Origin of the sequence: Profundibacterium mesophilum KAUST100406-0324 (assembly GCF_009835145.1) — a bacterium.
Classification (GTDB): domain Bacteria; phylum Pseudomonadota; class Alphaproteobacteria; order Rhodobacterales; family Rhodobacteraceae; genus Profundibacterium; species Profundibacterium mesophilum.
Genome location: NZ_APKE01000036.1, coordinates 1 through 113,002, shown reverse-complemented (window position 1 = coordinate 113,002; position 113,002 = coordinate 1). Strand labels below are relative to the sequence as shown.

The 113,002-nt window shown below is 66.9% G+C and carries 108 protein-coding genes (1 of these 108 cut by a window edge); 55 read left to right on the top strand and 53 right to left on the bottom strand.

Annotated features, from left to right (window positions below; translation table 11 throughout):
• The 3 genes from pqqB to PMES_RS15145 form a co-directional block, all read right to left on the bottom strand.
• Positions 1 to 523 carry the 5' portion of a pyrroloquinoline quinone biosynthesis protein PqqB gene (pqqB, locus tag PMES_RS15155; protein WP_159966571.1) on the bottom strand. It extends 377 nt beyond the left edge of the window, so only the first 523 of its 900 coding nucleotides appear in the window; the start codon lies at positions 521 to 523; the stop codon falls past the left edge of the window.
• Positions 524 to 539: 16 nt separating this feature from the next.
• Complete coding sequence (gene pqqA, locus PMES_RS15150; RefSeq protein WP_159966570.1) at positions 540 to 638, bottom strand: pyrroloquinoline quinone precursor peptide PqqA; 99 nt, start codon at positions 636 to 638, stop codon at positions 540 to 542.
• Positions 639 to 916: 278 nt separating this feature from the next.
• A complete protein-coding gene (locus tag PMES_RS15145; protein WP_159966569.1) occupies positions 917 to 1,579 on the bottom strand; it encodes a GntR family transcriptional regulator in 663 nt (220 codons plus the stop codon).
• A 141-nt stretch (positions 1,580 to 1,720) separates the two neighbouring features.
• Here PMES_RS15145 and dctP point away from each other — a divergent pair, with 141 nt between their 5' ends.
• The 5 genes from dctP (at position 1,721) to PMES_RS15120 (ending at position 7,474) form a co-directional block, all read left to right on the top strand.
• Entirely contained in the window at positions 1,721 to 2,704 is a 984-nt protein-coding gene (dctP, locus tag PMES_RS15140; protein ID WP_159966568.1) for a TRAP transporter substrate-binding protein DctP, read from the top strand.
• An 89-nt stretch (positions 2,705 to 2,793) separates the two neighbouring features.
• Entirely contained in the window at positions 2,794 to 3,393 is a 600-nt protein-coding gene (locus PMES_RS15135) for a TRAP transporter small permease (protein ID WP_159966567.1), read from the top strand.
• Between the two features lies 1 nt (position 3,394).
• Complete coding sequence (locus PMES_RS15130; RefSeq protein ID WP_159966566.1) at positions 3,395 to 4,711, top strand: TRAP transporter large permease; 1,317 nt, start codon at positions 3,395 to 3,397, stop codon at positions 4,709 to 4,711.
• Positions 4,708 to 5,970, top strand: a complete 1,263-nt coding sequence (locus PMES_RS15125) for a malonyl-CoA decarboxylase (protein WP_159966565.1) — start codon at positions 4,708 to 4,710, stop codon at positions 5,968 to 5,970. The genes PMES_RS15130 and PMES_RS15125 overlap by 4 nt, the downstream gene beginning before the upstream one ends.
• A complete protein-coding gene (locus PMES_RS15120) occupies positions 5,963 to 7,474 on the top strand; it encodes a malonate--CoA ligase (RefSeq protein ID WP_159966564.1) in 1,512 nt (503 codons plus the stop codon). Before PMES_RS15125 ends, PMES_RS15120 begins: the two co-directional genes overlap by 8 nt.
• A 33-nt stretch (positions 7,475 to 7,507) precedes the next feature.
• On the opposite strand, the gene PMES_RS15115 is transcribed toward PMES_RS15120, so the two are convergent.
• The 6 genes from PMES_RS15115 to PMES_RS15090 all read right to left on the bottom strand — a co-directional run bounded on the left by PMES_RS15115 (position 7,508) and on the right by PMES_RS15090 (position 13,801).
• Complete coding sequence (locus PMES_RS15115) at positions 7,508 to 8,722, bottom strand: CaiB/BaiF CoA transferase family protein (RefSeq protein ID WP_236549830.1); 1,215 nt, start codon at positions 8,720 to 8,722, stop codon at positions 7,508 to 7,510.
• Positions 8,719 to 9,495, bottom strand: a complete 777-nt coding sequence (locus tag PMES_RS15110) for an enoyl-CoA hydratase (protein ID WP_159966562.1) — start codon at positions 9,493 to 9,495, stop codon at positions 8,719 to 8,721. The genes PMES_RS15115 and PMES_RS15110 overlap by 4 nt, the downstream gene beginning before the upstream one ends.
• Positions 9,496 to 9,501: 6 nt before the next feature.
• Positions 9,502 to 10,782 (bottom strand): TRAP transporter large permease, encoded by a 1,281-nt coding sequence (locus PMES_RS15105; protein ID WP_159966561.1) that lies wholly within the window; start codon positions 10,780 to 10,782, stop codon positions 9,502 to 9,504.
• The gene (locus PMES_RS15100) at positions 10,782 to 11,396 is read right to left on the bottom strand and encodes a TRAP transporter small permease (protein WP_236549829.1); all 615 of its coding nucleotides are present in this window, start codon (positions 11,394 to 11,396) and stop codon (positions 10,782 to 10,784) included. Before PMES_RS15100 ends, PMES_RS15105 begins: the two co-directional genes overlap by 1 nt.
• A gap of 93 nt (positions 11,397 to 11,489) precedes the next feature.
• Positions 11,490 to 12,467 (bottom strand): TRAP transporter substrate-binding protein, encoded by a 978-nt coding sequence (locus tag PMES_RS15095; RefSeq protein ID WP_159966560.1) that lies wholly within the window; start codon positions 12,465 to 12,467, stop codon positions 11,490 to 11,492.
• Positions 12,468 to 12,583: 116 nt separating this feature from the next.
• Entirely contained in the window at positions 12,584 to 13,801 is a 1,218-nt protein-coding gene (locus PMES_RS15090) for a pyridoxal-phosphate-dependent aminotransferase family protein (protein WP_159966559.1), read from the bottom strand.
• A 129-nt stretch (positions 13,802 to 13,930) separates the two neighbouring features.
• Between PMES_RS15090 and PMES_RS15085 the strand changes: the two genes are divergently transcribed.
• Both PMES_RS15085 and PMES_RS15080 read left to right on the top strand, forming a co-directional pair.
• Positions 13,931 to 16,816, top strand: coding sequence for an FAD-binding and (Fe-S)-binding domain-containing protein (locus PMES_RS15085; RefSeq protein WP_159966558.1), 2,886 nt, complete (start codon positions 13,931 to 13,933; stop codon positions 16,814 to 16,816).
• A complete protein-coding gene (locus PMES_RS15080; protein ID WP_159966557.1) occupies positions 16,813 to 17,457 on the top strand; it encodes a GntR family transcriptional regulator in 645 nt (214 codons plus the stop codon). Before PMES_RS15085 ends, PMES_RS15080 begins: the two co-directional genes overlap by 4 nt.
• A gap of 10 nt (positions 17,458 to 17,467) precedes the next feature.
• Here PMES_RS15080 and PMES_RS15075 read toward each other — a convergent pair whose 3' ends face one another.
• From PMES_RS15075 to PMES_RS15065, 3 genes are all read right to left on the bottom strand, one after another.
• The gene (locus PMES_RS15075) at positions 17,468 to 18,214 is read right to left on the bottom strand and encodes a fumarylacetoacetate hydrolase family protein (RefSeq protein ID WP_159966556.1); all 747 of its coding nucleotides are present in this window, start codon (positions 18,212 to 18,214) and stop codon (positions 17,468 to 17,470) included.
• 101 nt (positions 18,215 to 18,315) lie between these two features.
• Entirely contained in the window at positions 18,316 to 19,062 is a 747-nt protein-coding gene (locus tag PMES_RS15070) for a sulfite exporter TauE/SafE family protein (RefSeq protein ID WP_159966555.1), read from the bottom strand.
• Positions 19,063 to 19,145: 83 nt separating this feature from the next.
• Positions 19,146 to 19,937: a DeoR/GlpR family DNA-binding transcription regulator gene (locus tag PMES_RS15065; RefSeq protein WP_159966554.1), complete on the bottom strand. Its 792-nt coding sequence runs from the start codon at positions 19,935 to 19,937 to the stop codon at positions 19,146 to 19,148.
• A 479-nt stretch (positions 19,938 to 20,416) separates the two neighbouring features.
• Here PMES_RS15065 and PMES_RS15060 point away from each other — a divergent pair, with 479 nt between their 5' ends.
• The 7 genes from PMES_RS15060 (at position 20,417) to PMES_RS15030 (ending at position 26,829) form a co-directional block, all read left to right on the top strand.
• Positions 20,417 to 21,505 carry an ABC transporter ATP-binding protein gene (locus tag PMES_RS15060; RefSeq protein WP_159966553.1) on the top strand — a complete coding sequence of 363 codons (1,089 nt, stop codon included), beginning with the start codon at positions 20,417 to 20,419 and terminating at the stop codon, positions 21,503 to 21,505.
• Between the two features lies 1 nt (position 21,506).
• Positions 21,507 to 22,589, top strand: a complete 1,083-nt coding sequence (locus PMES_RS15055) for an ABC transporter ATP-binding protein (RefSeq protein ID WP_159966552.1) — start codon at positions 21,507 to 21,509, stop codon at positions 22,587 to 22,589.
• On the top strand, positions 22,589 to 23,461 hold the full coding sequence (locus PMES_RS15050) for a carbohydrate ABC transporter permease (RefSeq protein WP_159966551.1): 873 nt from the start codon (positions 22,589 to 22,591) through the stop codon (positions 23,459 to 23,461). Before PMES_RS15055 ends, PMES_RS15050 begins: the two co-directional genes overlap by 1 nt.
• Positions 23,461 to 24,351: a carbohydrate ABC transporter permease gene (locus PMES_RS15045; protein WP_201289016.1), complete on the top strand. Its 891-nt coding sequence runs from the start codon at positions 23,461 to 23,463 to the stop codon at positions 24,349 to 24,351. Before PMES_RS15050 ends, PMES_RS15045 begins: the two co-directional genes overlap by 1 nt.
• Entirely contained in the window at positions 24,351 to 24,782 is a 432-nt protein-coding gene (locus tag PMES_RS15040; protein WP_159966550.1) for a hypothetical protein, read from the top strand. Before PMES_RS15045 ends, PMES_RS15040 begins: the two co-directional genes overlap by 1 nt.
• The gene (locus PMES_RS15035) at positions 24,782 to 25,054 is read left to right on the top strand and encodes a DUF2160 domain-containing protein (protein ID WP_159966549.1); all 273 of its coding nucleotides are present in this window, start codon (positions 24,782 to 24,784) and stop codon (positions 25,052 to 25,054) included. The genes PMES_RS15040 and PMES_RS15035 overlap by 1 nt, the downstream gene beginning before the upstream one ends.
• A gap of 65 nt (positions 25,055 to 25,119) precedes the next feature.
• Positions 25,120 to 26,829, top strand: a complete 1,710-nt coding sequence (locus PMES_RS15030; protein ID WP_159966548.1) for an ABC transporter substrate-binding protein — start codon at positions 25,120 to 25,122, stop codon at positions 26,827 to 26,829.
• Positions 26,830 to 26,873: 44 nt separating this feature from the next.
• Here PMES_RS15030 and PMES_RS15025 read toward each other — a convergent pair whose 3' ends face one another.
• From PMES_RS15025 to motA, 3 genes are read right to left on the bottom strand one after another with little or no spacing between them, the layout of a single operon-like run.
• A complete protein-coding gene (locus PMES_RS15025; protein ID WP_159966547.1) occupies positions 26,874 to 27,299 on the bottom strand; it encodes a hypothetical protein in 426 nt (141 codons plus the stop codon).
• Positions 27,296 to 27,631, bottom strand: a complete 336-nt coding sequence (locus tag PMES_RS15020; RefSeq protein WP_159966546.1) for a hypothetical protein — start codon at positions 27,629 to 27,631, stop codon at positions 27,296 to 27,298. Before PMES_RS15020 ends, PMES_RS15025 begins: the two co-directional genes overlap by 4 nt.
• Positions 27,628 to 28,494, bottom strand: a complete 867-nt coding sequence (gene motA / locus PMES_RS15015; RefSeq protein WP_159966545.1) for a flagellar motor stator protein MotA — start codon at positions 28,492 to 28,494, stop codon at positions 27,628 to 27,630. Before motA ends, PMES_RS15020 begins: the two co-directional genes overlap by 4 nt.
• Before the next feature lie 139 nt (positions 28,495 to 28,633).
• Between motA and PMES_RS15010 the strand changes: the two genes are divergently transcribed.
• From PMES_RS15010 to PMES_RS14985, 6 genes are all read left to right on the top strand, one after another.
• A complete protein-coding gene (locus PMES_RS15010; RefSeq protein ID WP_159966544.1) occupies positions 28,634 to 29,653 on the top strand; it encodes a hypothetical protein in 1,020 nt (339 codons plus the stop codon).
• 238 nt (positions 29,654 to 29,891) lie between these two features.
• Positions 29,892 to 30,368, top strand: a complete 477-nt coding sequence (locus tag PMES_RS15005) for a Ros/MucR family transcriptional regulator (RefSeq protein WP_159966543.1) — start codon at positions 29,892 to 29,894, stop codon at positions 30,366 to 30,368.
• 89 nt (positions 30,369 to 30,457) lie between these two features.
• Complete coding sequence (locus PMES_RS15000) at positions 30,458 to 31,432, top strand: flagellar motor protein MotB (protein WP_159966542.1); 975 nt, start codon at positions 30,458 to 30,460, stop codon at positions 31,430 to 31,432.
• Between the two features lie 328 nt (positions 31,433 to 31,760).
• Positions 31,761 to 32,480 carry a hypothetical protein gene (locus PMES_RS14995; RefSeq protein ID WP_159966541.1) on the top strand — a complete coding sequence of 240 codons (720 nt, stop codon included), beginning with the start codon at positions 31,761 to 31,763 and terminating at the stop codon, positions 32,478 to 32,480.
• A 94-nt stretch (positions 32,481 to 32,574) separates the two neighbouring features.
• Positions 32,575 to 34,104, top strand: a complete 1,530-nt coding sequence (locus tag PMES_RS14990) for a flagellar hook-length control protein FliK (RefSeq protein ID WP_159966540.1) — start codon at positions 32,575 to 32,577, stop codon at positions 34,102 to 34,104.
• Positions 34,105 to 34,118: 14 nt separating this feature from the next.
• Positions 34,119 to 34,799, top strand: coding sequence for a flagellar hook assembly protein FlgD (locus PMES_RS14985; RefSeq protein ID WP_159966539.1), 681 nt, complete (start codon positions 34,119 to 34,121; stop codon positions 34,797 to 34,799).
• A gap of 16 nt (positions 34,800 to 34,815) precedes the next feature.
• Here the strand turns inward: PMES_RS14985 and PMES_RS14980 are convergent, their stop codons facing one another.
• From PMES_RS14980 to flgF, 5 genes are all read right to left on the bottom strand, one after another.
• Positions 34,816 to 35,421 (bottom strand): flagellar basal body-associated FliL family protein, encoded by a 606-nt coding sequence (locus PMES_RS14980; RefSeq protein ID WP_159966538.1) that lies wholly within the window; start codon positions 35,419 to 35,421, stop codon positions 34,816 to 34,818.
• 64 nt (positions 35,422 to 35,485) lie between these two features.
• Positions 35,486 to 36,259: a flagellar basal body L-ring protein FlgH gene (flgH, locus tag PMES_RS14975; protein WP_159966537.1), complete on the bottom strand. Its 774-nt coding sequence runs from the start codon at positions 36,257 to 36,259 to the stop codon at positions 35,486 to 35,488.
• Positions 36,256 to 36,924, bottom strand: coding sequence for a flagellar basal body P-ring formation chaperone FlgA (flgA, locus tag PMES_RS14970; protein WP_159966536.1), 669 nt, complete (start codon positions 36,922 to 36,924; stop codon positions 36,256 to 36,258). Before flgA ends, flgH begins: the two co-directional genes overlap by 4 nt.
• A gap of 1 nt (position 36,925) precedes the next feature.
• Complete coding sequence (gene flgG, locus PMES_RS14965) at positions 36,926 to 37,711, bottom strand: flagellar basal-body rod protein FlgG (protein ID WP_159966535.1); 786 nt, start codon at positions 37,709 to 37,711, stop codon at positions 36,926 to 36,928.
• A gap of 48 nt (positions 37,712 to 37,759) precedes the next feature.
• On the bottom strand, positions 37,760 to 38,506 hold the full coding sequence (gene flgF / locus PMES_RS14960; RefSeq protein ID WP_159966534.1) for a flagellar basal-body rod protein FlgF: 747 nt from the start codon (positions 38,504 to 38,506) through the stop codon (positions 37,760 to 37,762).
• 140 nt (positions 38,507 to 38,646) lie between these two features.
• Between flgF and PMES_RS14955 the strand changes: the two genes are divergently transcribed.
• From PMES_RS14955 to PMES_RS14905, 11 genes are all read left to right on the top strand, one after another.
• Complete coding sequence (locus PMES_RS14955; protein WP_159966533.1) at positions 38,647 to 40,578, top strand: hypothetical protein; 1,932 nt, start codon at positions 38,647 to 38,649, stop codon at positions 40,576 to 40,578.
• Positions 40,579 to 40,660: 82 nt separating this feature from the next.
• Complete coding sequence (locus PMES_RS14950; protein ID WP_159966532.1) at positions 40,661 to 41,962, top strand: flagellar hook protein FlgE; 1,302 nt, start codon at positions 40,661 to 40,663, stop codon at positions 41,960 to 41,962.
• A 40-nt stretch (positions 41,963 to 42,002) separates the two neighbouring features.
• On the top strand, positions 42,003 to 43,415 hold the full coding sequence (gene flgK / locus PMES_RS14945; RefSeq protein WP_159966531.1) for a flagellar hook-associated protein FlgK: 1,413 nt from the start codon (positions 42,003 to 42,005) through the stop codon (positions 43,413 to 43,415).
• 14 nt (positions 43,416 to 43,429) lie between these two features.
• Entirely contained in the window at positions 43,430 to 44,512 is a 1,083-nt protein-coding gene (locus PMES_RS14940; protein WP_159966530.1) for a flagellin, read from the top strand.
• A 123-nt stretch (positions 44,513 to 44,635) separates the two neighbouring features.
• Entirely contained in the window at positions 44,636 to 45,754 is a 1,119-nt protein-coding gene (locus PMES_RS14935; protein WP_159966529.1) for a flagellar basal body P-ring protein FlgI, read from the top strand.
• Positions 45,754 to 46,056: a rod-binding protein gene (locus tag PMES_RS14930; RefSeq protein ID WP_236549828.1), complete on the top strand. Its 303-nt coding sequence runs from the start codon at positions 45,754 to 45,756 to the stop codon at positions 46,054 to 46,056. The genes PMES_RS14935 and PMES_RS14930 overlap by 1 nt, the downstream gene beginning before the upstream one ends.
• 2 nt (positions 46,057 to 46,058) lie before the next feature.
• Positions 46,059 to 46,523: a hypothetical protein gene (locus tag PMES_RS14925; protein ID WP_159966528.1), complete on the top strand. Its 465-nt coding sequence runs from the start codon at positions 46,059 to 46,061 to the stop codon at positions 46,521 to 46,523.
• A 107-nt stretch (positions 46,524 to 46,630) separates the two neighbouring features.
• Entirely contained in the window at positions 46,631 to 47,467 is an 837-nt protein-coding gene (locus PMES_RS14920; protein WP_159966527.1) for a flagellin N-terminal helical domain-containing protein, read from the top strand.
• A gap of 94 nt (positions 47,468 to 47,561) precedes the next feature.
• Complete coding sequence (locus tag PMES_RS14915; RefSeq protein WP_159966526.1) at positions 47,562 to 47,960, top strand: flagellar biosynthesis regulator FlaF; 399 nt, start codon at positions 47,562 to 47,564, stop codon at positions 47,958 to 47,960.
• Between the two features lie 3 nt (positions 47,961 to 47,963).
• The gene (locus tag PMES_RS14910) at positions 47,964 to 48,431 is read left to right on the top strand and encodes a flagellar biosynthesis repressor FlbT (protein ID WP_159966525.1); all 468 of its coding nucleotides are present in this window, start codon (positions 47,964 to 47,966) and stop codon (positions 48,429 to 48,431) included.
• Positions 48,428 to 49,252 (top strand): DUF1217 domain-containing protein, encoded by an 825-nt coding sequence (locus PMES_RS14905; RefSeq protein ID WP_159966524.1) that lies wholly within the window; start codon positions 48,428 to 48,430, stop codon positions 49,250 to 49,252. The genes PMES_RS14910 and PMES_RS14905 overlap by 4 nt, the downstream gene beginning before the upstream one ends.
• A 99-nt stretch (positions 49,253 to 49,351) precedes the next feature.
• On the opposite strand, the gene PMES_RS14900 is transcribed toward PMES_RS14905, so the two are convergent.
• From PMES_RS14900 to fliF, 5 genes are all read right to left on the bottom strand, one after another.
• Positions 49,352 to 50,407, bottom strand: a complete 1,056-nt coding sequence (locus PMES_RS14900; RefSeq protein ID WP_236549827.1) for a flagellar motor switch protein FliG — start codon at positions 50,405 to 50,407, stop codon at positions 49,352 to 49,354.
• 31 nt (positions 50,408 to 50,438) lie between these two features.
• Positions 50,439 to 51,203, bottom strand: a complete 765-nt coding sequence (gene fliP, locus PMES_RS14895; protein WP_159966609.1) for a flagellar type III secretion system pore protein FliP — start codon at positions 51,201 to 51,203, stop codon at positions 50,439 to 50,441.
• A gap of 126 nt (positions 51,204 to 51,329) precedes the next feature.
• Positions 51,330 to 51,734, bottom strand: coding sequence for a FliM/FliN family flagellar motor switch protein (locus PMES_RS16755; RefSeq protein ID WP_236549826.1), 405 nt, complete (start codon positions 51,732 to 51,734; stop codon positions 51,330 to 51,332).
• The gene (locus PMES_RS14885) at positions 51,727 to 52,398 is read right to left on the bottom strand and encodes a FliH/SctL family protein (protein WP_159966523.1); all 672 of its coding nucleotides are present in this window, start codon (positions 52,396 to 52,398) and stop codon (positions 51,727 to 51,729) included. Before PMES_RS14885 ends, PMES_RS16755 begins: the two co-directional genes overlap by 8 nt.
• Positions 52,398 to 54,098, bottom strand: a complete 1,701-nt coding sequence (fliF, locus tag PMES_RS14880) for a flagellar basal-body MS-ring/collar protein FliF (protein WP_159966522.1) — start codon at positions 54,096 to 54,098, stop codon at positions 52,398 to 52,400. The genes PMES_RS14885 and fliF overlap by 1 nt, the downstream gene beginning before the upstream one ends.
• Before the next feature lie 151 nt (positions 54,099 to 54,249).
• Between fliF and PMES_RS14875 the strand changes: the two genes are divergently transcribed.
• The 4 genes from PMES_RS14875 to PMES_RS14860 are packed head-to-tail and all read left to right on the top strand — an operon-like array spanning position 54,250 to position 56,771.
• Positions 54,250 to 54,834, top strand: a complete 585-nt coding sequence (locus PMES_RS14875; RefSeq protein WP_159966521.1) for a flagellar basal body-associated FliL family protein — start codon at positions 54,250 to 54,252, stop codon at positions 54,832 to 54,834.
• Positions 54,835 to 54,842: 8 nt separating this feature from the next.
• Positions 54,843 to 55,775, top strand: coding sequence for a FliM/FliN family flagellar motor switch protein (locus tag PMES_RS14870; protein ID WP_159966520.1), 933 nt, complete (start codon positions 54,843 to 54,845; stop codon positions 55,773 to 55,775).
• Entirely contained in the window at positions 55,759 to 56,130 is a 372-nt protein-coding gene (locus PMES_RS14865) for a flagellar motor switch protein (RefSeq protein ID WP_159966519.1), read from the top strand. Before PMES_RS14870 ends, PMES_RS14865 begins: the two co-directional genes overlap by 17 nt.
• The gene (locus PMES_RS14860; protein WP_159966518.1) at positions 56,127 to 56,771 is read left to right on the top strand and encodes a MotE family protein; all 645 of its coding nucleotides are present in this window, start codon (positions 56,127 to 56,129) and stop codon (positions 56,769 to 56,771) included. The genes PMES_RS14865 and PMES_RS14860 overlap by 4 nt, the downstream gene beginning before the upstream one ends.
• Before the next feature lie 16 nt (positions 56,772 to 56,787).
• Here PMES_RS14860 and PMES_RS14855 read toward each other — a convergent pair whose 3' ends face one another.
• The 8 genes from PMES_RS14855 to PMES_RS14820 are packed head-to-tail and all read right to left on the bottom strand — an operon-like array spanning position 56,788 to position 63,170.
• Positions 56,788 to 57,915 (bottom strand): EscU/YscU/HrcU family type III secretion system export apparatus switch protein, encoded by a 1,128-nt coding sequence (locus tag PMES_RS14855; RefSeq protein ID WP_159966517.1) that lies wholly within the window; start codon positions 57,913 to 57,915, stop codon positions 56,788 to 56,790.
• 7 nt (positions 57,916 to 57,922) lie between these two features.
• A complete protein-coding gene (locus PMES_RS14850; protein ID WP_159966516.1) occupies positions 57,923 to 58,678 on the bottom strand; it encodes a flagellar biosynthetic protein FliR in 756 nt (251 codons plus the stop codon).
• Between the two features lie 2 nt (positions 58,679 to 58,680).
• Positions 58,681 to 60,774, bottom strand: coding sequence for a flagellar biosynthesis protein FlhA (flhA, locus tag PMES_RS14845; protein WP_159966515.1), 2,094 nt, complete (start codon positions 60,772 to 60,774; stop codon positions 58,681 to 58,683).
• Between the two features lies 1 nt (position 60,775).
• Positions 60,776 to 61,594, bottom strand: a complete 819-nt coding sequence (locus PMES_RS14840) for a lytic transglycosylase domain-containing protein (protein WP_236549825.1) — start codon at positions 61,592 to 61,594, stop codon at positions 60,776 to 60,778.
• A 41-nt stretch (positions 61,595 to 61,635) separates the two neighbouring features.
• A complete protein-coding gene (gene fliQ, locus PMES_RS14835; RefSeq protein WP_159966514.1) occupies positions 61,636 to 61,905 on the bottom strand; it encodes a flagellar biosynthesis protein FliQ in 270 nt (89 codons plus the stop codon).
• A 32-nt stretch (positions 61,906 to 61,937) separates the two neighbouring features.
• On the bottom strand, positions 61,938 to 62,267 hold the full coding sequence (fliE, locus tag PMES_RS14830) for a flagellar hook-basal body complex protein FliE (protein ID WP_159966513.1): 330 nt from the start codon (positions 62,265 to 62,267) through the stop codon (positions 61,938 to 61,940).
• Between the two features lie 42 nt (positions 62,268 to 62,309).
• On the bottom strand, positions 62,310 to 62,720 hold the full coding sequence (gene flgC, locus PMES_RS14825; RefSeq protein ID WP_159966512.1) for a flagellar basal body rod protein FlgC: 411 nt from the start codon (positions 62,718 to 62,720) through the stop codon (positions 62,310 to 62,312).
• Positions 62,721 to 62,774: 54 nt separating this feature from the next.
• A complete protein-coding gene (locus tag PMES_RS14820; protein WP_159966511.1) occupies positions 62,775 to 63,170 on the bottom strand; it encodes a flagellar basal body rod protein FlgB in 396 nt (131 codons plus the stop codon).
• Positions 63,171 to 63,238: 68 nt separating this feature from the next.
• Between PMES_RS14820 and fliI the strand changes: the two genes are divergently transcribed.
• The 3 genes from fliI (at position 63,239) to PMES_RS14805 (ending at position 66,491) form a co-directional block, all read left to right on the top strand.
• Positions 63,239 to 64,603 (top strand): flagellar protein export ATPase FliI, encoded by a 1,365-nt coding sequence (gene fliI, locus PMES_RS14815; protein WP_159966510.1) that lies wholly within the window; start codon positions 63,239 to 63,241, stop codon positions 64,601 to 64,603.
• 80 nt (positions 64,604 to 64,683) lie between these two features.
• On the top strand, positions 64,684 to 65,469 hold the full coding sequence (locus tag PMES_RS14810) for an SDR family NAD(P)-dependent oxidoreductase (protein WP_159966509.1): 786 nt from the start codon (positions 64,684 to 64,686) through the stop codon (positions 65,467 to 65,469).
• 188 nt (positions 65,470 to 65,657) lie between these two features.
• A complete protein-coding gene (locus PMES_RS14805) occupies positions 65,658 to 66,491 on the top strand; it encodes a bifunctional allantoicase/(S)-ureidoglycine aminohydrolase (RefSeq protein WP_159966508.1) in 834 nt (277 codons plus the stop codon).
• 22 nt (positions 66,492 to 66,513) lie between these two features.
• Here the strand turns inward: PMES_RS14805 and PMES_RS14800 are convergent, their stop codons facing one another.
• The gene (locus PMES_RS14800) at positions 66,514 to 67,002 is read right to left on the bottom strand and encodes an ureidoglycolate lyase (protein ID WP_159966507.1); all 489 of its coding nucleotides are present in this window, start codon (positions 67,000 to 67,002) and stop codon (positions 66,514 to 66,516) included.
• The gene (puuE, locus tag PMES_RS14795) at positions 66,999 to 68,411 is read right to left on the bottom strand and encodes an allantoinase PuuE (RefSeq protein ID WP_159966506.1); all 1,413 of its coding nucleotides are present in this window, start codon (positions 68,409 to 68,411) and stop codon (positions 66,999 to 67,001) included. The genes PMES_RS14800 and puuE overlap by 4 nt, the downstream gene beginning before the upstream one ends.
• A gap of 146 nt (positions 68,412 to 68,557) precedes the next feature.
• Here puuE and uraH point away from each other — a divergent pair, with 146 nt between their 5' ends.
• From uraH to PMES_RS14780, 3 genes are all read left to right on the top strand, one after another.
• Positions 68,558 to 68,911: a hydroxyisourate hydrolase gene (gene uraH, locus PMES_RS14790; protein WP_159966505.1), complete on the top strand. Its 354-nt coding sequence runs from the start codon at positions 68,558 to 68,560 to the stop codon at positions 68,909 to 68,911.
• A 145-nt stretch (positions 68,912 to 69,056) separates the two neighbouring features.
• Positions 69,057 to 70,286, top strand: a complete 1,230-nt coding sequence (locus PMES_RS14785; protein WP_159966504.1) for a urate hydroxylase PuuD — start codon at positions 69,057 to 69,059, stop codon at positions 70,284 to 70,286.
• A 173-nt stretch (positions 70,287 to 70,459) separates the two neighbouring features.
• A complete protein-coding gene (locus PMES_RS14780; protein WP_159966503.1) occupies positions 70,460 to 71,407 on the top strand; it encodes a DMT family transporter in 948 nt (315 codons plus the stop codon).
• Positions 71,408 to 71,423: 16 nt separating this feature from the next.
• On the opposite strand, the gene PMES_RS14775 is transcribed toward PMES_RS14780, so the two are convergent.
• From PMES_RS14775 to PMES_RS14745, 7 genes are read right to left on the bottom strand one after another with little or no spacing between them, the layout of a single operon-like run.
• Positions 71,424 to 72,851, bottom strand: a complete 1,428-nt coding sequence (locus PMES_RS14775; RefSeq protein WP_159966502.1) for a hypothetical protein — start codon at positions 72,849 to 72,851, stop codon at positions 71,424 to 71,426.
• Positions 72,848 to 74,392, bottom strand: a complete 1,545-nt coding sequence (locus PMES_RS14770; protein ID WP_159966501.1) for a class I adenylate-forming enzyme family protein — start codon at positions 74,390 to 74,392, stop codon at positions 72,848 to 72,850. The genes PMES_RS14775 and PMES_RS14770 overlap by 4 nt, the downstream gene beginning before the upstream one ends.
• Positions 74,392 to 75,435 carry a phosphotransferase family protein gene (locus PMES_RS14765; protein ID WP_159966500.1) on the bottom strand — a complete coding sequence of 348 codons (1,044 nt, stop codon included), beginning with the start codon at positions 75,433 to 75,435 and terminating at the stop codon, positions 74,392 to 74,394. Before PMES_RS14765 ends, PMES_RS14770 begins: the two co-directional genes overlap by 1 nt.
• 10 nt (positions 75,436 to 75,445) lie before the next feature.
• The gene (locus tag PMES_RS14760) at positions 75,446 to 76,108 is read right to left on the bottom strand and encodes a histidine phosphatase family protein (protein WP_159966499.1); all 663 of its coding nucleotides are present in this window, start codon (positions 76,106 to 76,108) and stop codon (positions 75,446 to 75,448) included.
• The gene (locus PMES_RS14755) at positions 76,105 to 77,109 is read right to left on the bottom strand and encodes an NAD(P)H-dependent flavin oxidoreductase (RefSeq protein WP_159966498.1); all 1,005 of its coding nucleotides are present in this window, start codon (positions 77,107 to 77,109) and stop codon (positions 76,105 to 76,107) included. The genes PMES_RS14760 and PMES_RS14755 overlap by 4 nt, the downstream gene beginning before the upstream one ends.
• On the bottom strand, positions 77,109 to 77,564 hold the full coding sequence (locus tag PMES_RS14750; protein WP_201289015.1) for a MaoC family dehydratase: 456 nt from the start codon (positions 77,562 to 77,564) through the stop codon (positions 77,109 to 77,111). Before PMES_RS14750 ends, PMES_RS14755 begins: the two co-directional genes overlap by 1 nt.
• 25 nt (positions 77,565 to 77,589) lie before the next feature.
• On the bottom strand, positions 77,590 to 78,825 hold the full coding sequence (locus PMES_RS14745) for an acyl-CoA dehydrogenase family protein (RefSeq protein WP_159966497.1): 1,236 nt from the start codon (positions 78,823 to 78,825) through the stop codon (positions 77,590 to 77,592).
• 133 nt (positions 78,826 to 78,958) lie between these two features.
• On the opposite strand from PMES_RS14745, the gene PMES_RS14740 reads away from it, so the two are divergent.
• Positions 78,959 to 79,606: a TetR/AcrR family transcriptional regulator gene (locus PMES_RS14740; protein ID WP_159966496.1), complete on the top strand. Its 648-nt coding sequence runs from the start codon at positions 78,959 to 78,961 to the stop codon at positions 79,604 to 79,606.
• A 24-nt stretch (positions 79,607 to 79,630) separates the two neighbouring features.
• Here PMES_RS14740 and PMES_RS14735 read toward each other — a convergent pair whose 3' ends face one another.
• Positions 79,631 to 80,611 (bottom strand): NADPH:quinone oxidoreductase family protein, encoded by a 981-nt coding sequence (locus tag PMES_RS14735; protein ID WP_159966495.1) that lies wholly within the window; start codon positions 80,609 to 80,611, stop codon positions 79,631 to 79,633.
• A gap of 151 nt (positions 80,612 to 80,762) precedes the next feature.
• On the opposite strand from PMES_RS14735, the gene PMES_RS14730 reads away from it, so the two are divergent.
• Positions 80,763 to 81,950 carry a DUF2793 domain-containing protein gene (locus tag PMES_RS14730; protein ID WP_159966494.1) on the top strand — a complete coding sequence of 396 codons (1,188 nt, stop codon included), beginning with the start codon at positions 80,763 to 80,765 and terminating at the stop codon, positions 81,948 to 81,950.
• A gap of 30 nt (positions 81,951 to 81,980) precedes the next feature.
• On the opposite strand, the gene PMES_RS14725 is transcribed toward PMES_RS14730, so the two are convergent.
• Positions 81,981 to 83,147 (bottom strand): nucleotide sugar dehydrogenase, encoded by a 1,167-nt coding sequence (locus tag PMES_RS14725; RefSeq protein ID WP_159966493.1) that lies wholly within the window; start codon positions 83,145 to 83,147, stop codon positions 81,981 to 81,983.
• A gap of 312 nt (positions 83,148 to 83,459) precedes the next feature.
• Here PMES_RS14725 and PMES_RS14720 point away from each other — a divergent pair, with 312 nt between their 5' ends.
• On the top strand, positions 83,460 to 84,524 hold the full coding sequence (locus PMES_RS14720) for a sulfotransferase family protein (RefSeq protein ID WP_159966492.1): 1,065 nt from the start codon (positions 83,460 to 83,462) through the stop codon (positions 84,522 to 84,524).
• Positions 84,521 to 86,035: a glycosyltransferase gene (locus PMES_RS14715; RefSeq protein ID WP_159966491.1), complete on the top strand. Its 1,515-nt coding sequence runs from the start codon at positions 84,521 to 84,523 to the stop codon at positions 86,033 to 86,035. Before PMES_RS14720 ends, PMES_RS14715 begins: the two co-directional genes overlap by 4 nt.
• Here the strand turns inward: PMES_RS14715 and PMES_RS14710 are convergent.
• Complete coding sequence (locus tag PMES_RS14710) at positions 86,016 to 90,233, bottom strand: glycosyltransferase family 2 protein (RefSeq protein WP_159966490.1); 4,218 nt, start codon at positions 90,231 to 90,233, stop codon at positions 86,016 to 86,018. The genes PMES_RS14715 and PMES_RS14710 overlap by 20 nt on opposite strands.
• The gene (locus PMES_RS14705; RefSeq protein WP_159966489.1) at positions 90,234 to 92,141 is read right to left on the bottom strand and encodes a glycosyltransferase family 2 protein; all 1,908 of its coding nucleotides are present in this window, start codon (positions 92,139 to 92,141) and stop codon (positions 90,234 to 90,236) included. It abuts the gene before it with no gap.
• A gap of 74 nt (positions 92,142 to 92,215) precedes the next feature.
• Here PMES_RS14705 and PMES_RS14700 point away from each other — a divergent pair, with 74 nt between their 5' ends.
• Positions 92,216 to 92,935: a sulfotransferase gene (locus PMES_RS14700; RefSeq protein ID WP_159966488.1), complete on the top strand. Its 720-nt coding sequence runs from the start codon at positions 92,216 to 92,218 to the stop codon at positions 92,933 to 92,935.
• Positions 92,936 to 92,945: 10 nt separating this feature from the next.
• On the opposite strand, the gene PMES_RS14695 is transcribed toward PMES_RS14700, so the two are convergent.
• Together PMES_RS14695 and glf are read right to left on the bottom strand one after the other, a co-directional pair.
• The gene (locus PMES_RS14695) at positions 92,946 to 93,986 is read right to left on the bottom strand and encodes a hypothetical protein (RefSeq protein WP_159966487.1); all 1,041 of its coding nucleotides are present in this window, start codon (positions 93,984 to 93,986) and stop codon (positions 92,946 to 92,948) included.
• A 26-nt stretch (positions 93,987 to 94,012) separates the two neighbouring features.
• On the bottom strand, positions 94,013 to 95,158 hold the full coding sequence (gene glf / locus PMES_RS14690; protein ID WP_159966486.1) for a UDP-galactopyranose mutase: 1,146 nt from the start codon (positions 95,156 to 95,158) through the stop codon (positions 94,013 to 94,015).
• Positions 95,159 to 95,349: 191 nt separating this feature from the next.
• On the opposite strand from glf, the gene PMES_RS14685 reads away from it, so the two are divergent.
• Both PMES_RS14685 and PMES_RS14680 read left to right on the top strand, forming a co-directional pair.
• Entirely contained in the window at positions 95,350 to 97,833 is a 2,484-nt protein-coding gene (locus PMES_RS14685) for a calcium-binding protein (RefSeq protein WP_159966485.1), read from the top strand.
• Positions 97,834 to 97,908: 75 nt separating this feature from the next.
• Positions 97,909 to 98,895: a glycosyltransferase gene (locus PMES_RS14680; RefSeq protein WP_236549824.1), complete on the top strand. Its 987-nt coding sequence runs from the start codon at positions 97,909 to 97,911 to the stop codon at positions 98,893 to 98,895.
• A gap of 27 nt (positions 98,896 to 98,922) precedes the next feature.
• Here the strand turns inward: PMES_RS14680 and PMES_RS14675 are convergent, their stop codons facing one another.
• Positions 98,923 to 99,786: an ABC transporter permease gene (locus PMES_RS14675; RefSeq protein ID WP_236549823.1), complete on the bottom strand. Its 864-nt coding sequence runs from the start codon at positions 99,784 to 99,786 to the stop codon at positions 98,923 to 98,925.
• A 111-nt stretch (positions 99,787 to 99,897) separates the two neighbouring features.
• Between PMES_RS14675 and PMES_RS14670 the strand changes: the two genes are divergently transcribed.
• Positions 99,898 to 101,340 carry a KpsE/RkpR family capsule polysaccharide export protein gene (locus tag PMES_RS14670; RefSeq protein WP_159966484.1) on the top strand — a complete coding sequence of 481 codons (1,443 nt, stop codon included), beginning with the start codon at positions 99,898 to 99,900 and terminating at the stop codon, positions 101,338 to 101,340.
• 13 nt (positions 101,341 to 101,353) lie between these two features.
• Positions 101,354 to 102,007, top strand: a complete 654-nt coding sequence (locus tag PMES_RS14665; RefSeq protein WP_159966483.1) for an ABC transporter ATP-binding protein — start codon at positions 101,354 to 101,356, stop codon at positions 102,005 to 102,007.
• Between the two features lie 22 nt (positions 102,008 to 102,029).
• Here the strand turns inward: PMES_RS14665 and PMES_RS14660 are convergent, their stop codons facing one another.
• Complete coding sequence (locus PMES_RS14660) at positions 102,030 to 103,778, bottom strand: glycosyltransferase family protein (protein ID WP_159966482.1); 1,749 nt, start codon at positions 103,776 to 103,778, stop codon at positions 102,030 to 102,032.
• 21 nt (positions 103,779 to 103,799) lie between these two features.
• Complete coding sequence (locus tag PMES_RS14655) at positions 103,800 to 105,314, bottom strand: glycosyltransferase family 2 protein (RefSeq protein ID WP_159966481.1); 1,515 nt, start codon at positions 105,312 to 105,314, stop codon at positions 103,800 to 103,802.
• A gap of 224 nt (positions 105,315 to 105,538) precedes the next feature.
• Between PMES_RS14655 and PMES_RS14650 the strand changes: the two genes are divergently transcribed.
• The 3 genes from PMES_RS14650 to gph all read left to right on the top strand — a co-directional run bounded on the left by PMES_RS14650 (position 105,539) and on the right by gph (position 109,217).
• Entirely contained in the window at positions 105,539 to 107,791 is a 2,253-nt protein-coding gene (locus tag PMES_RS14650; protein WP_159966480.1) for a GSCFA domain-containing protein, read from the top strand.
• 74 nt (positions 107,792 to 107,865) lie between these two features.
• A complete protein-coding gene (rpe, locus tag PMES_RS14645) occupies positions 107,866 to 108,576 on the top strand; it encodes a ribulose-phosphate 3-epimerase (RefSeq protein ID WP_159966479.1) in 711 nt (236 codons plus the stop codon).
• Positions 108,573 to 109,217: a phosphoglycolate phosphatase gene (gph, locus tag PMES_RS14640; RefSeq protein WP_159966478.1), complete on the top strand. Its 645-nt coding sequence runs from the start codon at positions 108,573 to 108,575 to the stop codon at positions 109,215 to 109,217. Before rpe ends, gph begins: the two co-directional genes overlap by 4 nt.
• Before the next feature lie 22 nt (positions 109,218 to 109,239).
• On the opposite strand, the gene PMES_RS14635 is transcribed toward gph, so the two are convergent.
• A complete protein-coding gene (locus PMES_RS14635; RefSeq protein WP_159966477.1) occupies positions 109,240 to 109,653 on the bottom strand; it encodes a type II toxin-antitoxin system VapC family toxin in 414 nt (137 codons plus the stop codon).
• Positions 109,654 to 109,659: 6 nt separating this feature from the next.
• Positions 109,660 to 109,950 carry a type II toxin-antitoxin system Phd/YefM family antitoxin gene (locus PMES_RS14630; protein ID WP_159966603.1) on the bottom strand — a complete coding sequence of 97 codons (291 nt, stop codon included), beginning with the start codon at positions 109,948 to 109,950 and terminating at the stop codon, positions 109,660 to 109,662.
• A gap of 250 nt (positions 109,951 to 110,200) precedes the next feature.
• Here PMES_RS14630 and PMES_RS14625 point away from each other — a divergent pair, with 250 nt between their 5' ends.
• Both PMES_RS14625 and PMES_RS14620 read left to right on the top strand, forming a co-directional pair.
• Positions 110,201 to 110,659, top strand: coding sequence for a (2Fe-2S)-binding protein (locus tag PMES_RS14625; RefSeq protein WP_159966476.1), 459 nt, complete (start codon positions 110,201 to 110,203; stop codon positions 110,657 to 110,659).
• Between the two features lie 3 nt (positions 110,660 to 110,662).
• Entirely contained in the window at positions 110,663 to 112,834 is a 2,172-nt protein-coding gene (locus PMES_RS14620; protein WP_159966475.1) for a xanthine dehydrogenase family protein molybdopterin-binding subunit, read from the top strand.
• The last annotated feature ends 168 nt before the right edge of the window (positions 112,835 to 113,002 follow it).

Below are 113,002 nucleotides of genomic sequence, written 5' to 3'. Positions count from 1 at the left end.
CGAGCAGGTCCGTCTTTACCTCGCCCTCTTCCAAGTAGAGCGGCACCTTGCCGGGAACGGCGAAGAGCGTGGCGGTCAGGCCGGGCGCAATCTGCGCTGGCCGGTCGAGAGCGACGGTGCTACGGGTCACATGCTCGGGATCGAGCGCCGAGAAGATCGGGTTGCGGCCGAGCACTTCGTGAATGCCGGCGGTCGCGTGGAGCGTGAAGGGCTGCTTCTCACGCAAGGTGAGCAGCCCCGCGACATGATCGATGTCGCCATTGGTCAGTAGAACCGAAACGAGTGGCAGATCGCGAAGGCCGGTCGGATGCAGCGACGGTGTGGCGGCAAGCTGCGCGCCGATATCGGGAGATGCGTTGAGGATCGCCCAATCAGTGCCATTGGCGGTAAAGGCCACGGAACTCTGGGTCTGCGGCGGTATGGCGCCGCGCCGTGCGAGATTGCAGTTCTCGCAGCCGCAATTCCATTGCGGAAGGCCGCCACCAGCGGCGGCCCCGAGTATATGCGCGCGGAAATGGGTCATGTCCGCGCGCAATCAATCAGAACAGCACGCCGCCGTCATCTTCGGCATCGGGGCCGTACATGTTGATTTCCATACCGCATTCGATTTCACGGATGATGGGTTTGGTCCAAGCCATGATGAGTCTCCTCCTAAACAGGGTTGCTTCCTGTGCCATGGATTATCAAGGAAACAGCATGTCTGGTCAAACCCAGACTGCGAGATTCCGACCAAAACCGTTCAGACTTAGGTCTTAATCCCTGTCCGGCGCGGGCAGTTGGCGTCGCAGTCATGCGGCAGGCTGGAGGCCGCCGGGAGCAGGGACCGCCCGGCACGCCGCACGGGGTTTCGCGATCTTGATTGCCGCGCCGGGGGGCGATCCGCCGAGGCTCGGGATACGGGTCCGGCGACCCTGTCTCAGACAAGTTTGTGCTCGGCCCGCAATCCAATCATCAGGTGGTGGAACTTCTCGCCTTGCACCGCGACATGCTCGCGCAGCAGGCTTCCCGAGCGCTCGCTGTCGCCGTCCCGAAGCGCCTCGAGGATCCCGTCATGCTCGGACAGCGACTGTTCCATCCGTCCGCGCAGCCTGAGCTGCAGGCGGCGGAAGGGTTGCAACCTGCGGCATAGCCGGCGCGTCTCCGCCTCGAGGAACCCGTTCCCCGATTGCATGTAGATCAGGTGATGGAAGCCCTCGTTCGCACGGTAATAGGCATCGGCATCGCCGACCTTGGCCACCGTCGCGCAGGTCTCGTTGGCCACCGCCAGGCGGTCCAGCGCATCGCTCTCGATCCGGCTCGCGGCAAGGCGCCCGCAGGCGCCCTCCAGCTCGGCCATCACTTCGAACATCTCGAGCAGTTCGACCGGCCCGGGCTGGCGCACGAAGACGCCGCGATGGGGGATCTGCTCCACGAGACCGGAGACGGAGAGTTTCTGCAGCGCTTCGCGGACCGGGGTGCGCGAGACGCCGAAACGCTCGGCGAGACGGATCTCGTCAAGACGGTCGCCATTGTCGTAGGAGCCGGTGAAGATCATCTCCTCCAGTTCCTCGGCAATCGTATCGGCACGGCGCATTTCCATGCTCCCACATTACCCCGGCGGGGGGCGGGGTCAACGCACTAGGATTGTATACAAACGCCTTGACACACCTTCACGTCGCGGCAAGGCTGACGTTCGATCCGGCGGCGAAGACCGGCCGGGTCGCAAACGGGAGGAAACTGCATGACCAAGAGATTTCTGGGGACCGCCGTCGCGGCGCTCGCTCTGACGGCCGGCCTTGCCGATGCCACCGAGCTGCGCCTGTCGCACCAATGGTCCAACAATGATATTCGCCACAAGGTCGCCGAGATCGTCGCGGAGGAGGTCGCGGCCGCCGATGTCGATCTGGAGATCAAGATCTTCGGCTCGAGTTCCCTGTTCAAGGCGCGCGAGCAATACACGCCCCTGACGCGGGGGCAGCTCGACATGACGATCCTGCCGCTCAGCTATGCCGGGGGCCAGCAGCCTGCCTACAACCTGACGTTGATGCCGGGTTTGGTGAAGAACCACGACCATGCCGCACGCCTCAATGACAGCCCCTTCATGGACGAGATCAAGGAGATCGCGGCCGAGGACGACGTGATGATCCTCGTCGACGGATACCTGGCGGGCGGTTTTGTCGGCAAGGAGAAATGCGTCACCAAGCCCGAGGATGTCGAGGGCCTGCAGACGCGTGCGGCCGGCAAGAGCTTCGAGCAGATGCTGGCCGGTGCCGGTGCCTCGATCGCCTCGATGGCAAGCTCCGAGATCTACAACGCCATGCAGACCGGCGTCCTGGACGCGGCGAACACGTCCTCCTCCTCCTTCGTCAGCTACCGCATCTACGAGCAGGCCGCCTGCTACACGCCTGCCGGCGACGTGGCCCTGTGGTTCATGTATCAGCCCATGCTGATCAACAAGACCACCTTCGAGAACCTCAACGAGGAGCAGCAGAACGCCCTGCTCGCCGCCTCCGAAAAGGCCGAGGCCTTTTATCTCGAAGAGGCCAAGAAAGAGGATGAGGCATCGATCGCGCCCTTCGAGCAGGCCGGTGTCGAGATCGCCAGGATGACGCAGGAAGACTTCGACGCCTGGCGCGAAGTCGCCAAGGAGACGTCCTACAAGGCGTTCGTCGAGGAGACGCCCAACGGGCAGGAGCTTCTCGACAAGGCGCTCGCCGTCGAGTGATCGCCGCGCGGGGCGGGGGCATGGCGCCGCCCGCCCCGCAAGCCGGCAGTCAGCTCGTATCCAGTTTTCCAGAATCTACAGGAGATGTCATGTCGGGACATAGCGCGGGTTCCGTGGCCCGGGTGGGCAACAATCCCTTTCTCAAGGCGGTCGCGGCCCTCTCGACACTGTGCGGCTGGACCTCCGCCGCCTTGGTGGTCGCCGCGGTCGCCATCACCTGCCAGATGATCTTCATACGCTTCGTGCTGAACGGCTCGACCGTGTGGCAGACCGAGGCGGTCATCTATCTCGTCATTGCCTCGACCCTGATCGGCCTGCCTTACGTCCAGCGTCTGCGCGGTCACGTGAATGTCGACCTCGTGCCGCTGGCGGTGAAGGGACGGGCGCGCAAGGTGCTTGGCATCGCGGTGCTCCTGGCCGCGATCGCGATCATGGGGGTCGTGCTTTTCTATGCCGTCGAGCTGTGGCTCTTCGCCTATGAGCGGAACTGGAAATCGGACACGGTCTGGGGGGTTCGCCTCTGGATCCCCTATCTGGCGATGCCCGTGGGCTTTGGCCTGCTGACCTTGCAACTGATCGCCGATCTCGTCGCGGTCCTCACCAATGTCGAGCCGCCTTTCGGCATCGACGAGGACCCCCTGACCGTTCATGCCGGTGCCGAAGGCGCCCGCGACGCAGAAGGCCTCTGACATGGATCCTCTCCTTCTCGGCGGCCTCGTCGCCATCAGCACCATCGTCGTTCTCTTCTCTGGACTGTCGGTCGCACTCGCCCTGCTTTTCGTCGCGGCCGGCTTCCTGCTGATCTTCGACGGGGCGCGCAGCCTGCAACTGATGCCGGAGATCCTCTTCGGCTCGCTCAACGACTTCGCGCTCCTGTCGATCCCGATGTTCATTATCATGGGGGCGGCCATCGCCTCGACGCGGGCCGGCTCCGACCTCTACGAGGCACTCGAGCGCTGGCTGACACGGGTTCCCGGCGGGCTGGTGATTTCCAACCTCGGGGCCTGCGCACTCTTTGCCGCGATGTCCGGATCCTCGCCGGCGACCTGCGCCGCGATCGGCAAGATGGGCATCCCCGAGATGCGCAAGCGCGGCTATCCCGACGGCGTTGCAGCGGGCTCCATTGCCGCCGGCGGATCGCTCGGCATCCTGATCCCCCCTTCGGTGACGATGATCGTCTACGGCATCGCGACCGAAACCTCGATCGGGCGTCTTTTCCTTGCCGGGGTCCTGCCGGGGATCTTGCTGGTCGGGCTCTTCATGGCCTGGTCGATCTTCGCGACCTGGCGCTCGGGCAACGCGCAGGTCCTCGCCTTCACCAATTACAGCTGGCGCCAAAAATTCGAGATCCTGCCGCGCGTGCTGCCGTTCCTGGCGATCATCGTGGGCGTGCTCTACGCGATGTATGGCGGCATCGCGACGCCGTCGGAGACGGCTGCCGTGGGGGCCCTTCTGACCTTGCTGATCGCGGTGATCATATACCGGCTCTGGTCGCCGGTCGCGATCTGGGCCGTGCTGCGTGACAGCACCCGCGAGAGCGTCATGATCTTGTGGATCATCGCGGCGGCCGGGGTCTTCTCCTACATGCTCAGCTCGCTTTTCATCACCCAGTCGATCGCCGAATGGATCGGCACGCTGGAGGTGAACCGCTGGGTCCTGATGGGGATGATCAACGTCTTCCTGCTCATCGCCGGGTTCTTCCTGCCGCCCGTCGCCGTCATCCTGATGGCCGCGCCGATCCTGCTGCCGATCATCACCACCGCCGGGTTCGACCCGATCTGGTTCGCGGTGATCCTCACGATCAACATGGAGATCGGGCTGATCTCGCCGCCCGTGGGGCTCAATCTCTACGTGATCAACGGCATCGCGCCCGACATCAAGCTGCGCACCATCCTGACCGGCTCGCTGCCCTATGTCGGCTGCATGGTCCTCGCGATTGTCATCCTGTCGCTTGTTCCGGGCCTTGCGACCTGGCTGCCCGACGCCGTGATGGGGGATCGGTTTTGACGCTTCTGGCCGATCTTCTGCAAACCGTGTTCGAGCGGCGCTACCGCGGGGCGGGTGACCGGCGCGACACGCGGCCCATCCCCGAGATGCTCGACGAGCTGATGGGCTCGCGCGGCGAGATGCGGGGCGCCGAGCTGGCACGCCGCATCCTCGACCGCTTCTCGGAGGCGGGGGACGAGGAGAAGACGGCTTTCTTCTCGCATCTCGCCCTGTCGCGCGGGATCGACGTGACCGCGGTGCGCAATGCCCTCGACACCTACGAGGCGGCGCCGGACATGCGCAACTACCGTGACTTCATGCAGGCCGCCGAGCCGCAGCGGCAGGAGATCGCCCGGCGGCTCAACCAGGTTCCGGGTGCCACGCGGCAACTGGTGATGATGCGCGAGCATCTCCTGCGCCTGGCGGGCACGCATCCCGAGTTGAAGGTCATTGATCCCGACTTCCGGCATCTCTTCGCCTCGTGGTTCAATCGCGGCTTTCTGGTGCTCCGCCCGATCAGCTGGGAGAGCCCCGCCCATATCCTCGAGAAGATCATCGCCTACGAGGCGGTGCACACGATCGACAGCTGGGGCGATTTGCGCCGGCGGCTGCAGCCCGGCGACCGGCGCTGCTTCGCCTTCTTCCATCCCGCCATGCCGGACGAGCCGCTGATTTTCGTGGAGGTGGCGCTGACACGGGGCATTCCGGGCTCGATCCAGCACCTTCTGGCAGAGGACCGCGACGCGCTCGACGCGGGGGTCGCCGACACGGCCGTATTCTATTCGATCTCGAACTGCCAGGCGGGTCTTGCGGGGATTTCCTTCGGCAATTCGCTGATCAAGCAGGTGGCCGCCGATCTTTCGCGCGCCTTGCCGCAGCTTCGCAACTTCGTCACCCTGTCGCCGATCCCGCGGCTGGCGGCCTGGGCCAAGGCCGAGGGCATCGCCCTTCCGGACGAGCCCGAGGCCCTCAAGATGCTCGCCGCGCATTACCTGAGCGAGGCAAAGGGACAGCGCGGCCTGCCATTCGATCCCGTCGCGCGGTTCCACCTGGGCAATGGCGCGATGATCCATGCCGTGCACGCGGGCGCGGATATCTCGGCGAACGGCATGGCGCAGTCCGGCGGAGCGATGGTGAACTACCTTTATGACCTGAACCGCATTTCGCAAAACCATGAACGATTCGCGGCCACCGGAGAGATCGCGGCCTCGCGCCAGATCCAGGCTCTTGCCAGACAGGCAAAGCCCGATGCCGCCAAAAGGACCAAATTGAATGGCTAATCCGCTTTTCGACACGCTTTTCGGACCGCATCTGGACCGTGACACGCCCTTCCTCAAGCTGGCCGATGGTGCGAGCGTCACGCATGGCGACTTCCTGCGCATGGCTGCCCGTTTCGCCCATGCCATCACCGATGCGGGGCTCGTTCCGGGCGACCGCCTGGCGGTTCAGATCGAGAAATCCCCCCAGGCGCTCGCCGTCTATGCCGCCTGCGTGCAGGCCGGCATCGTGTTCCTTCCGCTCAACACCGCCTATACCGCCAGCGAGATTTCTTACTTCGTCGGCAATTCGGGCGCCCGGCTGCTCTTGTGCGACCCGCGCCGCGCCGATGCGCTCGGCCCCGTCGCCGAGGAGTTCGCCGCCCGGCTGATGACCCTGGACGCGGCGGGCGGCGGCAGCTTCGCCGAGGCCGCCGGAGGCAAGCCGGAGACGTTCGAGACCGCCGCGCGCGATATCGGCGATCTTGCCGCCTTTCTCTATACCTCGGGGACGACCGGACGCTCGAAGGGCGCGATGCTCACGCAGGGCAACCTCTTGTCGAATGCGGAGGTGCTGACCACGCATTGGGGTTTCACCGAAGATGACGTGCTGCTGCACATGCTGCCGATCTTCCACACGCACGGGCTCTTCGTCGCGACGAACATCATGCTGCTATGCGGCGGCGCGATGATCTTCCATCCCAAGTTCGACCTCGACGCGGCGATCGAGGCCCTGCCGCGGGCCACGGCGATGATGGGGGTGCCGACCTTCTACACGCGGCTGCTTTCGGATGCGCGCTTCGACCGCGATCTCGTGCGCGGCATGAGGCTCTTCGTCTCCGGCAGCGCGCCCCTGCTGGCCGAGACGCATGTCCAGTTCGAACAGCGCAGCGGCCACCGCATCCTCGAGCGCTACGGCATGACCGAGACCAACATGAACACCTCCAACCCCTATGAAGGGGACCGGCGCGCGGGAACCGTCGGCTTCCCGTTGCCGGGGGTCGAGTTGCAGGTCTGCGATCCGCAGACCGGGGCGCCGCTGCCGCAAGGCGAGATCGGGGTGATCGAGGTGCGCGGGCCGAATGTCTTCGAGGGATATTGGCAAATGCCCGAGAAGACGGCCGAGGAGCTGCGCGAGAACGGCTTCTTCATCACCGGGGACCTGGGCCGCATCGACGAGGATGGCTACGTCTCGATTGTCGGACGGGGCAAGGACCTGATCATCTCCGGCGGCTTCAACGTCTATCCCAAGGAGGTCGAGCTGCTGCTGGACGAGCAGGATGGCGTCCTTGAATCGGCCGTGATCGGCGTGCCGCATCCCGATTTCGGCGAAGCGGTCGTCGGCGTCCTCGTGCCCAGCGGTTCGGGGCCGGACATCGCGGCGATCGAAGCCCGAATGGGTGAGGAACTCGCGCGCTACAAGCAGCCCAAGAAGCTGCTGACCGTCGAGGAGTTGCCACGCAACACGATGGGCAAGGTGCAAAAGAACGAGCTGCGCGCCCGCTTTAAGGATCTCTTCACCTCCTGAAGAGGGGGCCCCGCCCGGCAGGCGGGGCCGGGCTCAGGGTGCGAGCACGGCCCCGGAGGCGATCATCCGCTCGATCTGTTCGGGATCGAGACCCGCGGCGGCGAGGATCTCGCGGCTGTGCTGGCCGAGAGTGGGCGCGGGAGCTTGCACCGCGCCGGGGGTGTCGGAGAACTTGACCGGCAGCCCGATCGTCTTGACCCGGCCCGCCACCGGGTGCTCGGTCTCCACGATCATCTGGCGCGCGAGGGCCTGCGGGTCGGAATGCATCTGCGCGATATCGAGAACCGGACCGGCCGGGAGGCCCGCCTCTTCCATCCGCTCGAGCCAGGTGCGGGTCGTCTCGCGCGTGAGTTCGGCTTCGAGCAGGGCGACGAGCGCATCGAGATGCATCATGCGCTGCGCGTTCGAGGCGAACCGGGGATCGGCGTCAAGCTCCGGCGCGCCGATCACCTCAAGGAACCGTAGCCAGTTGCGCTGGTTGGCGGCGCCCACGTTGATCCAGCCGTCGCGGGTCCGGAAAGACTGGTAGGGCGCGTTGAGCGGGTGGGCCGAGCCCATCGGTCCCGGTGCCTGGCCCGTGGCGAAGGTGATCGCCGATTGCCAGTAGGTCAGGGTTATGCCGGCCTCGAAGAGGGAGGTGTCGACCTTCTGCCCGACGCCGCTCGCCTGTGCCTGCGCATAGGCGGCGCAGCATCCCATCGCGGCGAGGATCCCGGCGGTGATGTCCGAGATCGGCGCGCCTGGCTTGACCGGGGGGCGTCCGGGTCCCTCGCCGGTGATCGACATGAGGCCCGACATGCCCTGCGCGATGAGATCGAACCCACCCCGCTGCGCGTAGGGGCCGGTGCGGCCAAAGCCCGACACCTCGCAATAGACGAGACGCGGATTGATCTCGCGCAGCGTCTCGTAGCCCAGACCCAGCCGCTCCATCGTGCCCATGCGGTAGTTCTCGATGACGACATCCGCATCCATGAGCAACGTCTTGAGCGCGTCGCGCGCGCCGGGATCCTTGAGGTTCAGGGCGATCCCGCGCTTGTTCCGGTTCATCATCATGTAGGCGGCGCTTTCGCCGTCGATGTCCGGGGGCACGAAGCGGCGGGTATCGTCTCCGTCCGGCTTCTCGACCTTGATCACGTCCGCGCCCATGTCGGCCAGCATCAATCCGCAGATCGGACCGGCCATGATATGGGCGAGTTCGATCACCTTCATCCCTGCAAGGGGGCCGGGGCGGGAGGGCAGGGGGCTCATGTTCCGCTCCATTCGGGTGCGCGTTTGCCGAGGAAGGCTTCCATGCCCTCGCGGAAATCGCGGCTCATGTAGCACATCTCGATCAGGTCCGAATCGTCGATGCGGCTTGCCGATTGCGTGCGGCGCATCGCTTCCTTCGTGGCCCTGAGCGTGAGAGGCGCCATGGCGCCGACATGATCGGCCAGCTCTTCGGCCCGGCTCAGAAGCGCCGCCTCGTCCGCCAGCACCTCGGTGACGAGCCCCACATGCCGCGCCTCGTCCGCTTCCATCAGCCGGGCGGTGAAGATCATCTCGCGCAGGCGGCCGGGCCCCACCAGCCCGGCGAGCCGCGCGAGGTTCGCCGCCGCAAGGCAGTTGCCCAGGGTGCGGGCGATGGGAAAGCCGAACTTCAACCGCGCACTCGCGATGCGGATGTCGCAGACGGCGGCGATCGACGCGCCCCCCCCGGTGCAGGCCCCGTGAATGGCCGCGATGGTCGGCAGGGGACAGCGCTCGACGGCCTCGAGCACGGTTTCGATCTTCATCTCGTATTCGGCCGCATCCTCGGCGGTCTCGAAGGCGCGGAACTGCGTCATGTCGGTGCCGGCGGCGAAAGCCTTGCCGCCCGCGCCATGGATCACCACCGCGCCGATGCTGCCATCGGTCGGCGCGGTGCGGCAGGCCTCGGCCAGCGCGCCGTACATCGCGAAGGTCAGCGCGTTGCGCGCCTGCGGTCGGTTGAAGGTCAGCCAGAGCGTTCGGCCCCTGACCTCCTGCAGCAATTCATCGTTCATGTCGGTCTACCTGTAGAAATATTCGACGAGAAACAGCGGGACCTGCGGGACATAGGTGCAGAGCAGCAGCACCGCGAGCAGGACCGCCACGAACCATACGTTCACCTTGGACACGGCCCAGATATTGGCCCGCGCCACCGCGCAGGACGTGATCAGGACGGAAGCGACCGGCGGCGTCTGCTGTCCGATCGCGAGGTTAAGTGTGACCACGAGGCCGAAATGCACCGGGTCGATCCCCGCGGCGGTGATCAGCGGGATGACGATCGGCACGACGAGGATGATCGCCGCCGCCGAATGCAGGAAGAAGCCGATCACGAGGAAGAAGAAGTTCAGGATCAGCAGGATCGCCCATTGGCTGTCGGTGATGTCGAGGATGCCCTGCGCGAGCTGCTGGGGGATCTGCGCGCGGGTCAGGAACCCGCCCATCAGCACGGAGGCCGCGACGAGCAGCATGACAACCGCCGTCTGCATTCCGCCATCGAGCATCGCGCGGCGCAAGTGCGCCAGATCGATCTGCCGATACCATGCCGAGACGACGAGCGCGGCGATCACCGCGAGGCCCGCAGCCTCCGTCGCGGTGACGAAACCGCCGAAGATGCCGCCGAGGATGATGATCGGCAGGGCGAAGGCGGGCAGGGCATCCTTGAAGGTTTCGCGCAGGCGCGGGATGTTGAACGCCTCCTCCGTCGGCAGGTCGTAGCGGCGCGCGAAGACATAGGCGACGGTCATCAGCCCGCCCGCGCCGAGCAGCCCCGGCACAACGCCGGCCACGAAAAGCTGCTCCACCGAGGTATTGGCCGATGCGGCATAGAGGATCATCGGGATCGAGGGCGGAATGATGATCGCGAGCGAAGCGGAGGAGGACGTCACCGCCGCCGACAGCTCCTTGGAGTATCCGCGCTTCTTCATCTGTGGAATGAGGATCGATCCCATGGCGGCGACATCGGCCACGGCGGAGCCCGAAATTTCGGCGAAGAAGAGCGACACGCCGATATTGACCATGGCGAGGCCGCCGCGCACGAAGCCGATCAGGGCGCCGACGAAATTGATCAGCCGATCGGTGATCCCGCCGGCATTCATGATGGCGCCGGCGAGCACGAACATGGGAATGGCGATCAGGGAGAATTTCGTGGCGCCGTCATACATGTCGAGCGCAATGGTCACGAGGCTGCCGGTGCCTTCCGTCGCCAGAAGGCCGAGCACGCCTGACATGGCGAGCGCGACGGCGATCGGGACATTGATGCAGATCATCGCGACCAGGGCGATGAAGATGAAGAGCATGAGCATCAGGTGCGTCCCTCGTTGCGCGTCATTTCGGTCTCGACCTCCTCCTCGATCTCGGCATGTTCGAGGCTGATGCCCCGCGCGGTCATCCGCCAATACCCCGGCAGCGAGAGCAGCTGGCCCGCGATGAAGAGGATGGCGCCCACCGGGATCACCGATTGCGTCAGCTGCACGGGCACCCAGGTCAGGGAGACCAGCCGGTCGCCGGCCAGGACGTCGAGCACCTGGAACCCGGCCCGCGCCATCAGCACGAAGAAGGTCAGGACCAGCGCCTCGCCCAGCAGGAGCGCCGCCAGGCGCAGTTTCGGCGGCAATGCCAGGAGCACGGTGTCGAAGCCGATATGGCGCCGGTTGAGGGCGGCAAGCGCCGCGCCGTAATAGGTGATCCAGGCCAGCACGATGGCCGCAACCTCGTCATACCACGAGAAGCTCTCGCCCATCAGGCGCGCGAGAACGGCGAGAATGACGATCGCCGTCAGCATGATCATCAGCCCGACGGTGATCCATTCAAGCAGGCGGCCCATCAGGGTGGCCGTGGCAGCGAGGACCTTCCGGCCGGTCGAGACTGACGGGACGTCCTGGCCATGCACGCCGGCCGGTGCGTTTTGCGCTGACATGCTGGCAGCTCCATGGGTGGCGGGCAGCGCGCATGGCGCCCCCGCCTCGATGGGAAAGGCCCGGCGACGGCGAGGACGCCGCCGGGACGCGGATCAGCTCGCGTTGCCCAGCCCGAGCACCTGCTCGATCATCTCGGCGCCGCCATCGACCTCCGATCCGAAGCCGTCATAGATCGGTTTGGAAGCCTCGATGAAAGCGTCCTTGTCCGCCTCGTTCACCTCGACGCCGGCCTCCTCGATGACCGCGAGAAGCTCGACCTCGAGCTCGGCGGCCTTCTCGTAGGTGAAATCCTGCGTCTGCGCGGCGCAATCGGACAGGGTGCCGCGCACCTCCTCCGGCCAACCTTCCCAAGCCTTCTTGGAGGTCAGGATATAGGCCGGGGTATAGACGTGCCCGGTGATCGAGAGATACTTCTGCACCTCCTGGAACTTGGCGCTGGCGATCTGTGCATAGGGGTTCTCCTGCCCATCGATCACACCCGTTTGCAGCGCGGTGAAGACGTCGGAGAAGGCCATGGGGGTGGGGTTCGCGCCATATTCCTTGAACATCTTCACCCGCCAGGTGCCGTTCGGGGTCCGCAGCTTGATCCCGTCCAGATCGGCCGGCACGTTTACCGGCCTGATGTTGTTCGTGATGTGACGAAACCCGTTCTCCGCCAGGCCGACGATATGATAGCCATTGGACTCGGCGGCGCCCTGGAACTTGTCCATCATCGCATCCTGGACGCGCCGCATGTGATCGCGGTCCTTGATGATATAGGGCATCTCGAAGATCCCGAAGACGTCATCGACCGAGGACATCACCGAGGAGGGAAGCGCGAAGTCGACCTGTCCGAGCTTCAGCTTCTGCAGGAGTTCCTTGTCCTTGCCGAGCTGCGAGGAGCCGAAGGTCTGCACCTCGCCCTTGTCGCCAAGCGCATCGTTTGCGCATTGCGCGAAGTGATCGACGCTCGCCTCGAAGAGCGAGCCCGGCGCGCCGACATGGCCGAACTTCATCGTCATCTCGGCCGCCTGCGCCTGGCTGGCCACCAGCGCTGCGACCGCGGCCGCTGCGAATCTCGTGAGTTTCATCTCTTCTCCCTCCCTGGTTTCCGTCTTCGGGAACATGGACGTCGCGGGCCCTCCCCGGCCCGGATGCGCCGCCGCGCTCCCCGTGAACCCGCCGCACAGGGCGGGATGGTGCGTGCCTACTGCGCCGCCTGCACCTCCGTGTGCTCCTCGGGCCGCCCTTCGGCCGCCTGCCGGCGCGCTGGCGCGAGCATGTCCATCGCGGCTGCAAGCCCGCCGGGGCGATGCCTCACCCCCGCATCGCGCAATCCCATCTCGACCCCGGCAAGCGTGCCGCAGAGCATCAGGTCGTTGAAATCGCCCAGGTGTCCGATCCGAAAGACCCTGTCGGCGACCTTGGACAGGCCATTGCCGAGCGACATGTCGTAATGCTTGAGGGTCACCGCCCGGAAATCATCGGCCGACTGCCCTTGCGGCATCATCACCGCCGTGAGCACGGGCGAGCGATCCGCCGGCACCGCGCACAGAACCTCCAGCCCCCAGGCCTCGACCGCGGCGCGGGTGGCGGCGGCATGGCGGCGATGGCGTGCGAACACCGCTTCGAGCCCCTCCTCGCGCAGCATGTCGATCGCTTCGTTCAGCGCGTAGAGCAGGTTCGTGGCGGGGGTGTAGGGGAAGTATCCCGTCTCGTTCGGGCCTTTCATCTCCTCCCAATCCCAGTAGGAGCGGGGCAGCGCCGCCGATCCCGCCGCGGCTTCGGCCTTCTTGCTGATCGCATTGAACGACAGGCCCGGAGGCAGCATCAGGCCTTTCTGCGAGCCGGAGATGCTGACATCGACGCCCCATTCGTCATGCGCGTAGGGCACGGAGGCGAGCGAAGAAATCGTGTCGACCATCAAAAGCGCGGGATGGCCCGCGGCATCCATGGCCGCGCGCACCGCCGCGATATCGCTCACCGCCCCGGTCGACGTCTCGTTGTGCACGACGCAGACCGCCTTGATCCGGCCCGAGCGATCCTCGCTCAGCGCGGCTCCGATCGCCGCGGCATCCGCGCCGCTGCGCCAATCGCCCTTGATCACCTGCGCATCGAGGCCGAGTTTCCCCGCGAGCCTGGCCCACAGGGCTGCGAAATGCCCCGTCTCGTACATCAGGACACGGTCCCCCGGCGACATCGTGTTCGCCAGCGCCGCTTCCCATGCGCCGGTGCCCGAGGCGGGATAGATCACCACCCGCTCGCGGGTACCGAAGATCTCCCTCATGCCCTCGAGGGCCTTCCCGCCGATCTCGGCGAAGTTTGGTCCGCGATGGTCGGTGACGGCGCGGTCCATGGCGCGCAGGATCCGGTCGGGCACGTTGGAGGGGCCTGGAATTTGCAGGAAGTGACGTCCTGAGGGCATGACGCGACCTTTCACGCTGTCCGGCCATGATCGGGAACGGATCGGCCGGTGACGAAATCTGTTGGAATTGAATTCTGAATTCATTATTCAGTCAAGAAGATTATCGAGAATATCGAGAGGAGGCGCCCGATGCTGACACAGGCGGTTCGGCACAGGCTCGAGCGGGAACTCGAAGGGAGCGCGCTATGGGGCGCGTTCGATCGGGGTCGCTACGCCACGGATGCCTCCATCTACCAAGTGATGCCCGCCGGCGTCGTTCTGCCGCGATCGGTGGACGACCTGGCGCTCGCGCTTGATGCGGCCGCGGAGGCAGGGCTTCCGGTGACGATGCGCGGGGGTGGCACCTCGCAATGCGGGCAGACCGTGAACTCGGGACTGATCGTGGATTGCGCGCGCCACATGAACCGGCTTCTGTCGCTGGACGTGGCGGCGCGGCGGGCCGTGGTGGAGCCTGGCATCGTGCTCGACGAGCTCAACCGCCTGCTCAAGCCGCATGGCCTGTGGTTCCCGGTCGACATATCGACCGCATCGCGCGCCACGATCGGCGGCATGGTGGGCAACAATTCCTGCGGCTCGCGCAGCCTTCGCTACGGCACGACGCGCGGCAATGTCGCGCGGATCGAGGGGATGTTCGCCGATGGGCGCCGGTTCGACCTGGCGCTCGGGAAAGGGGGCGGCCCCGGCGGTCACGCCGCGCTGGCCAAGCGGATGCGCGTCATTGGCCGCCGCGAGGCGGAAGAGATCGCGGCGCGCTTTCCGAAGGTGCAGCGGCGCGTCGGCGGTTACAATCTCGATGCGCTCTTGCCCGGCGCGGATGGCGGTCTCGCCGATCTCCTCGTGGGGTCGGAGGGCACGCTCGGCGTGTCGAGCGCGATCGAGCTGAAACTGGCACCGTTGCCGCCGAAGGAAAAGATCCTCGGCGTGTGCCATTTCGCAAGTTTTCGTGCCGCCATGGAGGCCGCGGAGCACCTCGTGGCGCTCGGCCCGACATCGGTGGAGCTGGTCGATGCGACCATGATCGCGCTCGCCGCCTCGATCCCCCTCTACGCACGCACCCTTGAGCAATTCCTGCGCGGATCGCCCAAGGCGCTGCTCCTTGTCGAGTTTGCCGACGATCCCGGCACGAACGCGCGCAAGGCCGCGGAGCTGCGCGACACGATGGCGGGTCTGGGCGCGCCGGATGGCACCGTGCTGATCCGCGATCCGAGGCTGGCCGGCGAGATCGGCGAGCTGCGCAAGGCGGGACTGAACATCATGATGTCGATGAAGGGGGCGGGCAAACCCGTCTCCTTCGTCGAGGATTGCGCGGTGCCGTTGCCGCATCTGGCCGATTACACCGACAAGCTCACCGCGATCTTCGAGGCGCATGGAACGAGCGGGACATGGTATGCCCATGCCTCGGAGGGGTGCCTGCACGTGCGCCCGGTGCTCGATCTGCACAGCGGGCGCGACGTGGCGAAGATGCGCTCCATCGCCGAGCAGGCCTTCGCTCTCGTCAGGGACTACGAGGGAAGCCATTCGGGCGAGCATGGCGACGGGATCGTGCGCTCCGAGTTCCACGAGGCGATGTTCGGGACGCGAATCGTGCGCGCCTTCGAGGAGGTGAAGGCCGCCTTCGACCCTGAGGCTCGCCTCAACCCTGGCCGCATCGTGCATCCGCCCCGCATGGATGACCGCAGCCTGATGCGCTACCCGCCCGATTACGAAATGGCGCCGATCGCTCCGGTCCATGACTGGTCGGCCTGGAGCGGGGCAGGGCGCGGGCTGCAGGGCGCGGTCGAGATGTGCAACAACAACGGCGCCTGCCGCAAGCTCGTGGGGGGCGTGATGTGCCCCAGCTTCCGTGTCACGCGCAACGAGCGGGACGTGACGCGCGGCCGTGCGAACACGCTGCGCCTCGCCCTGACCGGGCAGCTTGGCGAGGACGCTTTGCTGTCGCGCGAGATGGAGGAGACGCTGAAACTCTGCGTGAGCTGCAAGGCGTGCAAGCGTGAATGCCCCACCGGGGTGGACATGGCGCGGATGAAGGCCGAGGTCCTGCACCAGCGAAACCTCAGGCTCGGGGTGCCCCTGCGCGAGCGGTTGATCGCCCAGATGCCACGCCGCGCCCCGATGCTGCGCGCGGCGCGCGGGCTCGTCGCCCTGCGCAACAAATCGCCCCTCGCGGCACAACTGGGCGCGCGCTTGCTTGGATTTGCTCGGGACCGCAGCCTGCCGGTCTTCGCGGCCGATCCCTTCGACGATGCCGAGATCGGAACCGGGGCACCGGGCCGAGGCCGCGAGGCCGTGCTCTTTGCCGATACCTTCACCCGCTGGATCGAGCCGCGGATACCCCGCGCGGCCCTGCGCGTCCTGCGCCGCGCGGGGGTCCATGTCCATGCGCCCGGACAGGTGGGGCGTCCCTTGTGCTGCGGGCGCACCTATCTCGCGGCCGGGATGCTCGACGAGGCCCGCGAAGAGGCGCGGCGCACGATCGAGGCCTTGCTGCCGCATCTGCGCGCCGGACGCGCGATCGTGGGGCTTGAACCATCGTGCCTTCTGACCTTGCGGGACGAGTTCCTCACCCTCGTGCCCGGCGCGCAATCGGCCGAGCTTGCCGGGGCCGCGATGCTTCTGGAGGAGTTCCTCGATGCCGAATGCGGCTCCGATCTCGGCCTGGGGTCCCGGTCCGATGCCGGGGCGCGCGAGATCCGGATCCATGGGCATTGCCACCAGAAGGCCGCCGGCGCCATGTCCCCGCTCACCGCCGTCGCGGCGCGGGCCGCCGGAACCGACGCTCCGGTCATCGCATCGGGATGCTGCGGCATGGCGGGGGCCTTCGGCTACCGCGCCGAGACGGCCGGCATCTCCCGGGCGATGGGCGAGCTCGATCTGCTGCCGTCCGTGCGGGCACTCGATCCCGACACGGTCGTCGTCGCCAACGGGACCTCCTGCAGGCACCAGATCTCCGAAGGAACGGGGCGGCAGGCGGTCCATATCGCCGAGCTGCTCGACGAGGCGGGGGCCCGCGCATGAGCATGGGGCGGCCGGCGCTCGCGGTGGAGCTTACCGACAGGCTGCGCCGGATGATCCTGGAGGAGACGCTCGCGCCGGGGGCCAAGATCAGCGAAAAGCAACTGACCGAGCAATTCGGCGTCTCCCGTACCCCGCTGCGCGAGGCGCTCAAGGTGCTCGCCGCCGAGGGGCTGCTCGAGCTCGTTCCGAACCGCGGCACCGTGATCTCGGTCCAGACGACAGCCGACCTGCGCGAGATCTTCCCGGTTCTGGCCGTGCTCGAAGGGCTGGCGGGGGAGACGGCGGCGATCGCTGCGACGGGCGCGGAGCTCGGCGCCGTCGCGGATCAGACCGCCTTGCTGCGCCAAGCCTTCGAGGCCGAGGATCGTCCACGCTACTTCGAGATCAACAAGCGCATCCACAACCGCATCCTGGAGGCCAGCCGCAACCCGGTCCTGATCCGCTCGCACGCGCTCCTGGCTTGGCGGGCGGAGCGTGCGCGGTACCGTGCCAACCTCACGCCCGAGCGCTGGTCGCGCGCGGTCGCGGAGCATGAGGCGATCAGCGCCGCGCTTTCGCGCCGGGATGCCGCCGATGCGGGCGCCTTGATGAAGGCGCATATCCTCGCCAAGCTCGAGACGCTGGCCGGCGCCGCCGAGTGACGCGGCGGCGTCACGTCGCGATGCGCAGCGCCGCCGATCCCAGCCCCTCGATCCACCCCTCGGCCGTGTCGCCGGGCGCGGCCCAGGGCAGCCCGTTGAGAGAGCCGGTGATCACGATGGAGCCCGGCCGCAACCCGCCGCAATGGCTTCCGATCATCCGCGCCAGCGTGCAGAAGGTCGCGAAGGCGTCGCCGCCCGGGGGCACGGCCGGTCCCGAGAAAACCGCGCGCCCCCCGATCTCGAGCCTGGCGCGCCGGGACTGTGCGCCGTCATTCCACCCGGCGCATCGCGGCCCGGTCACGAGAGCCCCCGCCATCTGGTTGTCTGCGAGCCTGCCTGCGGGCTCCGCCGCCTCGGGGTCGTCTAGACGGCTGTCGACGATCTCGATCACCGGCAGCATGGCGACGCAGCGGGCGGCGCGTGTCTCGAAATCGGGGGCGTCGCATGGAGGCAGGGGGGAGATAAGCTCGAAGGCGATCTCGAGTTCGATCCCGATCCGGCGCAGTCCCGAGGCGGGCAGTGACGCCGGCGCGGCGTGGATATCGGCCCGCGGGATCGGTGCCATGATCACCGGCTGGCCCGGCTTGCGGGCGATCTTGAAGGCGCCGGTCTCGCCCAGCTCGGCCATCACGCCGCGCTGCACGGCATAGGCCTCTTCGGCGGAAATGCCGGCGAAAAGCGCATGTGGCGCGGCCGCCCCGCCGTCCCGCGCGGCAAGAAGGGCTTCCACGCGGCGTGCGGTGTCGCGATCTGTCATGGAACTGCTCCTTGGCTTGCCGAAGAACCCTGCGCCTTCGTGCTAGCGCCGCGGCCGGAACCTGTCCAGAGCCTGCCCCCTGAGGCGCGCCGCCGGCCCCGTCACGTGGCGAAGAAAAGAGCGGCGAGCACGAGGCCGACAAGTGTGATCCCGGCCCGCAGCCAATCGGTCCGGATACGCCGCGAGAGCTTGGCGCCGCTCCAGCCGCCGCCGGCCGCCGCCGCCGCCATCAACAGCCCCTCCGGCCAGGCGATCAGCCCGGCAACCGCGAAGATCACCGCCGAGATGATCGACATGGATGACGACAGGACCAGTTTCAGCCCGTTCATCCGGTTCAGGTCCGTGAAACCGATGAGGCCGAACGCCGCGAGAAGAAGGATGCCGAGCCCGCCATTGAAGTAGCCGCCATAGGTCGTGACCGCGAGGATCACCGCGGCGCTGGTCACGATGCCGGCCCCGCCGATCCCGCGCTGGCGCAAGGCGGCGAGGATGCGCGGACCCAGGGCGAAGAGCGCGGTAGCCAGCAGCAGCAGCCACGGCACGATCCCGTCGAAGACCCGTGAGGGCGTCAGCAGCAGGAGGGCCGCCCCGGCCGCCGCGCCGACAAGCGACAAGAGCACGATGCCGCGGACGCCGAGCGCGCCTTCGGCGCCGATGTCGCGGCGAAATCCCCAGGCTCCCCCGGCATAGCCCGGCAGGGCGGAAACCGTCGCCGTGGCATTCGCCACGATCGGGTCGAGCCCGACGAAGACGAGGATCGGGAAGGTGATGAATGTCCCGCCCCCCGCGACCGCGTTCAGAATACCGGCCACGAAGCCGCCGGCCGTCAACAGCACCAGATCGAGCATGTCATCCTCCCCCATGCGATGTGATGCCAGCGCGGCGGGGGGAGAGTAAAGCGCCGGGGCGGAAGTCCTGCGCGCGAGGCAGGTCAGGAAGCGGGCCCCGCCGGGGCCTCCTCCGATCCCGCGGTGACGATCTCCGTGCGCCATTGCGCGCAGAGCCGCGGCAGCGGGGCGGGAGGCGGCAGATCGGTGAAGAAGCGGTCGATGTCACGAAGCGAGGCGATGCGCACGGGCGCGGCGCGCGAGAATTTGGAATGGTCGGCCACAAGGAAGCTGCGCCGCGCATGGGCGAGGATCGTCTGGCCGGCCTCGACCTCCTGATGATCGAAATCCAGAAGATCCCCCCCGGGATCGAGCGCCGAGCATCCGATCACCGCGATGTCGAACCTGAACTGCCGGATCGCGGCATTCGTCAGCCCGCCCGTCAGCCCGCCATCATGCGGACGCAGCGTGCCGCCCGTGACGATCACCTCGGCCCGGGCATGGCCGGCGAGGATATGCGCCACGTTCATGTTGTTGGTCACGACCAGCAATCCGCGATGTCCGGAGAGCGCGCGTGCCACCGCCTCCGTGCTGGTGCCGATGCTCAGGAACAGCGCGGCGCCGTCGGGGATCTGCTCCGCGCAGCGCGCCGCGATCGCTTCCTTGGCCGCCTCGTGCAGCGCGCGCCGATCCTCGTATCCCAGGTTGGTCGTGCCGGAGCTCAGGATGGCACCGCCATGCACCCGCGAAATATGCCCCGCATCGGCAAGTTCGCTCAGGTCGCGGCGGATCGTCTGGACCGTGACCCCGAACTGCTCGGCGAGCCCGTCCACGGTGACCTTGCCCTCGCGCCGGGCGATCTCGAGAATGTCGGATTGTCGAAAACCCAGGCTCATCCGGCCCCCGTCGAATGCCCGTCTCGCAGGCATAGAACGGCAGGAGGGATCGCAAGGCAAGAGCGATGCCGCGTTAAACGAAAGGAAAGGAAGATAAATGTTGCCATAACGAATATGTTATGGTCGATTGCCGCGAGTTTCGGGCCGGGGGCGATCGCGATGACGGAGCGTGTGGATCGGGGCGCGGCGGCATGTGTCTTGCACGGCCCTCTGCGCAGCCCGGCGGTGATCCGCCGCCCCGGCGTTCTGGGCCCCCATCGCGGGGTGACGCGAAGCAAGGCCTTGATCGATCGCCTTTGGCGGGATTACCCCTGTTGTGGAGGATCGCGGGCCGCCCTCTTGCGCGGTGCCGTGCCGCGCCATGTCGCAACGAGGGAGCGGGCGGGGCGCGAGGCGACGATGGAACGGGCCGGCTGGCCGGATGCATGGACAGGCGCGGGGGCCGCGAGCGGCAACCGCGCGATTGGGAGAGCAGGGCAATGAGTCTCGTTCTGGAAGACGTCACCAAGCGCGTCGGCGCGCAGGTCTATATCCATCCCACGCGGATGGAACTCGAGAAGGGCACGATGAACGTGCTCCTCGGTCCCACCTCCGCCGGCAAGACGACGCTGATGCGGCTGATGGCCGGGCTCGATCTGCCGGATACGGGCCGCATTCTTTGGGAGGGGCATGACGTGACGGGAATGCGGGTGCAGGATCGCCGCGTCGCCATGGTCTACCAGCAATTCATCAATTATCCCTCGATGAGCGTCTTCGACAACATCGCCTCGCCCCTCAAGCTGCAGGGACGCCCGAAGGCCGAGATCGCCGAGAAGGTCGGGCGCACGGCCGAGATGATGAAGCTGACGCCGTTGCTCGATCGCCGTCCGCTGGAGCTTTCCGGCGGCCAGCAGCAGCGCTGCGCCCTCGCGCGCGCGCTCGTGAAGGAAGCGGGGCTGGTGCTTCTGGACGAGCCGCTCGCCAATCTCGACTACAAGCTGCGCGAGGAGCTGCGCGCCGAGATCCCGCGCATCTTCGAGGAATCGGGCAGCATCTTCGTCTATGCCACCACCGAGCCGGAAGAGGCGCTCTTGCTCGGAGGCAACACGGCCACCTTGTGGGAAGGTCGGGTGACGCAGTTCGGCCCGACGCCGAGCGTCTATCGCCGGCCGGTCGATGCGACCACCGCGCGCGTCTTCTCAGACCCGCCGATGAACTTCCTCGAACTGACCCGCGAGCAGGGCGCCCTGCTCCTGCCAAGGGGACGCCGCGTTCCGGCGACAGGGGCCTTCGCCGATCTGCAGGATGGACGCTACACCGCCGGGTTCAGGCCGAACCATCTCTCGCTCGAGCCCCGGGGGCCCGATGCGATGGAATTCCATGCCCGCCTGTCGGTCACCGAGATCACCGGTTCGGAAACCTTCGTCCACCTCGATTACGAGGGCGCACGCTGGGTCGGTCTCGTGCATGGCATCCGCCACCTGGCGCATGGGCAGGACCTGAAGGTCTATCTCGATCCGGCGCATATCTACGTTTTCGGCCCCGACGGATCGCTGACCGCCCCGGCCCCTTACGCGAAGGCTGCCTGACATGGCGAAGATCACGTTGGACAACCTCGCCCATTCCTACCTCGCCAATCCGGCGGGGGAGGACGATTATGCACTCAAGGAACTCAACCACGACTGGGTCGACGGCGAGGCCTACGCCTTGCTGGGGGCATCCGGTTGCGGCAAGTCGACCCTGCTCAACATCATCTCCGGCCTCGTGCATCCCAGCCAGGGACGGATCCTCTTCGACGGGCGGGACGTGACCGCGACCTCGACCGCCGAGCGCAACATCGCGCAGGTGTTCCAGTTTCCCGTCGTCTACGACACGATGAGCGTGCGCGACAATCTCGCCTTCCCGCTGCGCAACCGCGGGGCCGATCCCAACTACGTGGCCGAGCGCGTCAACCAGATCGCCACGATGATCGGCATGGAGGCCGAGCTCGATCACAAGGCGCGCGGGCTGACCGCCGATGCCAAGCAGAAGATCAGCCTCGGGCGCGGCATGGTGCGCGAGGACGTGAACGCGCTTCTGTTCGACGAGCCGCTGACCGTGATCGATCCGCACATGAAATGGGAGCTGCGCACGCAGCTCAAGAGCCTGCATCACGAGTTCGGCCATACGATGATCTACGTGACCCATGACCAGACGGAAGCGCTGACCTTCGCCGACAAGGTCGTGGTCATGCATGACGGACGCGTGGTGCAGATCGGCACGCCGCAGGAGCTTTTCGAACGCCCGGCGCATACCTTCGTGGGCTATTTCATCGGCTCGCCGGGAATGAACCTGATGGATGCGAAAATCGACGGCGCGGCGGCCCGGATCGCCGGCACCACGGTGCCGCTCGGGGCGGGCTACGGCGCGCCGGCGGGCCGCACGCAGATCGGCGTGCGCCCCGAATTCGTTCGCCTGTCGGGCAGCGATGGGCTGCCGGGACGGGTGCTGCGCGTCGAGGATGTGGGGCGTCACAAGATCGTCAGGCTCGACAGCGAAGCGGGCCGGATCGACGCGATCGTTCCCGAGGATGCTGAAATCGCAAGCGGCGAGACGGGCATCCAGTTCGATCCCGCAGGCGTGAACGTCTATGCCGACGACTGGCGCGTGGCGCCGCAGCAGGAGCGCGTGTGATGAACAAGACGACCAATCAGCGGGCATGGTTCCTCGTTCTGCCGGTCCTTATCCTGGTTGCCTTCTCGGCGGTGATCCCGCTGATGACGGTGGTGAACTACTCGGTGCAGGACACGTTCGGGAACAACGAGTTCTTCTGGGCGGGCCTCGAGTGGTTCCGCGAGATGCTCGAGAGCGAGCGCATGTGGAACGCGCTCGGGCGGCAACTGGCCTTCTCGGCGATCATCCTCGCCATCGAGGTGCCGCTTGGTGTCTTCGTCGCGCTCAACATGCCGAAAAAGGGTTTCTGGGCCTCGTTCTGTCTGGTCGTCATGTCCCTGCCGCTGCTGATCCCGTGGAACGTGGTGGGCACGATCTGGCAAATCTTCGGCCGGGTGGATATCGGTCTTCTGGGCTACACGCTCGACAAGCTGGGCATCTCCTACAACTACACGCAGGATTTCATCGCCGCCTGGACCACCGTCATCGTGATGGATGTGTGGCACTGGACCTCGCTCGTCGCGCTTCTGGCCTATGCCGGCCTGCAATCCATTCCCGACGCCTATTACCAGGCGGCAAAGATCGACCAGGCGAGCCGCTGGAAGGTGTTCCGCTACATCGAGCTGCCCAAGATGATGGGCGTGTTGATGATTGCCATCCTGCTGCGCTTCATGGACAGTTTCATGATCTACACCGAGCCTTTCGTGGTCACCGGCGGCGGTCCGGGCAATGCCACCACCTTCCTCTCGATCGACCTTGTGAAAATGGCACTCGGACAGTTCGACCTCGGTCCCGCCGCCGCGTTCAGTCTGATGTATTTCCTTGTCATCCTGCTGATCTCCTGGGTTTTCTACACGGTAATGACCAATCTCGACAAAAGGGACGGCAGGTGATGAGCGAGAGCAAAGCAGCACCGGGCGCCGCATCGATCCCGGAGAACCTTGCACCCACCCGCACCGAGGCCCGGACGCGCCGCCGTTTGCGTCCCTCGGGATCGGCGATCGTGATGGGTCTCTACCTGCTCTTCCTGATGCTGCCGATCTACTGGCTCATCAACATGAGCCTGAAGACGAATGCCGAGATCCTGGGCACCTTCTCGCTCTGGCCGCGCGATCTGACCTTCGCCAATTACGCGAAGATCCTGACGGACCCGTCATGGTACATGGGCTACGTCAACTCGATCATCTACGTAACGATGAACACGGTGATCTCGCTTCTCGTCGCGCTTCCCGCGGCCTATGCCTTCTCGCGCTACAATTTCCTGGGCGACAAGCACCTGTTCTTCTGGCTGCTCACCAACCGGATGGCACCGCCGGCGGTCTTCGCCCTGCCGTTCTTCCAGCTTTATTCCAGCGTCAATCTCTTCGACACGCATATCGCCGTGGCGCTGGCCCATACGCTCTTCAACGTGCCGCTCGCGGTCTGGATCCTCGAGGGGTTCATGCGCGGCGTGCCCCGCGAGATCGACGAGACGGCCTATATCGACGGCTACTCGTTCGGGCGCTTCTTCATCCGCATCTTCACTCCGCTGATCGCGAGCGGCATCGGGGTCGCCGCCTTCTTCTGCTTCATGTTCTCCTGGGTCGAGCTGCTTCTGTCGCGCACGCTGACCAGTATCGATGCCAAGCCCATCGCCGCCACGATGACCCGCACGGTGTCGGCCTCGGGGCTCGACTGGGGCGTGCTGGCCGCCGCCGGCGTGCTGACCATCGTGCCGGGGGCCTTGGTGATCTACTTCGTCCGCAACTACATCGCCAAGGGCTTCGCCCTGGGGAGGGTGTGATGAAACCCTTGCTAGTCACCCTGTTCATGCTCGTAGCCTCAACGGGATACGCTTTCGACGACAAAGCTATAGTCTCTCAATGTGACGAGAAATGGGGGAATGATTTTCAAATGGCTACATACTGCCGCGATCAGCAACGCAGTGCGGCAGGTGTGGTAGATCAGTTTCGCCTTCAGGCTGAAAGCTCCGAAACTTTGCGGACCATTATAATTGGCTGCGACAGCAAGTGGGTAAAGGATTACAGGATGGTCGAATATTGCATCGAGCAACAGGTATCTGCTTCCAACAGCCTTGATACTCCAGTCGACGACGTTCCGGATCAGATCTCCGGAACGATTTTGGCAACATGTCGCGAAAAATGGGGCAACGATTACCGTATGGTCGCCTATTGCCAAGACCAGCAAATCCAAGCTTGGAGGAGTTTGCAGTAATGAGCTGGATGGCATGGACCACACCGACCGCGATCTTCTTCGCCGTCATCGCCGCGCTGCTGGTGATCTTCACCGTGCTGGCGATCCGTTATCCCGAGACGCCGCGCACCGGCATCCTGAGGATCGAGACGACGCGCGGCGACCGGCTGTTCATCACCCTTCTGGGCAGTGCATTCATCAACCTAGCCTGGCTGGGTTTCGAGATCGGCCCGCAGCCCTGGGCGCTGCTGGCCTGCCTTATCTATGCCGCGGCGGTCTTCCGCTGGGTATAGCATCGACCGGGCGGACGGGTGAAAATGCCCGCCGCCCAACCCTGGTTCATCAATGGGAGGACATCATGGACCTGAAACTCAGATCGACCACGGCCTGCGCGCTCGCGCTCGGGCTGGTGGCCGCGCCGGCATTCGCGGGCATGGAAGAGGCACAGCAATTCCTCGATTCCGAGATCGAACGCTCGACGCTCACACGCGAAGAGCAGGAAGCCGAGATGCAGTTCTTCATCGATGCCGCCGAGCCGTTCAAGGGCATGGATATCCGCGTCGTGTCGGAGACCATCACCACGCATGAATACGAGGCCAACGTCCTTGCCCCCGCCTTCACCGCGATCACCGGCATCAACATCACGCATGATCTGATCGGCGAGGGCGATGTCGTCGAGAAGCTGCAGACGCAGATGCAGTCCGGCGAGAACATCTACGACGCCTATGTCAACGACAGCGACCTGATCGGGACGCATTGGCGCTACAAGCAGGCGCGCAACCTGACCGACTGGATGGCGAACGAGGGTGCGGACGTGACCTCGCCGACGCTCGACCTGGAAGATTTCATCGGGCTCGAATTCACCACCGGCCCCGACGACAAGCTCTACCAGCTCCCCGATCAGCAATTCGCGAACCTCTACTGGTTCCGCTACGACTGGTTCAACGACGAGGAGATCCAGGCCGAGTTCAAGGAGAAATACGGCTACGATCTGGGCGTTCCGGTCAACTGGTCGGCCTATGAGGACATTGCCGAGTTCTTCACCGGCCGCGAAATCGACGGCCAGACGGTCTATGGCAACATGGATTACGGCAAGAAGGACCCCAGCCTCGGCTGGCGCTTCACCGATGCATGGATGTCGATGGCCGGCATGGGCGACAAGGGCGAGCCGAACGGCCTGCCGGTCGACGAATGGGGCGTGCGCGTCAACGAGAACAGCCAGCCGGTCGGCTCCTGCGTGGCACGCGGCGGCGCGACCAACTCCCCGGCCGCGGTCTACGCGATCGAGAAATACACCAAGTGGCTGAACGAGTATTCGCCCCCCGCCGCCGCCGGCATGACCTTCGGCGAGGCAGGACCCGTTCCCGCGCAGGGCAATGTCGCGCAGCAGATGTTCTGGTACACGGCCTTTACCGCGGACATGGTGGGCGAGGGTGCCGATGCCGTTCTCAACGAGGATGGCACGCCCAAGTGGCGCATGGCTCCGAGCCCGCATGGCGCCTATTGGGAAGAGGGAATGAAGGTCGGCTACCAGGATGCCGGGTCCTGGACGCTCATGGAGAGCACGCCCGCCGATCGCGCCAAGGCCGCATGGCTCTACGCGCAGTTCGTCACCTCCAAGACCGTGGACGTCGAAAAGAGCCATACCGGCCTGACCTTCATCCGCGAATCCACGATCCAGCATGACAGCTTCACCGACCGGGCCGAGAAGCTCGGCGGTCTTGTCGAGTTCTACCGCTCGCCGGCGCGTGTCCAGTGGTCGCCCACCGGCACCAATATCCCCGACTACCCCAAGCTGGCGCAGCTGTGGTGGCAGAATATCGGGGATGCGTCCTCGGGTGCCAAGAGCGCGCAGGAGGCTCTCGACAACCTCTGCGCCGAGCAGGAGAAGGTTCTCGAACGACTCGAGCGCGCCGGTATCCAGGGGGAGCTTGGCCCGGTGATGAACGAGGAGCGCGAGGCGTCCTACTGGCTCGAGCAGCCTGGCGCGCCGAAGGCGAAGCTCGACAACGAGGAGCCCGAGCCCGAGACGATCGGCTATGACGAGCTGATCCAGTCCTGGAAGTGACCTGACGGATCCGGGGCGGTGCGCCGCCCCGGATCCCACCGGCCTCAGCCGCGTTTCCACCTCAGCAGGACCATCTCGGATTGCGCATCCGCCTCGAGCTTGTCGCGGGCGGCGGCATTGGCGGCGAGACCCGCGAGACGAACGGACTGGAAGGTCTTGATCTCCCTGAACCGCTCCATCACCGCCGTCTCCAGGCGGTCCGCCTCTGGCGTGATCTGCGAGATGCGGGCCTCGTACCCTGCGAGCGTGGCGCGGACCGCGCGGATGTAATCTCCCAGGTAGGCGGCCGATTCGATGCCCGCGGCATGCGCTTCGCGGTGCAACTCGCCCTCCAGCGCGCGGCCGCGATCCGTCAGCTCGGCGATCTCGCCGCGCAAGGTGGCGAGCGCGCGGCTGTCATCCTCCATTTCGTGCCTGCGCACCCGTTCGAGCAGGGCAAGCGCCGCGATCCGTTTGGGTGAACTGGTCAATGCGCCTCCTCACCCGCGCCGCCCGCAGGCTCTGCATCATTTTGCGCGGCGCCGTCTGCGGCTTCCGCGCCTTCATCGGGCGGCGGCGCGATGCCTGCGCGCTCCAGAAGGCGCAGGCGCATGGCGTCGATGATTCCCGGGGGCAGGGGATTGCGTGCCTTGGGAATGGTGACGATGACGGCGCCCGGTCCCAGAGCCGGCGATCCGTCCCCAGCCGCATCCGCCTTGCCCTTGCCGTCCTTTGCCTTCGGGTCTGCGTCGCCGGCGGCCCCGGCCATGCCGGCGGCAAGGATCAGCGCCCCGGCGCCGGCGATGAAATGCCGCGCGATCATGCGGCGGGCAGTTCCTTTTGCGCCGCTTCGACCTGGTAGAAGTCGGGCTGCTTCGTGGTGGGGATGTTGCCGCGCCCGATCTCGACGCAGATATTGGGCGGGTGGTTGGCGACCATCGCCACGAAAATGTCCCGGATGATCATGTAGAAGGTCCCGTCCTCGTCCTCGATCTGCTTGAGGCGGCCCGAGATGGGCTGCACCATGCAATAGGCGAGGAACACGCCCAGGAAGGTGCCGACCAGGGCGCCGCCGATCATCTTGCCGAGCACTTCGGGCGGCTGGTCGATCGAGGACATCGTCTTGATGACCCCGAGGACGGCCGCCACGATCCCGATCGCCGGAAGGCCGTCGGCCATCGTCTGGATCGCGCCGGCCGAGGCGAGCGATTCGTGATGGTGCTTCTTGATCTTGCGGTTGATCACGTCCTCCGTCTGGTACTTGTCGTCGAACTGCATCGAGAGCATGCGGAAGCTGTCGGTGATCAGCTCGGTCGCGAAGTGATCCTTGAGGATCTTCGGATAGCGCTGGAAAATGCTGCTCTCCTTGGGGTTCTCGATATGCTCATCGAGCGCGAGGATGCCCTTCTGTTTATAGATGCGCGCCATCTCGTACATAAGGTTCAGAAGGTCCGTGTAATCGGCCGCCTTCCACTTGGGGCCCTTCACCACCTTCATGATCCCGCCGACCGAACTCTTCACCACCGACATGGAGTTGGCGATGACGAAGGCGCCGAGTGCCGCGCCGCCGATCATCATTCCCTCGAAGGGAAGCGCATGGAGCACGATGTCCATTTTTCCCCCCGACAGCATGAAGCCACCGAAGACCAGTCCGAAGACCATTACCAAACCGAGGATCAACGTCATTCTTCTGTCCCGTGCTCGAGCGCCGGCATGTGGGCGCGGTGCATCAATCAAATCGTTTAACTCATATATAATTGACACCAAACCTTGTTTGAGCAAGTTTAGCTTCTGAATTATCCATGACTATGGAAGAAAAGACACGATGCAGAGTTCAGAGTGTTTGGCCTATTTCCTCGATGCCGAAGATCTCGGCGATGTTCTTGTCGGCTGGCCCCGCGAGATCGATCTTGCGCTGTGCCTCGACGATAGCGGGCGCTGCGAGCTCGTCGTCTTTCACCGGGCCGAGAGCGGCACCATCCTGTTGCGCGTGGCGCAGGTCCTCGGCCGTGCTTTCGGGACCTTCTGCGTCACGCCCGAGGTCGAGGGCCACCCGACACGGCGCATGCTCTTCTCGGAGGAGCAGGACATGATGGGCATCATCCGAGGCGCCCCACGTCTGGCCGAGATCGCCGAGGATTATCTCATCAATTACCGCTTCGCCGTCGAAGAGGGTCTCGATACCGACCTGATGACGACCGGCGCGCGGATCCCGGCCGAGGGGCTGGTGGATGAGCCCGAGGGCGCCATGCCGCAGGCAGCAGTTCCCGACACGCCAACCGGCGAGCCAGCCGCCGCATCCCGGCCGCAGGCTGTCACGCTGCGCGCCGCGATCGAGTTGCAGGGCGAGCGTCTCCACATGACCATCGGGGACGCGCACGAATTCGTCGAGCATCACCGGATCGCCGGCGCGGCCGTGGATGTGCCCGAGGAAGGGCCGGCATTCACGATCGTTGCGGATGCGCTTTCGGCATGGGACCGCGATGCGGCGGCCCTGGTCGATCTTCCCGCCTCGGCCCTGCCGGGTGACGTGATCGAGCGGCTCGAGATGGCCGATCATGCCCTGGTGGACATCGGTGCCGGCGGGATCGCCGTCACGCCGGTGATGCCGGTGGGCGCCGAGATACCGCCGGCCGGACGGCCGCGGCGCGGCGCCACCCCGCTGCGTCTCGCCATGGGCGGTCTCCTGGCCATCGGGTTGATCTCGGGTTCGGTCGTCACCGCCTACCAGGCGGCGGGACCGACCGCCGATCTTCCCGGGACACGGGCCGCGCAGGTCGCCGCCGCCTCCGATGTTGCCCTCGAGCTCATCGGAACCTTCGCCCACGCGGATGAGCGCGAATGACCATGTGCGTGGAGATGGTGGCGATGCGGCAAGGATCCCACATATGTGGTGACAACGCGCAACAGCTGGTTCAAAGGATAGTTGAGCTCGCTGGTCGCATATGCAAGGATGGTCCAAGGAATTCGTCGAAGAAGTCGACATGCCGTAAGGTGCTTCTGCCCCAAGGATACGTCTGGTGGCAGAGGATAATCGGCAGGCGGGTTCGGCAGCGAGCTTTGCCTGCAAGCGAGGTCGTAGAATGACGGAAACCGAGAGTGACGGGGATTTCATTGCCCGTATCGCCTCTGCATATGCCACACGTCCCGACGTGACTGCCGACGATATTGTTGCGTTGGTGGTCAAGCTTCGTCACGGGCTCGGCCTGCCCGACGAGACCGAGCGTCCCGCGCGGGATGCGCAGCGCGCGGCCGCGCCTGCGCCGGCGCCCGGTGCCAAGCCGGCCCTGCCCGTTGCGCAGGCCGTGACGCGGGACAAGGTTTTCTGCCTGTGCTGCGGGAAGGGCTTCAAGATGCTCAAGCGGCATCTGGGCGCGGAGCACAACATGAGCGAGGCGGAATACAGGGCGAGGTTCGGCCTTGCCGAGGACATGCCCCTGGTCGCCCCGAGCTATTCCGAGCGCAAGGCGGATTACGCCAAGCAGGTGGGATTCGGAAAATACGAGCGATCCGGAACGCCCCGCGGAACCGGTCAGCCGCAGGAAGAGAATATCTCCTGAGCGGCGCGCCCGCCCCCGAGACAGCGATCTAGACACCTCAAGTATCGGCCCGCCGCGCACTATGCGCCGGTGGCCGGGGAGCCTTTGTCATGAGCAAGCAACCGATCATCATCAAGCGGGTCGAGGACGAGGCCCATGAGGGGCATCACGGTGGCGGGTGGAAGGTGGCCTATGCCGACTTCATGACCGCGATGATGGCGTTCTTCCTGCTGCTGTGGATCCTCGCGGCGTCGGATGAGGAAAAGCTGCGCGGTCTGGCCGACTATTTCACCCCGAGCCTGTCGGATGCAGGCGGGCGCGGCGAGGGGTTCCTCGACGGGATCGTCCTTGCCAATGAAGGGGTGATGAGCGGAACCGATGGCCCGCAATCCGAAGTGCAGCTTCCGAGCTTCGGGGCGGAGAACCCGCTCGCGGTCTTCGACAGCCGGTTGCGTGGGCAGTCCCAGGGCATCGTGATCGAATATGACGAAGGCGAGGCCGCGGCCGAAGGGGTCGCCCTGGTTCAGACCGATCCCGAGGGACAGGCGGAGGGCCAGCGTCACGCCGAGCAGCGCGAGGCCGATCTCGCGCAGATCGAGGCGGAGATCATCCGGGAGATCGAGGCCCATCCGGAATACGACAACCTTGCCGACAACCTGCGACTGGAGCGCACGCCGGACGGGCTCGATATCCAGATCGTCGATCGGGACGGACGCTCGATGTTCGAATCGGGCAGCGCGGCGATCGGTGATCGAACACGCGGCCTGATCGAGATCATCGCCCATGCGGTGGAAGGGTTGACGCAGCCGCTCGACATCTCCGGCCATACGGATGCCGTGCCATTCCTGCGCCGTTCTGGCTACGGCAACTGGGAGCTTTCGTCCGACCGGGCGAACGCGACCCGCAGGATCATGGTGGCGGCCGGCGTCGCGCAGCCGCGCATCAGCCGGATCGCGGGGCTTGCGGCGACGGTCCCGTTGAACGCCGAAGATCCAGAGGCGGCGGAGAATCGCCGAATCTCGATTCTCCTGCGCTACCCCGAGACGCCAAAAATCACCGAGGCATCCGGGCAGGTTCAGCCGTAAATGGGGCCGAATGTGGCGAAAGCAGGGCAAATAGGGCAACCTGACCCTGAGGCATGTACCGTTTTTGCCTCAGTTGGAAATCGCCTGCATTCGTAAGGAACTGTTAAGATTCCCCTTGAATCGTTGGCGCTTCGCGGGGCGAAACACCTCCCGGCCTTACCCGATCAGCTTCGCGCAGCCCACGAACTTCATCCTGTAACTCTTTGAAGAACTTGCCCGAACCGAGGGGTTCAACTAGCGTCTAAACATAGTCCTCCGGCGAAAAGAGAGGACATACTTGAGCGCAGGCAATCAACTGAACCTTACCGGGATCAGAGGGCAGTATATCATGAAGAACAACCTACTCGAGTCGATCTGGCGCAACGATGTCAGTCTTTCTACCGGACGGTCCGCCCGGCGGGTTCGCCAGATGCTGAAGGCGTTCACACCGCTGAAGGTCATCGTGCTGGAGTCGGTCCGTCCGCTTGCCCGTGCAGGGTTCTACACCGACAATTCCGAAGTGATGCCAGGTCTTCCGCTCGGGGATGTCCTCGCCGAGGAGCTTGGCATCGAGGTTCCCTATGGCAGCCTCATCGTGGTCCTCGATCACGCCGCGATGCACGGCCGCGGCCTGTCGCGCCAACTCGGCACCGTTCTTGGTGATCTTCTGGTGCACGTCCTGTCCCAGGGCATCTTCCCGCTCCGCCGCGAGGCGGCCGCTCTCTATCTCATGGCATGCTCGAGCGTGACGCGCTCCGGCTCCGAACGTCTCGGACGCCTCGGGCTCGATCCGCAGGCATTCGAGGATGGTCTCTCGGGTCCGCTCGGACGCTACTGGAAAGGCCCCCAGCACGGGCTGACGGCGCGCGAGCTTCTCGACCCCTCACAGCTGCGCAGCCTTGCGCGAACCGTCGATCTCGGCTTTGCCGCACCCGATCCGGCGCAAATCTCCGCCGAGCTTCTGGCAACAGATGTGCGGCCGGCCAATCCCGCGACCTGGATCTCGACGATCGAGGAACGCGTCCTGGCCGAGCTCGCCGACCACGAAGCCCGCCTCTGCAGCAGCTGACACCGGCACGCGCCCGAAAGAGGCGCGCGGCCGGCACCGGGGGACGCTCCATGGCGCCCCCGAACCGCGAGAGACGGTGAGGAAAGGCACGAGGATGGACGGCATCGCAACATCGCCCGGCATGTCGACGGCCCATCCGGCCCGGACCGGGATGCCCGCCACGGGCGCGGCTGCGGACCAGGCAGTTCCGGGCGGCAGTTTCCAGTCACGCCTCACCCTTGTGCGTGATGCGGCATCCAACCTTCCTGAAACCCGGACGCCCCGCCAGGCGCCATCGATCGTGGCGGAAATGACCGAGCAGCTCGGCATGCTCGAGGAGACGTTGCGCGCCGGACCGTCCTCTCCTGCGGCACTCGCGGAAGCCGCCGAGGCGATCGGCGCGCTCCTGGGCTCGTTTTCGGCCGGCGAGGGATCGGAAGTGCTGAACGGACTTCGCATGATGCTCGCGCAGGTTTCCGAGCCGGCGTCCGGGGGAGGCGATCGCGCGGCAACCCTCACGCTGACGCCTGATCCCGCCGCGGGCACGATTGCGGGAGGCGGCGAGACTCTGCCCGAGGGAGCCGACCCAGCAGCGCTTTTCGGCGCAGTGAGGGCGCTGCTTTCCGCCGCCGGGACCATGCCGGGCCCCGTGCCGGGATCGGGAACCTTGCCATCGGATCATTTTGGCGCGACTGCTCTTCAGGCCGGCGCCGTGGCAGGAATGCCAGCTCCTGAGGGAGCCGGTCCGCCGCAGAGACCTGCGCCGCTCGCTGCCACGAGCGAGACGGGTTCCGCGGCACTGCTCGTCCGCACGCCGCCGGCCGGTTGGCCGGTGACACGGGCGGCGAGCGATGCGGCCGCCATGCAGCCCGGGACGGGGCAGGGCATGGCGGCCGCGGCTACCGCCGGGGGGGCTCAGGCAGCCCCGGCGGATGCACTGGCCGCCGCACGCATGGATGCCGCGCCCGCTGCGCCTTTCGACCCAAGGCGTCTCGGGGACATCCGCATGCCAACGGCACCTACAGGGCCGGTCAAGACCAATGCGCAGGGGCTCGAGGGCGCCCTCCAGAGCATCGCCGCGCTTATCGACGAGGCATCTGCCGAGGCCGCGCCCGCCCCGGCGGCCGGACGGAGCACGGACCCGGTGCAGGGGGCGCCTTCGCGCGGCCAGGCCGATACTTCGGAGGCGGCACGTGCCGCACCGAGGGACTTGCCGCAGCCTTCGGGCTTCGCGCGCAATCTCGCCAGCCAGATCAAGGGAACGAGTTTCGCCGAAGGGCGCACCCGGATCGAACTTGCCCCGCGCGGATTGGGGGAGATCGAGGTGGATTTGCAGACCGACGATGCCGGACGGATGCGGGTCGTGATCCGGGCCGAGAATCCCGTTGTTCTGAACGCGATGCGCATGGACCGCGATCATATCCTCGGCATGCTCGGCGATCAGGGCACTTTCGACGAGGCCGCGCTTGATTTCGAATCCTTCGAGGAGCGTGACACATCCCGTGGCGGGCGGGAGCCCGGCGCCGACGGCGACGCGCCCTCAATCGCCGGCGCGGGCGGCGAGGATGCCGGCGAGGCGCATGACACGCCGGCCGCACTTCGCCGGGCAGCCGCCGCCGATGGCGGCATCGATATCATCACCTGATCCGGAGACACATGATGGCCACAGACCTCACCACTCCCAGCGTGGCCTCACCGGCCGCGGCGCAACCGGGACCCGCGAGCCAGCAGGCGATGAAGTCGCTCAGCTCGGATTACGACAACTTCCTGCAACTGCTCACCGCGCAGATCGCCAACCAGGATCCTCTCGAGCCGATGGATGCGAGCACCTTCGTCTCCCAACTCACCGAGCTCACGCAGGTCGAGCAGACCATTACCTCGAATGCCAATCTCGAGAAGATCCTCGACAAGATCGGCGGTGCGGGGCTGGGCGAGGACCTGGCGCTCCTAGGCCGGCGCGTGGTCACAAAGGGCGGCGATTTCGTTCTGGAGGACGGCAAGGCTGAGCTGAGCTACAGGCTCGAGGACGAGGCCAGCCAGGCGCGGGCGATCATTCGCAGCTCGGACGGCGCGATCCTGCGGGAGATCACCGACATTCCGCGCAGCGGCGGTGCGCACCATGCCATCGAATGGGATGGACGAGCGGCGGACGGTTTGCCTCTCGCGAATGGAACATACAGCATCGAGATCGCGGCTCAGGACGCGGACGAAGCCGCGGTTCCGGCGACCACGTTCGTCGAGGGCAGGGTGGGCGAGCTTGCGATGCAGGGCGGCCTGCCGGTGCTGCGCCTGTCGAATGGCCTCGAGATTTCCTCGCTCGATATTCTCTCGGTGCGCTGAACCCAAGCCGCGCGGCTCAGCTGCGCGGCACGTCCTTCTTGTAGAAGGCGAGGAAAAGCACTTCGTCGATACCCCCGAAATTCGTCGACAGATCGTCGCGCAGCGCACTCGACAACGCGTCCGTATCGATGGCGACACCGCGCATGATCGTCCCCGAAGCCGCTTCGGTCAGGGAGGTGAGGATCGCGTCACGCAGCCGCGCGGCATTCTCGGGCACGGCATAGAAGGCCTTCTTCTCCTCGTCCGGAACCGAAATTCCGAAATCCGCCACGACATAGGTAATGCTGCGCGGCTTGTAGACAGGCACCGTCATCCGGCCAAGCTTGACGACCTTGGGCTGCGGCGCGGCTTCGGCGACTTTCACGGCTTCGGTATCGGCGGCGCCCGCGGCATCGGGAGACGCTTCGTCCGACGTGCCCTGCGCCTGCATGTCGGCTGCTTCGGCAAGATGCGCCTCGGCGGCGGTCTGCGTCTCGGTCTCGGGCAGCGGCGTGTCCACGGCCTCGGGATCCACGGCGGCTTTGGCCTGTGATGCGTCCGGTGCGAGCATCAGGCCCGCGCCGTAGCCGCCGCCGAGGCTGAGGAGCGGCACGGCAGCGAAGAGGATGAGCGAAAGTTTCATGAGACGGTGGGCCCTTCTGGTTCAGGGCCTCTTCATCGCCTCACAATCCGCCGAGAGTTTTATCTTAATAGGGCAATATTACGTCCAGAACGTCCTCGCCATAACCGCGGCGCTGTTGCCGGGAGAGCGCGCCGCGTCCACCATAGGAGATCCGCGCCTCGGCGATCTTGTCGTAATCGATGCTGTTCTCGCGTCCGATATCCTCGGGACGGATGATCCCGGCCACACGCAATTCGCGCAATTCTTCGTTGACCTTGACCTCCTGGCGGCCGGCGACCACGAGGTTGCCGTTCGGCAGCTTCTGCACGACGAGCGCGGCCACGCGCAGGCTGATGCTTTCCTGCCGCTTGATCTGGCCGTCACCGGAGGATTGCTGCGAGGCGGAGATATCGACGATATCCCCCTGGGGCAGGTCGTCCGGGCCAACGCCCGGCAGGATCTTGTCGATCTGGCTGCCATAGCCGAAGAAGGTCGGGAAGCCGAGCGAGCCACCACCCTGCCGCGATCTCTGGGTGGAGTTGTTGAGCCGGGCCTGATCGTCGATCTCGATGCGGATGGTCAGGATGTCGCCAACGTCGGAGGCGCGCTGGTCGGCGAAGAAGCTTCTGGTGTCGCCGCCGCCGCCGCCCCAGAGCGATGCCGATTGCGCGCGCGCACGCACCGGCGGCGCGGAAGGGGGCGGCATCGGAACCTGCACCCGGGCGACCTCAGGCATGCTCGAGGGCGACATCTCCACCCCCGAGAAGCGGGGGTCACGGTCGAGGACCGCGCCCGGGGTGCAGCCGGCGAGGCCGATCAGCGCGGCGAGCGCGGCGGGACGTGTCAGGGCCGGGTTCATTGCGAAACCTCCACTATTCCTTCGGCGGTCGCGATGCCGATGACGGAGGCATTGCTGACCAGGTTGACGATCTTCACTTCCTGCCCCCGATGCGCGTCCCCCAGGGCGCGCCCCGGAGCGCTCAGCTCCAGAAGCCCGTCCTGATAGCGGATCGACACCTTGTCCCCCCGGTCGATGACCAGGGGCGGGCGGACCGAGCGGTTGAGGATGGGGCGGCCCTTGGCCAGAAGACTGCGCACCTGCATTCCGACAAGGCCTTGCGCGTCGCTGACGGCATAGGCCCCGACGCGGCTGAGCGGCAGCTCGATCACGGCAAGGTCCTGTGCCGTGATGATCTCGTCCGGCATCATCCGCCGTTGCGGCACCGGTACCGGCACCGTGACCGTGGCCAGTCCCGTCACGCGCGTCACCGCGCCCTGCGGGCTCACCGCGTTGGCGATGAACTGACCGGTGGCCTTGTCCATCCAGAAGGCCGACAGCAGATGCGCCTCGCCCGGATCGCCCTGGACATGCACCTTGACCTGGCCGTTGGCGGGAAATTCCGCGCCGAACTCGGCCATGGCGCGTTCTTCGACGAGAACATGCAAAAGCTCCGCTCCGGCGCTTCCGGCCGCGGCGAGCGATGCGAGGAGGATGGCTGCGAATGCGCGGATACGAGGGGTCATGTCACTTGATCTGGTTGGCTGCGGACATCATCTGATCGGCCGTCTCGATGGTCTTCGAGTTCATCTCGTAGGCACGCTGCGCCGAGATCAGGTCGGTGATCTGCTGGATGATGTTGACGTTGCTGTTCTCCAGATAACCTTGGCGCACCACGCCCACCCCCGGATCACCGGGGCGCCCCTGCAGCGGATCGCCCGAAGCGACGGTCGCCTGCATCATGTTGTTTCCGAGCGCGCGCATTCCGGCCTCGTTCACGAAGGTCGCGAGGCTGATCTCGCCAAGCTCGACCGGAACGGGGTCGTTCTCGACGAAGGCCGATACCGTGCCCTGCTCGCTGATCTCGACGCGCACGGTATTCTCGGGGATGACGATGCCCGGGTCGATCTCGTAGCCCTGCAGCGTCACGAGCTGGCCCTCGGCCGAAAGCTGGAAGGCACCGTCGCGGGTATAGGCCTGGCTGCCATCGGGCAGGTTCACCGCGAAGAAGCCGCGCCCGTCGATTGCCACGTCGAACTGGTTTTCCGTGCCGAGCATCCCGCCTTGCGTGTTGAGGCGCACGGTCCCCGATGTCTGCACGCCGAGGCCGATATCGACACCGACCGGCTTGGTGCTGCCTTCCTGGCCCGTCAGGGCGCCCTCGCGCTTGCGCGTCTCGTAGATCAGATCCTGAAAGGCGGCACGGGAGGATTTGAACCCGGTCGTGTTCGCGTTCGCGATGTTGTTCGAGATCACGTCGACATTCGTCTGCTGCGCGTGCATGCCGGTTGCGGCGATACCGAGGGCCTTCATGGTGTTCTCCTGTTTTCCGAAGGGGACGCGGGGTCCCTTGTTCCTGGATCAGACGGCCTGTCCGAGGCGCCTGAGCGCATCGCGGCGAAGATCGTCCTCACCGCCCATCAGCTTGACCGACCGCTCGTAGGCCTTCTCGATGGCCATCATGCGCGACAGCTCCACGACGGGCTGCACGTTGCTGCCCTCCACCGCGCCTTGCACGACCGCCGTTCCGGTGGCCGGGATCGCGTCCTGCGCGGCGCCTTGCGGCGGGATGAACATGCCACCGCCGATCCGGGTGAAGGATTGCAGATCGCCCAGATCGAAGAGGCCGATCTGCGCGATGACGCCGATGCCGTCCGCGGCGATCGTCCCGTCGCGGGCGATCGTCACCTGCGCGCCGATATCGGGCGGCAGGGCGATCGGACCGCCGCCGGCATCGAGCACCTGCGCGCCCGTGCTGGTGACGAGGTTGCCCTGCAGGTCCAGCATCAGCTGCCCGTCGCGCCCGTAGGCACGCTGCCCCTCGGCGGTCTCGTAAGACATCCAGCCAGTGCCCGAGAGCGCGACATCGAGCGGATTGCCGGTCTGTTGCAACTGTCCTTGCGCCGCGTCGAGATAGGAGCCGGTGTCGATGACGAATGAGGTCTCCTCGCCCTCGCGCCCGGTGTCACGGTGCACAAAGGATTCGAAGACCACGCGCTCGGACTTGAAGCCGGAAGTGTTGGCATTCGCGATGTTGTTCGCCGTCACGTCGAGCTGCCGCATCATCGCGGTCGCCGAGGAAAGCGAGACATGTGTCGAGTTATCCATCTTTGCAACAAGTCCCGATATTCTGGCTAAAAAAGTTTGAAGAGTTTGTTCTGTTCTTGGTCATCGTGTAGCTGATCCTTGTGACACGCAAGGAATTTGCCGGGAATACGCGGTTGAGCAAGGTTAAAACACGGCTAATCATGGCAATTACGGCACTATTATTGCCGTATGCCAACGGGCTGCGCGCCGCCGCCGCCGCCGAGGATCCGCATGCCCCGCTCATGCGCGGCGCCGTTGCCATGACCGCGCCGCATCCTGTCATCGAGGGCGAATCGGTCGGCGCGAAAGAGGGCATCGGCCTTCTGTCCACGCGCGACCCGGATGCGGGCGGCGAGGCGGCCATGATCTCGCCCCCGGCCTTCGAGTTGCGCGATCTCAGCCGCACGAGTTTCCTTTCGGACCGCGAGGCGCGCCTTGCCGCCTACGCCGCCGCGCGCGCCGATCATGGCGACGAGACCGCGCCGGGTGACCCCGAGATCGAGGCCATTCTCGACCTGGCGGCATTCTATCTCGGTCACGCGATGCTGCCCGAGGGGCGCTCCATGCTCGGCGCGCTGAGCACGGTTGCGCTGCCGCCTGCCCAGGCGGCGCGGCGCGGCGCTCTCGCGCTCGGTCTCGAAGTGCTCGGGCCGCGTCCGGGCCCCTTGCCGGCCGCGGCCGGTGTCCTGCTCGATCCCGTCCATTCGGACTGGCCCGATCAGCCGCTGATGCTCGCGCTCGAGGCGATCCGGCAGGGCGATCCAGCCGGCGCCGCGCCCTATCTTCCCGACCTGCAACCGCGCATCGACGCGTTGTCCGGCCCCATGCGCGAGGTCGTTCTGCCGCGTCTTCTCGAAGCGGCGATCGAGGGGGGCGACTGGCGCAGTGCCCGCGATCTCGCCGCGCTTTTCCAGAGCAATCCGATCCTCAAGGGCAGCACCGCCTATCTCTACCTGCTGGGCCGGGCGGCGCAGGACGGCGATGCCCCGCTTGCCGCTTTCGACAGTCTCGTCGCTGCCGCCGAGGGCGACGATCTGTGGGCGCACAAGGCCCGTCTTGCGATCGTCGAGCTTGGCCTTGCTACCGAAACGCTGGAATTGGCGGAGGCGCGCGACATCCTGCATCAGGCGAGCCAGCTCTGGCGCGGTGATGAGCATGCGCTGGACACCGCGGTGCGGCTTGCGAAAATCCACGCCGAGCTCGGCGACCAGCCGGCCGCTCTGGAAGTTCTGGGCCGGGCGATCGCGATACATTCGCAAAGCCCGCGCCGCGAAGGGCTGCGCGAAGAGGCTGCGGCGCGGGTCGAGGCGTTCTACGCCGCCGGCGCCGAAGGTAGCCTGCCGCTCGGCGCCTTTCTCGCCGGCCACCGCCGGATCGCGCCGGGCTTCTGGTTCGAGCCGGGCTTCCCGGCGCAGGCGGAACGCTTCGCGGCGCGTTTCCTTGCCGCCGGCGCCACCGATATCGCCGCCGCCGAATTCGAGACCATCATCGAATATCTCGCCGTCGCCCGTGACCTCGGCCTGGCGGAGGTCGCCGACACGCGCCTCGACCGCCTGACGCTGCTCCGGGCGGAGGCGCTGCTCGAAGGGGGGCAGCATGAGCGCCTCGGTGCGCTTCTGGCGCAGGGCCTGCGCGGAGAGGATGCCGCGCTCCTGCAGGCGTTCGAGGCGGTGCGCATCCGCCATTTCGCCGCAACCGGACAATCGGCGCAGGTTCTGATCTCCACGCAGACGAGCGAGGGCGCGCGGGATCTGCGCATCGAAGCGGCGGCGTTCTTCGACGAGGAGCGCTGGACCGAGGCGCATGCCGCTTATGACCGCCTGCGCCGGGAGACGGCCGGTACGCTGCGCTTCACCGATGCGGTGCGCCTTTTGCTGTCGGCCCATCGCAGCGGCGCGCGGGATTACGCGATCGAATTCGCCGATGCCTACCCGGCGATGCGCGACACGCCGCAATGGCGCGAGATCACCACCGGGCTGCTGCGCCATGTTCCGCGCGTGCAGCCCCTGAACGAAGGGGACGCGAAGGCGCGTCTCGAAGCTGCGGACCAGACCCTCGGCGCGCTCGGGGCGATCGTCCCGGTGGCCAATTGAAACCCGGGCGGCCATCGGCCGTCCTCAGACGATCGGACCACGGGCGCTGCGCGCCGGCGGCCCGCACAGGAAAGGAAACGAGATGAGCATTTCCAACGCGATGCAGACGGGTGTCAGCGGCCTCAACGCCAACTCGACTGCCGTGGGCCGGGTGTCGGAGAATATCGCGAACGCCAATACCGACGGCTATCGCCGCAGTTTCGCGCATATGGTGACGCAGACCGCCAGCAGCAATACCGGGACAGGGCCGTCCAATGTCCGTGCGGTCGAGGCGAGCGACATCCGCTCGTCGGGCGCGCTGCGCATCACCAACAACGAGACGGACCTCGCGGTCAGCGGCAACGGTTTCTTCGTCGGCTCCATGACGCCCAACGCGACCTCCGATGCCGATTACCGCCTGACCCGCGCCGGCGCCTTCCGCCCGGACGAGAACGGCGACCTGGTCAATGCTGCCGGGCTCTACCTGTCGGGTTATCCCTATGAGGCCGACGGCGGTATCGGTGCCGTCGACACCGGCACCTTCGCCGATCTGCAGACTGTCAACCTGAGCCGCTGGAGCTCGGAGGGAGCGCCCAGCACCGCCATGAGCATCGCGGGCAACCTGCCCTCGCAGGAGACAGGCCTCGCCGAGCCCGGAGCGCCGTTCCTCTCCTCCGCGGAGTTCTTCAGCCCGCTTGGCGCCTCCGACCGCCTGCAATTCTCGTTCCAGCCGACCAACACGGCCGATACCTGGGAGCTCAGCGTGGCGGGAACCGATGGTGCCGCATATGGCACCGTCGACATCACCTTCCACAACAGCGGCGCCTTCGCCGGCGCTCCGCTGAGCTATGCCGCGACGTCGACCGCCGCGGCTCCGGCCGCCTTCAGCTTCGATCCCGCGACCGGCACCGCCAGCGTGACCGTCGACAACGGCAGCGTGCCGCAGGTTCTGAGCCTCACGCTCGGCGCGCCGGACAGCTTCGAAGGCCTGACCCAGTTCGCCGGCGACTTCAGTGGTCTGCAGGCCGAGGCCGATGGCAGCGCGACCAGCGCGCTGGTGCGAACGGAGTTCAGCGAATCGGGTAATATCTTCGGCGTGTTCGATGATGGCACGCGCAAGGCGCTCTACCAGGTGCCGCTGGCCGAGGTTCCAAATCCCGACGGGTTGCTCGCGCGCAATGGCAACGGCTACGTGTTGACCACCGATTCGGGCGAGCTGAACCTGATGCGCGCCGATACCCAAGGGTCCGGCAAGATCGTGTCCGGCGCGCTCGAGGGCTCGAATGTCGACGTGGCGCAGGAATTGACCGACCTGATCCGGATCCAGCGCGCCTACGCATCGAACGCGAAGATCGTCACCACCGCCGACGAGATGCTCGACGAAACCCTGCGGCTGAAGCGCTGATCGCCCGGCCGCCCACCATCCCGATTAAGGAGATGCACCGATGAGCATCGCAAGCGCCTTCAATGCGGCCCGCTCCGCTCTTACAGTGACCGGACGGTGGGCGGAGGTCACATCGAACAACATATCCAATGCCGACCGGCCCGAATACACCCGGCGCGGTCTGACCCTCGATTCCGTCGGCGATGCCTCCGGCGTGCGGGTCGCTGCCGTCCAGCGCGAGATGAACGCCGCGCTCGACCGCGAATACCGTCTCGAGACGGGGCGCGTGGCGCGGCAGGATACGGTTGCCGAGCTGCTCGATGCCTATACCGCCAAGCTCGGATCGCCCGGCACCGAGGGCACGGTGTCGGCGCGGATGACGGGATTGCAATCGAGCTTCGATCTGCTGTCGGCCAATCCCGCCGATCCCGCGCTGCAGCGCAACGTGCTCGACGCGGCGGACGGGATGACGCGCTCGCTGAACAAGGCATCGCGCGACCTGAAGGAGACGACGGCCGCCGTGACCGCCCGGATCGTCGGCGAGGTCGAGGTGGTGAACGGCATGCTCGGCGAGGTCGGCGAGATCAACCGGCAGATCGCCATCGAGGAGAAGGGCAGCCGCCGCATGGCAGTCCTCGAGGATCAGCTTGCCACCCGTCTCGACGGGATCGCGCAGGTCATGGATTTCACGCTTGAGCGCGACGCCGCCGGGCGGGCCGAGCTGCGGACCCGGTCGGGCGCCGAACTGGTTGCCGGAACGCAGGTCACGACGATCAGCTTCGACGCCGCGAGCGGTGCGCTCTTTGCCGGGGCCTCCGAGATCACCCCCGGCGAGACGGGTGTGCGCGGCTTCGGCGAGGGACGGCTCGCCGGCGAGATCGAGCTGCGCAACGCGATCCTGCCACAGATGGAGCTCCAGCTCGACGAGATGGCCGGCGCGCTCGTGGCCGGCTTCGAAATGGCCGAAGGGCTTGCAGGCTCGCCGGGGCTCTTCACCGATGCGGGCGCGGCCTACGATCCGGCCTCCCGCGAGGGTCTGGCCGGGCGCATCACCGTCAACGACGCGGTGCGTCCCGAGGCGGGCGGTGCGCTGTGGCGCCTGCGCGATGGCGTTTCGGCGGCCACGCCCGGATATGCTGGGGATTCGACGCAGATCACCGCCTATTCGGATTTGCTGAGCGGACCGGTCGCCTATGATCCGGCCGCGGGCCTGGGAACCGGGATCACGATGACCGATTACGCCGCCGGCCTGATGGCAGAGCAGCACGCGGTGCGCGTCGATGCAGAGACGCAGGCCGAAAGCCTCGCCCTCGGCACCGAGACGATCGCCCATGCCCGCGCGGGATTGCAGGGCGTCAATATCGACGAGGAATTGCAGCAGCTGATGGCGGTCGAGCAATCCTATGCCGCCAATTCGCAAGTGATGCGCACCCTCGATGACATGATGGAAACGCTGCTCGCGGCGATCCGCTAACGAAAGGTCCGGCAATGTCGATCAACGTCAATACAACCTCGACCCTCTACACCCTGCTCAGCCGCCAGAGGCAGACGGCCGAAGTCGCCGGAAAGCTGGAGGCGGCATCCCGGGAAGTCTCCACCGGCCTGATGAGCGATCCCTACAAGAGCATCGGCATCCGCTCGGCCGAGGCGCTCGGCCTGCGTGCGCGCATGGACCGCAACGAGGGGCTGATGGTTGCCAACACGGTTCTGCAAAGCCGGCTCGATCTGACCGCCGAGACCCTCGGGGCGATTCGCGAGACCGGGCAGGAGGTCCTCGACCTCGCCGTCGCCAATCGCGGTGCACGGGCCGGAACCCTCGGCGCGATCCAGGGCCTCGCGCGCCAGGCGCTCGAGCAGATCACCTCGCAGCTCAACACGGGCTATAACGGCGCGCAGCTCTTCGCCGGCATCGCCGTGGATGCGACCCCCGTCCAGCGCTACGGCGAGGTGAATGCAGGGACCGGGCGCGCACCCAAGGATGTCATCGACGAAGTGATCGGCGGGGGCATCGCCTCGGCGGCGGATGCCGCGGCCAAGATCGCCGAGATCGAGGGTATCTTCGCGGATGCCGACCCCGATCCCGCACGCAATTTCGAGGCGACCTTCTACAACGGTGCTCCCCGCCTCGATGCCTCGGGCGCGCCGGTGCCTCGCCTGCAGACCCGCATCGAGGAAAACGAGACGCTCGAATACGGCGTTCAGGCGAATGACCAGGGCTTCCGGGATCTCATCCGCGGTCTGTCGATGCTGGCTGGAACCGACGCGCAATCGATCGCCGATGACGGGGCCTACGAGGCATGGACCTCCTCGGCGGTGGATGCGATGGCGAGCGGTCTTGCCGATGTCCTGCAAAGCGAGGTGAAGCTTGGCAGTCAGCAGAAGACGCTCGATTTCACCATTCGCGCACAGACGGATCGGTCGGATCTCTACAATAGCCAGATCCTGTCGCTGGAGGGGGTCGACACCTACGAGGCCGCGACCCGCGTCGCGCAGCTGCAGACCCAGCTCGAGGCGACCTATTCGATCACCGCACGCCTCTCGCGCCTGTCCTTCGCCAACTACATGCGCTGAGGGATGCAAAGCTACAACAAAGCCGCCAATCGGGTGAAGGAGGTGCGGCAAGTTCTTGTCTTGGGATGAATAAAGTCCGATTGTTCTTGTATAGAGCAAGAATAGAGCACCGGCAGGACAAAGATGCGCACCCCCTTCACCCTCAAGACCCTGGCCATCGCGGTCCTGCTGGGCGCGGCTGCGCTCGGTGCCCCCGCGGCGGCCGAGGTGAGGATCAAGGACATCGCGAGCTTCGAAGGGGTCCGGGAGAACCAGCTGGTGGGCTACGGCCTCGTGGTCGGGTTGAACGGAACCGGCGACAGGCTGCGCAACGCGCCCTTCACGGAAAAATCCATCGAAGGGATGCTGGAACGGCTCGGCGTGGGCAACCTGTCGGGCGACAGCATGAAGACGACGAACACCGCGGCCGTCATGGTCACGGCGATGCTGCCGCCCTTCGCACGGCGCGGCGCGACCATCGACGTTGTCGTCTCCTCGCTCGGTGACGCGTCCAGCCTTCGGGGCGGAACCTTGATCGTAACGCCGCTTTCCGGCGCCGATGGGGAGGTCTACGCGGTTGCACAGGGCCCGATCGCGGTCGCGGGATATGCCGCCCAGGGCGCCAACGCCTCGATCGTCGAAGGCGTGCCGACCGTCGCGCGGATCGAGAACGGCGCGACGGTCGAGAACGAGATCGACTTCGCCTTCAACAGTCTCGACAGCATCCGCGTCGCGCTCAGGGTGCCCGATTTCACGACCGCGATGCGGATCGAGGAGGCGATCAACCGCGCCTTGGGCAACGGGCTGGCAACGGCGCTGGATTCGGGAACGGTCGAGGTGCGCAACGGGGCCAAGACGGACCTGCCGGAGCTTCTCGCAAGGATCGAGACGCTCACGGTCAAGCCCGACAGCGTGGCCAAGGTCGTCATCGACGCCCGCTCCGGCACGATCGTCATCGGCGCGAATGTCCGCATCGACATGGTCGCGGTCAGCCAGGGCGGCCTGACGGTGAAGGTCAAGGAGAATATCGAGGTTAGCCAACCCGAGCCGATCTCGATCGGCGGAACGACGGTGGTCGTGCCGCAGACCGATGTCAGCGTTGTCGAGAACGACGCCTATTTCAGCCTGCTGGAGGGGGATGTCAGCCTGCAGCGCCTTGTCGACGGGCTCAATGCGATCGGGGTCGGTGCGACCGAGACGATCTCGATCCTGCAAGCGATCAAGGCCGCCGGCGCGCTTCATGCCGATCTGGAGATCATCTGATGGACAGCATGACGATCACCCAGCGACCGGTGGCGCAGACCTCCGGCGCGCATCACTCCCCGCGCCGCGAGAGCGACGAGAGCCGCACGGCCCGCGAGTTCGAGGCGGTCTTCCTGACCCAGGCGGTCGAGCAGATGATGAGCAATGTCGATATCGGAAGCTTTGGCGGCGGTGATGCCGAGAAGACCTGGCGGGGCTTTCTCGCCCGTGCCGTCGCGGACGAGATTGCCGCGCAGGGGCGCACCGGAATAGCACAAAGCGTTGGCGTGGCAATGTCCGCCTACGGCACGGCGAAGGGGTGAGCATGACCGATCGGAACATTTCCTGCGCAAGCGCGCAAGACGGCGCGGCAGGCGGGCAGGACGCGCTCGACGAGGCCGGCACCCCCGAGGAACAGGTAGAGGCCCATCCGGGCGTGAGGATGATCGACGCGCTCAGTGCCGTCCTGACCCGCGAGATCGCGGCCATCGAGGCGCGCGAGTTCGAGGCGCTCGAGGCCCTGTTCGAAGAGAAGAGCGCGCTCGTCGAAAAGCTCGAACAGGAGCCGCCGATCCCGGGCGAGGCGCTGCGTGCCCCGCTTGAGGATCTGGGCGCCCTGGCGCGCAGGGACAGCGCTCTTCTGGAGCGGATGATCGATGCCACGCGCAGCGTGCAGCAAGAGGTTACAAGAATACGCGACCGTCACCATACGGCCGGCGTCTACGGATCCGAAGGGAAGAAGCGGGAGGTTTCCGTTGCCCGGAAACCACGGCTCGATACGTCTTACTGATGCCTTAATTTCGCCCAGCCCCCCGGAAATACATGGCTCGTGATTAACCACGAACCTCTTCTGTCAGAAAGACGGAATTCTCGTGAACCGACAATACGGAGAAGAACATGTCTTCCATTCTCACGAACAACTCCGCGATGAACGCACTCTCGACCCTGCGTAACATCAACTCCAACCTCTCCAACACCCAGGACCGCATCTCTTCGGGTCTCAAGGTCGCCTCGGGTAAGGACAACGCCGCCTACTTCTCCATCTCCGAGACGATGAAGGGCGACAGCGGCATGACGAAGGCCGTGAACGAAGGCCTGACCCTGACGAAGAACGTGGTTTCCACGGGCCGTCTCGGTGCCGAGACCGTTTCCGATCTCGCCGAGCAGTTCGTCGAGCGCGTGGCCTTTGCCCAGGGTGAGGGCGTGGACCGTGCCGAAGTTCAGAAAGAACTGACCGCACTTGCCGACCGCATGGATGCAACCATCAGCCAGTCGACCTTCAACGGCTCCAGCATGTTCTCGGCAACCGTTGGTGATACGATCACTGCCGTGACCGGCATTACCCGCGATGGCACCGGTGCATTCCAGGCTCCGACCACGATGGATTTCGCCAAGGTTGATCTGCAGGCCGTCGCGACCGCCATGCGCGCCATCGACGTGACGGATGAAACGATCACGATCCAGGCTGACCTTGTCGAAGCAGAATCGCAGCTTGCCACGGCCATCGACGCGGCCACCACGCTCGGCGTGTCGGAAAAGACCATCGAGACGCAGCAGGACTTCCTGACTGCGCTCTCGGACAAGCTCGACAGCGGCATCGGCTCCATGGTCGATGCGGACATGGAAGAGGAGGCCGCGCGCCTTCAGTCGCTCCAGGTCCAGCAGCAGCTCTCGACCCAGGCTCTGTCGATCGCCAACCAGGCGCCGCAGAACATCCTGAGCCTGTTCCGCTAAGGCCCTCGGCGGCGCCCGTCCACGTGAGGCGGGCGCCGCCAATCCGCGCCATTCACCGCATAGAATTGCGGGCATATAACAGAGCAGAACGCAAATGAGCATCAACGCATACAAGAAGACGATCAGGGAAAGTGAATCTCCCCGCCAGATCGAGCGCCGCATCTTCTCGCGCATCATTGGTGGTTTGGAACGCGACGCCCGGAGATTCGACCGATCGGAGACACGATCCGACCGCCTGTCCATCCTCTCGGACGGGTTGCGCCAGACGCTGACCGACAACCAGGCCTTCTGGACCGCCCTGAAATTCGATCTCGCGACGCCGGGCAACAACCTGCCCGCCGCATTGCGCGCGCAGCTCCTGTCGATCTCGCTTTGGGTCGACCGCCAGACCGCTGTCGTCCTTGGAGGCGGCACCGGCGTGATGGCTCTGCTCGACGTCAATCGAAACATCGCCGCCGGCCTGTCCGGCCAGGCGCCCGGTCCCAGGGGATAAATCATGGCACTCAAACTCACGCTCAAGCCCGACGAGAAGATCATCGTGAACGGTTGCGAGATGCGCAATTCGAGCCGCCGCCACGTGATGATCATCGAAAGCCACGCCGACGTGGTGCGCGGGCATGACCTTCTGGACGAAGGCGACGCCGCGACGCCGGTGAGCCGGGTCTATTATCTCATCCAGTGCGTCCTCGTGCGCGCCAACCTGCGCGACAAGCTCGTGCCGGTGATCCAGAAGGATCTCGCGACGCTGGCCACGATCTTCGGTGGCTCGAACCTGTCCCAGATTTTCGAGGCGGCCAGCTTCGTCTCGCTCTCCGACTACTACAAGGCGTTGCGGGCCCTGCGCCCGGTGATGCGCTACGAGGCGGAGCTTCTGACCTTCAAGGTCGGACAGGCCGTGCGCGACGATTTCGACATGCCGGCGCCGCCCGCCGCCGCGCCCGCCGTGTCGGAGTATGCGCGGTGATACCCCTTGGCGGTCTGAGCACCCAGCTTGGACTGTCGCTGGTCGATGCGACCCGCGACCGGCAGGAGGAGCTGATCCGCAACACGGTTCAGAATGCCAGGTCCATCAACGCCTTTCGCGAGCGCATCGCCGATGTCGAGACGGTCGATCAGCTGATCGAGGATCGCGAACTCTACACTTTCGTGATGAAGGCCTTCGATCTGGAAGACCAGATCTTCGGCAAGGCACTCATCGGGAAAATGCTCAAGAGCAACATCGAGGAGCCGGATGCGCTGGTCAACCGGCTCAGCGATCCGCGCTTCCGCGAGATGTACCAGGAGCTCGGCTTCGGCACCGACGGCACCGGCAACCTGAACACCATCCTGTTCAAGTGGCAGGAGCGCATGGTGGACCGTTTCGTCGATCGCCAGTTCATCAACGCCCAGACCGAGCAGAACGAGACCTTGGGCATCGTGCTCGAGTTCCGGGCTGCGGCGACGAAGATCGAGACGCCGTTCGACATCCTCAAGAATGCCGACTTGAGCCGCTTCATGCGCCGCGCCCTGGGCATTCCCGACAGCGCGGCAGGGCTCGACATCGACAGGCAGGCCGCGCTCTTCACCAAGAAGTTCGACCTCGAGAAGCTGCAGGACCCGGCGGAGGTGCGCAAGCTCGAGCGCAAGTTCGTCGCGGTGTCGGACGCGCTCGACACCGAGCGTCTGGCCAGCAACGCCGCCGTCCAGCTGATGAGAGGCGCGGTGCAGGCCGGGGCAGGGGGTGGGTTCACCCCGATCACGCTGAACATCGAGGCGATCACCGCCTCGCCGATACGCTACAGGTAGCGCTGCCCGGGCACCGCCCCGACATCGTCCGAGCAACGCCGTGCAAACGCGCCCGGAGGGGCGACCGGACCACGCCGACCGGATCACGGGCCCGGGGGGTCAGTCGAGCATCTCGTCATCCTCGTCGGCCAGCGGCAGGACGATGATCCCTTCCTCGGCAAGATCCTTGGCCACATCGACGATCTCGGTCTGCGCCGCACGCGCCTCGCGTCCGCGCACCGGGCCCATCAGGTTCATCTCGTCCAGCAACATGTCGCGCGACCGGCCCGGCAGCGCATTGAGGAAGTGATCGCGCAGCTCCTTGCTTGCACCGCGCAGCGCCAGCGGCAGCGTATTGCCCTGCAGGTTCCGGATCACGCGCGCCAGGCTTTGGGCGTCGAGGCGCACGAGGTCGTCGAAGGTGAACATCTTCTGGCGAATGCTCAGGAACTGTTCGGGCACGCGTTCCTCGAGGACCGGGCTCAACTCCTCGAAGAGGGTCTGGTCGAGCCTGTTGAAGAGATCCGCCATGCGTTGCTGCATCTCGGTGGAGGTAGGCTGCGAGGAGGCGGCCATGACGTCGCTTTGCAGCGTCTCCTCGATTTCCTTCATCATGTGATGCGGCACCGCCTCGATCCGGATCATCCGTTCGATGATGTTGCGGGCCTTCTCGCGGTCGAGATGCGGCAGGACCTTCGCGGCGATCTCGGCGCTGACATTCGTCAGGATGACCGCCGCCGTCTGCTCGTGCTCGCCCTTGAGGAAATTCGCGATGACCGTTTCGTGCAGGTTGCTGAACTTCGACCACAGGTCGCGCTCGCGCATCGGTCCGCGGATGTCCTTGAGGATGTTGTTGACCTTGTCGTTGGGCAGGAAACTGCGCAACAGGTTCTCGGCCACAGCGAAGGAGCCGACGACGCCGCCCCCGTTGGTCAGGTGGTCGGAGAACTCGGCCATCACCTCCTCGACCTGCTCGGCCGAGATCGTCCCGAGGCCGGACATCGCACGGGTGATCTTCTGGATGTCGTCCTCGGACAGTTTCTTCATCAGCGACGAGCCGCGTTCCTCACCGAGACACAGGAACAGGATCGCGGCCTTCTCGGGACCGCGGAACCGGCGGCGCGGTGCGGTGGGGCGCGCTGCCGTCGCGGCCATGCTGATCGAGGGGCTGCTCATCGGGGAAGTCCTTCCTTCGTCATAAGGGCGCTCACCCGCCACCTGCCAGGGGAGCATAGCTTTCCATGAGACTTCCCGCCAGCATGTACCAGCCATCGATCAGAACGAAGAATATGACCTTGAAGGGCAGGGAAATCAGAACGGGCGGGAGCATCATCATGCCGGCACTCATCAGGACCGATGCCACGACGAGGTCGATGGCTACGAACGGCAGGTAGATCAGGAAGCCGATCGAGAAGGCGCGGCGCAGCTCGGAGATCATGAAGGCGGGGACCAGCTCGCGCCAGCCCGCCTCCTGCGCCGTCTGCGGCTCGGGCGAGGGCTCGGCCTCGGTCTCGCCGGAACGCCGCGCGGCGAGATCGCGAAAGAGCGCGAGATCCTTCGGGCGGGTATTGGCGAACATGAAGGTCTTGAACGGGTCGCCGACACGTTGCAGCGCCTGCTCCTCGGTGATCGAATTGTCGAGCAGTGGAGCCAAGCCGTCCTGCCAGGCATCCTCGAAGACCGGCTGCATCACGAAGAAGGTCATGAAGAGCGCCATCGAGGAGAGTACCATGTTGGGCGGCGTCTGGTTCAGTCCGAGTGCCGAGCGCAGGATCGAGAAGACGATCACGAAACGGGTGAAGCTCGTCATCACGACCAGCAGTCCCGGCGCAATGCTCAGCACCGTCATCAGGGCGATGATCTGTAGCAGCCGGCCCGACAGGCTGGCCCGCTCGTCGGAGCCATCGGGCGCGCCGCCGAGCGCCTGGGACAGCGAATCGAGCAGGCCCGCCGCCTCCTGGGCTGCTAGCATTCCGGGAAACAGCGTGCCGAGCAGCAACGCGCCGCCCGTGATCCACAGGCCGCGTCGGCGATTGGCAGGGATACGCCCCGCGCGGGTGATCAGGATGGACGGCACATCGGCCCCTTTGCGTTCTGCTCAGGTCTCGTTGATGTAATCCTTGACGATCTCGGTGAGCGAGACGCCGATCCTCTCGCCGGTGAGCTTGACCAGATCGCCGCGCGCGACGAGGCGGTCGTTGATGATCAGCTCGACAGGCTCGCCGATCCGCTTGTCGAGCTCGATGACCGAGCCGCGCGACAGTTTCAGCAGGTTCGAGATCGGCATCCGGCTGCGGCCCAGAACGACCTGCACGTTCAAGCCGACATTGAGCATCGCGTCGATGTTGCGTCCCTTTGCATCCGTGGTGCCCGACGGCTCGGGGGGCGCGGTGTCGGCGGCATCGGCGGTGAATTCGGGGAAGACATCGGAGGCGTCGCCGACCGGCTCGGGCTTGGAGGTGGCGGTCTCGGGGGCGGTCTTGGTGTTGTCAGTGTCAGACACGGGGCATGCTCTCGTTTGGGGTGGGGGTCTGTCCGAGTGACGACCGGGCGTTGCGCAGCGCATCGAGAATTCCTGCGCAGATGGCGGGATAGGAAAATTCGGCCGTTCCGTTCAGCCATTCGGCGCGCATCTCGCCTACCGAAAGGGCCGGCTCCGCGATCAGCTCGGGCTCGCGGATCATGCCGGCCGACCTTGCCGCGGCGGCGAGGACGGGGGCGATCTCGGCATGGGTTTCCGGCGCCATGGAGAGTGTCAGGCTGGGGCTGCCGAGGGCAAGGGCGATGGCGCGCCTGATCTCGTGCTCGCACCGCACGGGCGCTTCCTCCTTGAGCAGTTGGGGGAAAAGCTGCGCGCAGAGCGATATCGCGAAATCGAGTGCCTCCGCCTCGAGAGACTTCCTGTGCTCCGCCGCCGCCGCGAAGATCGCGGCGATCTGGGGCATCATCGTCTCGAGCGCGGCGGCGCGGCGGGCCTCGATCTCGGCCTCGCTTCGGGCGCGCCCCTCGGCGCGGCCCTGCTCCAGACCTTCCGCAACGCCCTCGGCGCGCGCCGCGGCGAGCATCAAGGCGATCTCCTCGGCACTCGGCGCGTCCCTGGCCCTTGCGGCCTCGGCCTCCTCGGCGAGTTCGGCATCGAAATTCCGGTCGAACAGGTGCAGGCTCATCAAGTCGGCTCCGCCAGCCAGTGTTGCAGGACCTTCATCGCGCCATCGGGCTCCATGTCCACCATCTCGCCCACGCTGGCAAGGTTGTTGCGCCGGACGCCGCCCTGCACCGAGGCCAGCCTGATCAACTCGTCATCGCCTTCGCCGGGATCCAGGACGGTACCGCTATGCCCGGCATCCGCGATGCGAGGGATATCGCCAGCCTGGCCCTCCTCGCCCTCGGGCGCGGGGAGTCCGGCGGCGCCCGAGGGCGCACCGAGCGCGGCATCGGCGCCCGCGCCGGCAAGTGCCAGATCGCCGGCCATCGCCGGTGCGGGCAGCATGTTGCGCATCATTGGCCGCACCCCGAAGGCGAGGATGGCGGCCACGAGCGCAAGCGCGAAGACACTGCGCAGGATCGAAGGCATGTTCGCCACGATCTGATCGCCGATGGAGGCGGTCATCGGCTCGCCGACATCCATCGAGTAATCCATGAAACGCAGCGAATCGACCGAGACGGTATCCCCGCGCCCGTCATCGAAGCCGATCGCGGCCTTGACCAGTTGCTCAAGGCGCGCCAGTTCCTCGGCGCTGCGGTCTTCGTAGGCGACATCGCGGGCGCCGCCGACATTGTAGATGCCGTTGACCAGGACCGCGACCGTCACGCGCTCGATCTCGCCGGGCTCGCGCACCGTCTCGCTCTGCGTCGAGCCGATCTCGTAATTCACGATCTCGTCGATCTGGCTGCGGGTGTTCTCCGAATCGGGCGCGCCGCCGCCGGCGCCGTCCGCGAGTGCCTCGGGGATGTTGTTCGCGACGCCGACCTCGCCGGAATTGCGGTCGGTGTCGCGGCTTTCCTCCTCGCGGCTCTCGGTGGAGCGCACGACCTGCTGGGACGGATCGAAGCTTTGCTGGCGGATCACCTGCCGCTCGTTGCTGAGATCTACATTGACCTGCACGCGGGCATTTCCCGCACCGACGCGTGCCGTGAGGATGGTGGTGATCGAGCGGGCCATGCGCTCCTCGATGCCTGCGCGGATGGATTGCAGCGTGATCTCTCCCGCGGCGTCGCTGTCCTCGGCGAGAATCGTCTCGCCGCTGGCCGAGAGCACGGTTACGCGGCCGGGCGACATGCCGGGCACCGCGGAGGCCACGAGCGCGCGGATCGAGCGGCCTTGCCGCGTGCCGATCTGATGGCTCGCGCGACTGCGCACGATGACAGAGGCACTCGGCTCGGGCCGGGTGCGCGAGAAGGCCTCGCGTTCGGGAAGAACGAGGTGGACACGTGCCGCCTCGACCCCATCGATCGTCTGGATCGAACGGGTAAGCTCGCCCTCCAGCGCCCTCAAGCGGTTGATCTGCTGCATGAAGTTGTTCATGCCAAGGCCGCCGCCGGTGTCAAAGAGCTCCCATCCGGGCGTTCCCTCATCCGGCAGGCCCTTGCCGGCCAGCACCATCCTGGCCCGCGCGATATCCTCCTGAGGAACGCTGACGATACCGCCCCCGCCCTCGATCTTGACCGGGAAGCCCGCCTGTTCGAGTTCCTCGACGACGCGGCTGGCCCCTGCAGGCGACAGGTCGCGAAAGAGCGGCGCATAAGTTGGCGCCATCACGGTCCCCAGACCGAGAAAAAGCGCCAGCACGAGCGCGAGCCCGGTTGCGCCAAGCATCACCAACCGCGTTCTGCCGAGTGATGCGAGATTGTCTAGAATGGGCTGCACTGTGGCCTCTATTTCTTAGGGTCTGTTCTGCCTCGATGGTCAGGTAGCAACAACTATTCTTGTAAAGCAAGCAAACGGGCCATTTATACTTGTTCGCATCCGTTTATGCTGACAACCTGTGGCAACAGTTCATCAAACGCAGACGGAACAGATGGCACAGACAACCATGGATGCCCCACCGCCGAAGGTATCGGCCGGCCGCAAGCTGATGATGCTTGCGCTCGTCTTGCTGATCTCCGGCGCAGCGGCCATCGGCGGTCTGACCGTGTCCATGGGCCTGGACGGGGTGACGGCCCTCTTTACCGGTGCGCCGATGCCAGAGGCGCAGATCGTCGAGGCAGAGCTGGTCGAAGGCGTCGAAGAGGAGGGCGCGGCCGCCGCTGAGTCGGGCTACGACAAGACGGCGCCCGTTTCGGAGAAGGTGGCGATGCCCTTCAAGGAGATCATCGTCAACATCACCTCGATCACGGCCACCGGGCGTCGTACGAGCCGTTTTCTCAAGATCAACATCGCCCTCGTCTATGACAACGGCGCGGAGGGGGCGTCGAATATCGAGCCGCGTCGCCTGCATCTGCGCGATTCGTTCCAGGACTACCTGCGCCTGCTGACCGAGCGCGACCTGCAGGGCAGCATCGGCCTCGTCACGCTCAAGACCGAGCTTCTGCGCCGTGCCCGTGCCATCACCGAAAGCGACGCTCCTCAGGAAATCCTTATCGCGGACCTTATCATCCAATGATCGATTCAGTGACGTCAGATACCCCCGACGGTCCTGTCGAGGAACAGATCATCCACATGGCGACGATCAGCTACGAGCGCATGCCGATGCTCGAGGTGCTGTTCGACCGGTTCGCCCTGTCGCTGAGCGGCGCGATCAAGAGCTATAGTGGTGCCACAACGGAAGTCACGCTTACCGATTTTTCCTACGGCAATTGCGGTGCGGCGCTCGATTCGCTCGCCGCACCGACGCTGGTGGCGATGACCTCCGCGACCGGTTGGGAGGGACGCCTGGCGACGGTTATCGAACCCAAGCTTCTTTTTTCGCTCCTGGAATTCATGCTTGGCGGGCGCACCGCGGGCGAGCGCGAATGGGAGCCGCGCAGCTTCACGACGATCGAGAAGCGGATCGGCTCGCAGCTCTGCGACGTGGCGCTGCGCGAGCTCAGTTCGGCCTTCGCCCCGGTCACCGATGTCGAGTTCTGCGTCGATCATCTCGAAAACAGCCCGAGGGCGCTGGTGCTCGCGCCACCCGCGAGCGCCTGCATCAAGGTCGAGCTGAGGGTCGAGGTCGAGGGGCGCGGCGGCAATCTGATCTTCGTCATACCGAACGCGACCTTCGAGAAATTGCGGCCCCAACTGATCGAAAGCTTCTTCGGTGCGCAGCTCGGGGTCGATACCGGCTGGCGCGATCAGCTTGCCGGCTCGCTGCAGGGAACGAATGTCGACCTGACTGCGGTGCTGCATGAATTGCAGGTGCCGCTGAACGATGTCCTCGCCTGGCAGCGTGGCCAGACCATCGATCTGGGCATTGCCGGCGACAATCTCGCGACGGTCACCTGCAGCGGCCGGCCGATGTTCCGCGCCGCGATGGGACGCCGGCGCAACGGATCGGTTGCCCTTCGGGTCACCGAGAAACTGGAAGACAAGGAAATGGAAGAACTCAATGGCGCTCTTGATTGATGGAATGATCCTGCTGCTGCTCGCGGGAACGCTGGGCTATGCCTTTCTGGTGGATCGCCGCGTGCGAACCCTGATGGAGGCCCTGCGCGAGCTGCAACCCATGGTCGGCAAGTTCTCCGCCGCCGTGGACCGCTCCGAGCACTCGCTCAGCGCGCTGAAATCGGCAACGAGCCAGGTCAATGATGCGGCCCGCGCCGTTCGCGAGGAGGCGGCCGAGACCGCGGCGGCGGCGCCCGTGCAGAACGAGGCGCAGCCCGCGGCCCCGGCCGCCCCGCGCGCCGGATCGACCACGGTTGCCGGCAAGTCCGACCTGGTGCGCAGCTTCTTCGAATCGGCCCGGAAGCGCGAGGTATGAGGCGTCCCGCGACCCTCATCTTTGCCGGGCTGGCGCTTGCGGGACTGGCCAAGGGTGGCTTGTCGATCGCCGAGAGCGGCTATCTGGGGGCAGATGTCGCCTCTCGCAGCGAGGCGCTGAGCTATGCCGCGCAAGCCGCGCCCGAGGCGCCGCGGACACCGCCGGCACCCGCCGCACTGCCGGTCGCGGCCCCTGCCGAGACCGCCTGCGAGATGCCCGAGGAAATGCTCGCCGCGCTCACCCGCGAGCGCGAGCTCGTAACCGAGCAGCAGGCCGAGCTCGAGCAGCGCGGCTCGGAGATCGAACTGGCCTCCGAACAGCTCGCGGCGGAAACCGCGCGCCTCGGCGAGCTGAAGAGCGATCTGGAGGCCCTGCTCGCCAAGGTCGCGGCGGCGCAGACTTCGGATGTCGACCGGCTGGTCGCGCTCTATCGCAACATGAAGCCCAAGGAAGCCGCGCTGATCATGGACGATCTGGACATCGAGGTCTCGGTGATGGTGCTCGGCACCATGGCCGAACGCGACGCCGCTCCGATCCTCGCCAAGCTCAGCCCGGTCCGCGCCCGGGCGATCTCGCAGATCATCCTCGAGCGCTCCAAACTGCCCGGCGATCAGCGGCTTGAGGGCATCCAGCTCAACTGACCGGCGGCGCGCGCGCTCAGTCCTCCTCGCGCAGGGACGATCCCTCGGGCGGCTTGCGCCGTCCCGTCCGGCCGAGATCCATCACGTAACCGATGATCTCGGCCACGGCCTGCCAATGCTCGACGGGGATCGTGTCGTCGATCTCGACCACGGCGTGCAGGGCACGCGCGAGGGGTCGGTTTTCGACCACCGGAACCTCGTTCTCGCGTGCGATGCGTCGGATCTGGGCGGCGATTTTGTCGGTGCCCTTCGCCACGCAGACCGGCGCCTGGTCGCGGCCCATCTCGTAGCGCAGCGCGACCGCGTAATGGGTCGGGTTGGTCAGGATCACGTTCGCCGTCGGCACCGCCACCGCGATGCGCTGGCGTGACATCTTGCGCCTGATCTCGCCGCGCTTGGCCTTCAAGTGCGGATCGCCCTCGCTCTCCTTGTGCTGGTCGCGCACCTCCTTGAGCGACATGCGCTGTTTCTTGATCCACTGTGCCCGCTTCCAGATGATGTCGGCGATCGCGATCGGCACCAGAAGGACGGCGGCGAGGATCAGCATCATCGCGACCGCGCCTCGCACGTAGCCGGGCAAATGCTCGGGGATGAAGCCCGGCGCTTGCCAGATGCCGGTCAGTGCCTGGCGCGCGACGAAGGTGGCGATGACGGCGATGATCGCCACCTTTGCCGTGCTCTTGAGAAACTCGACGAGGCTGTCGGGCGAGAACATCTTCTTCAGCCCGCCGAGCGGGGAGAGTTTCGATCCCTTGGGTTTGATCCGCTCGAGCGCGACCACGGTTTCGCCCTGGATCAGGACCCCGAAAAGCGCGGCGGCAACCATCAGGCCCAGAACCGGCGCCATCGCGCGGATCACGCTGGCGCCCAGCTCGTGGATCACCGCGCCGAGATCGGAGAGGCCCGCGCTTCCGGTGGCGACACCGATCTGTCCCGCCGATTCCAGCAGGCGCCGCATCATCTCGGCCAACTCGCTGCCAGTCTGCGGCAGCAGGAACCATGTCATCATGAAGAGCGAGAAGACGACCATCATGTTGCCGGTCTCCTTGGAGCTCGGAACATCACCCTTCTGGCGCGCCTTCTTCAGCTTCTGCTCGGTCGGCTCCTCGGTCTTCGAGCTCTTGTCCTCGTCATCGCCGGCCATCGGGTTCCTAGAATGTCAGGCGGCCAAGCCATTCGGCCAGTTCCGCGATCATCATGCGCAGCATGGAGGGTACGGCCACGACCATGGTGAAAAGACCCGCCGCGATCAAGACCGGTGCGGCGACGAAGAAGACCGGAAGGGTCGGCATCATCCGGTTCGCAAGGCCAAGGCCGATATTGAGCACGATGCCCAGCACGAAGAAGGGCGCGGTCAGGGCAAGCCCGATATAGAGGCTCATGGCCGATGCGCGCACCGTTTGCTCGGCCAGATCGCCCGGCATCAGGAGCCCGGGCGGAAAGACCTCGTAACTCATCAGCAGGGCACCGATCATCACATGGTGCAGGTCGGTCACGAAGATCAGGGTGGTTCCGGCCATCAAGAGCGCCGAGGCGATCATCGTCGCCCCCTCGAAGGCACCGGTATTGGGGGCGAAAGCGTTGGCCAGCCCGGAGACATAGCCGATCTGGTAGCCGGCGAATTGCAGGGCCGACATCAGGATGCGCGCATTGATCCCGATCCACATACCGATCGTCACCTCGATCGCGAAACCCGCGACCAGGGCGGAGGGCGCGCCGAGATCGAGCGGCCCGAGCGGGATCGCCGGCAGCAGGGCCGCGCAGAGGACGAGCGCGAAGAACAGCCTGTGGCGCACCGGGACCTGGCGGTCGCCGAAACCGGGAAGAAAGACCATGACGCTGCCAATGCGCGCGAAGACCATCGCGAAGCCCATGATCTGCACGGTCATGAACTGCGCGAGATCCATGCTCAGCCGCCGATGGTGGCGACGGTGCGCAGCGAGGCCTTCCGGTGGATCTCGCTATGCGAGACGATCTGCGTCAGGGGGCTGACGCGTTCGAGCATCGAGCGCACGAAGCTGCGCACCTCGGGGCTGACGAGAAGCGCGGGCCATTCGTCCTCCTGCGCGAGGCGCTGGATTTCCTTGCGGGCCTGGAGGACGAATTCCTGCACCCGCTGCGGTGACATCACGAAGTTGCGCTCATCGCCGCTGACCCTGACGGCCTCGATGAATTCCGACTCCCAGGCCGGCGACATGGTGATGACCGAGATGAAGCTGCTGTCGCCGGCAAGTGCATTGCAGATCTGATTGGAGAGCTTGCGCCGGACATGCTCGGTGATCTTGACCACGTTGGAGCTGTTGCGGCCAACCTCGGCGATCGCCTCGATGATCAGGGGCAGGTTGCGGATCGAGACGCGCTCGGCCAGCAGCGCCTGCAGGACATGCTGCACGAGGATGACCGGGGAGGGTCCCGACAGGTCGGTCACGAGTTTCTGGTAGTTCCGGTCGAGCCCGTCGATCAGCGCTTGCACCGAGGCATAGGTCAGAAGCTCGGGCATGTGCTCCTTGATGACCTCGGTCATGTGGGTGGTGATCACGCTCTCGGGATCGACCACGGTCAGACCGCGCCGCTCTGCCTCGGCCCCGAAGCCCGCATCGACCCAGACCGCGTCGAGCCCGAAGGCCGGGTCCTTCGTGGGGGTGCCGGGGATCGTCTCGCCCTCCCCGGGATTGAGCACCATGAGACCGGTCGCCTTGATCTCGCCGCGCACCGCTTCGACACCCTGCACGCTGATTGCGTATGTGCCGGAGGGCAGGGCGGCGTCGTCCTTGATACGCACCGAGGGGATGACGAAGCCGAACTCACGCGCGAAAAGCTTCCGCAGGCTCTTGACCTTGCCCGGCAGGACCGACGTGTCGTTGCTGATCAGAGGAACGAGGGAGCTGCCCACGTCGAGGCGCAGATCATCGATCCTGATCGCGTCCTTGAGCTCGTCCTCGGGCGTCAGGGGGATTGCCTCGGGGCCGGCGCTGGCGCGGCGGGCCTCGGCTTCCTGCGCATCGCGGGCCTGGCGCTGCATGTAAATCCCCAGACCGGCCATCAACGCGGCCATCAGCACGAAGATCAGGACGGGAAAGCCCGGAAGCAGGCCGATGCCGAAGAGCAGGACCGACGCCATGTAGAGCGCCTTGGGAAACCGTGCAAGCTGCGCCAGCACCGCCTCGTTCGCCGCGCCGACGGTGCCGCCCTTGGTCACGATGAGACCGGCGGCGATCGACACGATCAGGGCGGGGATCTGGCTGACCAGACCGTCGCCGATGGTCAGGGTCGTGTAGAGATCGGTCGCTTCCCCGACGCTCAGCCCATGCTGGATCGTGCCGATGAGGATCCCGCCGATGACGTTGATCAGCGTGATGATGATCCCCGCCACGGCATCGCCGCGCACGAATTTCGCCGCGCCGTCCATCGCGCCGAAAAAACCGCTCTCGTCCTCGAGCTCCTTGCGCCTGCGGCGCGCCTCGTCCTCGTCGATCAGCCCCGTGCCGAGATCGGCGTCGATTGCCATCTGCTTGCCGGGCATCGCGTCGAGCGAGAAGCGGGCGGCAACCTCGGCGATGCGGGTCGAGCCCTTGGTGATCACCATGAAGTTGATGATCACGAGGATCGCGAAGATCACCACCCCGATCACGAAGCTTCCGGCGACGATGAAGCGCGAGAAACCCTCGATCACGCCACCGGCGGCGCCCGGGCCGGTATGGCCCTCGCTCAGGATCAGCCGTGTCGAGGCGACGTTCAACGACAGGCGCAGCAAGGTGACGACGAGCAGGAGCTGCGGAAAGGAGTTGAACTCAAGCGGGCGCGGAATCCACAGGGCCACCATCAGGATCAGCGCCGAGATCGAGAGGGAGATCGCGAGCCCAAGATCGAGCATCACCGGCGGGAGCGGAACGAAAAGCACCGCAAGCACCATGGCCACGCCTACGGCGAAGCCGATATCGCGGTTGGCGAGACCGGCGGAAAAGAGACCGCCCCCAAGCGGACCCGTTTTCTCTCCGTTCATCTCAATCTCCCCTGGTGAAGACGGGCAGGATCGGCCTGATCGCCTCGCTGCTGTAGATGCTCCGGCGCTCCGCCCGGCCCGTGCCGGTCCCGCTCGACCAGAAGCCGCTGCCACGGGGCTGGGCGGCGGCCCGGCCGGATGTGGATGCGTGCGCCCGCGGGGGCACGGGAGCTACGGCGGTCTCGGCGCGGCGCGCCATCGCCCTGAAGGTCTCGATGCGTTGATTGGCCAGGCGCAGGTTGCTCTTGAGCGATGTGAGGTAGATCGCCTGCTTGTCGGGTGTCACCGAATGGTACGATCCGGCGGCAAGCGACCAGTCGCCCGTCTTGCGGTGCAAATCCTTGAGAAACCGCGCGGCGTAATCGGCGTTGAGCCGGGGGTCGAAGCCTTGGCGCGCATCGGTGAAGGCGTCGGGATGCCAGCGCATGTTGATCTGCATGCAGCCGACATCGATGGAACTGATGCCGGCGGCGCGCCGCTCCCCGATCCAGCCGAGCGCGCCGTCGACGGTATCGAAGATGCGCCCGACGCCGGCGGCGTTGACCGCCCAGGGCCAGACGGTGAGCTCACCGCGATGCGTGCGCCCCGCCTCCTGCAGTCCGATGCCGAGCAACAGGTTGTCGGGAATCCCGTGCCGCAACTGCGCCTTGAGGATCTCGCGCACGCAGATGCCGCCGGCCGGATCGGGACCGTCATCCGCGGCACCGGGCCTCGCGCCGGTGGGCGCGGCGGGTTCCGCGGCCGGTCCGCCATAGAACCCGGTCCATGCCGAGGCGGGCAGCGCCGCGAGCAATCCGCAAACCGCGATGAAGGCCGGCACGGCCCTTGCGCGCCAGCGCCCCAGTGGCCCGCCCCTCCGCATCACACGGCGCCCCCGACGATGAGGTCGAAGACCCGGTCCGACAACCCCTTGAGGATGCCATACATGAAAGGCAGGCTGAAAAGCAGCGTCAGAAAGATCACCACGATCTTCGGCACGAAGGTCAGCGTCATTTCCTGAATCTGCGTCAGAGCCTGGAAAAGAGCGATGGCAAGGCCGACGCCCAGCGACAGCGCGAGCACGGGCGCCGACGACCACAGGACCGCCAGCAGCGCGTCCGAGAGGATGTCGTAGGTGTCGGCTTCGTTCATCGCGGTTCCGTCCGGGCCAGCATCGCCCTGCCTCAGATCGGCATGCGCAGGATTTCCTGGTAGGCGGCGACGAACTTGTCGCGCATCGAAACGGCCATCTTCACCGTCGTTTCCATCTCCATCGTCGCCTCGACGACCTGCTGCGTGGTGATGTCACCGCGCAGGCCGGCCACCGCCGCCGCGTCGCCCGCGCGCACCGTCTCGACCGCGCTGGCGGATGCTTCCTTGAGCACGTCCGAGAATGAGGGGCCGCCCTGCGCGCGCGCGGGATCGGGAAGGTTTGCCGTCTGGCCCGCGAGATCCTGGGAGGAGCGGTAGGCACCGCGTGCCAGACTGGAGGAGATGGTGGAGAATTCCGACATGGTTCAAGACTTCTTCTTGGGGGAATTTCGGGTTGGAAAAGGCTACTTCAGAAGGTCGATGATCTGGCCGCGCATCCGCCGCCCTGCCTCGAACATGTTCAGGTTCGCCTCGTAGCTGCGCGAAGCCTCGCGCATGTTCGCCATCTCGAGAAGCGGATTGACGTTAGAGGCCTTCACGAAGCCGTTCGCATCCGCCGCGGGATGGGCCGGATCGAAGAGCAGGGTGAATTCGGAGCGGTCCTGCGCGATGTCCGAGACCTGCACCATGCTCGCACCGCTTTCGCGGTCCAGCATCTCCTCGAAGCTGATGATCTTGCGCCGGTAAGGGTCGGAGCCGGGGGTCGTGCCCTTGGTATCGGCATTCGCGACGTTCTCCGAAACGACCTTGAGCCGCTCGCTTTGCGCATGCATGCCGCTCGCGGCGATGGAGATGATGGATTTCAGCGCGTCCATGTGCCAATCAGTCCTCGTTTCAGCGGCACGCAAGCCACGCGCCGGTCATGCCGCTCAGCGCAGCCCCGATATCGCCACCGCCAGAAGGTCGTGGCCCTTGCGGTAGAGTTGCGTTGCGAGACGGTAATTCTCGGTGATCTCGTTCGACTTGATGGATTGCTGCTCGAGCACGACCGTGTTGCCGTCCATCGTCGTCTCCCAGGCCGCGGCATCGTCGCTCACGCGCAGATTGCCCGGTCCGGCGGAGCCTGCGATATGGCGCGCATCCGTCACCTGCATGCCGCCGCCGCGCGTGCCGTCGAGCATGCTCGAGAAAGAGGCGGTCTCCTGCGCCTTGAAACCCGGCGTATCGGCATTGGCGATGTTCGCCGAGACGACCTGCTGGCGCGTGCCGAGGTAATCCATGCGCTTCGATGCCGTGTCGAAGAAAGATAGTTCACCAAGTTTCATTATGTGTTTCCTTGCCGCTTGAACATGGATAGCATGTATAGTCTGAGCTGGCTACCGGATATTTGTCCATGCATACCACATTCTCGGAACTGTCGAGCGTCGCACGCGGGCTGACACCTGCGAAGGTGAGCGGGACTGTCGCCGCCATCACGGGCCTGTCGCTTACCGTCGCGGGGATGACGCGCGCGATGGGGATCGGTCAGAGATGCCGCGTCCATGGCGCGCGCGGCCCCATCCTTGGAGAGGTTGTCGGGATCGACGAGCAGGGCACGCATGTGTTGCCATTCGGCACCTGGGACGGGGTGGCGGCGGGCGACCGGGTCGAGCTCAGCAAGGATGGCGCCATGCTGCGTCCCGATGACAGCTGGATCGGCCGCGTCGTTGACGCGCTCGGGCAGCCGCTGGACGGGGCGGGCCATCTGCACGAGGGCAACCTGCCGCGTCAGGTGAAGGCCGCGCCGCCTTCCGCATTTGCGCGGCGCCGCGTCGGGGCCAAGCTCGATACCGGGATCAAGTGTTTCGACATCTTCACGCCGCTCTGCCGGGGACAGAGGATGGGCGTCTTCGCCGGCTCCGGCGTTGGCAAATCCTCCTTGATGGCGATGCTGGCACGGCGCGCGGAGGCGGATGTGATCGTCGTCGGCCTCGTCGGTGAGCGCGGACGCGAGGTGCAGGATTTCATCCAGGAAGACCTCGGGGCGGAGGGCATGGCCCGCGCCGTGCTCGTCGTATCGACCGGTGACGAGCCCCCACTGATGCGCCGGCAGGCGGCCTGGACCGCCACGGCGGTGGCCGAGCATTTCCGCGACCAGGGCAAGCAGGTCCTGCTGATGATCGACAGCGTGACCCGCTTTGCCATGGCGCAGCGCGAGATCGGGTTGTCGGGAGGTGAGCCGCCGACATCAAAGGGTTATCCGCCAACGGTCTTCTCCGAACTGCCGCAACTGCTCGAGCGAGCGGGTCCCGGAACCGGAACAGCCGGCGACATCACCGGCCTCTATACCGTGCTCGTCGACGGTGACGACATGAACGAGCCCGTCGCCGACACGGTGCGCGGCATCCTCGACGGACATGTGGTGCTCGACAGGGCCATCGCCGAGCGTGGCCGCTACCCGGCGGTGAACCTTCAGAAAAGCATCAGCCGGATGCTTCCCGATTGCCATAACGCCGCCGAATACGCGGTGCTGCAGGCCGCCCGCCGGGTTCTCGCGAAATACGGCGACATGGAGGAGCTGATCCGCATCGGCGCCTACCGTCCCGGAACGGATGCCGAGACCGATGCCGCGATGCGGTTCCACGCGCCGGCCGAAGCCTTCCTCAGTCAGCGCAAGCACGAGTCGATGCCGGCCGACCAGTCCTTCGCCGAGATCTACCAACTGCTGGGGCAGGCGAATGTCGACGTGGTCCTGCCCAAGGTGCCGGCGGCTGGATGAGCGGGCTTGCGCCCTTCGCGCGATCCGTCATCATCCCGCCAGCGGCGCGGTAGGGGACGCGCCGGAACGGGGAGATGGGCATGAACCAAGCGAGCACGCGGCGTTTCGAGGGGCGCACGGCGCTGATCACCGGGGCGGCCGGCGGGATCGGCTCGGCAACCGCACGCCGTCTGGCGCATGAGGGCGCGCGGCTGGTTCTGGCCGACCTGCCATCGGACGCGTTCGACGCCCTTGCCGGCGAGCTGGGGGCGCGGGCCGTTCCGCTCGACGTGACCGACGAGAGCGCCATCGCGTCCTGCGTCGCGCAGATCGGCGCCACCGAAGGGCGCCTCGATGTCCTGTGCAACAATGCCGGACTCCTGGGCGGGCTCGACCCTGCGGATGCGGGAGACGCAGGGGACTGGCGCCAGGTGCTCGAGGTCAACCTCCTGGGCGCCGCCACGCTGACACGTCACGCCGCCGCTCTCCTGCGCGCCGCGCGCGGTTGCATCGTCAACACCGCCTCGGTCGCCGGGATCCGTTCGGGCGCGGGGGGCAATGCCTATTCGGCCAGCAAGGCGGGGCTGATCAATTTCACGATGACGGCTGCCTGCGATTTCGGCGCGGCCGGGATCCGGGTGAACGCGGTCTGTCCCGGTCTCATCGAAACGGGAATGACGAGGCCCGTCTTCGATCACGCCAGGGCGACGGGCAAGGAGGACCGCCTCGGCGCGCGCTGCGAGCTGCGCCGCTATGGCCGTCCCGAGGAGGTCGCGTCGGTCATCGCGTTCCTTGCCTCCGACGATGCCAGCTACATCACCGGCCAGGCGATCGCGGTGGATGGGGGGAACACGGCATCGCTGAACCTGCCGGGCATGAAGTTCTAGGTTCAGCGGGATTGCTGTCGGCAAATCCGAGCCGCTCATGAATGACCGGTAATCAGGATTATGTGACTATAAGGACGGCAGCCGCGATCCTTCGGCATGAGGGACACCGGGCTTGCCGGCAATGCGGGTTTCGGGCGGCGGGCCGGAGCGTCATATTGCGTCAGGTCACGATCATGGGGAACACGACAATGCCGGCAGACTACTATGCGCCACATGGGGGGCATCCGGGTCAGGAACAGCTGCTGACCGATCGCGCGGTCTTCACCGATGCCTACGCGGTCATTCCGAAGGGCACGATGCGCGACATCGTCACCAGCTTCCTGCCGGGATGGACCGACACGCGCCTCTGGGTGCTCGCCCGTCCGATGACCGGGTTCGCGGAAACCTTCTCGCAATACATCATGGAGGTTCTGCCCGGCGGTGGATCGACCGACCCTGAACCCGATGCCGGCGCGCAAGGGGTGCTCTTCGTCGTCGAGGGGACCGCCCGCCTGGATGTGGATGGCGCGGTGCACGATCTTGGCCCCGGGGGCTATGCCTATCTTCCTCCCGCCATGAAATGGAGCCTTCGCAACGAGGCACGGGATGTCCTGCGTTTCCACTGGATCCGCAAGGCATACAGTCCCGCGCCCGGTCTTCCGGCGCCCGACGTGGTGATCGCGAACGAGGCGGAGATCGCGCCGACCGAAATGCCCCGAACGAAGGGCGCCTGGTCCACCACGCGGTTCGTCGATCCGCAGGACATGAGACATGACATGCATGTCACGATCGTGACATTCGAGCCCGGCGGCGTGATCCCCTTCCTCGAGACCCACGTGATGGAGCATGGGCTCTACGTGCTCGAGGGAAAGGCGGTCTACCGGCTGAACGCCGACTGGGTCGAGGTGGAGGCTGGCGACTTCATGTGGCTGCGCGCCTTCTGTCCGCAGGCCTGCTACGCTGGGGGGCCGGGCCGCTTCCGCTACCTGCTCTACAAGGACGTGAACCGTCACATGGCGCTGCGTCCCCGAGCGGGCGCGTGAAGCGCCGATCCGCGCCGCGGCTTCAGGCGGCGACGATGGTGTAGGGCGTCTCGAACCAGTGCTCCTCGAGATTGGCGCCAGCGCCGATCCGGTCGATGACCGCGAAGAGCCCTGGAGCATGCAGCGGCGTCAGCACCCCGTGCCACACACCGCGCCGGTAGTTGATCCCCTGCCCCGGCGCGGTGATGAAGGCGCGGGGCCGTCCCGGACGCCCCGCCTCGTCCGGCGCGACGATGACAAGGAACGGTGCAAGGCTCATCGGCACGAAGGCCTGGCTTCCCAGCGGATGCCGCTCCATCATTTCGAGTTGCAACGGCAGGGCGCGCGGAACGCCGTCAAAGAGGCTGATACCGGCGCGGCCATCCTCGAAGTCGAGCGCGGCGCGGTCGTGGTAGCGTGCGCAGAGCCCCTGGTTGATGCGCTTGTCCGGGGCGCCCTGCGTGTCGATCACATCGCCGAACCGCGCGAATTTCCGGCGATCGAGCGCGCTTGCCGCAATTCGCGCGCTCATGTGCCGAGCAACCCGGCAAGGCGCAGCTCCGCGATCCGTTCGACCTGCCGGCAGGCTTCGGCGAACTCGGCTTCGCGGTCATTGTGCAGCCGGCGCTCGAAGGCCGCGATGATCCCCGCCTTGTCGTGATCGCGAACCGCGATGATGAAGGGAAAGCCGAACGTCGCGGTATATTCCTCGTTCAGTCGCATCAAGTGGGCGCGCTCGTCATCGCTGAGTGCGTCGAGGCCGGCGGCAGCCTGCTCCGCGCTCGATGCCGCTGTCAGGCGCCTGGCCTGCGCAAGCTTGCCCGCAAGATCGGGATGCGCCCGCAACACCCCGAGGCGGCGTTCGGCATCCGCGCGGCGAAAGATGCGGACAAGCGCCCCGTGGAGCCCCGCCGCGCTGTCGTGATGCGGTCCCATCTCGGCGTCATGGGCGGCCTGCGCGATCCAGGGGCTATGCTCGAATACACCGCCGAAAGCCTCCACGAAACTGTCCCTGTCCATCTGCGAGGGGCGCGGACCGCTTCGGGGCGGATGGGCGCGTCTCCAGTGATCGGCGATCTGCGCACGGCTCGCGAACCAGACATGCTCGTGCCGCCGCATGTGATCGAGCGCCCGCTTGAGGGCGATGGCCCGGCCGGGCCGCCCGGCTATCCGGCAATGCAGCCCGATCGACAGCATCTTCGGCGTTCCTGCGCAGCCTTCGGCATAGAGCATGTCGAAACTGTCCTTCAGGTAGGTCTCGAATTGCATGCCCTCGGTGAACCCCGCCTGGATGGCGAAGCGCATGTCGTTGCAATCCATCGTGTAGGGAACGATCAGCTGCGCGTGCCCGCCGGTCTCGACCCAGTAGGGCAGATCATCGGCGTAGCTGTCGGCGATATAGGCGAATTGCCCCTCGCTGGCGGCGATGGCGACCGTGTCCATCGAGCACCGCCCGGTATACCAACCGCGCGGCCGGCTTCCGGTGACCTCCTCGTGCAGCCGGATCGCCGCGCGGATCTCGGCGCGCTCCTGCTGCGGCTCCATCTGCGCATGCTCCACCCATTTCAGACCGTGACTGGCGATCTCCCAGCCAGCGTCCTTCATCGCCGCGACCTGCTCGGGCGCGCGCGCAAGGGCGGTGGCAACACCGAAAACCGTGACCGGCAGCTCTTTCAGGAGACGGTGCAGCCGCCAGAAGCCTGCCCGGCTCCCGTATTCGTAGAGCGATTCCATGTTCCAGTGGCGCCGTCCCGGCCAGGGCTGTGCACCGGTCATCTCCGACAGGAAGGCCTCCGACGCGGCATCGCCATGCAGGATGTTGCTCTCCCCGCCCTCCTCGTAATTCAGCACGATCTGAACGGCGATCCTCGCGCCGTTCGGCCAGTCCGCGTGAACGGGATGCGGACCATGGCCGCTCAGATCTCGGGGGTAGCGCTGCATTCGGGTCACCTCGGGTTCGCGTCACATGATCCATGGAACGAATTGGCGCCGTTGCAAAGCATGGCGGGCGATAAAGCGGCATTGCGGCTTTGTCACGGAGCGCCCCGGACGGCTAGGATGGAGCGAACGAAACAGGATAGCGATTCATGACAGGATACCTGACGACGCATGTGCTCGATACCGCGCGCGGTTGTCCCGCCGCGCAGATGACGATCGAGCTTTTCGGCATCACCGGCGATGACCGCACCTTGCTGCGGTCGATGACGACGAACGAGGACGGGCGGACCGAGACGCCCATCCTGCCCCGCGCGCAATTCGCATGCGGTGAGTACGAGCTGCTGTTCCATGCCGGTGCCTATCTCGACCGGACGGACGCCGCCCCGCAGACGCCGCGCTTCCTTGGACTGATACCGATCCGTTTCGCCATGTCGCAGGAGGCGCATTACCACGTGCCGCTCCTGCTCTCGCCCTTCGGGTATTCGACCTACCGCGGAAGCTGACCGCGGGGGGAAAGGGAACACGCGCGGCCGGGCCGCGCCCGACCCGCGGCGCGTCCCGCCTTGATGCCCGGCCTGCGTTTCTGCACAACACGTCAAGGACAAGGTCCGGCCCATTCGGTCCGGGCACGCGGCGGGAGGGGCCGGCATGTACGATCTCGCGATCATCTGGGACTGGATCGCCTTTGCCGTGCGCTGGCTGCACGTCATCACTGCGATGGCCTGGATCGGCGCATCCTTCTACTTCATAGCGCTCGACCTGATGCTCAAGCCGAGTGACGCGCTGCCGCGCGGGGCCCATGGCGAGGAATGGGAAGTCCATGGCGGCGGGTTTTATCATACGGTCAAGTATCTCGTCGCGCCCGATCGTCTTCCCGATCACCTGACTTGGCACAAATGGCAAAGCTACGCGACATGGCTGAGCGGCGCGGCCCTTCTGATGATCGTCTACTGGGTCGGCGGCGAGCTCTACCTCATCGATCCCTCGCGCGCGCGGCTCGAGCTGTGGCAGGGTATCGTGATCTCGGCGGCGTCGCTGACGCTTGGCTGGCTGGCCTATGACGCGATGTGCAGATCGCGGCTCTCGGATCGGCCGTCCCTTCTGATGCTGCTCCTTTTCGGCATTCTCGTCGCAATGTCATGGGGCTATCACCAGGTCTTCACCGGCCGGGCGGCGCTTTTGCACCTGGGTGCCTTCACTGCAACGATCATGACCGCGAACGTCTTTTTCCAGATCATGCCGAACCAGCGCATCGTCGTGGCCGATCTCAAGGCCGGGCGCAGCCCCGACGCGAAATACGGCAAGATCGCCAAGATCCGCTCGATGCATAACAACTACCTGACCTTGCCGGTGGTCTTCTTGATGCTGTCGAACCACTATCCGCTGGCCTTCGCGACCGAGAATGCGTGGATCATCGCGGCGCTGATCTTCCTCACCGGCGTCACGATCCGCCACTACTTCAACACGCGGCACCGAACCGGGCGGGGGCCGCACTGGACCTGGGCGGCGACGGTGGTGATCATGCTCGTGATCGCGTGGCTTTCGGCGCGGCCCGGCCCCATCCTTGCCGAGGAGGACGTGGCCCTGACCCCAAGGCAGTCGCAGCTTGCCAGTGCCGACGGGTTCGAGGAGGCTTACCTGGCGGTGATAGGTAACTGCTCGATGTGCCATGCGCGCGAGCCCTCATGGGAAGGGCTGCGCTGGCCTCCGAAAGGAGTAATCCTCGAAACGCGCTCCGATGTGGCGCGGCACGCGGCTCGGATCTACCTGCAGGCGGGCCGCACCCATGCCATGCCGCCCCCGAACGCGTTCAACATGGACGAAAAGGCCCGGCAGCAGATCGCGGCATGGTATATCGGCGCGCGGCGCGAGAGATGAGGCGCCGATACGCGCCATCTTGCACCGCGCGGAACACGAAGGTTGACCGGGCCCTGCCGAGATCCTAGAGCGGACTTGTCCATGGTGATGGCGTCACCTGGCACCCCCATACCCTGTCCTGAACGCCCGGAACTGTTCCGGCACCGCGCGGCGGTGCCGTCGGAGGATTTCCCATGTCCATCGCCACGTCCGTTGCCGCAAGGTCCGCCCTTCTCGACAAGCGTGCCGGAATGCTTGCGATGATCGTCGCCATGGCGCTTCTGCCGCTCGGCGATTCGATCTCCAAGAGCCTGACGGCCGTCGCCACCCCGATGCAGGTCACCATCTGGCGCAGCCTCGCGCAGGTGGCCTTCTTCATCCCGGTGGCCTTCGTCTTCCGCGCGCAGCTTCGCGGCCCCGTGCTGACGCCGATGTCGCTGATGTCGGCGCTGATGATCCTGACCGTCACCTTGTCGCTCGTGACGGCGTTCGAAGCGATGCCGATCGCCACCGCGATCGCGATTTTCTTCGTCGAGCCGCTTCTGCTGACACTCCTGGCCGGTCTCTTTCTCGGAGAGGTCCCCGGCCCACGGCGCTATGCCGCCGTCGCCGTCGGGCTGATCGGCGCGCTCATCGTCATCAGGCCCAATCTCGCCGCGTTCGGGCCGGTGGCCCTGCTGCCGCTGCTGGCGGCACTTGCCTACGCGCTGAACATGATCATCATGCGCAAGGCGACGCGGCGGCAATCGGCCCTCGGCTTCCAGTTCGGCGCCTCGCTCTTCGCGGGCGTCATCGTCCTGATCGTCCAGGGGGCGCGGTGGGCGCTTCTTCCCGGCGCCGCGCCATCGGTCCTGCCGGGCTGGGTGCTGCTGATGGTGATCGGCGCCGGAGCCCTCGCGATGATGAGTTTCCTGCTGATCACCTTCGCCTTCTCGCGGGTCGAGGCGAGCCTGCTCGCGCCCTTCCAGTATCTCGAGATCGTCGGCGCGATCGCCGTCGGGTTCGTGATCTTCGGCGAGATGCCCGACGGGATGACGCTGCTGGGTGCCGCGATCATTCTCGCCTCCGGCGCCTACGTCTTTCACCGCGAGCGGCAGAACAACGTCGAGGCAGCGACGGCGGATGCGGCGCGCGATCGCTGAGGCGGCGGGGGCCGCTTCAGCCGCCGCCGCCGATGGCGAGCACGACAAGGCAGAGCGACAGAACGGCGAGCAGCAGCGCGCCGAAGGCCCCGTTCCAGCCGAAGGTCACCACGAAGACGCTCCGCTTCACCAGCGCGCCGACGAAGGTGGCCGTGCTGGCCAGCGGCGCGAGAATGACGGTACACATCCATCCTCCCATCAGGGCCATGATGACGAGGACCGCCGGCGCGTCCGAGCCGGTTTCGAAGACCAGCTCGCCCAATACCGCGACGGTGATGATGGGATGCAGTCCCACGAGCGCCGCCAGGACCGTGCCCCACATGAGCGCAACCGCCAGCCCCGCCGCCCCGAGCGGCCCGCCGGCGAGCGCGGCGATGAATGGCTCCAGGCGTTCGACCGGAAGGATGCCGATCAGCAGGGTCGCGATCAGCCCCGCAAGCCCGAAGACCCCGATCTCGTTGACCGAGACCGGAGCCCGGCACGAGAAATCGTGCCAGAGCGCGGACGGGCCGGCGGTCCCCCTGAGGACCACGCACCACAAGAAGGCATAGATCGGAACGGTCGAGACCAGGATGCTCTGGAAAGGCCAATCGCTCAGCGCATCGATCCCCAGGACGATCGCGCCGAGGACCAGGAGATGCGCCGCCACCGCCCCGAGCCCCATGGCCCCCGTGGCATCGTCGTCTCCGGCGAGCCGGGCGCCGGGGGGCGCCGTGGGCATGCGGCGGCGCTCCGCGTAGTCCCAGAGCGCGCCGATCACCAGTATCAGCACCGCGAAGCCGAGCCCGTAGGGGGCCACGTCGCTCCAATGCACGGCCGGGAAGATCAGCAGGAGCGTGTTGAGTGCGATGCCGAAAGGGGACCAGAAGGCGATGGTCGCAAAGCCGCGCATCACTGCCGTGACGATGCGGCGCTGGCGCAGGGCATGAACCTGGGCGCTCACGGGATGGGCCGCCTCGGCCCGCCGTTGCCCCTCGAGGGTCATTTCCAGCAAGAGCCCGAGCCCGCCGAAGTTGAGGAGAACACCGAAAAGGTTGCCGCCGATCCCGAGAGAGACGTAGCGCAGGGATGGCGGCCGGCTTGCGAGAAAGGCGCCGGCCGCCTCGAAACGCGGATCGCGCAGGGCAACGAGACGCAAAAGTACGAGGGCGATGAGCAGGGCCGAAAGGAAGGACAGGCGCCGTGCCGCGTCCCAGACATGACCCCAGGGCTGCTCGGCGAGCAGCAGGGCGAGCGGAATCAGGATCAGCGCCACGGCGAGAAAGACCCAGACCATCGCGGCGGCATGGCGCAGCGTCACGGCGATGAAGAACAGGATCGCCGCCGCGCTGACGGGGACAGCCGCGGTGATGCCGCCCGCGGAGCCGGCCAGATGGGCGGCGAAGGCGAATGCCAGCAACCCACCGGGCAGGGCCGCGCCCACGGCTGGAAGGCGCCGCCTCACACCGTGCCGCTCCAGTAGGGCGCGCGCAGCTCGCGCTTCAGCAGCTTGCCGATATCGCTTCTGGGCAGGGCGGCGCGGAGCTCGACACGGCACAGCCTCTGCACCTTGCCGAGCCGTGCATTCGCCCAGGCGCGCACCTCCTCGGGATCGAGCGACTGCCCCGCCTTCGGCACGACGAGCGCCAAGGGCGTCTCGCCCCAGCTCGATGAAGGAATGCCGATCACCGCAGCCTCGGCGATGGCCGGATGCGCCGAGAGCACCGCCTCGAGATCGGCGGGAAACACGTTGAAGCCGCCCGAATTGATCACATCGCGCCGTCGGTCGCGCAAAACGAGGAAGCCGTCGGCATCGAAATGCCCCGTATCGCCCGAGCGGATGAACGCCTGTCCGTCCGGCGCGGTCCACAGCGCCTCTCGCGTGCGCTCGGGATCGCCCCGATATCCGCTCATCATCGTGATCGAGCGGCCGACGATCTCGCCGGTCTCGCCGGGCGCGCATGGGGTCCCGTCCTCGCCGACGATGCGCAGCCGGGTTCCCGCGACCGGGCGCCCGACGGTGTGGAGTTTTTCCGGATGGGCGCCGCAGTCGAGGATCGCGCCCACCCCCCCTTCGGTCATGCCGTAGATGTTGATCAGCCGCCCCGGCCAGACATCGAGGATCCGCTCGATCAGCGGCGCCGGCAGCATCGCCGAGGTGCATAGCTTGGCACGGAAGGCCGACAGCTCGCGCATCGCGAAATCCGGATGTTCGAGAATCCTGCGATATTGCACGGGGACGAGCATGGCATGGGTGACGCGCTGCTGCTCGGCCAGTGACAGCCAGGCGCCGGCCTCGAACTTCTCCATGAGGTCCAGACAGCCGCCGGCGGCGAGGACCGGAAGCAGGAGCGCGAGTGTCGTATTGGAATAGATCGGGGTCGAGACCAGCGCGCGAGCGTCGCTGTCGATCCCGAGCCCTTCGAGACGGCGCGTCTGGCGCGATCTGAAGCGGTGACTGTGTTCGATGCCCTTGGGTGCGCCGGTGGTGCCGGAGCTGTAGATGATGTCGAACGGGTCATCCGGCTCGGTCGGGGTGCGGCATGGCTCTGCCGGCGGGGCGCCGGCCACGAAGGCGGTGAGCGGCTCGGCTTCGGCAATCCCCCGGCCGCCGGTAAGGGCGTCATCGGCCAGGACGCGGCGCGCTGCGCAATTCGCGATCATCCTCTCGATGGCATCTGGATGCGCGGTGATCGGCAGCGGCGCCATGCAGCCTCCTGCCGCCAGAACGGCGAGATAGAGGATCACATGCTCGGCCGTGACGCCGGCGAGCGAGGCGACGACATCGCCGCGGGCAAGACCCTCCGCGCGCAGCCGGGCCGCCGTCGCCTCCATCCTCTCGGCAAGCGCGTGCCAGCTGAGACACTCCGCTCCTGCCCCCGGCCCTGCCCTTGGCCCCGCGCGCAGGGCCGGCGCACCGGGACGCGCGGCGGCGTGCGCGCGAACGAGGTCCGGCAACGCGGTGAAGCGTTCATCTTCGACCGGCTCGGGGATGATTGCCGGCATCAATTGCCCGCCCCGATCCCGCCCGGCGCGTCGAGCGCGGCCAGGCCCTCGCGCGCGAAATGGGGCACCCAGGCGCCGATCTGAGCCGCGCGCAGGGGGTCCGAGGCGTTCCCGTCCAGCCCTCTCTTGCGCACACCTTGCAAGATGGCCGCCATGCGAAAGAAGCAAAAGCCGAGATAGAACCCGAAATTCCCGATCGGCCCGATCCCGCGCCGCGCGCAGTAATCCTCGATGAATTGCGCATCGCTGGGAAGACCGAGCGCCTGCCTGTCGATGCCCGCGAGCCCGCGCCCCTGAGGCCCCGGCGGCATCCGCCATTGCATGACGACACCCGCGAGATCGGCGAGCGGATCGCCAAGGGTCGACAGCTCCCAGTCGAGAACGGCGCGGCAGGGGGTTCCGGACGCGTCAAAAAGCAGGTTGTCGAGCCGGTAATCGCCATGCACGAGACGCGGCGCGTCCCGCATGCCGGGGCGCTCATCGGGCAGGCGCCGTATCAGGCGCTCCATGTCCGCCACGGGCTCGGTTTGCGAGGCGCGGTACTGCGCCGTCCAGCGGTCGATCTGCCTCGCGATGTAATCGCCCTTCGGAGCGTAATCGCCAAGACCCGCGGCGACAGGATCGATCATGTGAAGCTCGGCCAGAACCCGGCCCATCTGCGCCATCAGGGCGCCGCGCGCGGGCGCGTCGAGAGCATCGAGCCGCGGGTCGCGAAAGTTGGTCCCCTCGACATGGTCCATGAGGTAGAAAGGCGTGCCGATGATCTCAGGATCCTCGCAAAGAAGATACATCTTCGGCACCGGCACCGCCGTCCCCGCAAGTGCCTTTTGCACCCGGAATTCCCGCTCGATCGCATGGGCCGAGCTGAGCAGGACGCCATCGGGCTTGCGGCGGAGCACGTAACGGCCGGCGGGTGTCCTGATCGTATAGGTCGGATTCGACTGGCCGACATCGAACTTCGCGATCTCGAAAGGACCCTCGAAGCCGCCGATCCGCCCATCCACCCAACGGCGCACGGCCTCGAGGTCTGGAGCCTGGGGCATGGTGTCTTCCTCAGCTATAGGTCACGAATTCCGCGCCGGGCCCCGAGACATGCGGCATCTCGTTGAACGAATGCAGGCGCATTCCCCCCTGGCCGATCATGATGCGGCTCACCGCGCAATTCGCCAGCTGCAACTGCAGGTGCATCATCTGCGCCGGGGGCGCCTCGAGCACGTCGGCGATCATCCGGCAGATGGCTCCGCCCGATGTCACCGCGAGCACGCGGCGGCCGGTCGCGCCCATGAGCCTGCGTGCGCGCAGAACCCGTTCGGTGAATTGCACGAAGCTCTCACGGCCGCCGATCTCCTCGCGCTGCCAGGCGAGGACGGTGTCGCGCAGGATGCGGAAATGCGCCTCCCTGTCGGAGCCGAGGCCGGGCGGCCGCGGGCCATTCCCGAAACGGGCATCGAGCAGGTCGCCCGAGGAGAACTCGTTGAGGCCCGGCAGCACCTGTGCGGCGGATACGTCGAGCGCGAGCGCGGGGGCCATCGCCTCGAGCGTTTCGCGGTGCCGCCGCTGCGCGCCGACGAAGACCGCGTCGATCCGCTCGCCCCGCGCGGCGAGCGCCGCGCCGAGCGCCGCGCCTTGCCGGTGCCCAAGCTCGGACAGGACATCGTAATCATCCGCGCCGAAGGAGGCCTGCGCGTGGCGCACGAGGATCAGCTCGCAGCTCATGCAGATGCGCCTTGCCCGGCAAACGGCCCGCTCACGGCCAGCAGGCGCGCGCGGGCAGCGGCGTATTCGGCGCCGATGCGGGCGATCACCTCGGCCGCAGGGAGCACATCGGTGATTGCACCGATCCCCTGTCCCGCGCCCCAGATCTCCTTCCACGCCTTGGGCTTGGAGCGGCCTTCGGAGAAGTTCATGGAAGACGCATCCGCCCCCGGCAAAGCGTCCGGGTCGAGCCCGGCATTGCTGATGGATTGCCTCAGGTAATTGCCGGACACCCCCGTGAAGAGCGACGAGGTCACGATGTCACTGGCGCCGCCACCGACGATCATCTGCTTGTAGGCATCTTGCGCATTGGCCTCGCGGGCCGCGATGAAGGCCGACCCGGCATAGCCCAGATCCGCGCCGACCGCCTGTGCGGCCAGAAGCGCCTCGCCGGTCGCGATCGCACCCGAAAGCAGGAGCGGGCCGTCGAACCAGGCGCGGATTTCGCGGATCAGTGCGAAGGGCGATTGCGCGCCGGCATGCCCCCCCGCCCCGGCGGCGACGGCGATAAGCCCGTCCGCGCCCTTGTCGATCGCCTTGCGCGCGAAACGGTCGTTGATGACGTCATGCAAGGCGATGCCGCCGCAGCTATGGGCGGCCTCGTTGACCTCGGGGCGCGCACCCAGCGAGGTGATCCAGATCGGCACCTTCCAACGCGCGCAGATCTCGAGGTCGCGCTCCAGACGCTGGTTGGAGCGGTGGACGATCTGGTTTACCGCGAATGGCGCGGCGGGCCGGTCGGGATTGTCCTGGTTGTGCCGCTCGAGAGCCTCGGTGATCTGTTTCAGCCATGCCTCCAGCATGATCGGCTCGCCCTCCGCCTCCCGCGCGTTGAGGGCGGGAAAGCTGCCGACGATGCCGCTCTTGCATTGCGCGATCACCAGCTCGGGCGTCGAGACGATGAAGAGGGGAGCGGCGACCATCGGTAGCGCAAGACTGTCGAACAGGGGGGGCAGGGCCATCAGTCGGTCTCCTCGAGATATGTCCGGTTGATCCATCTGGCGTTGAGCGCGGGGCGCGGCGCATGGTCGATCTCGACCGTGACATTCCAGGCCATGGTGACCTGCGCCTGTCCGCGCCGCAACTCGGCGAGCACGAAGCGCCCCCTGATGCGGGCGCCGCTGCGCACAGGGGAGATGAAACGCAGCCTGTCGAAGCCATAATTGACCGCAAGCCGGGTGTGGCGAAGTGCCGGGACCGCCTGCCCGGCCATGCCGGCCAGGAGCGAAAGGGTCAAAAAACCGTGTGCGATCGTTCCGCCGAACTCTGTCAGCGCGGCCTGCTGCGGGTCAACATGGATGAACTGATGATCGCCGGTGGCGTCGGCGAAGCTGTCGATCATCGCCTGCGTGACCGGCATCCAGTCGGACAGACCGATCTCCTCGCCGATCCGCGCGGCGAGCTCGTCGGAAGTCACGGGGCGCGCGCTGGACGGAATGAGCTCATGCCTCTCGCTGTGTATGGGCGCGCAGTTCGGCCCGCGCCACCTGCCGGCGATGAACCGCGTCGGGCCCGTCGGCGAGGCGCAGGATGCGCGCTGTCGCCCAGGCCCGTGCCAGCCCGGTATCCTGGCTGACCCCCATGCCGCCATGCATCTGCACCGCCTCGTCGATGACCTTGAGCGCCATGCGCGGCGCCACGACCTTGATCTGGCTGATCCACGGGGCCGCGGCCCGCGCGTCGCCCTGGTCCATCATCCAGGCCGCCTTCAGGCAGAGCAGGCGCGCCTGTTCGATTTCCATCCGGCATTCGGCGATGATGTCGTAATTGGCGCCCAGTTCGGCCAGCGGCTTGCCGAAAGCCTCCCGTGCCAAGGCGCGCCGGCACATCGCCTCGAGGGCCGCCTCCGCCTGCCCGATCGCCCGCATGCAGTGGTGGATCCGTCCGGGCCCGAGGCGACCCTGAGCGATCTCGAATCCCCGCCCCTCACCGAGAAGCAGGTTCTCCGCCGGAACGCGCACATCGGTGAAACGCATGTGCATGTGCCCGTGCGGCGCGTCATCGGCGCCGTAGACCTGCATCGCGCGAAGCTTCTCGATACCCTTAGTGGCGGCATCGACGACGATCATCGAATGGCGGGCATGGCGGGGGGCATCGTCACCGCCGGTGCGCACCATCACGATATAGACCGCGCAGCGCGGATCGCCCGCGCCACTGGCCCACCATTTCTCGCCGTCGAGGACATACGCATCGCCATCGCGCCGGCAGGACATCGAGATATTCGTGGCATCTGAGGAGGCGACATCGGGCTCGGTCATGAGATAGGCTGATCGGATCTCTCCCTCCAGCAATGGCGCGAGCCAGCGCCGCTTCATCGCATCGGTGCCGTAGCGTTCGAACACCTCCATGTTGCCGGTATCGGGCGCGGAGCAATTGAAGATTTCGGCCCCGAGCAGGCACTTTCCCATCTCCTCGGCGAGATAGGCGTATTCGACGGTGCTCAGCCCGTAGCCGCGGTCACTCTGCGTCAGCCAGAAGTTCCAAAGGCCGCGCCGGCGGGCCTCGGCTTTCAACCCATCAAGGATCTCGCGCTGCCGCGGCGAGAGCGTCCAGCGGTCACCGACGGCGATCTCGTCATGGAATTCGCCCTCCAGCGGGACGATCCGCTCGGTGATCATGTCGCGCACCCGGCCCCGCAGATCGCGCACCCGGTCGCTCATGCCAAGGTTCATATCCATCGCCGGCCCGCTCCCCCAGGTGATCGCGCGACTTTACAGCCTGGGAACGTGAAAGCATACTAGCGGGTATGGTGTCAATTCCGCCCCTCCACGCACCCATGCGCGCCCGCGCAGCGACCAAGAGGCCGCGACATTGAGCGGCGCGCGCAGTGCCGCGGACCACGCAGGCCCGGATGCGCGGCGCCGCGCGATCCTGGATGCCGCGGCGCGCCGCTTCGCGGTTGCCGGGGTCGAGCTGACATCCATCGACGACATCGCCCGCAGTCTCGGCGCGACGAAAGGGAAGATTTATCATCATTTCGGCTCCAAGGGAGAGCTGGTCCGCGCCATCCGTCTGCACTCGGTGCAGCTCACCCATGACCATGTCCTGCCCGCCTATCGAGGCGGCGGGGATCCTGCCACGCGGCTGCACCGCATGGCCGCCGCGCATGTCGAGGTAATGATGCAGGCGCTGGCCTATCACAGGGTGGTGGTCGAGACGATGCGCGCGCATCCGCATCGCGGCGCCACCCAGGTTGAAAGGTCCCTCGCGGCGCAGACCCGCGCATTGCAGGGCACCTACGAGGATCTCTTCCGCGATGTCATTCGGGAGGGCATCGAAAGCGGCGTCTTTGCCGGGCAGAACCTCTCGATCGCTCTGCATTCCCTGATGATGCTGCTGAATGCGCCTGTCTATTGGTATCGCCCGCGCCTCGGCGAGCGAGGCACGGATCGTGACGCGATCAAGACGCAGATCGCGGCCATGGCCCTGGGCGCGCTGCGTGCCGCGCCCGGTGACTAGCCGCGCAGCACCCGGCGGGCGCGTTCAGGCGCCGGCGGTCAGGACGATCTTGCCGACCGCGCGGCGCTCCGCAAGCGCGGTCAACGCCTCGCCCGCCTGTGCGAGCGGCAAGGCCCGGCTGACATGCGGATGCAGGCGGCCTTCGGCATACCAGGCGAAGAGCTGATCGAAATTGGCGTTGTCGAGCGCGGTCTCGCGGCGGCGGAAATCACCCCAGAACACGCCGACGATGGCACACCCCTTGAGCAGCGCGAGATTGGCCGGCACCTTGGGAATGTCACCCGAGGCAAAGCCAACCACCAGCACCCGGCCGCGCCACGCGGTGGAGCGCAGGGCCTGCTCGAAGACCGGGCCGCCGACGGGGTCATAGACGACATCGACGCCCTTCTTACCGCAAATCTGCGCGATCCTTCCGCGCAGATCGTCGGCGGCGTAGTCGACGAGGTGGTCGGCGCCGGCTTTCTGCGCCGCCGCGAGCTTCTCGGCGGAGGAGGCGGCCGCGATCACCGTGGCGCCCATCGCCTTGCCGATCTCGACTGCGGCAAGACCGACCCCGCCGCCCGCGCCGAGCACCAGGAGCGTCTCGCCGGGTTGCAAATCCGCGCGTTGACGCAGCGCGTGCATCGAGGTGCCGTAGGTCATCGTGAAACCGGCGGCGATCTCGCCCGGCATCCCCTCGGGACGGTGCAGCAGCGCATCCGCCGGCATCACGATCTTCTGCGCGAAGCCGCCATGCAGCGACATGGCCATGACCTTCTGCCCGATCGCGACGCCCTCGACACCCGCTCCGAGCTTCGCGACCGTGCCCGACACCTCGCCGCCCGGGATGAAGGGCGGGTCGGGGCGGAACTGGTACTTTCCCTCGATGATCAGCGTGTCGGGAAAATTGACGCCGCAGGCCTCGATCGCGATCTGCACCTCGCCGGGACCGGGCTGCGGATCGTCGATCTCGCGCAGCACGAGCGTTTCGGGCGGGCCGAAGCTTTCACACAGGACAGCACGCATCTTCTTCTCCTTGCAAGGCACGGGCGGGAGGACCGGGTTCCGAAACCCCCATGCAAGTCTGGTAGAGGTCCCGGCTCTGCGCCGCAATCGGCATCGCCGCGTCACTGCCGGGCGGCGCCCGTTGCGCGGATCAGCCCCCATGCGCGCGCGCATGTCAGGTCTCCTTCAACCCCGCGCGGGAAGCTCGCGCATCACCATCCACCAAGGAGCCGTCATGTCCTCGATCTCTCCACAGCTGTCCCTCCCGCTGCTGCAGCCCTCCCAGGCCCAGAAACACGTCACCCATAACGAGGCGCTGGTCATGCTCGACCACCTCGTTCAACTCACGCTCGAAGCCGTCGATGCCCTGGCCGCCCCCGATGCGCCTGCGCCGGGGTCCGTCTATGCGCTCGGTGCGGCGCCGGTGGGCGCGTGGGAGGGCCATGGCGGCCAGCTTGCGGCATTCATCGCGGGAGGATGGGTCTTCCATCTGCCGCGCGACGGCTGGCGCGCCTATGACCGCAGCGCCGGGCGGCTCCTGGTCTTCTCGCAGGCGGCCTGGCGCGCGCTCGCGCCCGCCGAGATCGAGACCGACAACCTGGACGGCCTGGGCATCGGCACGGCCCATGATCCGGTCAACCGGCTCGCCGTCGCGAGTGATGCGAGCCTTCTGAGCCATGCCGGCGCGGATCACCGCCTGAAGATCAACAAGGCCGCGCCGCAGGACACCGCCAGCCTGCTCTTCCAGAGCGGCTTTTCGGGGCGCGCCGAGATCGGCCTCGCCGGTGAGGAGGCCCTGTCGGTCAAGGTCAGCGCGGATGGCGCGTCATGGACCACCGCGCTCAGGGTCGCGCCGGAGGACGGCACCCTCTCCGCCCCCGCACTCGAGGCGGCACGGTTCGGAGGTGCGGGCGTTCAGGGCAATCCGTCGGATGTCGCACCGGGCAAGCTGATGCGGGCCGATTACGGCTATTGTCCCGGCAATCTTCTGGCGCCCGTGGCGATGGATGGCGCGCAGGTCAGCGGCGGTGTGATCGAGCGGGGCGAGACGGCAGCGGGAACGTTCGTGCGTTTCGCCGACGGAACGCTCATCTGCCACGCCGACGCGGCGATCGACGTATCCTCGGCGCAGTTGCAGGATTTCCCCTTTCCCGCGGATTTCTCGGCCGACCCGGCGGTCAGCGCCAGTCACCTGAGCGCGGCGCCGCATGTCGCGATCGAATTGCCGAACATCCGGATTCTCGCGGGCCGCGCGGCGGTGCAGAGCTGGTCGGTCAGGCTGGGCGACACGGGTGCCCCAACCGCTCCCGGCGGCCCGCAGGAGACGCTGCGACTGACCGCGATCGGGCGCTGGCGCTGACGAGGCGGCACCCGGCGGGCGCCGCCGGGCTCAGTTCGCGCCGAAGAGGTCGCGGGTGAATATCTTCTCGGCGACATCGGACAATTCCGGCGCGCGGCGGTTGGCCACGATCACATCCGCCTCGCGCTTGAAGGCATCGAGATCCCCGACGACCCTCGAGCCGAAGAATTCCGTCTCGCGCATTGCCGGCTCGTAGACGATGACCTCGATCCCCTTGGCCTTGATCCGCTTCATGATCCCCTGGATCGAGCTTTGGCGAAAATTGTCCGACCCCCATTTCATGACCAGCCTGTAGATGCCGACCCGCCGCGGTTGCAGCGCGATGATCCGGTCCGCGACGAAATCCTTGCGCGTGCGGTTCGCATCGACCACGGCGCGCATGAGGTTCTGGGGCACCTGGTTGTAATTGGCCAGGAGCTGCTTGGTATCCTTGGGCAGGCAATAGCCGCCGTATCCGAAGGAGGGGTTGTTGTAATGCGACCCGATGCGCGGATCGAGGCAGACGCCGTCGATGATCTGGCGCGAGTTGAGCCCGTGGGCGAGCGCGTAGCTGTCGAGTTCGTTGAAGAAGGCGACGCGCATCGCGAGGAAGGTGTTGGCGAAGAGCTTGATCGCCTCGGCTTCCGAGGGATCGGTCAGCAGCACGTCGATATCGCTGGCCAGCGCGCCCTGGCGCAGCAGCTCGGCGAAGAGGCGCGCGCGCGCGCTCTGCTCGCCGACGACGATGCGCGAGGGATGCAGGTTGTCGTGCAGGGCCTGCCCCTCGCGCAGGAATTCGGGGCTGAAGATCACCCTGTCGGTGTTCAGCTCGCGCGACAGGCGCTCGGTGAAGCCCACGGGGATCGTTGACTTGATCACGATCGTCGCGCTGTCATTGCACGACAGGACCATCCGCGTCACCTCCTCCACCGAGGACGTGTCGAAGTAATTGGTCTGCGGGTCGTAATTCGTGGGCGTGGCGACGATGACGTAATCGGCATCCTCGAAGGCCTCGGCCGGATCGGTCGTCCCCGTCAGGTCCAGCGGTTTCTCAGCGAGATAGGCCTCGATCTCGGGATCGACGATCGGCGAGAGCTTCGCGTTCAGCCGCTCAACGCGGGCCGGATCGACATCGAGTGCACGCACCCGGTTGTGCTGGGCCAAGAGAACGGCGTTTGACAGGCCGACATAGCCGATGCCGGCGACTGCGATTTTCATCCGGTCCATGGTTCCGTTCCGATATGGTTGCACCCGGAACCCGGGTTATGCGTCCGGGGCGCGCCTTGCAATGGTTCGATCGGCCTTCGCCCGGGCCGGGTGGCGGCGCCGCATCAGGCATCTTGCACCCGGCCCTGTCCTGCATCATAGTGCGCGCCACTTCCGCGGCCGGATCGGCACCCCCCGGGCGCGCCTCGGCAGGTGCCGAGCCGCATCACGCCGGGCCCGCTTCCGCCGGAACCCGCCCCGCCAAACCGCTGGCCCCTTCCGGGTCGCCTGCCCCTGCCCCGAGACGAGCGTGACACCGGCGACATGTCCAAGACCCTGATCATCCATATCGGCCACTACAAGACGGGCACCACCGCGCTGCAGGTCTTCGCCTCCGAGAACCGGCGGTTCCTGGCCTCGCGCGGCATCAAGTATCCCAAGCCCTTCTGCGAGAATTGCAAGCATTCGGACTACGCCTTCTCGGTGCTGCGCGCCGCCGGCGTCAGAAGCCTCATGCATGGCTACGACAAGCCGCTTCCGCCCGAAGACATGTGGCAGCAGCTTTTCAAGCAGGTGCGCGCCTCGCGGACGCCGCAAACCCTGATCAGCTCCGAGGAATTCATGCGGATCGGCCAGTTCGAGGGGGCGGAGCGCATTCTCGCGGATATCCTGGATGCCCGCCCCGAGGGGATCGAGGTCAAGGCGGTCTGCTACCTGCGTCCGCCCGCCGAGCATCTCTCCTCGTGGTACAACCAGCTCATCAAGCTCGAGATGCCGATCTCGGAGTTGGAGACGGCCGTGAATGGCGAGATCGAGGAAATCCATTACGATTACCGCCGCGCGCTCGTGCCTTGGGTGCGGATGCTTGGCGCCTCTGACGTGACGATCCGGCCCTACCTGCGCGATGCGTCCGATCCGGCGAGCCTCCACCGGGATTTCTTCACGTTTCTGGGGATCGAGCTGCCGGACAAGCTGGCGCCCGGTCCGCTCGATCACAATCCCCGTCTCGACGACCGGCTGGTCGAGCTGATGCGCGTGCTGCAAAATTCCGGCCTGGAACGGCCTGTCCTGCGCGCGGCACGAGCCCAGGCACAGGCCTTCATCGCCGCGCAGGATGCCGCCGAAACGCCCCGCGGCATGAGCCGCGCGCGCGCGCTGGCCCAGGAAGGGCTCGACTGGATCGCCGATCTCCCCGGCTCGAGCGTCCCTGTCGAGCGTTTCGCCGGCAGCCTGCCGCAGGCCCGCCCCAAGGAACAGACGGAGAGCGTCCTCCTGCTCGGCTTCGTCCTGTCGGAATTCCTGCGCCACCGCCAGCGCGTGAACAAGCCGCGCGTCGATGAGCTCGAGGCGCGGATCGCGGCCCTCGAAGCCGCCCTGACCCGCATATGAGGGTCCTCGTCTACAACTGGGTCGATTACCGCGATGACGAGAAGCGCGGCGGGGGCGTCACCGTCTACCTGCGCAATCTGATGGAAACGTTGGGCGCGCGCGGTGATGTCGATGCCACGTTCCTGTCCTCGGGGGTTTCCTACGACCCTTTGCGCCGCGCGCCCCGCTGGGAGCCGATCGCCCACGGGCCGCACGAGGATCGCGGCATGCGCTACGAGATCGTCAATTCGGGAACGCTGGCGCCATCGCACATGTCCTTCGGAAATCCCGCGCAGCTCACCCATCCGCCGACCCGCGACGTGTTCCTCGACTTCGTCGCGGCCACGGGTCCCTATGATGTCATCCATTTCCACAATCTCGAAGGTCTCCCCGCCGACGTGCTGAGCTTGAAGCGCGAATGGCCCCGCACCAAGATCCTTCTCAGCCTGCACAACTACTACCCGGTCTGCCCGCAGGTGAACCTGTGGCACCGCGAGGCCGAGAACTGCGTGGACTTCGATGCCGGCCACAAATGCACGGTCTGCCTGCCGGTTAAGCCCGACGAGCGCCTGGTGCGCGCGGCAAACGGCCTGGCCTACATGCTCAAGCGGCGCGGGCTGCGCCCCGGCACGCGCGCCTTCGACCTGGGATTCCGCGGCGCGATGGGGGTCGGGCGACGTGCCGTGAAGGCGATCGGCCGCATGCGCCTTGCCCGCAACGCCCCCCCGAGGTCAGGCGAGACGCCCGCGGCCGCGTGCCGGTCGGCGGAGGAATTCGCGAAGCGCCGTGCCGAGATGGTCACCCTGATCAACGCGCATTGCGACGGCATCCTGTGCGTGTCCGACCGCGTGGCCGAAGTCGCCGCGCGCTACGGGATCGCTCCGGAGCTGCTGCGCACGCTCTACATCGGCACGCGCCAGGCGGACCGCTTCGAGCGGACCGAGCCGCGCGGCGCCTTGCCCCGTGCCGACGGCACGCTCCATCTGGGCTACCTGGGTTACATGCGCCGCGACAAGGGCTTCTTCTTCCTGCTCGACGCGCTCGAGGCGATGCCGGCCGAGATGGCCGCCCGGATCCGCCTCACGGTGGCCGCGCGCGGAGCGGCGGCGGATGTGGCGCGGCTGTCGCGGCTGGCGCCCCGCCTTGCGCAGCTGGTGCATCTCGACGGCTACGGTCATGACAATCTCGATGCGATCCTGTCGGATGTCGATGTCGGGCTCGTGCCGGTGCAGTGGGAGGACAACCTGCCACAGGTGGCGATCGAGATGCATGCGCGGCACATTCCCCTCCTGACATCCGACCTTGGCGGCGCGCAGGAGCTTGGCAACACCCCTTCGATGGTTTTCCGAGCGGGCGACGCGGCCAGTTTCGCGGCTCGGATCGCCGCTCTCCTGGAAGGCGGGATCGACATCGATGCCTATTGGCGCAACGCCATGGCCCCTGTCGGCATGGAAGCGCATCTTCAGGAGTTGCTGGCGCTCTACCGCGCGCCCGATCATCGCGGCGACGATGTCAGCCGAGGCGCCGCCTGACGAAATCGCATTGCATCCAGGGCACGGAGATGGCCGGATCGTGGAGTCGCTCGCGCCCTTCGGCAGCAAGCGCGAGGTAGGAGCGGTATTCCTCCGCATCATTGAAATGCTGCCGGCGCGCGACCTCCGCCTGCGCCTTGCGATGGAAGTCGGCATTATACTTGAAATGCGCGAAGAAGAGCTCGCGCGGGGAAAGGCGCAGATCCGCCGCGAAATGCAGCCCCGCCGAGAGCCGCATCGAGGGGTGATAGCGCAGAAGGGCGATTTTCTGGGCGACGAAGAGATCGGGGCGCGAGCCGGGGATCAGCCTGTGCCTCAGGGCGCTCGTCCAGGTAGGCATGTTGGCGTAGGGCCCGCGTCCCGGCCAGTCGGTCAGAAAGGGCTCACGGTCGACATGGAAGGCTTGCGTGAAGGGGCCCTCCGCGAAATCGGCCTGCGAGAGGGGGCCTTCGGGATACATGTCGAGCATGAAGAGACGGGCGGCATCGGCATCCGCGAAATCCGGCCCGGCCAGCAGCTCCGGCAGCGAGGCATCGGCGCCCTCCTCGCTCCAGATCGCCAATTCGTCCGCATCCGCGATCAGTGACCATTTTCCGACCCGGAACGCCGAGAGCATCGCCTGTTGCCACGCGACACCGTAATGCGACAGGCGGTAATCGGTATCGACCGAGAAAAGCGCGACATCTTCTTGGTCGGCGAGATATTCGAGGCTGCCGTCATCGGAGAGATTATCGGCGATCGCGAAGGCCGTGACCCCTTGCCGGCGGTAATGGTCGAGGAAATGCGGCAACATGAACATCTCGTTGCGCATGCAGGCCACCACCGCGACGGGGGCGTTCCGCAAAGCCTCGACCTTGGAGGCGTCACCCACCAGCTCGAGCGCGTTGCTCTGGTAGCCGAGGCGCACGGGCTGGTAACTGGGCCAGATCTTGGACGGGGTCAGCCTGGGCGCCTCGCGCGTCTCCATCGCCGCCGCCTGCCCTTCGGCGCCGTCGAGATGGACGAGCGCGACCGGTGCCGCGAGGCTCGCATCGAAGCCGTTGACCCACAGGGAAACGGGGCGGATGCCGGGTGCCGTGCGGCGGCGGATGGCAATCCGGTAATCCTCCTGCGCAGGTGCGATTCCGCGCAGCGCCAGCAGATCGCCGAGCAGCTTGTCCTCCATGAAGGAGACGCGGACCAGTTGCCGGCCGGCAGGGCCGCGCGCGGCGTCGAGGGCCGCCGCCATCGCATCGCGGCTCAGCGTGTAGCCCGAGCCGCCATCTGCGTAGAGCGAGGGTTCGGGTGACTTGTCGAGCTCTAGGCGGCCGCGCGTGCTGCGCGACTTGCCGGTATGCCAACCGCGATCCATCTCGCCCTGCACGCGCCGCAGCACGCGCCCGTAATAGTCGAACTTGCGGTAGCTTTGCGCGTGAAAGAAAGTGGACGGCTCCAGGAAGCAGTCGTCGTCGATCTTGAGCATATAGGCGAAATCGGTCTGCGTGTGGACCCAGTCGATCGCGGCGAGGGTCTTTTGCGGCAGTCCCTCGTAATCGTCCGGCGCATCGAGTGCGAGGACATCGCCCTCGATCCGGCCATCGCCGTTGCCCACCACGACGAGATAGGGAATGCCGAGCCGGGAGAGCGCCTTGAGCCAGCCGCCGCGCATCGCCTCGACCCGCGTGTCGAGATTGGGCCTGCAGGAAAAGACGATGACGATCGTGTCGAAAAGCGGCGACGCGCTCGCGGGCGCATGATGCGTGTGTCTTTGGTCCCGCCCTTGGGCCTGTCCCTGCGCCAAGGTCGGAAGGCCGCCCGCGGGCAGACCCAGCAGATCGCACAGACGGCCCGCGGCATGCAGTCCGGTTCCGTCAGCGCGCCCCGCCGCATGGGCCGCGATCCGTGCCACGGGGGCCAGCGCCATGCGCAGCGCCGGAGCCGATCGCAGCGCACCGCGATCATCGGCCGGCAGAGCGGTGAGCATCCGCTCGATACGTCCGGCCAGCCGCTCCGCCGCGTCCAGTACGTCCGCCGCGGCCAGGGCGCGGAAGAGGCCAAGCGCCATCGCGAAGCCGATGAACCGCGAATCCCGGCCCGACAAGGCCGCCAGCATATCGGCGATCGTCTCGATCTCTTCGGGTCCGGGCGGCAGGCCGCCCGCCGAGACCCTCGCATGAAGCGCACTGCACCCACGGCTTGCCCGCCGCTGCAGCGCGGCGCGCGGCGCCTGCGGGATCTCGGGGTAGCATGCGGGCATCGCCGCGGCCGCGACGGGCGCGAGACGCGGTGCGCCCGCCGTACCGCCGGAACCGCGCGGAAACGCCATGTGCCGGATCGCCGCCTCGCCGGGATCGATCCCCTCGCCCAGCAGATCGGCGGGTGCCGGATCGGGAGCGGCACAGCCGGCGGGGCCAAGAAACTCGCGCTGCAACCGGTCCGCATCGACAAGGCCCGCCCGGCCGAGAACGCGCAAGGCACCGGCGCGGCGGGTGCGCGCCCGCAAGCCGTCCATCTCCTCGCCCTCCGGCCCGTCAAGGGCCTCGAAAGCCGCGCGTGCCGCCGCCAGTTCGGGCGCCGCCCCGCCGCTGTCCATGGCAAGACGGTCCCAGAAGCTGCGCGAGCCTCCATGCACCGCGACGAGCGCGGCGGGCAAGGATGCGCGCAATGCGTCCGGCAACAGAGGCCCACCCGACAGAAGGGCGACCGACATCTCGATCATCGACGCGCAAGCGCTGCGGCCCCAGTAATCCCGCGCCTCGCGCCGCAGGAAATCGAGGCCCGCCAGAACGATCGCCTCGCGCGTGTCATTGCCGAGCGCGCCATCGGCGAGCGCCCGGCGCACCGTCCAGCCAAGGGCTGGCGTGACGATCCAGCCCTCTGTCCCGTCGAGCCCGCCGATCGCCGGGGCGACATCGCCTGCCCGTCCCGAAAGGAGCAGGAACGGCAGCAGGGCCGAATCGTGCCAGGGCGCGCCGACGGGCTCCGGCATCGCAAGCTCCATCTGGCGGGCCGCGCGGACCAGGGCCTCCGCCTTGCCTGCATCGCAAAAGACCTCGCTCAGCGCCAGGACGAGGCCGATCCTGTCCTCCTTGGCAAGCGGCGCGCATGTCTCCCACAAAAGCGCCGTCAGATCGCAGTCCGGCTCGGCCCGCATCTTGCGCGAGAACGCGGCATGGGCGGCGCGAACCGGATCGGCAGGGGCCACCTCGGCGCCGTCCAGGGAAGGGTTCGCAGCAACGGCGGCAAGTTCGCCCTGTCTCGAGGTGCCCTCACCGGCCCCGCCATCCAGCGCTGTGCCGAGGAAGGCGTGCAGCCTGAAACGCTCCGCGATCCGGGCAGCGGCCCGGCGTGCCTCGGGGCCAAGAAGGCGCCCCGCACCGGAGAACCGCAGATGCTCGAGAAGCTGCATTGCCGCGTAGGGATCGGCACGCAGGTCGTGAGCGGCCAGGATTTCCTCGATATGCACGGCCAGTTGCGCCGGATCGAGCAGGCGCCGGGCGAGCGGCGTGCCGTCAACAAGGCCCCGAAGCTCGAGCCGCAGCGCCCCGCCCGCGCCATCCGCGCCATCGCACCAGACCCGGCCCGGAAAGGCGGCCTCGATGACATGGCCGCCCCTTGCGCCCGCGGGACGGATATCGAGCGTCTCGCACGGCGTCATCACGCCGCCGGCGGCAAGATACCAGAGCCCCGGCGCATCAGCACCATGTGGCGGGGAATAGCGGGCCAGAAGCTCGATCCGACGCGTCAGGGCGATCTTTCCAGCCGCAGGAGACGTGCTGTCAGCCGGCAGCCCGATGATCACGTCGGCCCCCAAGATGCCGCCCGTATGCTCGAACATCGCGATGTCGCCGCAGCCGGCGAACCGCCCGCGCGCGGCGAGCCGCGCAAGACCGCCCTTCGAGCCGCCGAGAAGCGGGCCGGGCAAAGAGAAGACGAGAACGCCGTCGAGACGGACCTCGGCGCCTCGGGGCGTCAGGCGGATCTCGACCTCGGTGCCACCCGGTGCGAATTGCACGCGCGCGCCGATCTCGCGCCCCCATGACCCGCCGGCCCGCGTGTTGCACACGGCACGCCCCGTCTCGGCACGCAGCGAGAGATGGAACGGAATATCCCCGCCCGGACCGCGCGGGGTGAAGAACGAGATATTGGCATAGGGCAGCGTGTCGAACCGCGCATGATAGCGGACCGTGGCGCCTTGCCTGACCTCGAGCGCGCGCATTCAACTCTCCTCTTCGGCACCATCGGGCCCCCGCCCGTCCCGCGCGTCCATGCCACGAGGGCGCGGCGGGGTGAAGAGCCATGCGAGGCGCGGGCCTATATCGGGGTCGAGCGCGCCCATGGCCTGCAAGCGCTGCTCGGCCCGCCACGCCGCCCTGTAGCGCAGGGCGAGCCCGAGACGCGCCAGACGTCCCGAGTGGCCGGAGAGAGCTTCGCGAAGCGCCCGCAGGTAGAGCCGGCGCCGCCACCCGGCCGGCAGCCGGCCGCCCGGCACGTCGATGAGGGCGATCTGCCGTGCAAGCCGCGCCGGATCGCCCGGATGCGCATCCGGGGGGGCCTGCGCAGCGGCGTGCGGCATTCCGTCCTCGAAGCGCACGGCACGTTCCGCCCGCGCCGCGGCGGCGATGACGAGCGCGGTCCAGGTCTGCGGGGCATTGCGCTCATCCCCGAGCAGACCGCGCAGGGCGGATGCCGCGAAGACCTTGCCGAGCGGGCGCAGGTGAAGCGCGGCGATCTCGACCGGGCGCATCCTTCGCGCCTGCCAGGCCGGGCATTGCGCGGCCAAGCCAGGCACGTGCAGCCCGTCGTGATAGAGATCGCCCCGCGGGCCGAAATGGAAGTCGGAATATCCCAAATCGGCATCGAGGCGCAGCATCGCCTCCGCCCGCGCATGCAGCGCCGCCGCCGGCAGCAGATCGCCAGGTTGCAGCACGGTGACGAGCGCCCCGTCGGCGCGGGCCATGGCGCGCAGGATCGCATCCCCTCTGCCCGTCTCGCCATCCCCGGCGTCCCAGCGAAGGCGCGGATCCGCGCTTTGCACGGAGCGAGGGGGCGTTCCGAGGCACAGGATCTCGGCGTTGGGCAGCCGCGGGTCTTCGAGGGCGCGCAGCGTCGCACGCAGCGCGTCCGGCGCGGCATCGCTTGCCGCCACGATCACCGTCACCGCGCAGGCCCCCGCCATCTCCAGCCCCCAGAGCCGCGAGATACCCGGATCCCAGTCCGGAGCGTAGCGCATGTCGCGGCGCGCGAGATAATCCCGGCCCGCGGCCGCGAAGGCCGCGCGGCGCGCAGGATCGGCCAGAACGGTGCTGCGCTCGAAAAGGAGCCGCGAGGCGATGCGTTCAAAGCCCTCGCGCGCCTTTGGCCGCCCGGAGGAGGCCATGATGCCATGCAGCGTCTCGAGCACGCCGAACTGCTCGAAGACCCGGTCGTCATCCGCCCCCGTGATCTGTCCGGGCCGCCCGCGCGTCTGCCAGTAGAGGGCCTGCGGCAGATGCATGATCGCATGGGTCCGGCAGGCGGCGCGGTAGTAGAAGGCATGATCCTCGAACCATGTCCCCTCGTCGTAGCGCAGCCCCTCGATCAGGGTGCGCCGGTAGAGCTTGTTCCAGGCCGAGGGGTAGTGGCGGATGATCTGACACCAATCCCCCAGCGGCATAAGCCGCCCCTTGGGCGGACCTTCGGGCACGGGCGCGCCATGGATCGCCGAGTGCGCGTCGCTCGAGCCGTCCGGATGACACGAGCGCACCGCGCAAGCCACCCAGTCGGCGCCGCTGCGCTCCAGCGCCGCGCACATACGCTCCAGGAAATCCGGCGCGATCCGGTCATCGCTGTCGACGAAGCCGATCACCGAGCCGCGCGCGGCCGAAAGCCCGACATTGCGCGCCGCCGAAAGCCCGGCATTGGATTGCCGGATCACCCTGAAGCGCGGATCTGACCCGATCGCCGTCACCGCGGCCCTGTGGCTGTCATCGGTGGAGCCGTCATCGATCACGATGACCTCGAAATCGGTCATGCCCTGCGCGCGGATGCTGGCGATGCAGGCGCCCACGTGCTCCTGCACGTCATGAACCGGAACGATCAGCGTGACCGCCGGCGTCGCGGCCTGTGTTGGGGAAGCGGGGATCATCGCGGCTTGTCGAACGGGGCCGGCTGCGGGTAAAGGCCGAAGAAGCCGTTTGCCGCCGACCCAGGAGACCGCCCATGCCCGCCGATCCCGTCCCGTCGCAAGGCGCCGCCTTCGATACCGCGCCGTCGCACGTGATCATCGTGACCTACGGACGGTCCGGATCGACCCTGTTGCAGAACCTGCTGAACGGGCTGGAGGGCTATTGCATCAGGGGCGAGAACAACAACGCGCTTTTCCATGCCGCGCGCGCCTGGCACGCCCTGGTCGGCGCCGAGCCCGTGCAGGGGCTGCGGCGCACCGGCGAGACGACGGGACCGGACCATCCGTGGTACGGCGCCGAGACGGTCGACACCGAGGCCTTCGGCGCGGCCATGGCGCGTGCCTTTCTCGCGGATGTCCTGCGGCCGCCAGCGGGAACCCGCGTTGCGGGTTTCAAGGAAATCAGGTTTCATCACTGCGGCGGTTATCTCGATGCCTATCTCGACTTCATCCTCAGATTCGTGCCCGATCCGCGCTTCGTGTTCAACACCCGCGATCACGCGGCAACCGCCCGTTCGGGGTGGTGGGCGGCGATGGACCCCGATGCCGTCAAGCGCGAGCTGGACATTGCCGAGGCCTGTTTCGCGCGGATGCGGGAACGGCTCGGCGAGCGCGCGATCGCGGTGCATTACGACGACTACGTCGCCGACATCGCCGCTCTCGAGCCGCTTTTCGCCTTCCTTGGCGATCGCCCGGACAAGCGGACGGTGGCGCGGGTGATGGGCCGACGATTGCCCCATAGCGGCGTCGATTGAGAAGGCACGCTCAGCGTTCAGCGGTCGCGACCTCGATCACGCGGCGCAGCGCCTGCGGATCGGCATAGCTCCAGAGCCAATCGCGCATCCGCGCGCGCGCATCCTCCGGCCCGCCGCCGTGATCGACAGTTGCGGCAGCCTCCGGCCACTGCTTCTGATCGGTGAAATAGGCGCTGTTGTGATGGGCGATCACCGGCGCGGCATTGCGCCTGATGCACTGCGCCATCCGCGCATCGTCCAGCTTCAGGCGCGGATACTCCGCAAGCACCGGATCGGCGCGCAGCCGCATGATCACGCCGCGCCGCGCCGCGATCGTCTCGAGGCTCGCATAGGCCGGCACGAAGGTCTCGTTGACCCCCAGCAGCCACGCGCTCGCCGCGCCGCACAGGCTCTCGTTGCTCTGCTCGGGCACGCGCGGCATCCCGACCGGGCGGCCGATGATCGCCTCGCAGCGCTGGCAGAAGTCGCGCACGATGTCGCCGCCCGTCAGATTGGCACGGTCGAAATTGCGCACCGCGATCCGCCCCGCATCCGCGAGCCGCACATGGGCCTCGATCCGCGATGCGGGCCGATAGGCGAACGCGTCCGGCGTCTCGAGCTGGGAGAGGCGCAAGCCGTCGCGGATCTGCTGATTGATCTTCGAGGGATAAAGCGCGACCGGATCGCGCAAGTAGCAGATGACGGCGATCTCGTCGAAGATCGTGCGTAGCGCGCCGTAGAGGGCCTCGGGCTCGGCGAGGTCGAGGAAATGCTCCGAGGAGAGGATGGTCACCTCGGGGCGGTTCTTGTGCACGCGCCGCTCGAGATCCTGCCAGTTGCGCATGCTCCAGCGGTGCATCGCGGCAGGTGTCGCGAACTTGTCGCGCAGGTTCGGGATCACCGGCTCGTTCTGATTTGCGAAACGCGCTGAAAGAGCCCTGTCGAAGGGCCCCCATTGAGGCGCGAAGGCGAAGATTCCCTGCGACCAGAGGCGTCCGCGATTGGCCCTGAGTGTTTCCTGCAGCGCCGTGGAGCCGGCCTTCGGCGCGCCGATATGGACGATTGCGAGCATCCGACTGCCTTTCCGTTATGCCCCGCTCAGAGCGGCGGGCGGCTGAAGGGCGCGGGCGCCTCGCCCGACGCCACGGCACGCAACGTCGCCTGCGCCGTGTCGAGCGCCTCGCGGATGGTCACGTCCATGTCGATGTAGCGGTAGGTCCCGAGCCGTCCCACGAAGGTCACGCCCGTCTCGGCCTGCGCCAGCTCCACGTAGCGCGCCAGCATCGCCTTCTCGTTGACGAGACGGATCGGGTAATAGGGAATGTCGCCCTCACCCGCCGCGCGGCTGGTCTCGCGATAACACACGCTGCGCTCATGCGTCTCCCAGGGGGCGAAATGCTTGTGCTCGGTGACCCGGGTCTGCGGCACCGCGGCATCGCCGAAATTCATCACCGCGCATCCCTGGTAGTCGCCCTCCGCCTCGAACCGCTCGAAATCGAGCGTGCGGTAGCCCAGCCGGCCGAGGCGGTAGTCGAACCAGCCGTCGAGCGGGCCCGACCAGAAGACATGGTCATGCTCCGCCCCGAGGGCCGCGTCATAGGGGCGTCCGAGATGCAGCTCGATACCGGGGTGATCAAGGATCGAGGCGACCATGGCGGTGTAGCCGTCCTCGGGCATCCCCTGGAACTTGTGAAAGAAATAGTTGTCGTCGTAGTTGAAGCGCACCGGCAGGCGCTTGAGGATCTCGGCGGGCAGTTCGGTCGGCGCACAGCCCCACTGCTTCTCGGTGTAGCCCTTGAAGAAGGCGGCATAGAGGTCGGGCCCGACGAAACGCAGGGCCTGCTCCTCGAAATTGGCCGGATGCGCGATCGTGGTGTCGGCCTGCTCGGCGATGAAGGCGCGCGCCGCGTCGGGGCGGAAGGTCCGGCCATAGAACTGGTTGATCGTCAGCAGGTTGACCGGCAGGGAATAGACCGCGTCCTGCGCCGTGGTCATCACCCTGTGCCTGTAGGGACGGAAGGTGGCATGGGCATTGACGTAATCCCAGACCTGCGCATCGTCCGTATGGAAGATGTGCGGCCCGTAGACATGCACCATCACCCCCGTCTCGGCACAGCGCTCGGTGTGGCAGTTGCCGGCGACGTGATCGCGGCTGTCGATGACGCTCACGGCATGGCCCGCCTCGGCCAGTTGCCGCCCGATCACGGCACCCGAAAGCCCCGCCCCTACTAGTAGAAATCTCACACCATCGCCCCTTGCTCTGCGCGCCGCGTTGTAGCATCCGCTGCGCAACGCGCCAATGCCAAGGTCTGAAGCGAAGGTCAATTTTGCGCTGTCAATCCGCAGTGTTGATCACGTTTTGGCCGGAATTGCGTCCCCTCCCCCACCCCGTGCGCCGCACATTCCTGCACCCGGTTTCAGGTGCGGGGGCAAGCATGGACATCACGTTCGAGGGTCGATTCGGATCGGGTTTCGTCACTGTCGATATCGGCATCCGCTCGCTCGCGGGCGTGGCGGTCGAGGGTCGTGCCCATCTCTTCACCGCCACGGGGCCGGGCGGCGGACTGGCCAGCTATACCCTGACGGAGGGCGCCGCCCCGCGCCTGCGCGACGTGGAGCGTTTCGCCTGGACGGATACGGAGGCGGGGGCCGGAGAGCTTTCGGTCGGCATGGGACCCGGGGGGCTCGACCTGGTATTCGCCGGCTCCAGGATCACCCCCCTCGAGATCGATCACGCCTTCCGCATGATCCCCGGCACCGCCACGCCCGGCCTCGGGGCGGGGCCGGTGCTTGCCATGCTCGATGCCAGACCGGGCGAGGGCGCGGCCCATTTCGCCGATGCGGGCGGTTTCGGCGCAAGCGTGGCCGGCGGCAGCGTCCTGCGCCTTGCGCCGCGCGGCGAGGATGCCGGCGCCGTTCCGCACTCGGTCGCAGCGATGGAATGGGCGGCGCGCGCGCATGGCGGCGCGCCCGTCCATGCGCTCGCCGTCGACAGCGGCAGCGGCGATCTGAGCGCCTGGCATTTCGGCACGCCGGGCGCGGCGCCAGTCTTTATCGACCGGATCGGGGCGGGTGACGGGCTCGGGATCGGCCGTCCGACCGACGTGGCGAGCGTGGCCGCGCATGGCGCCAGCTGGGCGATCGTCGCGGCGGCCGCCAGCAGCTCGCTCAGCGTCGTGCGGGTAGAGGATGACGGCACGCTGGACGCCGCCGACCACGTCCTCGACACGCGCGAGACCCGCTTCGGCGCCGCGCAGGCGGTCGCGGCCATGGAATTGCCCAATGGCGGCGCGCTCGTGGCGGCGGGTGGCGGCGATGACGGGCTCAGCCTGTTCTCGCTCCTGGGCGACGGGCGGCTCGTGCATCTGCGCAGCATCGCGCATGACATCGGGCTGGGCCTTGATGCCGTGACGGCGATCGAGGCAATGGAGGTCGGCGCGAGCTTCCAGCTCTTCGTCTCCTCGCAGGCCGCGGACGGCCTGTCGCGCTTCGAGATCGACCTGTCGCGGCTCGGCGAGCTGCGCGGCTCCAGCGGCGCGCGGGGGACGTTCACCGGGACGGGCCGCGACGACATGATCGCGGGCTCCGGACGCCTCTCCGGCGGCGGGGGCGACGATATCCTCGCGGCGGGTTCCGGGGCGACCGACATGCTCGGCGGCGGCGGGCGGGACATCTTCGTCATCGACGGCGGCGCCACGCGGGCGCGCATCCTCGATTTCGAGACCGGGCGCGACCGTATCGACCTGTCCGACCTGCCGATGCTGCGCGCGCCAGAGCAACTCGAGACCTACGGGCTCGCCGGCGGGATCAGGCTTCAATATCGCGACTTCGAGCTGCGGGTGCTGTCGCATGACGGGGCACGCCTTTCGACCGACGACCTCTTCGGCACCCGGTTCGAAACGCCGGACCGGGTCCTGATCCTGGGCAATCTTTCCGCCTCGCCCGCGCCGCCAGAGCTGCCCGCGCCGTCGGAGCCGCCGACCGAAACCGAGCCGCCCTCTACGCCGGGCGGAACGGACCAGACGGGCGGGGAAGCGACCGATCCCCCGGCCGGAACGGATGGCGAGACGCAAGACGGCGAGACGTCCGATATACCGCGCATCGTCAAGACATTCGGCACGCCCGGCCGGGACGTTCTGACCGGAGACGGCCGTTCCGAGGAAATCTGGGCCCTGCGCGGGGACGACCATGTCGCGGGTGGCGGCGGCAATGATACGCTCGGCGGCGGCTACGGGGCCGACACGATCCTTGGCGGCGACGGGCGCGACATCGTCTTCGGGAACGACGGCGCGGACCTGATCATCGGCGGCACCGGTGCCGACCGGCTCTGGGGCGGCCCTGCGCATGACACGATCGAGGGAGGCGCCGGCGCCGACACGATGGCCGGGAACGGCGGCGCGGACCGCATATTTGCCGGTGGCGGCACCGATCTCGTCTTCGGCACGGGTGGCTGGAACCGTATCTTCGGCGGCAGCGGCGCCGACATCCTGTGGGGCGGCAACGAGCCGGACCGGATCGAGGGCGAGAGCGGCGACGACTTCCTCGGGGGCGGAGCTGCCGACGACACCCTGTCCGGCGGCGGCGGCCGCGACCTGCTCGTCGGGAATGCCGGCGGCGACAGGCTCCACGGGGGCGGAGGCGCCGACACGATGCGCGGTGAATGGGGCGCCGACACCTTCGTCTTCGCCCCCGGCGACGGCTGGGACCGGATCTCGGATTTCGACATGCGCGGCGGCGACCGGCTCTTGCTCGATGCGCGGCTGTGGAGCGGCGGCGAGAACGCGGCGGCCCTCGTCGCCGCGCATGGCGAAATCAGCCCGTGGGGCGCGGCGCGGCTTGCCTTCGACGGCGGCGAAAGCCTCTCCTTCGACGGAATTTACGCCCTTGCCGGGATCGCGGAGCATATCGATTTTCTCTGAGCGGGCCGCTTTTGGGTTTGACAGGGGCCGACGCTGGCGCCATTGCGGGCCCGCCGCGCAACCGGGAGCCTGCCAGTGCGAAGCGAGATCACAGATGCCGGCGCGGGTCGGCTGGTGGCGGTCGTCGTCACCCATCAGCGTCTGCACCAGCTCGAACGCACCATCGCGCGGCTGCTCGAAAGTCCCGCCCATGAGCTTTCGGCGATCGTGGTGATCGACAACGCCTCGAGCGACGGCACCCCGGCCTGGCTGTCCGCACAGGACGACCCGCGCCTGCATGTCCATCGCAGCGAGGTCAATCTGGGCGGTGCCGGCGGGTTCGAGATGGGCGTGCGGATCGCCTGCGCGGACCATGAGCCGGACTGGTTGCTGCTGACCGACGATGACGGGCGTCCCGGCCCGGGCGCGCTTGCGCGATTCCATGCCCTGCCCGCGGGCAAGTGGGATGCGGTCGCGGCGGCGGTCTACCTGCCGGGCGGCGCGATCTGCGACATGAACCGTCCCGCGCTCAATCCCTTCGACCACCTGCCGGTGATGGCGCGGTCCATGGCGGGTGGCGGGCGCGAGGGCTTCCACCTCGGCCCCGAGGATTACGCCGGCCCGGCGCGCCGCGTCGACATCGCCTCCTTCGTCGGCTTCTTCGTCTCCGCGGGGGCCGTGTCGCGGGCCGGCCTGCCCGAAGGCCGTCTGTTCCTCTACGCCGATGACAGCCTCTACACGCTGCGCATGACACGCGCCGGCGCCAGGATCGGCTTCGAGCCCAGCATCGTCTTCGAACATGATTGCAGCACCTTTTCCGGGCGCCCCGGACAGTTTACCCCGGTCTGGAAGAGCTACTATTATCATCGCAACCTGCTGCTGCTCTACCGGCTGGCGGCCGGCTGGCTCTTCTGGCCGGCGATGCTGGCGGTCCTGCCCAAGTGGCTGCTGCGCACGCGGGTGCAGAGCCGCGGCAAACGCGCCCCCTACCTGCGCCTGCTGGGCCTCGCGCTGCGCGACGGGCTCATGGGGCACACCGGGCGCGGCCACGCGGTGGTTCTGCGCGCGGCCGGCGAGGACTGAACCGCCCGCGCCTTGGGGTGCAGGCGCTCAGATGTTCAGGATCGTCTTGTAGTGCCGGCGCAGCAGCAAGAGCCCCATCATCAGCGGCGCGAGGGCGCAGCCGAGGACATAGACCCACGAGAGGTATTCGGGATTGTACATCGGGTAGAGACCGGTGCGCATCAGCCCCGTCACATGCATCAGGGGATTGTACCAAAGCACGTTCTGGGCGCCCGCGGGCAGATCCTCGTAGATGAAGATCACCCCCGATGCCAGGAAGAGCGGCCGGGTGACGATGCCCCAGAACATCTCCCATGTCGGATAGAGCCCCATCAGCAGGCAATTGAGCGCCCCGACGCCCAGCCCCAGCAGGGCCGCCAGCAGCATCGCCCCGACCAGAGGCCCGATATCGATCACCACGCGCGCATCGGTGAAGATCAGGATGCCGGCAAAGAGAAGGTAGCTCACCAACAGCCCGGTCAGGGTGTTGAGCAGGAACCGCGCGAGAATCGCGTCGAGCCAGGTGACGGCCGGGTAGGCCAGCAATGGCCGCGAGAAGAGCAGCGAGCGGGCGACCATGTTGGTGATTACCATGTAGAGATTGAACGGCAGGAAGCCCGAGGCATAGAAAAGCAGGAAACTGTTGCCCAGTGACGGTGTGCGCAGCAGCAGCGCGAAGCCGAAGGACAGGATCAGAACAGCGCCGAGCGGCTCGAGGATCGCCCACAGGTAACCGCCGGGCGTGCGGCCATAGCGCGTGGACATCTCGCGCAGGATCAGCGCGGCGACGGTTCGCATGGTTCCCGGTCGGATCCGCCGCCCCCCATGCGGGACCTGCGCGGCGGGAACGGTCACGGTCGGCTCGAGCGCGGCGGCGCGTCCGGCATCGTCGATGGGGGATCTGTGGGTCACGAACAGGTTTCCGCAAGGAGGTGGCCCCGCCGCTCGGGCTGGCGCTTTCGGGGCGGAGTATGTAGAAACGCGCAGGCGAGATCAAACCCGGTTCGGCAGGGACACGTTTTGGTGCACAAAGACAATTCCGCCGCCCAAGCGGCGCCGCAGGCCGAAACCGATCAGCCGGCCCAGAAGACGCCGGGCGCGGCTCCCGGGCCGGATGCCGGCGCCGCCTCCCCGCCTCGCCCGCAAGGGCAGGCCGCTCAACGGCCCGCAGGCGCCCCCCAGAAACAATGGCCCGCCGAGGGCAACGCGGCCGGCGGCGGCCCCGGCGGCGGCGGGCATGGCGGCAAGCCGGGCGGACAGTGGCCCGGCAAGCAGGGCCAGGGCGGCGGGCAATGGCAGCCCAAGCCCCCGCCGCCCTCGCCCGTCGTCGAGGTGCGGCCCGTGGCCGAGCCGGCCCGGATGAAACGCCGTCACTGGGGGCTCGTGGCGGGGTTCATGATGCTCGTCACCCTGCCCCTCGCGATCGCCGCCTACTACCTTTGGGAAATCAGCGTCGATCAATACGCCTCCAAGACCGGGTTCACGGTCCGCCAGGAAGAGGGCGGCACGGCCACCGAACTGCTTGGCGGCCTGGCGCAGTTCGCCGGGGCGGGCGCGGGCTCAGATGCCAGCATTCTCTACGAGTTCATTCAGAGCCAGGAGATGGTCGAGCTGATCAACAGCGAGCTCGATCTCTATGCCATCTATGCGCAGAACTGGGAGCAGGATCCGGTCTTCTCGCTCTGGCCGGATGCGACGATCGAGGATTTGCTGTGGTTCTGGCAGCGGATGGTGCAGATCTCCTTCGACCAGTCCTCCGGGCTGATCGAATTGCGGGTGCTGGCCTTCGATCCGCGCGATGCGCAGCGGATCGCCGAACAGATCGTCGGCATCAGCCAGAACATGATCAACGATCTGAACTCGGCCGCACGGGCGGATCTGACCAACTATGCCGCCGCCGATCTCGAACAGGCGTTCGCGCGGCTCAAATCCGCCAGGCAGGCCCTGACGGAATTCCGCACGCGCACCCGCATCGTCGACCCCGAGGCCGAGATCCAGGGACAGATGGGCGTGGTGAACAACCTGCAGCAGCAGCTTGCGCAGGCGCTCATCGAGCTCGACCTCATCACCGGAAGCTCCGCTTCGGGCGATCCGCGCGTCGTGCAGGCCGAACGGCGCATCGAGGTGATTCGCGAACGCATCGCCCAGGAACGCGGTGCCTTCGCGGACGACACACCCTCGGGGCCGAACTCCGACTACCCCTCGCTCCTGGCGGAATACGAGGGGCTCGTGGTCGACCGCGAATTCGCCGAGGAGACCTATCGCGCGGCACTCGCGGCCGCCGACCTGGCTCGCGACAAGGCCGCACGGCAGAGCCTCTATCTCGCCACCTATGTCAAACCGACCCTCGCGCAGACGTCCGAATATCCGCGCCGGGTCATGCTGATCAGTCTGGCCGCGCTTTTCCTGGTGATGATCTGGGCGATCGCCTCGCTCATCTATTACAGCCTCAGGGATCGCGGCTGAGAAGGGCTGTCGGATGATCCGTTTCGAGAATGTTACCAAGAGCTTTACCTTGCGCGGACACCGCAAGGTCGTGATCGACAACCTGACCGCCGATCTTCCGACCGGCCGCTCTCTCGCGCTGCTCGGACGCAACGGCGCCGGCAAGTCGACGCTGCTGCAGATGATCGCCGGGACCATCAGGCCCGATAGCGGCCGGATCGTGCATGGCGGAACGATCTCCTGGCCCGTCGGCTTCGCCGGCTCCTTCCACCGCGAGATGACCGGGGCACAGAACATTCGCTTCATCGCGCGGATCTACGGTGTCGACACCACCGCGCTGGTCGAGTTCGTCCGTGATTTCGCCGAGCTGGGGCGGCATTTCCATATGCCGGTGCGCACCTATTCGTCCGGGATGAAGTCGCGCCTCGCCTTCGGCGCCTCGATGGGCATCCGCTTCGATACCTATCTCGTGGATGAGGTGACCGCCGTCGGCGATGCCGCCTTCAAACGCAAGAGCCGGGCGGTCTTCCGCGAGCGGATGCGCTCTTCAGGGGCCATTCTCGTCAGCCACGATCTCGGTCAGGTGCGCGAATTCTGTGATGCAGGCATCCTGCTGGAGAATGGCAGCCTGCGCTATTTCGAGGATCTCGACGAGGCGATCTCGCGGCACCGCGACATCCTCGCGTAACGCGGGCGGCGCCGCGTCCGGCTCATTCCGGCGCGCGCCAGAGCCGCAGCCGGAGCGGGCCGCGCGACAAGTCACCGAAAGCACCGCCCGACAGATCCGCGAAGAACTCGGCGCCCGTGCGCGCCTCGCCCTGCTCGGGAGGCGCCACGCGCAGACCCGGCGTGATCTCGCGGGCCAGATGCGCCGTGAAGGCCGGATCGGCGGGCGTCAGGTCGGCGCCGGCGAGGTGGATTTCCCATCCCGGACCCGAAGGTTGGGGCCCCGTGCCGGCCGCCGCCTCGAGCTCCTCGACATTCCGCCGCAGCCAGTAGAGCTCACGGCCGAGGCGGCGCGCCACTGCCCGGACATCGGCCAGAAGCGCCGTGTCCCAAAAGCCCCCCGTCAGAACCAGGGCGCGTTGCGGGATACCCTCATGGCGCAGCTGGCACAGGTTGAAAACCGTTCCCTGCAGGTTCCAGAACCGCCCGAACGTCTTGTTCGAGATCATCAGCGCGGCCTCCGGCGGCATCGCGCGCAACGCCTCGAGATGTTCGGCAAGACCGCCCGCCAGAAGATGCGTGTCGAGGACATGGGCCGGCTTGCCGAGACCCGCCTTCGGCTTGACGGCCCCCGCGGGCATGACCGTGATGTCGAGCGTCTCCTGCGTGCCGCGCAGCACGATGGCCCGCGCGTCGGCCGCGGGGCCCGGCGCATCCAGCATCCTGACGGCCGGCATCTGCGTCAGCGTCTTGATCTGCCAATGCCCCTCGATCTGCGCGGGGTCGGCGACATGAAGCCCGATCGACGCGCCCTCGGCATGGGCGCCCATCACGATCCTGTAGACCTGTGTCAGGGCCGCTTCCTCGAGTGCGCCGGGTAGCACGAAGACATGATCGATCGCCCGCTCGGCGGGCTCCGCGATGCTCGGGCTGACCGGAATGGCAGGCGCGGCCGGCGCGGTCGCGGCCGGCTGGACCTGCGGAGCGGCCGGGCGTGCCGCGGGCGGCTGCGGCGCGGGCCCGCCCGTCACCCGCGCGACATGCGGACCGGGCGCCGGCAGCGGGCGGGCCGCCTCGACCTCGCGCACGAGATCGAGCGGAAGGTTGCGAACGCCGCCGAAGCCGTCGATCTCGGCACAGATATGCTCGAGCGCGCCGGTGCGCGAGGTCACGGTCTCGAAAATGGTGCTCTCGGTCTGCAATTCGCGCAGCCACCCCGCGGGACGGTCGACACAGACGAGACCGATGCCGCGGTCGTGGCAATGCCCCGCGAAGCGTACATCGACGAAGGTCGCCGAGCCTTCCATGATTGCCGCGTCGGGGGCATGTGCGGCCTTGATGACCGCCGTGCCGGTGCCGATCTGGTTGACCACCATCGGATCGGGCAGGGCCTTGTCGAACACATGCACGAGCCGGGCGCCGGGGGTGCCGTCGAAAAAGTCGGAATAGATGATGCCATGCACGCCGAGCGCCACCCTGTCGGGCCCGTATCGCTCGAGCAGGGCGCACATCCGGGAGACGTAATCGTGCGGATAGATGATATCGTCGTCGAGGTAGAAAAGAATGTCATCCGGCGCAGCCTCGACATCGACGAACTTGCCCTCATCCTTCAAGTCGCGATCGGGAATGATGCATTCCACGTTCTTGAGGCTGCGTGCGAAGCGCGGCGGGGCGGCGCATTGATTGGCCACGACGACGAGGCGGTCGAGCTGCGGCGCGATCGATGGGACGACGAGTTTCAGCTCGTCGAGGCGCGGCGGGTAGGTCGCCATGATGCCGATAGTTCTGGACATGTCAGATCCGCTTGCGAGAGGTCATGGACGGTCGGCGGGCTCCGAGCCGGTCGGCGGAGTGAGCAGCCCGGCCTCGGACAGTTCCGCCTCGAGCGCGCTGTCGCCGTCGGCGAGGATGCCGGGACTGCGCAGCTCGTTGCGAAAGACGATCTCGGCGAAGGCGCGCCGGGCGGGCGCGCGGTATCCGTCCTCGTGCGCCGCGCTGCCTTCCTGCCGGGTGAGGGAGCCCTCCCCCCAGAGCCCGAGAACCAGGGGCTGGTCGACCTCAGCGATCGCGTCGCTGCCGAAGAGCGCGCGCAGCCGCTCGTAGAAGACGGTGTCGCCGCCGAACATCACGGGGACGAACGGCCCGGTGCGCTTGAAGACCTCGGCCCTCACCATAAGCGAGTTGAGGCAGGGCCGCTGCGCCAGGCCGTCGCCGAAGAACACCGTCTGCCCGTCGGGACGCAGCCGCAGCCAGCGCGCCTTGCTCGCCACCTTCATGCCCGCGGGCGTCGCGGCCGTGTCCGTGCCGTCCGCGCCTTGCGCGCCGCCGCGGATCGCCGCGAGCTGCGTCTCGATGCGTTCCGGCATCGCGATGTCATCGGCATCGGCGAAGGTGATATAGGCGCCGCCCGCCTGCGCCAGCATCTGGTTGCGGATGTTGTAGGGGCCCTGGTTTCCCTTGGAGCGGAAGATCCGCACGCGCCCGTCGCGCTGCGCGGCGGCCCGGGCGATCGCGAGGGTCTCGTCGGGGCTGTCATCGACGCAGACCAGCACCTCGATGTTGCGGTGGCTCTGCGCCGTGATGGCATCGAGCGCGTAGCCGATTGTGCCCGCCGCCATGTAGGCCGACATGACGACACTCACGAGCGGGCCGTCCGGGCTCTCGGGCAGGGCCTTCTCGAAGGTCAGCTCGGGAAAGAAGCGTCCCGGCTCGAAGACGGTGCGTCCCAGCGTGCTGACGCCGCGCCCGTCGAGGAAACGGTTCAAAAGATCGCGCGCCATTGCGTGCGATCCGTTCGCGGCATGGTGGTTGGCCAGCAGGAGCAGCGTTTCCGCCGGCCCCCCGGATGCCAGCGCGCGGGCCGCGATGCCGAAGGTCTCGGCGCGGCATACCCGCTCGGGCTGGTTGAGGTAGAAGGTGTTCAGCCGGCCCGAGCGCGGCAGCGTCGCCAGGTGCTCGGACACGCCCGGCGCCCCCGGCGCGAGCCCGTAGACCGACAGGCAGGTGAGGGTGTAGTCGTTCTCGAAGGCCAGCTCCCCGGCCTGTGCGAGCAGCGCGCGGATCGCCTCGACCTCGCCGAGCGCGACGAGGCAGCGCAGCGCGAGCGGTACGATCCGGGCCTTGTCGGCGGGCTCCAGCTTGGGCCAATGGACCATGAGATAGGCCCTGATCGCGTCGGCGGTGGCATAGCATTCGGATTGGAGCGCGACGCGAAGCTGCTCGACGAGCGCGCCGATGGGGTCGTGCCGGAAGGCCTTGGAGAGGTTTTCGTTGATCGCGGCGATTGCCTTGAACCTCGCCGAATCAACATGCCTGTACGCCTGGCGCATCCACATCTCCTCGATCGCGGGTCTTTCCGGCCGGTCCGTCTCGGGCCATGTCCGGCGCGGACGGTCATATGAAACCTGCTCCCATCCCGCAAGGTGGAACTGCGCGGCGCATGCCGGTGGCCGGCGGATCGCCGGCAGCCGGGGACAATGCGCTGGTCAAGCCTGCGCGCATCTGAGAAACTGCGGCCTGATTTTCCGAACACCACGCAGCGCCAGGTCACGCCATGAAGATTATCGTTCATCCAGGGTTCCACAAGACCGGGACCACGGCCATCCAGACCTATCTCAAGACGCATCGCGACGCGTTGGCGGCGGCGGGCTTCATTCATCCCGATTTTGCCGAGACGGGAGACCCCGGCAAGATCGCCGGGAACTTCTACTTCGCCAAGCAGGTCGCCGAGGCGCCCGAGCGGGTCGCCGAGTTCCGCGACTACATCGCGGCCCAAGCGGCGCGCGGCGACGTCCTGTTCCTGAGCGCGGAATCGATGATCCGCCATGCCGCCGATCCCGGCGAGGCGCGCGCGCAGAGCCCGGCCGAGCACTGGCGTGCCCGCATCGCCTATGTCGAGCGCCTGCGCGAGGTTCTGCCCGGGAACGATGTGGAGGTGGTCTTCACCCTGCGCGACGTCTTTCCGCTGGCCGAGTCCTACTACCAGGAGAACGTCAAGAAGACGATGTTCTCCGGCGATTTCACGACCTATCTGCGCACCCGTTTCGTGGAATACGACATCGCCACGATCATCACCATCTGGCAGCGGATCTTCCCGAAGGTCACGATCCGCTCCTACGAGGCGGACATGACCCATCCCAAGGGGATCGTCGGTGCGCTCCTGGCCGATTACTGCCCGTCCTACGAGGTCGCCGAGGCCGCCGGGCGGCACAATGTCTCGCTGCAGGCCAAGCTCCTGGACATCCTGCGCCGCGCCAACGCGCATATCGCCCCCCGCGACAAGCCCCGCCTGATCCAGATCCTCGACCAGTTGAACGCCGCGCCTCCCTTCGATGCGAAGATGACCTTCTGGACGGAGGAGGCGCGCGCGGCCATGGGCCCACAGCTCGAGGCGCAGGCGGTCTTCCAGCAGATGCAGCCCGGCGCCGCGGCCATCGAGGATCACGGGCTCGGGGGGCGTCCGGCCTTCGAGCCGGCGAGCCGCGCCGAGCTTCGCACGGCCCTCGACGCCATCGAGGCGCAGGCCCCCGACATCGCGGCGCAGCTGGCCCCCCTGGAGGCGCCCGCCGCGCGGCGCTCCGGCCCGGCACGCACCGAGGCCCCCGCCCCATCGGCGCCTGCCCCATCGGACCGCCCGGCATTCGCGGCGGCGACGCTGACCGGCATGATCGAGCAGATGCCCGCGCGCGAGGCGATGGCGCGCACCCGCAAGGCGATGTGCCGGCTGACATCGGAGGTCGAATATCTCAGCACCAAGACCTGGCCGACGATCGAGCCGCCCTTCCAGATCGAGACAGGCGCGAAGGTCTTTACCATCGGAAGCTGCTTCGCCCGTAACATCGAGGAATATTTCGACGTCCTGGGCTTCGAGTTGCCCACCCTCGGGATCAAGGCGCGTCGCGAGGAATGGGCCGGCCGGCCCAATGGCATCCTCGACAAGTACAACCCGCCCAGCATCCTCCATGCCGTCGAATGGGCGCGCGAGATCTACCTGCGCGACGACAAGATGCGCCCCTCCGATCTTGCCGAACTGAGCATCGAGGTCGGCGAGGACCAGGTGGTCGATCTGCAGCTCGCCGGTTTCGTTCCGGTGACGCGGGCGCGGCACGCACAGCGGCGCGCGCAGGTCTACCAAGTCTACCGCGAGCTCTTCACCGCCGATACGGTGATGATCACGCTGGGGATGACCGAATGCTGGAAGGACCTGGAAACCGGCAAATACATCGACGGCGCGCCGCTCACCCGGCAGCTGCTGCCCTTCGCCGAACGGTTCGAGTTCCACAATCTCGACGTGAACGCGTCGGTCGCCTTCATCGACAAGGCCTTTTCGCTGATCCGGGAGGTGAATGCCGACGCGAAATTCGTCATCACGACCTCTCCCGTTCCGTTGATCCGGACCTTCACCGGCCTGAGCTGCGTGAGCGCGAACGGATATTCCAAGAGCACGCTGCGCTCGGCCTGCGGCGTGCTCGATCAACGCTGGGGCGATGATCTGTTCTATTTCCCGTCCTACGAGATCGTGTCGGGCGCGCGCAGCTGGGATTTCTGGCAGCGCGATTGCCAACACCTCAAATCCGGAGCCGTCGCGCAGATCGTGCACTACCTCGTGCAACACCTGATCCGCGAGCTCGGCCAGGACGAGATCGACTTCCTCGGAACCTACGCCTTCTCGAGCCTGCCGGAACGGCGCGAGGCGCTCGCGCTCGCGGAAGGGCTTGCAGAGCGTTCGCAGGACACGCGTCATCACGAACGGCTCGCGATCCTGCGCGAGACGTTCAAGCCCCGCGCGCCGAAGGCGAAAGCCTGACGGCGCATCGGGGCGAGGCGTCCGCCGCCCGCCGAACGCGCCGCCGCCCATCCCTGCCAGAAAGGTAACAGACCATGAGCTTTGACCGATCCATCAAGATCGCCCCTTCGATCCTTTCGGCCGATTTTGCCAATTTCGGCGCCGAATGCGCCGCGATCGAGGCGCAGGGCTGCGACTGGGTCCATGTGGACGTGATGGACGGTCACTTCGTTCCCAACATCACTTTCGGCCCCGCCACCTGCGCCGCCATCCGGCCCCATATCCGGGGCGTTATGGATGTGCATCTGATGATCGCGCCCGTCGATCCCTATATCGAGGCCTTTGCCCGCGCGGGCGCCGACATCATCACCGCCCATGCCGAGGCAGGACCGCATATCCACCGCACGCTGCAGGCCATTCGCGGCGCAGGGGCGAAAGCCGGGCTGGCACTCAATCCCGGCACGCCGGCCGCGATGGCGGCGCCCCTTCTCGACATGGTCGATCTTGTCTGCGTGATGACGGTCAATCCCGGCTTTGGGGGCCAGAAGTTCATTCACAGCCAGGTCGAGAAGGTCGCCGAGTTGCGCGCCATGATCGGGGATCGCGACATTCATATCGAGATCGATGGCGGGGTCGATCCCGAAACGGCGCCACTGGTGGCCGCCGCGGGCGCGGATGTCCTCGTCGCGGGTTCGGCGGTCTTCAAGGGTGGCAGCGTGCACGATCCCGCACCCTACGGGGCCAATATCCGCGCGATCCGCGATGCGGCCGAGGCCGCGTGCGGTGCGGGCGCAGGGGCGAAGTGACCGCGATCGTCTTCGATCTCGACGGGACGCTGATCGACAGTGCGCCCGACATCCGCGCCGCGGCGAACGATGTGCTCGAGGCGGAGGGCCACGCGCCGCTGACCCTGCCCGAAACCCGCGGCTTCATCGGCCGGGGCGCGGCCGTTTTCGTGCAGCGGATGCGTGCCGCGCGCGGGATCGGGCCCGCCCGGCAGGCCGACATGCTCGCCGCGTTCGAGGCGCGCTACCTGACGGCGGTCGAACTGACCCGTCTCTATCCGGGCGCGCGCCCGGCGCTCGAGGCCCTGATCGCCGGCGGCACGCGGATCGGGATCTGCACGAACAAGCCCCTGGCCGCGACCCATGCGATCCTGACGCACCTGGCCATCGACGGGCTCTTCGGCGCGGTCATCGGGGGCGACAGTCTGCCTTCGCGCAAGCCGGATCCCGCGCCGCTCCACGCGGCCTTCCGGGCCCTCGATGCGTCATCGGGGCTCTTCGTCGGCGACAGTGAGATCGACGCGCAGACCGCCCGCGCAGCCGCGATACCTTTCGCGCTTTTCACCGAAGGCTACCGCCAGGGACCGGTCGCCGATCTGCCGCATGACTGGCAGTTCTCCCGATACGATCAGCTCGCCGCGATCGCGGCCGCGGCACGCTGACGGTATAGCCCGCGCCGCCTCATCAGGGAACCGCCGCGAAGGGATCGACCAGACGCGCACCGGTGGGGGCAAAATCGGCGATGTTTCGTGTCGCGATCACCGCATCATGCGACAATGCGCAGGCCGCGATCATCAGATCGGCCCCGTCATGGCCGAGCCGGGCCGATAGCCGGCCCCAGATCCGCGCCTCATCAGCCCCGAAGGGCAGGATCCGCGCGCCAAAGAGGAGCATCGTCCTGTCGATCCATTGCCGCAGGTCGGCGGCGAATTGCGGATCGCGTCGCTCCTGCATGGCGATCCCGCGCTCGATCTCGCCGATCGTGATGCTGGTAATGCGCAGGGCCGCATCCTCCTGCGCGGCCAGCCAGCGCGCCACCTGCGGGGCGCGCTCGGTGCGGCGCAACGCCGAGAGCACATTGGTGTCGAGGATGATCATCCCGCCTCAGAAATGCACGTCGCGTGGACGGGCTTGCGCGCGCGGCGCAGGGGCGGCGGCATCGGGCGTCTCGTCGCCCGCGCGGCCCCGCGCATCGCCCGGCACCGGGAAGGCGCGTAGATGATCGCTGAAACTGCCCGCGTCGCGCCGGGCCGCTTCGGAAAGACGGGTATATTGCTCAACCGAGAGCACAATCACGGCGGGCTTGCCACGGCGGCTCACCTCCTGCGGCGTTCCGGCAACCGCGGCTGCGACCACCGCGCTGAAGCGGTTCTTGGCATCGTGCAATGTCCACATATGCATCGCCCCCATCTGTCCAACGACTTGGACAGATAGATAGGCCATCCGAGTGTTCCGGGTCAAGCGCACAGGACGGCCCCAACGTCATCGAGCGCAGGGCATGTGCGTTCGCGAACGATTGGGCGCCTGCAATTCATGCGCGAACCTGATATGCTCGGGGCTGATCAAATCCGCGGCATATGACAGGCTGTCCGAGCGCGTCTCGGCCGCTATGTCATGTGCCATTCTCCAATGACAGGACAGAGACATGGTCAAATTCACCGTGAATGGCGAGGAACGCTCCGTCGATCTTCCGGGCGACACCCCCCTGCTTTGGGTCTTGCGCGACGAATTGCAACTGACCGGCACGAAGTTCGGCTGCGGCATCGCGCAATGCGGCGCCTGCACCGTGATGATGGACGGCATGACACGTCGCTCCTGCGTCACGCCGATCTCGATGCTCGAGGGTGCCGACGTGCAGACCATCGAGGGGCTCGACGATCCCGAGACCCGCGCGGTCCAGGACGCCTGGAAGGCTATCGACGTACCGCAATGCGGCTGGTGCCAGTCCGGCCAGGTCGTCAGCGCCGCTGCGCTTCTGCGCGAGATCCCCAATCCCACGGACGAGGACATCGACAACGCGATGGCCGGAAACATCTGCCGCTGCGCCACCTATGTGCGCATCCGCGAGGCGATCCATAACGCCGCCAAGACCCTGGAGGGCTGAGCCATGACCAATCAGACCAGACGCCAATTTCTCGGCGGCACCGCCGGGCTCGTGATCGGCATGACCCTGCCGCTGCGCGGCCGTGCCCAATCGGGCGCCGCAAACGCCTTCGCGCCCTCCGGCGAGCCGGCCAAGTTCGCGCCGAACGCCTTCGTGCGGATCGCGCCCGATGACACCGTGACCGTCATCATCAAGCATATCGAGTTCGGCCAAGGGCCCAACACGGGCCTGTCGACCCTCGTCGCCGAGGAGCTCGACGCCGACTGGAGCCAGATGCGCGCCGAGCAGGCGCCGGCCAATAACGAGCTCTACGCGAACCTTCTCTTCGGGCTGCAGGGCACCGGCGGCTCGACCGCGATGGCCAACAGCTACACCCAGATGCGCCAGGCCGGCGCGGCCGCGCGGCACATGCTGATCGCCGCCGCCGCCGAGCAATGGGGCGTTCCGGCCGAGGAGATCACGATCGAGAAGGGCACGATCAGCCATGCGGCCAGCGGCAAGAGCTCCGGTTTCGGCGCGCTCGCCGAGGCCGCAGCCCAGCAGGAGGCCCCCGCCGAGCCGAAGGTCAAGGACAAGTCCGAATTCCGCCTGATCGGCACCGACCGGCCCAAGCTCGACACGCCCGAAAAGACCGACGGCACGGCCATCTACACGATGGACGTGTTCCGCGACGGGATGCAGACGGTCGTCGTGCGTCACGCGCCCAAGTTCGGCGCGACGGTCGCCTCCTTCGACGATGCGCAAGCGCTGGAAGTGCCCGGCGTCGAGGCCGTGCGAGAGATCCCCGGCTTCGGCGTCGCGGTCTATGCGCGCAACACCGCCGCCGCGATGAAGGGCCGCGAGGCGCTGAGCATCGAGTGGGACGAGAGCAAGGCCGAAACGCGTTCGTCGGAGCAGATGTACGAGGAGTGGTCAAAAGCTGCCGAGAGCGCGCGCGACGTCGAGACCGCCGGCGATTTCTCCGGCAAGTTCGACGCGGGCGAGACGATCCTCGAAGAGGAGTTCCGCTTCCCCTTCCTGGCCCACGCACCGCTCGAGCCGCTCGACGCCGTGCTCGAGGTCAAGGACGGCAAGGCCGAATGCTGGATGGGCGCGCAGTTCCCCTCCCTCGACAAGCCGGCGATCGCGCAGGGCCTCGGGATCGACCCCGAGAACGTCATCATCAACGTGATGTTCGCCGGCGGCAGCTTCGGTCGCCGCGCGCAGCCGACCGCGCATATCGGCGCCGAGATCGCGGCCATCGCGAAGGCCGCGGGCGGTGACGGATCGTGGAAGCTGGTCTGGACCCGCGAGGACGACCTGCAAGGCGGATATTACCGTCCGCTGACCGTGCACAAGCTGCGCGGCGCGCTCGATGCCGAGGGCAACATCACCGCCTGGGAAGACGTCATCGTGAACCAGTCGATCATGGCCGGCGGACCGATGGCCGGAATGATGAAGGACGGGCTCGACCCGACCTCCTTCGAGGGTGGCACCAAGATGCCCTACGACCTGCCTGACATGCGTGTCGGCTGGGCGCAGATGGAAACCGCCGTTCCGCCGCTCTGGTGGCGTTCGGTCGGTCACACCCATACCGGCTACGCAACCGAGGTGTTCCTCGACATGCTGCTCGAGAAGGGTGGCAAGGACGCGGTCGAGGGGCGGCTCGCGCTGCTGGGCAACGACGATGCGGGACGCGACCGTGCCGTGCTCGAGAAGGTCGCCGAGATGGCCGGCTGGACCGGTGAGCGGGTCAAGGACGGGCGCGGCTATGGCGTCGCGGTTCATGAGAGTTTCAACACCTATGTCGCACAGATCGTCGAAGTCTCGGACATCGAAGGCTTTCCCAAGGTGCACAAGGTCTGGTGTGCCGTCGATTGCGGCGTCGCGGTCAACCCGAACGTGATCCGCGCGCAGATCGAGGGCGGCATCGGCTACGGCCTCGGCACCGTTCTCTTCGACGAGATCACCTTGCTCGAAGGCGGCACGGTGGCACAGCAGAACTTCGACACCTACAGGATGCTGCGTATCAACGAGATGCCCGAGATCGAGGTCGCGATCATCGACAGCGATGCCGATCCGTCGGGCATCGGCGAGCCGGGCACCCCGCCCGTGGGTCCCGCCCTCGCCAACGCCTGGCGCGCCCTGACCGGCACGACGGTCACCCGCCTTCCGTTCCGCGCTGAAAAGGTCTGAGCACAATGAAATACCTAGCAATCGCCGCCATTCTGGCGGCAACCCCCCTCGCTCCGGCCTTCGCGGAGGAAGTGAACGGCCTGCGCACCGCCGACGAGTTCTCGGGCATCGAGAACGAGACCGAGCGCAGCCAGGCGCTCTTCGAGGAGATGATGAAGGTCATCTCCT

Coding starts and splice junctions, on each gene's coding strand:
- flgH (WP_159966537.1), bottom strand. CDS start 36,259: ATGAACCCGGCCCTGACACGTCCCGCCGCGCTCGCCGCGCTGATCGGC.
- PMES_RS14805 (WP_159966508.1), top strand. CDS start 65,658: ATGCCGGCAGACTACTATGCGCCACATGGGGGGCATCCGGGTCAGGAA.
- PMES_RS15100 (WP_236549829.1), bottom strand. CDS start 11,396: ATGTCAGCGCAAAACGCACCGGCCGGCGTGCATGGCCAGGACGTCCCG.
- PMES_RS14855 (WP_159966517.1), bottom strand. CDS start 57,915: ATGGCCGGCGATGACGAGGACAAGAGCTCGAAGACCGAGGAGCCGACC.
- PMES_RS14620 (WP_159966475.1), top strand. CDS start 110,663: ATGACCAATCAGACCAGACGCCAATTTCTCGGCGGCACCGCCGGGCTC.
- PMES_RS14710 (WP_159966490.1), bottom strand. CDS start 90,233: ATGCGCGCGCTCGAGGTCAGGCAAGGCGCCACGGTCCGCTATCATGCG.
- PMES_RS14685 (WP_159966485.1), top strand. CDS start 95,350: ATGGACATCACGTTCGAGGGTCGATTCGGATCGGGTTTCGTCACTGTC.
- PMES_RS14765 (WP_159966500.1), bottom strand. CDS start 75,435: ATGCCCCAGGCTCCAGACCTCGAGGCCGTGCGCCGTTGGGTGGATGGG.
- puuE (WP_159966506.1), bottom strand. CDS start 68,411: ATGCAGCGCTACCCCCGAGATCTGAGCGGCCATGGTCCGCATCCCGTT.
- fliP (WP_159966609.1), bottom strand. CDS start 51,203: ATGCTAGCAGCCCAGGAGGCGGCGGGCCTGCTCGATTCGCTGTCCCAG.
- PMES_RS14940 (WP_159966530.1), top strand. CDS start 43,430: ATGTCGATCAACGTCAATACAACCTCGACCCTCTACACCCTGCTCAGC.
- PMES_RS14730 (WP_159966494.1), top strand. CDS start 80,763: ATGTCAGGTCTCCTTCAACCCCGCGCGGGAAGCTCGCGCATCACCATC.
- PMES_RS15020 (WP_159966546.1), bottom strand. CDS start 27,631: ATGATCGCGCGGCATTTCATCGCCGGCGCCGGGGCGCTGATCCTTGCC.
- flgF (WP_159966534.1), bottom strand. CDS start 38,506: ATGGATAACTCGACACATGTCTCGCTTTCCTCGGCGACCGCGATGATG.
- PMES_RS15000 (WP_159966542.1), top strand. CDS start 30,458: ATGAGCAAGCAACCGATCATCATCAAGCGGGTCGAGGACGAGGCCCAT.
- PMES_RS14980 (WP_159966538.1), bottom strand. CDS start 35,421: ATGAAACTTTCGCTCATCCTCTTCGCTGCCGTGCCGCTCCTCAGCCTC.
- flgC (WP_159966512.1), bottom strand. CDS start 62,720: ATGGACGCGCTGAAATCCATCATCTCCATCGCCGCGAGCGGCATGCAT.
- PMES_RS15075 (WP_159966556.1), bottom strand. CDS start 18,214: ATGACAGATCGCGACACCGCACGCCGCGTGGAAGCCCTTCTTGCCGCG.
- PMES_RS14950 (WP_159966532.1), top strand. CDS start 40,661: ATGAGCATTTCCAACGCGATGCAGACGGGTGTCAGCGGCCTCAACGCC.
- PMES_RS14755 (WP_159966498.1), bottom strand. CDS start 77,109: ATGGCCCTGCCCCCCCTGTTCGACAGTCTTGCGCTACCGATGGTCGCC.
- PMES_RS14930 (WP_236549828.1), top strand. CDS start 45,754: ATGGACAGCATGACGATCACCCAGCGACCGGTGGCGCAGACCTCCGGC.
- rpe (WP_159966479.1), top strand. CDS start 107,866: ATGAGCTTTGACCGATCCATCAAGATCGCCCCTTCGATCCTTTCGGCC.
- PMES_RS14985 (WP_159966539.1), top strand. CDS start 34,119: ATGGCCACAGACCTCACCACTCCCAGCGTGGCCTCACCGGCCGCGGCG.
- flgA (WP_159966536.1), bottom strand. CDS start 36,924: ATGACCCCTCGTATCCGCGCATTCGCAGCCATCCTCCTCGCATCGCTC.
- PMES_RS14720 (WP_159966492.1), top strand. CDS start 83,460: ATGTCCAAGACCCTGATCATCCATATCGGCCACTACAAGACGGGCACC.
- PMES_RS14990 (WP_159966540.1), top strand. CDS start 32,575: ATGGACGGCATCGCAACATCGCCCGGCATGTCGACGGCCCATCCGGCC.
- PMES_RS15010 (WP_159966544.1), top strand. CDS start 28,634: ATGCAGAGTTCAGAGTGTTTGGCCTATTTCCTCGATGCCGAAGATCTC.
- PMES_RS15145 (WP_159966569.1), bottom strand. CDS start 1,579: ATGGAAATGCGCCGTGCCGATACGATTGCCGAGGAACTGGAGGAGATG.
- PMES_RS14725 (WP_159966493.1), bottom strand. CDS start 83,147: ATGAAAATCGCAGTCGCCGGCATCGGCTATGTCGGCCTGTCAAACGCC.
- PMES_RS15030 (WP_159966548.1), top strand. CDS start 25,120: ATGGACCTGAAACTCAGATCGACCACGGCCTGCGCGCTCGCGCTCGGG.
- PMES_RS14850 (WP_159966516.1), bottom strand. CDS start 58,678: ATGGATCTCGCGCAGTTCATGACCGTGCAGATCATGGGCTTCGCGATG.
- PMES_RS14885 (WP_159966523.1), bottom strand. CDS start 52,398: ATGAGCCTGCACCTGTTCGACCGGAATTTCGATGCCGAACTCGCCGAG.
- PMES_RS14655 (WP_159966481.1), bottom strand. CDS start 105,314: ATGCGCCAGGCGTACAGGCATGTTGATTCGGCGAGGTTCAAGGCAATC.
- PMES_RS14630 (WP_159966603.1), bottom strand. CDS start 109,950: ATGTGGACATTGCACGATGCCAAGAACCGCTTCAGCGCGGTGGTCGCA.
- PMES_RS14860 (WP_159966518.1), top strand. CDS start 56,127: ATGAGGCGTCCCGCGACCCTCATCTTTGCCGGGCTGGCGCTTGCGGGA.
- PMES_RS14865 (WP_159966519.1), top strand. CDS start 55,759: ATGGCGCTCTTGATTGATGGAATGATCCTGCTGCTGCTCGCGGGAACG.
- fliQ (WP_159966514.1), bottom strand. CDS start 61,905: ATGAACGAAGCCGACACCTACGACATCCTCTCGGACGCGCTGCTGGCG.
- PMES_RS14715 (WP_159966491.1), top strand. CDS start 84,521: ATGAGGGTCCTCGTCTACAACTGGGTCGATTACCGCGATGACGAGAAG.
- PMES_RS14780 (WP_159966503.1), top strand. CDS start 70,460: ATGTCCATCGCCACGTCCGTTGCCGCAAGGTCCGCCCTTCTCGACAAG.
- PMES_RS15035 (WP_159966549.1), top strand. CDS start 24,782: ATGAGCTGGATGGCATGGACCACACCGACCGCGATCTTCTTCGCCGTC.
- PMES_RS15085 (WP_159966558.1), top strand. CDS start 13,931: ATGCTGACACAGGCGGTTCGGCACAGGCTCGAGCGGGAACTCGAAGGG.
- PMES_RS15095 (WP_159966560.1), bottom strand. CDS start 12,467: ATGAAACTCACGAGATTCGCAGCGGCCGCGGTCGCAGCGCTGGTGGCC.
- PMES_RS14820 (WP_159966511.1), bottom strand. CDS start 63,170: ATGAAACTTGGTGAACTATCTTTCTTCGACACGGCATCGAAGCGCATG.
- PMES_RS14875 (WP_159966521.1), top strand. CDS start 54,250: ATGGCACAGACAACCATGGATGCCCCACCGCCGAAGGTATCGGCCGGC.
- PMES_RS14705 (WP_159966489.1), bottom strand. CDS start 92,141: ATGATCCCCGCTTCCCCAACACAGGCCGCGACGCCGGCGGTCACGCTG.
- flhA (WP_159966515.1), bottom strand. CDS start 60,774: ATGAACGGAGAGAAAACGGGTCCGCTTGGGGGCGGTCTCTTTTCCGCC.
- PMES_RS14995 (WP_159966541.1), top strand. CDS start 31,761: ATGAAGAACAACCTACTCGAGTCGATCTGGCGCAACGATGTCAGTCTT.
- PMES_RS14785 (WP_159966504.1), top strand. CDS start 69,057: ATGTACGATCTCGCGATCATCTGGGACTGGATCGCCTTTGCCGTGCGC.
- fliI (WP_159966510.1), top strand. CDS start 63,239: ATGCATACCACATTCTCGGAACTGTCGAGCGTCGCACGCGGGCTGACA.
- PMES_RS14925 (WP_159966528.1), top strand. CDS start 46,059: ATGACCGATCGGAACATTTCCTGCGCAAGCGCGCAAGACGGCGCGGCA.
- PMES_RS14625 (WP_159966476.1), top strand. CDS start 110,201: ATGGTCAAATTCACCGTGAATGGCGAGGAACGCTCCGTCGATCTTCCG.
- PMES_RS14955 (WP_159966533.1), top strand. CDS start 38,647: ATGGCAATTACGGCACTATTATTGCCGTATGCCAACGGGCTGCGCGCC.
- PMES_RS15105 (WP_159966561.1), bottom strand. CDS start 10,782: ATGCTCATGCTCTTCATCTTCATCGCCCTGGTCGCGATGATCTGCATC.
- PMES_RS15080 (WP_159966557.1), top strand. CDS start 16,813: ATGAGCATGGGGCGGCCGGCGCTCGCGGTGGAGCTTACCGACAGGCTG.
- PMES_RS14770 (WP_159966501.1), bottom strand. CDS start 74,392: ATGCCGGCAATCATCCCCGAGCCGGTCGAAGATGAACGCTTCACCGCG.
- PMES_RS15120 (WP_159966564.1), top strand. CDS start 5,963: ATGGCTAATCCGCTTTTCGACACGCTTTTCGGACCGCATCTGGACCGT.
- PMES_RS14910 (WP_159966525.1), top strand. CDS start 47,964: ATGGCACTCAAACTCACGCTCAAGCCCGACGAGAAGATCATCGTGAAC.
- PMES_RS14735 (WP_159966495.1), bottom strand. CDS start 80,611: ATGCGTGCTGTCCTGTGTGAAAGCTTCGGCCCGCCCGAAACGCTCGTG.
- PMES_RS14660 (WP_159966482.1), bottom strand. CDS start 103,778: ATGTCCAGAACTATCGGCATCATGGCGACCTACCCGCCGCGCCTCGAC.
- PMES_RS14900 (WP_236549827.1), bottom strand. CDS start 50,407: ATGAGCAGCCCCTCGATCAGCATGGCCGCGACGGCAGCGCGCCCCACC.
- PMES_RS14635 (WP_159966477.1), bottom strand. CDS start 109,653: ATGATCATCCTCGACACCAATGTGCTCTCGGCGTTGCGCCGCACCGAG.
- PMES_RS14700 (WP_159966488.1), top strand. CDS start 92,216: ATGCCCGCCGATCCCGTCCCGTCGCAAGGCGCCGCCTTCGATACCGCG.
- uraH (WP_159966505.1), top strand. CDS start 68,558: ATGACAGGATACCTGACGACGCATGTGCTCGATACCGCGCGCGGTTGT.
- PMES_RS15060 (WP_159966553.1), top strand. CDS start 20,417: ATGAGTCTCGTTCTGGAAGACGTCACCAAGCGCGTCGGCGCGCAGGTC.
- PMES_RS14935 (WP_159966529.1), top strand. CDS start 44,636: ATGCGCACCCCCTTCACCCTCAAGACCCTGGCCATCGCGGTCCTGCTG.
- PMES_RS14920 (WP_159966527.1), top strand. CDS start 46,631: ATGTCTTCCATTCTCACGAACAACTCCGCGATGAACGCACTCTCGACC.
- PMES_RS15065 (WP_159966554.1), bottom strand. CDS start 19,937: ATGAGCCTGGGTTTTCGACAATCCGACATTCTCGAGATCGCCCGGCGC.
- PMES_RS14800 (WP_159966507.1), bottom strand. CDS start 67,002: ATGAGCGCGCGAATTGCGGCAAGCGCGCTCGATCGCCGGAAATTCGCG.
- flgG (WP_159966535.1), bottom strand. CDS start 37,711: ATGAAGGCCCTCGGTATCGCCGCAACCGGCATGCACGCGCAGCAGACG.
- fliE (WP_159966513.1), bottom strand. CDS start 62,267: ATGTCGGAATTCTCCACCATCTCCTCCAGTCTGGCACGCGGTGCCTAC.
- pqqA (WP_159966570.1), bottom strand. CDS start 638: ATGGCTTGGACCAAACCCATCATCCGTGAAATCGAATGCGGTATGGAA.
- flgK (WP_159966531.1), top strand. CDS start 42,003: ATGAGCATCGCAAGCGCCTTCAATGCGGCCCGCTCCGCTCTTACAGTG.
- PMES_RS14745 (WP_159966497.1), bottom strand. CDS start 78,825: ATGGATATGAACCTTGGCATGAGCGACCGGGTGCGCGATCTGCGGGGC.
- PMES_RS15115 (WP_236549830.1), bottom strand. CDS start 8,722: ATGAGCCCCCTGCCCTCCCGCCCCGGCCCCCTTGCAGGGATGAAGGTG.
- dctP (WP_159966568.1), top strand. CDS start 1,721: ATGACCAAGAGATTTCTGGGGACCGCCGTCGCGGCGCTCGCTCTGACG.
- PMES_RS14665 (WP_159966483.1), top strand. CDS start 101,354: ATGATCCGTTTCGAGAATGTTACCAAGAGCTTTACCTTGCGCGGACAC.
- PMES_RS15005 (WP_159966543.1), top strand. CDS start 29,892: ATGACGGAAACCGAGAGTGACGGGGATTTCATTGCCCGTATCGCCTCT.
- PMES_RS15135 (WP_159966567.1), top strand. CDS start 2,794: ATGTCGGGACATAGCGCGGGTTCCGTGGCCCGGGTGGGCAACAATCCC.
- PMES_RS15050 (WP_159966551.1), top strand. CDS start 22,589: ATGAACAAGACGACCAATCAGCGGGCATGGTTCCTCGTTCTGCCGGTC.
- PMES_RS15040 (WP_159966550.1), top strand. CDS start 24,351: ATGAAACCCTTGCTAGTCACCCTGTTCATGCTCGTAGCCTCAACGGGA.
- PMES_RS14760 (WP_159966499.1), bottom strand. CDS start 76,108: ATGAGCTGCGAGCTGATCCTCGTGCGCCACGCGCAGGCCTCCTTCGGC.
- motA (WP_159966545.1), bottom strand. CDS start 28,494: ATGACGTTGATCCTCGGTTTGGTAATGGTCTTCGGACTGGTCTTCGGT.
- PMES_RS15070 (WP_159966555.1), bottom strand. CDS start 19,062: ATGCTCGATCTGGTGCTGTTGACGGCCGGCGGCTTCGTGGCCGGTATT.
- PMES_RS15110 (WP_159966562.1), bottom strand. CDS start 9,495: ATGAACGATGAATTGCTGCAGGAGGTCAGGGGCCGAACGCTCTGGCTG.
- PMES_RS15045 (WP_201289016.1), top strand. CDS start 23,461: ATGAGCGAGAGCAAAGCAGCACCGGGCGCCGCATCGATCCCGGAGAAC.
- PMES_RS15055 (WP_159966552.1), top strand. CDS start 21,507: ATGGCGAAGATCACGTTGGACAACCTCGCCCATTCCTACCTCGCCAAT.
- PMES_RS14915 (WP_159966526.1), top strand. CDS start 47,562: ATGAGCATCAACGCATACAAGAAGACGATCAGGGAAAGTGAATCTCCC.
- PMES_RS15130 (WP_159966566.1), top strand. CDS start 3,395: ATGGATCCTCTCCTTCTCGGCGGCCTCGTCGCCATCAGCACCATCGTC.
- PMES_RS15090 (WP_159966559.1), bottom strand. CDS start 13,801: ATGCCCTCAGGACGTCACTTCCTGCAAATTCCAGGCCCCTCCAACGTG.
- PMES_RS14650 (WP_159966480.1), top strand. CDS start 105,539: ATGAAGATTATCGTTCATCCAGGGTTCCACAAGACCGGGACCACGGCC.
- PMES_RS14810 (WP_159966509.1), top strand. CDS start 64,684: ATGAACCAAGCGAGCACGCGGCGTTTCGAGGGGCGCACGGCGCTGATC.
- PMES_RS14695 (WP_159966487.1), bottom strand. CDS start 93,986: ATGCTCGCAATCGTCCATATCGGCGCGCCGAAGGCCGGCTCCACGGCG.